Annotated in this window: 102 protein-coding genes and 1 riboswitch (2 of these 103 only partly in view); of the genes, 39 read left to right on the top strand and 63 right to left on the bottom strand. The window is 63.7% G+C overall.

What is annotated here, in order from left to right; translation table 11 throughout:
- From EN850_RS16780 to EN850_RS16725, 12 genes are all read left to right on the top strand, one after another.
- Window positions 1-954: the 3' portion of a DUF5682 family protein gene (locus tag EN850_RS16780; RefSeq protein ID WP_135865191.1), read on the top strand. The gene continues 1,296 nt to the left of window position 1, outside the view; 954 of the gene's 2,250 nt are visible here — the last part of the coding sequence; its start codon lies beyond the left edge, outside the window; it ends in the stop codon at window positions 952-954.
- The gene (locus EN850_RS16775) at window positions 947-2,182 is read left to right on the top strand and encodes a VWA domain-containing protein (RefSeq protein ID WP_135865193.1); all 1,236 of its coding nucleotides are present in this window, start codon (window positions 947-949) and stop codon (window positions 2,180-2,182) included. The genes EN850_RS16780 and EN850_RS16775 overlap by 8 nt, the downstream gene beginning before the upstream one ends.
- Window positions 2,183-2,439: 257 nt before the next feature.
- A complete protein-coding gene (locus EN850_RS16770; RefSeq protein ID WP_189343682.1) occupies window positions 2,440-3,414 on the top strand; it encodes a sugar-binding transcriptional regulator in 975 nt (324 codons plus the stop codon).
- A 45-nt stretch (window positions 3,415-3,459) separates the two neighbouring features.
- On the top strand, window positions 3,460-4,905 hold the full coding sequence (locus EN850_RS16765; protein ID WP_136091792.1) for an extracellular solute-binding protein: 1,446 nt from the start codon (window positions 3,460-3,462) through the stop codon (window positions 4,903-4,905).
- 159 nt (window positions 4,906-5,064) lie between these two features.
- Window positions 5,065-5,988 carry a sugar ABC transporter permease gene (locus tag EN850_RS16760; RefSeq protein ID WP_015318968.1) on the top strand — a complete coding sequence of 308 codons (924 nt, stop codon included), beginning with the start codon at window positions 5,065-5,067 and terminating at the stop codon, window positions 5,986-5,988.
- A gap of 9 nt (window positions 5,989-5,997) precedes the next feature.
- Window positions 5,998-6,855 carry a carbohydrate ABC transporter permease gene (locus EN850_RS16755; RefSeq protein WP_127276378.1) on the top strand — a complete coding sequence of 286 codons (858 nt, stop codon included), beginning with the start codon at window positions 5,998-6,000 and terminating at the stop codon, window positions 6,853-6,855.
- Between the two features lie 2 nt (window positions 6,856-6,857).
- On the top strand, window positions 6,858-7,976 hold the full coding sequence (locus EN850_RS16750) for an ABC transporter ATP-binding protein (RefSeq protein ID WP_127276379.1): 1,119 nt from the start codon (window positions 6,858-6,860) through the stop codon (window positions 7,974-7,976).
- The gene (locus EN850_RS16745) at window positions 7,973-9,097 is read left to right on the top strand and encodes an ABC transporter ATP-binding protein (RefSeq protein WP_127276381.1); all 1,125 of its coding nucleotides are present in this window, start codon (window positions 7,973-7,975) and stop codon (window positions 9,095-9,097) included. The genes EN850_RS16750 and EN850_RS16745 overlap by 4 nt, the downstream gene beginning before the upstream one ends.
- Window positions 9,097-10,650 carry an FGGY-family carbohydrate kinase gene (locus EN850_RS16740; protein ID WP_127276383.1) on the top strand — a complete coding sequence of 518 codons (1,554 nt, stop codon included), beginning with the start codon at window positions 9,097-9,099 and terminating at the stop codon, window positions 10,648-10,650. Before EN850_RS16745 ends, EN850_RS16740 begins: the two co-directional genes overlap by 1 nt.
- Window positions 10,651-10,660: 10 nt before the next feature.
- Window positions 10,661-11,701 carry a 2-hydroxyacid dehydrogenase gene (locus EN850_RS16735; RefSeq protein ID WP_127276385.1) on the top strand — a complete coding sequence of 347 codons (1,041 nt, stop codon included), beginning with the start codon at window positions 10,661-10,663 and terminating at the stop codon, window positions 11,699-11,701.
- A 40-nt stretch (window positions 11,702-11,741) separates the two neighbouring features.
- Window positions 11,742-13,259: a glycerol-3-phosphate dehydrogenase gene (locus EN850_RS16730; RefSeq protein ID WP_136091791.1), complete on the top strand. Its 1,518-nt coding sequence runs from the start codon at window positions 11,742-11,744 to the stop codon at window positions 13,257-13,259.
- Window positions 13,260-13,307: 48 nt separating this feature from the next.
- Complete coding sequence (locus EN850_RS16725; RefSeq protein ID WP_136091790.1) at window positions 13,308-14,249, top strand: TIM barrel protein; 942 nt, start codon at window positions 13,308-13,310, stop codon at window positions 14,247-14,249.
- 53 nt (window positions 14,250-14,302) lie between these two features.
- Here EN850_RS16725 and fba read toward each other — a convergent pair whose 3' ends face one another.
- Complete coding sequence (fba, locus tag EN850_RS16720; protein WP_095771163.1) at window positions 14,303-15,367, bottom strand: class II fructose-bisphosphate aldolase; 1,065 nt, start codon at window positions 15,365-15,367, stop codon at window positions 14,303-14,305.
- 272 nt (window positions 15,368-15,639) lie between these two features.
- On the opposite strand from fba, the gene EN850_RS16715 reads away from it, so the two are divergent.
- The 3 genes from EN850_RS16715 to EN850_RS16705 are packed head-to-tail and all read left to right on the top strand — an operon-like array spanning window position 15,640 to window position 17,667.
- Window positions 15,640-16,410, top strand: coding sequence for a DeoR/GlpR family DNA-binding transcription regulator (locus tag EN850_RS16715; protein WP_127870625.1), 771 nt, complete (start codon window positions 15,640-15,642; stop codon window positions 16,408-16,410).
- An 18-nt stretch (window positions 16,411-16,428) separates the two neighbouring features.
- Complete coding sequence (locus EN850_RS16710) at window positions 16,429-17,187, top strand: triose-phosphate isomerase (protein ID WP_127870626.1); 759 nt, start codon at window positions 16,429-16,431, stop codon at window positions 17,185-17,187.
- A gap of 39 nt (window positions 17,188-17,226) precedes the next feature.
- Window positions 17,227-17,667 carry an RpiB/LacA/LacB family sugar-phosphate isomerase gene (locus EN850_RS16705; RefSeq protein ID WP_127870627.1) on the top strand — a complete coding sequence of 147 codons (441 nt, stop codon included), beginning with the start codon at window positions 17,227-17,229 and terminating at the stop codon, window positions 17,665-17,667.
- On the opposite strand, the gene dhaL is transcribed toward EN850_RS16705, so the two are convergent.
- The 4 genes from dhaL to EN850_RS16685 form a co-directional block, all read right to left on the bottom strand.
- Window positions 17,664-18,299 (bottom strand): dihydroxyacetone kinase subunit DhaL, encoded by a 636-nt coding sequence (dhaL, locus tag EN850_RS16700; RefSeq protein WP_127870628.1) that lies wholly within the window; start codon window positions 18,297-18,299, stop codon window positions 17,664-17,666. The two genes, EN850_RS16705 and dhaL, sit on opposite strands and share 4 nt — an antisense overlap.
- 10 nt (window positions 18,300-18,309) lie before the next feature.
- A complete protein-coding gene (locus EN850_RS16695) occupies window positions 18,310-19,317 on the bottom strand; it encodes a dihydroxyacetone kinase subunit DhaK (protein WP_127276399.1) in 1,008 nt (335 codons plus the stop codon).
- Window positions 19,318-19,392: 75 nt separating this feature from the next.
- Window positions 19,393-19,866, bottom strand: a complete 474-nt coding sequence (locus EN850_RS16690; protein ID WP_127870629.1) for a 6,7-dimethyl-8-ribityllumazine synthase — start codon at window positions 19,864-19,866, stop codon at window positions 19,393-19,395.
- 77 nt (window positions 19,867-19,943) lie between these two features.
- A riboswitch (FMN riboswitch) is annotated at window positions 19,944-20,145 on the bottom strand.
- Window positions 20,146-20,245: 100 nt separating this feature from the next.
- A complete protein-coding gene (locus EN850_RS16685) occupies window positions 20,246-21,421 on the bottom strand; it encodes an MFS transporter (RefSeq protein ID WP_127870630.1) in 1,176 nt (391 codons plus the stop codon).
- Window positions 21,422-21,469: 48 nt separating this feature from the next.
- Between EN850_RS16685 and EN850_RS16680 the strand changes: the two genes are divergently transcribed.
- Window positions 21,470-22,009 (top strand): Lrp/AsnC family transcriptional regulator, encoded by a 540-nt coding sequence (locus EN850_RS16680; protein ID WP_127277235.1) that lies wholly within the window; start codon window positions 21,470-21,472, stop codon window positions 22,007-22,009.
- Here the strand turns inward: EN850_RS16680 and EN850_RS16675 are convergent.
- Complete coding sequence (locus tag EN850_RS16675; protein ID WP_135865413.1) at window positions 22,006-23,328, bottom strand: four-carbon acid sugar kinase family protein; 1,323 nt, start codon at window positions 23,326-23,328, stop codon at window positions 22,006-22,008. The two genes, EN850_RS16680 and EN850_RS16675, sit on opposite strands and share 4 nt — an antisense overlap.
- A gap of 8 nt (window positions 23,329-23,336) precedes the next feature.
- Window positions 23,337-24,587 (bottom strand): 3-oxo-isoapionate-4-phosphate decarboxylase OiaX, encoded by a 1,251-nt coding sequence (oiaX, locus tag EN850_RS16670; RefSeq protein ID WP_135865214.1) that lies wholly within the window; start codon window positions 24,585-24,587, stop codon window positions 23,337-23,339.
- 260 nt (window positions 24,588-24,847) lie between these two features.
- On the opposite strand from oiaX, the gene EN850_RS16665 reads away from it, so the two are divergent.
- On the top strand, window positions 24,848-25,561 hold the full coding sequence (locus EN850_RS16665) for a transcriptional regulator NanR (RefSeq protein WP_127277231.1): 714 nt from the start codon (window positions 24,848-24,850) through the stop codon (window positions 25,559-25,561).
- A 4-nt stretch (window positions 25,562-25,565) separates the two neighbouring features.
- Here EN850_RS16665 and EN850_RS16660 read toward each other — a convergent pair whose 3' ends face one another.
- The 9 genes from EN850_RS16660 to mtnK form a co-directional block, all read right to left on the bottom strand.
- Window positions 25,566-27,404: a hypothetical protein gene (locus tag EN850_RS16660; protein ID WP_136091789.1), complete on the bottom strand. Its 1,839-nt coding sequence runs from the start codon at window positions 27,402-27,404 to the stop codon at window positions 25,566-25,568.
- Complete coding sequence (locus tag EN850_RS16655; RefSeq protein ID WP_136091788.1) at window positions 27,401-28,435, bottom strand: Gfo/Idh/MocA family oxidoreductase; 1,035 nt, start codon at window positions 28,433-28,435, stop codon at window positions 27,401-27,403. The genes EN850_RS16660 and EN850_RS16655 overlap by 4 nt, the downstream gene beginning before the upstream one ends.
- A gap of 2 nt (window positions 28,436-28,437) precedes the next feature.
- On the bottom strand, window positions 28,438-29,502 hold the full coding sequence (locus EN850_RS16650; RefSeq protein WP_127277225.1) for an ABC transporter permease: 1,065 nt from the start codon (window positions 29,500-29,502) through the stop codon (window positions 28,438-28,440).
- Complete coding sequence (locus EN850_RS16645) at window positions 29,502-31,058, bottom strand: sugar ABC transporter ATP-binding protein (RefSeq protein ID WP_135865218.1); 1,557 nt, start codon at window positions 31,056-31,058, stop codon at window positions 29,502-29,504. Before EN850_RS16645 ends, EN850_RS16650 begins: the two co-directional genes overlap by 1 nt.
- Entirely contained in the window at window positions 31,055-31,699 is a 645-nt protein-coding gene (locus EN850_RS16640; RefSeq protein ID WP_135921221.1) for a DUF2291 family protein, read from the bottom strand. Before EN850_RS16640 ends, EN850_RS16645 begins: the two co-directional genes overlap by 4 nt.
- A gap of 79 nt (window positions 31,700-31,778) precedes the next feature.
- Window positions 31,779-32,720: a D-ribose ABC transporter substrate-binding protein gene (locus tag EN850_RS16635; protein WP_127277218.1), complete on the bottom strand. Its 942-nt coding sequence runs from the start codon at window positions 32,718-32,720 to the stop codon at window positions 31,779-31,781.
- Window positions 32,721-32,983: 263 nt separating this feature from the next.
- Window positions 32,984-33,811, bottom strand: coding sequence for a phosphogluconate dehydrogenase C-terminal domain-containing protein (locus EN850_RS16630; protein WP_136091787.1), 828 nt, complete (start codon window positions 33,809-33,811; stop codon window positions 32,984-32,986).
- Window positions 33,812-34,363: 552 nt separating this feature from the next.
- A complete protein-coding gene (gene mtnA, locus EN850_RS16625; protein ID WP_136091786.1) occupies window positions 34,364-35,458 on the bottom strand; it encodes an S-methyl-5-thioribose-1-phosphate isomerase in 1,095 nt (364 codons plus the stop codon).
- Window positions 35,455-36,726: an S-methyl-5-thioribose kinase gene (mtnK, locus tag EN850_RS16620; protein WP_136091785.1), complete on the bottom strand. Its 1,272-nt coding sequence runs from the start codon at window positions 36,724-36,726 to the stop codon at window positions 35,455-35,457. Before mtnK ends, mtnA begins: the two co-directional genes overlap by 4 nt.
- A 137-nt stretch (window positions 36,727-36,863) precedes the next feature.
- Here mtnK and EN850_RS16615 point away from each other — a divergent pair, with 137 nt between their 5' ends.
- From EN850_RS16615 to EN850_RS16605, 3 genes are all read left to right on the top strand, one after another.
- Window positions 36,864-38,375 carry a sugar ABC transporter ATP-binding protein gene (locus tag EN850_RS16615; protein WP_136091784.1) on the top strand — a complete coding sequence of 504 codons (1,512 nt, stop codon included), beginning with the start codon at window positions 36,864-36,866 and terminating at the stop codon, window positions 38,373-38,375.
- An 81-nt stretch (window positions 38,376-38,456) separates the two neighbouring features.
- The gene (locus EN850_RS16610) at window positions 38,457-39,452 is read left to right on the top strand and encodes an ABC transporter permease (protein WP_136091783.1); all 996 of its coding nucleotides are present in this window, start codon (window positions 38,457-38,459) and stop codon (window positions 39,450-39,452) included.
- A 49-nt stretch (window positions 39,453-39,501) separates the two neighbouring features.
- Window positions 39,502-40,551 (top strand): substrate-binding domain-containing protein, encoded by a 1,050-nt coding sequence (locus tag EN850_RS16605; RefSeq protein ID WP_127277596.1) that lies wholly within the window; start codon window positions 39,502-39,504, stop codon window positions 40,549-40,551.
- Window positions 40,552-40,619: 68 nt separating this feature from the next.
- On the opposite strand, the gene EN850_RS16600 is transcribed toward EN850_RS16605, so the two are convergent.
- Together EN850_RS16600 and EN850_RS16595 are read right to left on the bottom strand one after the other, a co-directional pair.
- On the bottom strand, window positions 40,620-42,674 hold the full coding sequence (locus EN850_RS16600; protein WP_136091782.1) for a bifunctional aldolase/short-chain dehydrogenase: 2,055 nt from the start codon (window positions 42,672-42,674) through the stop codon (window positions 40,620-40,622).
- Window positions 42,675-42,761: 87 nt separating this feature from the next.
- Window positions 42,762-43,727 carry a sugar-binding transcriptional regulator gene (locus EN850_RS16595; protein ID WP_136091781.1) on the bottom strand — a complete coding sequence of 322 codons (966 nt, stop codon included), beginning with the start codon at window positions 43,725-43,727 and terminating at the stop codon, window positions 42,762-42,764.
- 202 nt (window positions 43,728-43,929) lie between these two features.
- On the opposite strand from EN850_RS16595, the gene EN850_RS16590 reads away from it, so the two are divergent.
- The 4 genes from EN850_RS16590 to EN850_RS16575 all read left to right on the top strand — a co-directional run bounded on the left by EN850_RS16590 (window position 43,930) and on the right by EN850_RS16575 (window position 50,967).
- A complete protein-coding gene (locus EN850_RS16590) occupies window positions 43,930-45,570 on the top strand; it encodes an acyl-CoA synthetase (protein WP_136091780.1) in 1,641 nt (546 codons plus the stop codon).
- A gap of 190 nt (window positions 45,571-45,760) precedes the next feature.
- Window positions 45,761-46,366, top strand: a complete 606-nt coding sequence (locus EN850_RS16585; RefSeq protein ID WP_135881596.1) for a TetR family transcriptional regulator — start codon at window positions 45,761-45,763, stop codon at window positions 46,364-46,366.
- Window positions 46,367-46,420: 54 nt separating this feature from the next.
- Entirely contained in the window at window positions 46,421-47,563 is a 1,143-nt protein-coding gene (locus tag EN850_RS16580) for an efflux RND transporter periplasmic adaptor subunit (RefSeq protein WP_127870640.1), read from the top strand.
- A 257-nt stretch (window positions 47,564-47,820) separates the two neighbouring features.
- Window positions 47,821-50,967 (top strand): efflux RND transporter permease subunit, encoded by a 3,147-nt coding sequence (locus tag EN850_RS16575; protein WP_136091779.1) that lies wholly within the window; start codon window positions 47,821-47,823, stop codon window positions 50,965-50,967.
- 73 nt (window positions 50,968-51,040) lie between these two features.
- Here EN850_RS16575 and EN850_RS16570 read toward each other — a convergent pair whose 3' ends face one another.
- The 16 genes from EN850_RS16570 to EN850_RS16490 form a co-directional block, all read right to left on the bottom strand.
- Complete coding sequence (locus EN850_RS16570) at window positions 51,041-52,750, bottom strand: APC family permease (RefSeq protein ID WP_127277896.1); 1,710 nt, start codon at window positions 52,748-52,750, stop codon at window positions 51,041-51,043.
- A gap of 252 nt (window positions 52,751-53,002) precedes the next feature.
- Window positions 53,003-55,372 (bottom strand): aminomethyltransferase family protein, encoded by a 2,370-nt coding sequence (locus EN850_RS16565; protein WP_136091778.1) that lies wholly within the window; start codon window positions 55,370-55,372, stop codon window positions 53,003-53,005.
- A gap of 353 nt (window positions 55,373-55,725) precedes the next feature.
- Complete coding sequence (locus tag EN850_RS16555) at window positions 55,726-56,346, bottom strand: sarcosine oxidase subunit gamma family protein (RefSeq protein ID WP_136091777.1); 621 nt, start codon at window positions 56,344-56,346, stop codon at window positions 55,726-55,728.
- Window positions 56,339-59,311, bottom strand: a complete 2,973-nt coding sequence (locus EN850_RS16550) for a sarcosine oxidase subunit alpha (protein ID WP_136091776.1) — start codon at window positions 59,309-59,311, stop codon at window positions 56,339-56,341. Before EN850_RS16550 ends, EN850_RS16555 begins: the two co-directional genes overlap by 8 nt.
- A 52-nt stretch (window positions 59,312-59,363) precedes the next feature.
- Window positions 59,364-59,639: a sarcosine oxidase subunit delta gene (locus EN850_RS16545; protein WP_127277900.1), complete on the bottom strand. Its 276-nt coding sequence runs from the start codon at window positions 59,637-59,639 to the stop codon at window positions 59,364-59,366.
- A gap of 14 nt (window positions 59,640-59,653) precedes the next feature.
- Window positions 59,654-60,907, bottom strand: a complete 1,254-nt coding sequence (locus EN850_RS16540) for a sarcosine oxidase subunit beta family protein (RefSeq protein ID WP_136091775.1) — start codon at window positions 60,905-60,907, stop codon at window positions 59,654-59,656.
- Window positions 60,908-60,943: 36 nt separating this feature from the next.
- Window positions 60,944-62,251, bottom strand: a complete 1,308-nt coding sequence (gene glnT, locus EN850_RS16535) for a type III glutamate--ammonia ligase (protein ID WP_136091774.1) — start codon at window positions 62,249-62,251, stop codon at window positions 60,944-60,946.
- A gap of 34 nt (window positions 62,252-62,285) precedes the next feature.
- A complete protein-coding gene (locus tag EN850_RS16530; protein WP_015318914.1) occupies window positions 62,286-63,614 on the bottom strand; it encodes an FMN-binding glutamate synthase family protein in 1,329 nt (442 codons plus the stop codon).
- Between the two features lie 6 nt (window positions 63,615-63,620).
- A complete protein-coding gene (locus EN850_RS16525) occupies window positions 63,621-64,343 on the bottom strand; it encodes a GXGXG domain-containing protein (RefSeq protein WP_136091773.1) in 723 nt (240 codons plus the stop codon).
- Between the two features lie 4 nt (window positions 64,344-64,347).
- Entirely contained in the window at window positions 64,348-65,244 is an 897-nt protein-coding gene (locus tag EN850_RS16520) for a glutamine amidotransferase family protein (RefSeq protein WP_127870649.1), read from the bottom strand.
- An 84-nt stretch (window positions 65,245-65,328) separates the two neighbouring features.
- Window positions 65,329-65,658: a hypothetical protein gene (locus EN850_RS16515; protein ID WP_127870650.1), complete on the bottom strand. Its 330-nt coding sequence runs from the start codon at window positions 65,656-65,658 to the stop codon at window positions 65,329-65,331.
- A complete protein-coding gene (locus EN850_RS16510; protein ID WP_189591156.1) occupies window positions 65,655-66,344 on the bottom strand; it encodes a hypothetical protein in 690 nt (229 codons plus the stop codon). The genes EN850_RS16515 and EN850_RS16510 overlap by 4 nt, the downstream gene beginning before the upstream one ends.
- 45 nt (window positions 66,345-66,389) lie before the next feature.
- Entirely contained in the window at window positions 66,390-67,796 is a 1,407-nt protein-coding gene (locus EN850_RS16505; protein ID WP_127280936.1) for an APC family permease, read from the bottom strand.
- Between the two features lie 14 nt (window positions 67,797-67,810).
- On the bottom strand, window positions 67,811-67,972 hold the full coding sequence (locus EN850_RS16500; protein WP_127280937.1) for a hypothetical protein: 162 nt from the start codon (window positions 67,970-67,972) through the stop codon (window positions 67,811-67,813).
- A gap of 32 nt (window positions 67,973-68,004) precedes the next feature.
- Window positions 68,005-68,382: a hypothetical protein gene (locus EN850_RS16495; RefSeq protein ID WP_127870651.1), complete on the bottom strand. Its 378-nt coding sequence runs from the start codon at window positions 68,380-68,382 to the stop codon at window positions 68,005-68,007.
- 11 nt (window positions 68,383-68,393) lie between these two features.
- Complete coding sequence (locus EN850_RS16490; RefSeq protein ID WP_136091772.1) at window positions 68,394-68,681, bottom strand: hypothetical protein; 288 nt, start codon at window positions 68,679-68,681, stop codon at window positions 68,394-68,396.
- Between the two features lie 287 nt (window positions 68,682-68,968).
- Between EN850_RS16490 and EN850_RS16485 the strand changes: the two genes are divergently transcribed.
- The 4 genes from EN850_RS16485 (at window position 68,969) to EN850_RS16470 (ending at window position 72,831) form a co-directional block, all read left to right on the top strand.
- Entirely contained in the window at window positions 68,969-70,102 is a 1,134-nt protein-coding gene (locus tag EN850_RS16485) for an aminomethyltransferase family protein (protein ID WP_136091771.1), read from the top strand.
- Window positions 70,103-70,142: 40 nt separating this feature from the next.
- Entirely contained in the window at window positions 70,143-70,739 is a 597-nt protein-coding gene (locus EN850_RS16480; protein ID WP_127280545.1) for a dimethylamine monooxygenase subunit DmmA family protein, read from the top strand.
- Entirely contained in the window at window positions 70,736-71,701 is a 966-nt protein-coding gene (locus EN850_RS16475; protein WP_136091770.1) for a PDR/VanB family oxidoreductase, read from the top strand. The genes EN850_RS16480 and EN850_RS16475 overlap by 4 nt, the downstream gene beginning before the upstream one ends.
- 89 nt (window positions 71,702-71,790) lie before the next feature.
- On the top strand, window positions 71,791-72,831 hold the full coding sequence (locus tag EN850_RS16470) for a DUF3445 domain-containing protein (protein WP_135881581.1): 1,041 nt from the start codon (window positions 71,791-71,793) through the stop codon (window positions 72,829-72,831).
- A gap of 151 nt (window positions 72,832-72,982) precedes the next feature.
- On the opposite strand, the gene EN850_RS16465 is transcribed toward EN850_RS16470, so the two are convergent.
- On the bottom strand, window positions 72,983-73,696 hold the full coding sequence (locus tag EN850_RS16465; protein WP_127278422.1) for an XRE family transcriptional regulator: 714 nt from the start codon (window positions 73,694-73,696) through the stop codon (window positions 72,983-72,985).
- A gap of 261 nt (window positions 73,697-73,957) precedes the next feature.
- Between EN850_RS16465 and EN850_RS16460 the strand changes: the two genes are divergently transcribed.
- The gene (locus EN850_RS16460; protein WP_136091769.1) at window positions 73,958-75,316 is read left to right on the top strand and encodes an NAD(P)/FAD-dependent oxidoreductase; all 1,359 of its coding nucleotides are present in this window, start codon (window positions 73,958-73,960) and stop codon (window positions 75,314-75,316) included.
- 24 nt (window positions 75,317-75,340) lie between these two features.
- Here EN850_RS16460 and EN850_RS16455 read toward each other — a convergent pair whose 3' ends face one another.
- The 8 genes from EN850_RS16455 to EN850_RS16425 all read right to left on the bottom strand — a co-directional run bounded on the left by EN850_RS16455 (window position 75,341) and on the right by EN850_RS16425 (window position 83,857).
- Window positions 75,341-75,718, bottom strand: coding sequence for a GFA family protein (locus EN850_RS16455; protein WP_135929792.1), 378 nt, complete (start codon window positions 75,716-75,718; stop codon window positions 75,341-75,343).
- A 38-nt stretch (window positions 75,719-75,756) separates the two neighbouring features.
- A complete protein-coding gene (locus tag EN850_RS16450; protein ID WP_136091768.1) occupies window positions 75,757-77,739 on the bottom strand; it encodes an ABC transporter permease subunit in 1,983 nt (660 codons plus the stop codon).
- Window positions 77,736-78,809: a glycine betaine/L-proline ABC transporter ATP-binding protein gene (locus EN850_RS16445; protein WP_135929794.1), complete on the bottom strand. Its 1,074-nt coding sequence runs from the start codon at window positions 78,807-78,809 to the stop codon at window positions 77,736-77,738. Before EN850_RS16445 ends, EN850_RS16450 begins: the two co-directional genes overlap by 4 nt.
- A 76-nt stretch (window positions 78,810-78,885) precedes the next feature.
- Window positions 78,886-79,860, bottom strand: coding sequence for an ABC transporter substrate-binding protein (locus EN850_RS16440; RefSeq protein ID WP_136091767.1), 975 nt, complete (start codon window positions 79,858-79,860; stop codon window positions 78,886-78,888).
- 28 nt (window positions 79,861-79,888) lie between these two features.
- Window positions 79,889-80,035 carry a hypothetical protein gene (locus EN850_RS36370; RefSeq protein WP_189524564.1) on the bottom strand — a complete coding sequence of 49 codons (147 nt, stop codon included), beginning with the start codon at window positions 80,033-80,035 and terminating at the stop codon, window positions 79,889-79,891.
- Window positions 80,036-80,284: 249 nt separating this feature from the next.
- Window positions 80,285-81,049: an SDR family oxidoreductase gene (locus EN850_RS16435; RefSeq protein ID WP_136091766.1), complete on the bottom strand. Its 765-nt coding sequence runs from the start codon at window positions 81,047-81,049 to the stop codon at window positions 80,285-80,287.
- 77 nt (window positions 81,050-81,126) lie between these two features.
- Window positions 81,127-81,924, bottom strand: a complete 798-nt coding sequence (locus EN850_RS16430; protein ID WP_245464367.1) for a DUF427 domain-containing protein — start codon at window positions 81,922-81,924, stop codon at window positions 81,127-81,129.
- 277 nt (window positions 81,925-82,201) lie between these two features.
- Window positions 82,202-83,857 (bottom strand): ABC transporter substrate-binding protein, encoded by a 1,656-nt coding sequence (locus EN850_RS16425; protein ID WP_135865246.1) that lies wholly within the window; start codon window positions 83,855-83,857, stop codon window positions 82,202-82,204.
- A 116-nt stretch (window positions 83,858-83,973) separates the two neighbouring features.
- On the opposite strand from EN850_RS16425, the gene EN850_RS16420 reads away from it, so the two are divergent.
- On the top strand, window positions 83,974-84,876 hold the full coding sequence (locus tag EN850_RS16420; RefSeq protein WP_135929798.1) for a LysR family transcriptional regulator: 903 nt from the start codon (window positions 83,974-83,976) through the stop codon (window positions 84,874-84,876).
- Between the two features lie 32 nt (window positions 84,877-84,908).
- On the opposite strand, the gene EN850_RS16415 is transcribed toward EN850_RS16420, so the two are convergent.
- The 8 genes from EN850_RS16415 to EN850_RS16380 form a co-directional block, all read right to left on the bottom strand.
- The gene (locus EN850_RS16415) at window positions 84,909-86,951 is read right to left on the bottom strand and encodes an ABC transporter ATP-binding protein (protein ID WP_136091765.1); all 2,043 of its coding nucleotides are present in this window, start codon (window positions 86,949-86,951) and stop codon (window positions 84,909-84,911) included.
- On the bottom strand, window positions 86,944-87,816 hold the full coding sequence (locus tag EN850_RS16410; protein WP_135881571.1) for an ABC transporter permease: 873 nt from the start codon (window positions 87,814-87,816) through the stop codon (window positions 86,944-86,946). The genes EN850_RS16415 and EN850_RS16410 overlap by 8 nt, the downstream gene beginning before the upstream one ends.
- Window positions 87,813-88,766, bottom strand: coding sequence for an ABC transporter permease (locus EN850_RS16405; RefSeq protein WP_127279106.1), 954 nt, complete (start codon window positions 88,764-88,766; stop codon window positions 87,813-87,815). Before EN850_RS16405 ends, EN850_RS16410 begins: the two co-directional genes overlap by 4 nt.
- Before the next feature lie 70 nt (window positions 88,767-88,836).
- Window positions 88,837-90,501, bottom strand: coding sequence for an ABC transporter substrate-binding protein (locus EN850_RS16400; protein ID WP_136091764.1), 1,665 nt, complete (start codon window positions 90,499-90,501; stop codon window positions 88,837-88,839).
- 258 nt (window positions 90,502-90,759) lie between these two features.
- Window positions 90,760-91,944: a mandelate racemase/muconate lactonizing enzyme family protein gene (locus EN850_RS16395; RefSeq protein WP_136091763.1), complete on the bottom strand. Its 1,185-nt coding sequence runs from the start codon at window positions 91,942-91,944 to the stop codon at window positions 90,760-90,762.
- Entirely contained in the window at window positions 91,941-93,047 is a 1,107-nt protein-coding gene (locus tag EN850_RS16390; protein ID WP_136091762.1) for a mandelate racemase/muconate lactonizing enzyme family protein, read from the bottom strand. Before EN850_RS16390 ends, EN850_RS16395 begins: the two co-directional genes overlap by 4 nt.
- A 33-nt stretch (window positions 93,048-93,080) precedes the next feature.
- A complete protein-coding gene (locus tag EN850_RS16385) occupies window positions 93,081-93,773 on the bottom strand; it encodes a GntR family transcriptional regulator (protein ID WP_136091761.1) in 693 nt (230 codons plus the stop codon).
- Between the two features lie 112 nt (window positions 93,774-93,885).
- Window positions 93,886-94,674: a 2OG-Fe(II) oxygenase gene (locus EN850_RS16380; RefSeq protein ID WP_136091760.1), complete on the bottom strand. Its 789-nt coding sequence runs from the start codon at window positions 94,672-94,674 to the stop codon at window positions 93,886-93,888.
- Between the two features lie 114 nt (window positions 94,675-94,788).
- On the opposite strand from EN850_RS16380, the gene EN850_RS16375 reads away from it, so the two are divergent.
- Window positions 94,789-95,697 carry a LysR substrate-binding domain-containing protein gene (locus EN850_RS16375; RefSeq protein WP_136091759.1) on the top strand — a complete coding sequence of 303 codons (909 nt, stop codon included), beginning with the start codon at window positions 94,789-94,791 and terminating at the stop codon, window positions 95,695-95,697.
- A gap of 44 nt (window positions 95,698-95,741) precedes the next feature.
- Here EN850_RS16375 and EN850_RS16370 read toward each other — a convergent pair whose 3' ends face one another.
- Together EN850_RS16370 and EN850_RS16365 are read right to left on the bottom strand one after the other, a co-directional pair.
- On the bottom strand, window positions 95,742-96,893 hold the full coding sequence (locus tag EN850_RS16370) for an efflux RND transporter periplasmic adaptor subunit (RefSeq protein ID WP_127279204.1): 1,152 nt from the start codon (window positions 96,891-96,893) through the stop codon (window positions 95,742-95,744).
- 15 nt (window positions 96,894-96,908) lie between these two features.
- Window positions 96,909-100,085 carry a multidrug efflux RND transporter permease subunit gene (locus EN850_RS16365; protein ID WP_136091954.1) on the bottom strand — a complete coding sequence of 1,059 codons (3,177 nt, stop codon included), beginning with the start codon at window positions 100,083-100,085 and terminating at the stop codon, window positions 96,909-96,911.
- Window positions 100,086-100,576: 491 nt separating this feature from the next.
- Between EN850_RS16365 and EN850_RS16355 the strand changes: the two genes are divergently transcribed.
- Complete coding sequence (locus EN850_RS16355) at window positions 100,577-101,167, top strand: TetR/AcrR family transcriptional regulator (RefSeq protein ID WP_127278974.1); 591 nt, start codon at window positions 100,577-100,579, stop codon at window positions 101,165-101,167.
- Between the two features lie 305 nt (window positions 101,168-101,472).
- Here the strand turns inward: EN850_RS16355 and EN850_RS16350 are convergent, their stop codons facing one another.
- The 5 genes from EN850_RS16350 to EN850_RS16330 all read right to left on the bottom strand — a co-directional run bounded on the left by EN850_RS16350 (window position 101,473) and on the right by EN850_RS16330 (window position 106,806).
- Window positions 101,473-102,495 (bottom strand): LacI family DNA-binding transcriptional regulator, encoded by a 1,023-nt coding sequence (locus tag EN850_RS16350; protein ID WP_136091758.1) that lies wholly within the window; start codon window positions 102,493-102,495, stop codon window positions 101,473-101,475.
- Window positions 102,496-102,522: 27 nt separating this feature from the next.
- Window positions 102,523-103,314 (bottom strand): ATP-binding cassette domain-containing protein, encoded by a 792-nt coding sequence (locus tag EN850_RS16345; protein WP_127278976.1) that lies wholly within the window; start codon window positions 103,312-103,314, stop codon window positions 102,523-102,525.
- A 3-nt stretch (window positions 103,315-103,317) separates the two neighbouring features.
- A complete protein-coding gene (locus tag EN850_RS16340) occupies window positions 103,318-104,304 on the bottom strand; it encodes an ABC transporter permease (RefSeq protein WP_135881563.1) in 987 nt (328 codons plus the stop codon).
- Window positions 104,305-104,419: 115 nt separating this feature from the next.
- Entirely contained in the window at window positions 104,420-105,355 is a 936-nt protein-coding gene (locus tag EN850_RS16335) for a substrate-binding domain-containing protein (RefSeq protein WP_127278978.1), read from the bottom strand.
- A gap of 293 nt (window positions 105,356-105,648) precedes the next feature.
- Window positions 105,649-106,806 (bottom strand): fumarylacetoacetate hydrolase family protein, encoded by a 1,158-nt coding sequence (locus EN850_RS16330; RefSeq protein ID WP_136091757.1) that lies wholly within the window; start codon window positions 106,804-106,806, stop codon window positions 105,649-105,651.
- A 295-nt stretch (window positions 106,807-107,101) separates the two neighbouring features.
- Between EN850_RS16330 and EN850_RS16325 the strand changes: the two genes are divergently transcribed.
- The 5 genes from EN850_RS16325 to EN850_RS16300 all read left to right on the top strand — a co-directional run bounded on the left by EN850_RS16325 (window position 107,102) and on the right by EN850_RS16300 (window position 111,881).
- A complete protein-coding gene (locus EN850_RS16325; RefSeq protein WP_135881561.1) occupies window positions 107,102-107,986 on the top strand; it encodes an ABC transporter permease in 885 nt (294 codons plus the stop codon).
- A complete protein-coding gene (locus tag EN850_RS16320) occupies window positions 107,983-108,804 on the top strand; it encodes an ABC transporter permease (protein WP_189591131.1) in 822 nt (273 codons plus the stop codon). Before EN850_RS16325 ends, EN850_RS16320 begins: the two co-directional genes overlap by 4 nt.
- Before the next feature lie 28 nt (window positions 108,805-108,832).
- A complete protein-coding gene (locus tag EN850_RS16315; protein WP_136091755.1) occupies window positions 108,833-109,903 on the top strand; it encodes an ABC transporter substrate-binding protein in 1,071 nt (356 codons plus the stop codon).
- A 294-nt stretch (window positions 109,904-110,197) separates the two neighbouring features.
- Entirely contained in the window at window positions 110,198-110,806 is a 609-nt protein-coding gene (locus tag EN850_RS16305) for a cupin domain-containing protein (protein WP_136091754.1), read from the top strand.
- On the top strand, window positions 110,796-111,881 hold the full coding sequence (locus EN850_RS16300; protein ID WP_135881560.1) for an ABC transporter ATP-binding protein: 1,086 nt from the start codon (window positions 110,796-110,798) through the stop codon (window positions 111,879-111,881). The genes EN850_RS16305 and EN850_RS16300 overlap by 11 nt, the downstream gene beginning before the upstream one ends.
- A 165-nt stretch (window positions 111,882-112,046) precedes the next feature.
- On the opposite strand, the gene EN850_RS37740 is transcribed toward EN850_RS16300, so the two are convergent.
- The gene (locus EN850_RS37740; protein ID WP_272483024.1) at window positions 112,047-112,178 is read right to left on the bottom strand and encodes a hypothetical protein; all 132 of its coding nucleotides are present in this window, start codon (window positions 112,176-112,178) and stop codon (window positions 112,047-112,049) included.
- Between the two features lie 162 nt (window positions 112,179-112,340).
- Window positions 112,341-113,045, bottom strand: coding sequence for an SOS response-associated peptidase (locus tag EN850_RS16290; RefSeq protein ID WP_135865420.1), 705 nt, complete (start codon window positions 113,043-113,045; stop codon window positions 112,341-112,343).
- Between the two features lie 187 nt (window positions 113,046-113,232).
- Here EN850_RS16290 and EN850_RS16285 point away from each other — a divergent pair, with 187 nt between their 5' ends.
- Complete coding sequence (locus tag EN850_RS16285; RefSeq protein ID WP_127873064.1) at window positions 113,233-113,586, top strand: SnoaL-like domain-containing protein; 354 nt, start codon at window positions 113,233-113,235, stop codon at window positions 113,584-113,586.
- A 99-nt stretch (window positions 113,587-113,685) separates the two neighbouring features.
- Here the strand turns inward: EN850_RS16285 and EN850_RS16280 are convergent, their stop codons facing one another.
- Both EN850_RS16280 and EN850_RS16275 read right to left on the bottom strand, forming a co-directional pair.
- Window positions 113,686-114,165: an SRPBCC family protein gene (locus EN850_RS16280; RefSeq protein WP_127278565.1), complete on the bottom strand. Its 480-nt coding sequence runs from the start codon at window positions 114,163-114,165 to the stop codon at window positions 113,686-113,688.
- Window positions 114,162-114,518, bottom strand: coding sequence for a metalloregulator ArsR/SmtB family transcription factor (locus EN850_RS16275; RefSeq protein WP_127278564.1), 357 nt, complete (start codon window positions 114,516-114,518; stop codon window positions 114,162-114,164). Before EN850_RS16275 ends, EN850_RS16280 begins: the two co-directional genes overlap by 4 nt.
- 161 nt (window positions 114,519-114,679) lie before the next feature.
- Between EN850_RS16275 and EN850_RS16270 the strand changes: the two genes are divergently transcribed.
- Window positions 114,680-115,027: an ArsC family reductase gene (locus EN850_RS16270; protein WP_136091753.1), complete on the top strand. Its 348-nt coding sequence runs from the start codon at window positions 114,680-114,682 to the stop codon at window positions 115,025-115,027.
- Between the two features lie 168 nt (window positions 115,028-115,195).
- Here the strand turns inward: EN850_RS16270 and EN850_RS16265 are convergent, their stop codons facing one another.
- Window positions 115,196-115,343, bottom strand: partial view of a DUF488 domain-containing protein gene (locus EN850_RS16265; protein ID WP_135929810.1) — the end only. The gene runs 215 nt beyond the window's last position; the window shows 148 of its 363 coding nt (coding positions 216-363); the start codon falls outside the window, past its right edge; it ends in the stop codon at window positions 115,196-115,198.

Here is a 115,343-nt window from a genome sequence, read left to right as displayed (position 1 = left end):
TTCCGCGAGCGCTGGACCCTGTCATGGGAGCCGGAATATGCCGTTCGCCTGGTCGAGAACCTGGTCCATGGCCCGACCATCGAAAAAGCTGCCAACGGCCGGCTGATCCAGATGATTTCCGCGGCGTCATCCCTCGACGCCTTGGCGGCACTCGTTCAAGGCGCCATCACGGCGAACCTGTCGGAAGCCTCGACCGTCGGTCTCGCGACGCTGGAGGAACGCGCGGCGCACAGCAGCGAATGCCTCGAAATCCTGGCATCGGTTCCGCCGCTCGCTGACATCATCCGCTATGGCGAAGCCCGCAAGACCGAAACCGCCCGCCTGTCCGGTCTCCTGGCGCGACTGATTGTCGAAGGCGGGATCGCACTCCCTTATGCCGCCCGTGATCTCGATGCGCAGGCTTCCTCCGCATTGGTCGGCGTCATGCGCAAGGCCGACGAGGCAATCAAGCTGGTCGAACCGGAACAGGACGTTCTGGATGCCTGGCGCAATGGGCTGGCGGCCGTGCTCGATGGATCGCGCTCGACGGCGCTGGTGGCGGGATGTGCCGCGCATCTGCTCTACGAGGCCGGCCATCTATCGGCTGAAGCAGCGGCGGGCCTGATCGCGCGGCGCCTGTCGCCGGGCACGGCGGTCACCGAGGCCGCGGGGTTCTTCGAGGGCTTCTTCAGCACTGCCGGCCAGCGGCTCATTTACGACGAAGGTTTGCGCGGTGCGGTGGACGCCTGGCTCAAATCGCTCGACGAGGAGGCATTCGTCGCGCATTTGCCGCTGTTGCGCCGGGTCTTTTCGCACCTCGACTCGATGGAGCGGCGGCGGCTGATCGAAGCGGTGCTCGGCCGCGCCAGACGCCTGCCGGCCGGGCTGACACCAACACCTGATGGCGGCGAGGCGTGGCGCCGGCATCTCGATCGGCTCGCGCCGTTGCTCAGGGGCGAGAATGACCATGGATGACGGGATCGACATGAGCGAATCCGGCCAGGCGGGCGACGAGCGCGAGCGCCGCTGGCGCCTGGCGATCGGCGCCGATGATCCGTCATCGGCAGCGCTTTCCGAGACCGACAAGCGGCTTTCGGCTGCACTCGATGCGCTCTATGGCGACGGCGCCGGCGATGCTGGTGCCGATCCGCGCAAGCGGCGCGGCGGGCTGGGGCGATCGGCGCCGAAAGTCGCGCAATGGATGGGCGATATCAGGTCGTTCTTTCCGGCGCAGGTGGTGCAGATCGTCCAGAAGGATGCCTTCGAACGGCTCAATTTGAAGCAGATGCTGATGGAGCCGGAATTCCTCAAGGCGATCGAGGCGGATGTCAATCTGGTCGCCGATCTGATCTCGCTGCGTTCGGTCATGCCGGCCAAGACCAAGGACGTCGCCCGCACGATCATCGCCGACATCGTCGCCAAGCTGATGCAACGGCTGGAGCAGAAGACCGCCGAGGCGATACGGGGTGCGCTCGACCGCTCGCGCCGCACCAACCGCCCGCGCCAGCGCGACATAGATTGGCCGCGCACCATTTCGGCCAACCTTCGCCACTATCAGCCCGAGCACAAGACCATCGTGCCGGAAAGATTGATCGGCTTCATGCGCCAGCAGCGTCGGCTGGTCGATCTGGACGAGGTCGTGCTGTGCGTCGACCAGTCCGGGTCGATGGCCAGTTCGGTGATCTATGCCTCGATATTCGCCGCCGTGATGGCCTCCTTGCCGGTGGTGCGGACCAAGCTGGTCTGCTTCGACACGGCGATCGTCGACCTGACCGAGGAACTCAGCGACCCTGTCGAGGTGCTGTTCGGCGTGCAGCTTGGTGGCGGCACCGACATCAACCAGGCGGTCGCCTATTGCGCCGACCGCATCGAACGGCCGACCAAGTCGCATATGGTGCTGATCACCGACCTCTATGAAGGCGGCAATGGCCAGGAATTGCTGCAGCGGCTGGCGGCACTCGTTCGCTCGGGCGTCAATGTGGTCGTGCTTCTGGCGCTGACCGATCAGGGCAGGCCGGGTTATGACCCCAAAATGGCCGGGTCGGTTGCGGCACTCGGCATTCCCGTCTTTGCCTGCACGCCGGATCTGTTTCCCGACATGATGGCCGCGGCACTGCGTCGCGAGGATATCGGCGCCTGGGCTGCCGGGGCCGATATTAAGCTGGTCCGCGCCGAGGCCGATGATACCATGGCTGACGCCTGAGGCGCGACTATCTTCGCCGCCGGAAGCCCGCTTGGCATCGCCAGAGCGGCAACCAAAAGCAGCGTTGAAACGCCCGCAGTGCTGACAGGCACGGCGCAAGGGCCGCTTCGCATCACCACGCGCTGACATCGCCAAAGGGCCGGCCGACGCCCGCCCTGGCCATCATGTCGTGAATTGCGCGCAGCGGTCGCTTGACTCTGATCGAGCCATGTGAAAAATTTTGCAGCAACTGATAAAAATATCACCGGGACGGAAACGTGGTTGGTTTTGGAAACGGCCTCTTGCGCGACGATGACGCCAGCATGGCGGCGCGCGCCGCATGGCTTCACTACGCCGGCGGCCTGACCCAGTCAGAGGTTGCCAAGCGGCTGGGGCTGACCAGCCTCAAAGCCCACCGCCTCATCACCAAGGCCAACCAGGAAGGGCTGGTGAAGGTCTATATCGACGGTGAAGTGTCGGAATGCGTCGAGCTCGAGGACGATTTGTCCCGCCGCTACGGCCTCGATTATTGCGAGGTGGTTCCGGATTTTGATTCCGAGGACCTGCCGCTCAAGGCGCTCGGCATTGCCGGCGCGCAGTTCCTCAAGCGCGAGATCGAGCGCGGCGAGCAGGCGCTGATCGGCGTCGGCCACGGCCGCACGCTCGCGGCCTGCGTCGAATATCTGCCGCGCACCACCACCGACCGGATCCGTTTCGTTTCGCTGCTCGGCGGCCTGACGCGGAAATTCTCGGCCAATCCGCATGACGTCATCCATCGTCTCGCCGAACGCACCGGCGCCGAAGCCTATGTGATGCCGGTGCCGATGTTCGCCAACACGGCGGAGGACCGCATCGTGTTGCTTGGCCAGAAGGGCATCAGCGAGGTCTTCGATCTCGCGCGGTCCGCCGACCTGTTGTTCGCCGGCATCGGGACCGCCGAACGCGAGGCGTCGCTGGTCGCCACCGGCATGATCGAGAAGGGCGAGATGGAGGAGATCCGCCGCAATGGCGGTGTCGGCGAATTGCTTGGCCATTTCTTCGACGAAGCCGGCAAGGCAGTGGCGACGACCGTTTCCAACCGGGCACTGGCGCTGGCGCGCGAGGATATCGCCAGCCGCCGGATCGTCGCCGTCGCCGGCGGCAGGATCAAGGTTCGTGCCATCAAGTCGGTGCTGGAGGGGCGCTATCTCAAGGGCCTGATAACGGACGAGCGGACGGCGCGATCGCTCGTGGAAGAGACGCCGGTCGGGTAGCCGGCAACAGTTCAGTTGAAACTACCCTGTGGAGGAGAAGACGAAATGCATGAGAAAGAGAAAGACCTCATAGACGCCTTCCTGCGCGGACAAGTCGACCGTCGCGGACTGATCAAGGGCCTGGGTGCGATGGGCCTCGCCGCCGGCACCGCCGGCACGCTGCTCAATCTGGGCCAGACCCGCGCGCTTGCCGCGGACTTTGACTGGCAGGCGCACAAGGGCAAGACCATCAAGCTCCTGCTCAACAAGCATCCCTATGCCGACGCCATGATCGCAGACCTCGAGAACTTCAAGAAGCTGACCGGCATGAACGTCGTCTATGACGTCTTCCCCGAAGACGTCTATTTCGACAAGGTGACGGCGGCACTGTCGGCGAGCTCGCCCGAATACGACGCCTTCATGACCGGCGCCTACATGACCTGGACCTACGGCCCAGCCGGCTGGATCACCGACCTCAACGAATGGATCAAGGATCCGGCCAAGACCAACCCGAACTATGCCTGGGACGACTTCCTGCCCGGCGTCAAGAATTCCTGCGCCTGGAATGGCAAGCCGGGCGGCGCGTTGGGTTCGGATGATGCCAAGCAGTGGTGCATTCCGTGGGGGTTCGAGCAGAACAACATCACCTACAACAAGGCCATGTTCGACAAGGCGGGCGTCAAGATCCCCGGCAACATGGACGAGATGGTGGCCGCGGCCGCCAAGCTCACCAAGGATGTCGGTGGTGGCGTCTATGGTATCGGCGTGCGCGGTTCGCGCTCCTGGGCGACCATCCATCCCGGCTTCCTGTCGGCCTACGCCAATTTCGATCAGAAGGACCTGAACGTCTCGGCCGATGGCAAATTGTCGGCCGCGATGAACACCGCCCAGTCCAAGGCTTTCCACAAGCAATGGGTTCAGATGATCCAGGAGAGCGGCCCCAAGGACTGGTCGACCTATACCTGGTATCAGGTCGGCGCCGATCTCGGCGCCGGCGCCTCGGCCATGATCTTCGACGCCGACATCCTCGGTTACTTCATGAATGGCGGCGACAACAAGATGGCCGGCAAGCTCGCTTTTGCTAGCTTCAAGGCCAACCCGGCAGCCAAGGCGGCGACACCGAACATCTGGATCTGGTCGCTGGCGATGTCCAACTTCTCGAAGGACAAGGACGCCACCTGGTACTTCATGCAATGGGCCTCCGGGCCGGAGCATGGGCTGTTCGGCGCTACCAAGATGGACTTCGTCAATCCGGTCCGCCAATCGGTGTGGAAGGACGAGATGTTCCGTGAGAAGCTGAACAAGAGCTATCCCGGCTATGTCGAGATGTTCGACGCCTCGGCGCCGGGCGCCTCGATCAAGTTCACCGCGCAGCCGCTGTTCTTCGACCTCACCACCGAATGGGCGGCGACGCTGCAGAAGATGGTGGCCAAGGAAGTGCCGGTCGACGAGGGCCTCGACAAGCTCGCCGAAAGCATCAACGGCCAGCTCAAGGAAGCCGGTCTCGGTTAAGTCGCAATGAGGGCCGGCCTGCTTGACGGGTCGGCCCTCGTCAAACCTTTTCATGTTTGCGATGCGGTGCCGAAAGGTGACCGCCATTTCGCCCGACCGGCCGCCTTGCTCCCTTGGGCGGCCGGCAGGGCGAAGCGACAGCAACAACGGAGCAGCTCGATGACCGCGGTGGTATCGCAAAGGCTCAAGCCATCCGGCTTCAGGATCAGCAAGCGGGTGCTGCCCTATGTGCTCAGCCTGCCGGCTCTGCTGGTCTGCATCGGCATCCTCATCCCGTTCCTGACCTCGGTGGTCTATTCGTTCCAACGCTACCGGCTGAGCCAGCCCTGGGCGCGGCAGTTCAACTGGGGCGACAACTACATCTCCTTCTTCACCGATCCGAAGTTCTGGAACACGTTGAAGGTCTCGCTGCTCTATGCCGGCACCACGGTCGTGCTGGAACTGCTTTTGGGTCTTGCTATCGCGCTGCTGCTGCAGAAGCGCTCGACGCTCAACAACTTCATCTCGATCATGCTCCTGATGCCGCTGATGACGGCGCCCGCACTGGCGGCGCTGATGTGGAAGCTGATGACCAATCCCGGCTTCGGCGTGCTGAGCTATCTCGCCAGCCTCATCGGGCTGCAGGACTTCCGCTGGGCCTCGTCGCCGTCGACGGCGTTGTTCACCGTGGTGCTGGTCGACATCTGGGTCTACACGCCCTTCATCATGATCCTGCTGCTTGCCGGCCTGCGAAGCCTGCCGACCCAGCCTTTCGAGGCGGCGGCCCTCGACGGCGTGCCGAGGAGCTTCGTCTTCTTCCGCATCACGCTGCCGATGCTGACGCCTTACATCCTGACGGCGACTTTGTTCCGCCTGCTCGATTCCATCCAGCAGTTCGACATCATCTACGCGATGACCCAGGGCGGGCCGGGCGACACGCTGACGGTCTTCCAGGTCGAGGCCTATCTCAACTTCTTCCAGTCGACCAATGTCGGCCGCTCGGCGGCGCTGATGATCATCCTGTGGGCGATCACCTATTTCCTGTCCAACATCTTCATCAAGAACTGGCTCCGGCTGCGCGAACGCGCCCGTGGCCAGGCATAGGAGGCGGCCATGGAACACACCTCCTTGCTCGAACGCATCCTGCGCGGCGCGGCGCTGACGCTGGTGGTGATTTTCTTCATGTTCCCGATCGTCTGGATCTTCATGATGTCGTTCCAGACCAACGAGACCATCCTGCGCATCCCGCCGCAGCTCATCTTCGAGCCGACGCTTGCCAACTACACGGCGCTTATCACCGGCAAGCTGATGACCGCCGCCGGCACGCTCGACATCGCCTTCATGCGCAATCTCTGGAACTCCGTGTTCCTGTCCGTGACCTCGGTCGCGGTGTCGCTGCTGCTCGGCGTGCCGGCCGCCTACGCCTTCGCGCGTCACAAGTTCCGTGGCTCGGAGGACATCGCCTTCACGCTGCTGTCGTTCAAGTTCGCGCCGGCGCTCTTGGTGCTGTTGCCGCTCACCCTCTATTTCCAGAAGCTTGGCCTCGCCAACACCTATATCGGGCTGATCTGGGTCTACCAGCTGATCTGCCTGCCGCTGATCCTGTGGATCGTGCGCGGCTATTTCGAGGACATTCCGGCCGACATCGAATATGCCTATCGCATCGGGGGCCATTCCTGGTTCGCCACCTTCCGCAAGATCGCGCTGCCGCTCGCCGGTCCCGGCATCGCGGCGGCCGGCCTGCTCGCCTTCATTTTCGCCTGGAACAATTTCGTCTTCGCGCTGGTGCTGGCTTCGGCCGACAAGCAGCCGGTGACTGTCGGTGCGCTCGCCTTCATCACCTCGTCAGGCATCCAGTACGGCCAGATCTCGGCGGCCATCGTGCTCTCGATCACGCCGACGCTGGCGCTCGCCCTCTACGCACAGCGCTATCTGGTCGAAGGCCTGTCGCTCGGCGCGGTGAAAGGATAGACATGGCCAGCCTCGAACTCAGAAATATCGTCAAGCGCTACAAGAGCCAGACCGTCCTCGACAATCTGTCGCTGACCGTCGCCGACGGCGAGACGCTGGTGCTGTTCGGGCCTTCCGGCGCCGGCAAGACGGTGCTGCTGCGCCTCGTCGCCGGCGTCATCGACCCCGAGGAAGGCAAAATATTCATCGGCGGCGAGGACATGACCGATGTCGACGCGGAATTCCGTGGCGTCGGCATGGCGTTCCAGAATTTCGCGCTGTTTCCGCATATGAGCGCGTTCGACAACATCGCCACGCCGCTGGAGGCCAAGCGTTCCTCGCAAGGCGCGATCAAGGCCGGCGTCGAGAGCGTCGCCAAGCTGTTGAAGATCGGCCATGTGCTCTCCCACAAGCCGCGCGCGCTCTCCAACGGCCAGAAGCAACGCACGGCCCTTGCCCGTGCCCTTGTCGGTTCGCCGCCGCTTTTGCTGCTCGATGATCCCTTGCGCAATGTCGATGCCAAGCTACGTTTCGAGATGCGGCTCGAACTGCCGCGGCTGCTCGCCGATCGCGGGGCCACCGTCGTCTACGTCACCCAGGACTACAAGGAAGCCATGGCGCTCGGCGACCGCATCGCGGTCATGTCGCAAGGCGTCATCCGGCAGCTCGGCACGCCCGAGCAGATCTATCGCGAGCCGGCCAACATCGAGATCGCGCGGCTGTTCGGCGACCCGACCATCAACCTGCTCGACGTCAAGCCCGCGCGGGATGCCAGGGGGGTCTATGTCGGCCTGTCCAATGTCCAGGTCCATCTCACCGATGCTCCCGAGACCGCCATCGGCCGCGACTGCATCATCGGGCTGCGGCCCGAGGCACTGCATTTCGTTGGCGACAACGAGCCCGGCGCCATTCCGGTGACAGTCGAGGCCGAGACGCCGCTCAACGAGAAGATCGTCACCTTGGTGCGCACCGTGCGCGGCCGTGAAATCCTGGTCTCGCGTCCGGCCGGAACGCCGGGCCGCAGCGAGGGCAAGGCCCATATCGCCGTCGACGGCAAGAGCGCCTTGCTGTTCGATCACGCCAGTGGCGAGCGCATCGGCGCCAAGAACATCGTCAATCTGCGCAGCGGAGAAGCGGCATGAGCGCCAGCGCACTCACCATTTCAGGCGTCGACAAATTCTATGGTCCGATCGACAGGGGCGTTCACGCCGTCAAGAGCCTGACTATGGAGATCGGCAAGGGCGAGATCGTGGCACTGCTCGGCTCGTCCGGCTGCGGCAAGACCTCGACCTTGCGCATGATCGCCGGCTTCGAGGAGGTCTCGCGCGGCGCGATCGCGGTCGCCGGTCGCCAGGTCCACACCTTGCCGCCGGTCAAACGCAATGTGGCGATGGCCTTCGAGGGCTACTCTCTCTATCCGCCGCTGACGGTGCGCGAGAACATGGCCTTTGCCCTCAAGGCCGCAAGGTTGCCCAGGAGCGAGGTCGACGCCAAGGTCGCCAGCATCGCCAAGCTGCTGGAGATCGAGGACATATTGGAGCGCTATCCCAGCTCTATTTCCGGCGGCCAGCAGCAGCGTGCCAGTCTTGGGCGGGCGTTGATCCGGGAAGCCGACCTGCATCTGCTCGACGAGCCGATGGGGCAACTCGAGCCGCAGCTTCGCGCCGTGCTGCGCGGCCGTATCAAGCACTTCATCAAGGAGCGCGGCCTGACCGCGATCCTGGTCACCCACGACCAGACCGAGGCCAATGCGCTCGCCGACCGCATCGCGGTGATGGAGGGCGGCGTGCTGCAGCAGTTCGACACGCCGGACCGGATCAAGGAGCGTCCGGCGAACCTGTTCACCGGCACCTTCGTCGGCGAGCCGCCGATGAACGTCTTCGAGGCCTTTGTCGGGACCGGCGCCGGCCGCATCAACCTGCGGCTGCCCGACGGGCTGTCGCTCGACTATGACAAGGACGCCTTCAGCGCTCCGGTGCGCGACCAGTTGCTCAGCCGCGAACGGGTGGTCATCGGCATCAGGCCCTACGCGGTTCGGCGCTCGAAGGAAGGTGTCCCGGCCACGGTCTCGGCCAACCAGTGGCTCGGCGACCAGACCCACATCGCAGCCGATTTCGCCGGCGGCTCGCTGGTCCTGGTCGAGCATGACCGCACCCGGCTCGACCTCGGCGCGCCCATCAATGTCAGCATCGATCCGAAAAACCTGCACGTCTTCGACCAGGCGAGCGGCAAGGCCATCTCGCACGGCATGGAGCTCGCGTGATGCGCGACATATTCATCGGCATCGACGCCGGCACCTCCGTCATCAAGTCCATCGCCTTCGACACGAAGGGCCGCCAGATCGCGGCGGCGGCGACGCCGAACCATTATGAGACGCTGCCGGGCGGCGGCGCCGAACAGGATCTGGCGCGCACCTGGGCCGATGCCGCCACGACCCTGCGCCAGCTCGCCGACAAGGTGCCCGATCTCGCCAGCCGGACCGTCGCCATTGCGGTCACCGGGCAGGGCGACGGCACTTGGCTGATCGACGGCAAGGGCGAGCCGGTGGCGAAGGGCTGGCTCTGGCTCGACGCGCGCGCCGCCGGCGTCGTCGAGGAAATCCGCGCGCGGCCCGATGACCGGCTCCGTTTCGAAAAGACCGGCAGCGGGCTCGCCGCCTGCCAGCAGGGCTCGCAGTTCGTCTTCATGAAGCGCACCATGCCTGAAATGCTCGGCAAGGCGGCCACCGCCTTTCACTGCAAGGACTGGCTCTATTTCAAGCTGACCGGCGAGCGCGCCACCGATCCGTCCGAAGGGACTTTCACCTTCGGCGACTTCCGCACCCGCGATTATAGCGACGATGTGCTCGACGTCCTCGGCGTCGCCGATCTCAGGCACCTGCTGCCGCCGATCGTCGACGGCACCAGGCACAGCACCGGACTGTCGCCGGCCGCCGCGGCCGTCACCGGCATGCTCGCCGGGACACCTGTCGTGCTCGGTTATGTCGACGTCGTCTGCACCGCGCTCGGCGCCGGCCTTCTCGACCGCGAGCGCAAGCCTGGCTGCTCGATCATCGGTTCCACCGGCATGCATATGCGGCTGGCCGAGACGCCCGACGATGTGCAGCTCAACGAGGCGGCGACCGGCTACACCATGGCGATGCCGGCGCCCGGCGTGTTCGCACAGATGCAGTCCAACATGGCGGCGACGCTCAACATCGACTGGGTGCTCGGGCTTGCCTCGGGCATTCTCGCCTCGCAAGGCATAACCCGCAGCAATGGCGAGATGATCGCGCTGGTCGACGCCTGGATCGCGGCCTCGCGGCCGGCTTCGCTGCTCTACCAGCCTTACGTGTCGGAAGCCGGCGAGCGGGGACCGTTCGTCGATGCCAATGCCAGGGCCGGTTTCGTCGGCATTTCCTCGCGGCACGGCTACGCCGATCTGGTGCGCGCCGTTTTCGAAGGCTTGGCCTTCGCGGCGCGCGACTGCTACGCCGCCATGGGGCCGCTGCCACGCGAAATCCGCCTGACCGGCGGCGCCGCCAGAAGCCCGGCGCTCCGCAAGATACTGGGCGCGGCCATCGGCGCCGACACGCGCACCAGCGCGCGTGAGGAGGCCGGTGCGGCCGGTGCGGCAATGATCGCCGCGGTCTGCGTCGGCCAATACGCCTCCATGGACGAATGCGTCGGCGAATGGGTGACGCCGTTGCTCGGCGAGGCCGAGCCGAGCGACCCGGCCCTCGCAGCGATCTACGACAGGATGACTCCGTCCTACATGCTGGCGCACCAGGCCCTGCGGCCGGTCTGGCGTGCCATGGCCACATCGCAGGAAAATTGAGAAGTCGAGTATGCGTAAAAAGATAGCGATCATTGGCGACAACTTCATGCTGCCGGAGGTGTTTCGCGCCAAAATCGAGAAGGTCGCCAGCGGCGACCTCGATATCAGGACATTGCAGACGGCTTGGCCCGACGAGCCCATGGAGTTCGGCAATCCGGCACTCGGCCTCGACAAGGTCAAGGAGTACTTCGGCCATCCCGACGAGGTCGTCGATTTCATCGGCGATGCCGAAGTCCTCGTCACCCAGCTCGCGCCCTTGTCGGAAAGCATGATGCGGCGCCTGCCTGATCTCAAGTTGGTGGCGGTGTCGCGCGGCGGGCCGATCAACATCGACATGGAAGCGGCCAGGGCGCAGGACATCACCGTGGTCAACGTGCCTGGCCGCAATGCCACCGCCGTGGCTGAGTTCACCATCGGCGCCATCCTGGCCGAAACGCGGCTGATCCGTGTCGGCCACGAAGCCCTGCGCAAGGGGGAATGGCGCGGCGATCTCTACCGTGCCGACCGCACCGGTCGCGAACTCGGCGAAATGACGGTCGGCGTCGTCGGCTACGGCAATATCGGCACGAAAGTGGTGCGCCTGCTGCGCGCCTTCGGCTGCCATGTTCTGGTCAGCGATCCCTATGTGCAGTTGAGCGCCGAGGACCGCAACGCCGGCGTCGAACTGGTTGCGCTCGACGATCTCCTGTCGCGCTCCGACGTGGTGACGCTGCATTCGCGGGTGACGCAGGAGACACGCGGCCTGATCGGCAAGGACACAATCGGGCGGATGAAGCCTGGCGTGATCTTCGTCAACACCGCGCGCGGTCCGCTGGTCGACTATGACGCGCTCTACGAGGCGCTTGTTTCGGGGCAGATCGCCAGCGCCATGCTGGAAACCTTCGCGGTCGAGCCGGTGCCATCGGACTGGCCATTGCTGCAGCTGCCCAACGTGACGCTGACGCCGCATATCGCCGGCGCTTCGGTGCGCACGGTGACCTATGCCGCCGAGCAGGCCGCCGAGGAGGTGCGCCGCTACCTGGCCGGCCTGCCTCCGGTCAATCCGTGCTGAGAGCGACGGCGATGGAGCGCAAACCCGGCATGGACACGAGATGAGCGGCGGCCCTGACATCGTCGACCTTTTCGTCATCGGCGGCGGCGTCAACGGCGCCGGCATCGCGCGCGATGCCGCCGGCCGCGGGCTTTCGGTCATCCTGTGCGAAAAGGACGATCTCGCCCAAGGCACCAGTTCGAGATCAGGCAAGCTCGTCCATGGTGGCCTGCGCTATCTCGAATATTACGAATTCCGCCTGGTGCGCGAGGCGCTGATCGAGCGCGAGGTCCTGCTGGAATCGGCGCCGCACATCATCTGGCCGATGCGCTTCGTGCTGCCGCACAGCCCGGACGACCGGCCGGCATGGCTGGTGCGGCTCGGCCTGTTCCTCTACGACCATCTCGGCGGCCGCAAGCGGCTGCCCGCCACCCGCACGCTTGACCTGCGCACCGCGCCCGAGGGCGCGCCGATCAGGGACAGTTTCAAGCGCGGCTTCGAATATTCCGACTGCTGGGTCGACGATGCCCGCCTCGTCGTCATCAACGCGCTCGACGCGGCCGAACGGGGAGCGAAGGTCTTCACCCGCACCGCCTGCACCGCCGCCCGCCGCGAGGGCGGCCTCTGGGTCATCGAAATGCGCGACGTCAGGACCGGTATCAAGACCAGTGTGCGGGCGCGCGCGCTGATCAATGCCGCCGGTCCCTGGGTCAACGACATCGTCAACCGCGTTGCCGGCCAGAACTCGAGGCGCAATGTCCGCCTGGTCAAGGGCAGCCATATCGTCGTGCCCAAGTTCTGGGAGGGCCGGCAGGCCTATCTCGTCCAGAACAGCGACAAGCGCGTCATCTTCATCAATCCCTACCAGAACGATCTCGCGCTGATCGGAACCACCGACATTCCCTACGAAGGCCGGCCCGAGGACGTGACCGCGGATGAGAGCGAGATCGATTACCTCATCAGAGTGGTCAACCGCTATTTCAAGCGCGGCCTTGCGCGCAACGACGTGGTCTATTCCTTCTCCGGCGTCAGGCCGCTCTATGACGACAACGCCGACAATCCGAGTGCGGTGACCCGCGACTATATTTTCGAGCTCGACGCGCCGGAGGCGCAGGCGCCGCTGCTCTCCGTCTTCGGCGGCAAGATCACCACCTTCCGCAAACTGGCCGAGCATGCGCTGGACAGGATCGCACCGTTCTTTCCGAAGATGGGCAAGCCCTGGACAGCGAAGGCGCATTTGCCCGGCGGCGACATCGCCAATGCCGACTTCGAGCAGTTTCTCGGCGACCTCGCAAATGAGTATCCATGGATGCCGGCATCGCTGCTCAAGCATTACGGCCGGCTCTACGGCACCAGAACGCCGTCCGTAGTTGGCGGCGCCCGTTCGCTCGCCGCCCTGGGCCGGTGCTTCGGCAAGGATTTCTTTGAGCGCGAGGCGAACTACCTCTTCGAACAGGAATGGGCGCAAGACGCGGCCGATATTCTCGAACGGCGCACCAAGCACGGCCTGCATCTGTCCGCCGAGGAGAAGTCGGCCTTCGAGCATTGGTGCGCGAGCCGGCAGGCGAGGGCAGGCTGATGGCGCTCATGGCCCCTGTTCGGCGACGGCGTTGAAGGGATAGCGACCTTGGCCTTCACGCTCTCCCTCAACACCAATCCGCTGGTCAACCGCTTCGCGGAGCCGGACGATCTGATCGAGACCATTGCCTACGGCATCGGTATCAGGGACATACAGCTCACGCATGAATTCGTCAATCCAGGCTGGCCGGCGGCGACGATCGTCAAATTCGTCCGCCTGTTCCGCAACGCCTTGAACCGCACCGGCGTGCGCGTCACCTCAGGCATGACCGGCCCCTACGGCCGGCTCAACCATTTCGGCCATCCCGATGCTGACGTGCGCCGCTACTATGTCGACTGGTTCAAGACCTTCGCCGATATCTCGGCCGAGCTTGGCGCCGGCGGCATGGGCACGCAGTTCGCCATCTTCACGCATCGCGACTTCGACGATCCCGACCGTCGCGCGCGCCTGTTCGACATCGCGCTGGACTGCTGGCGCGAGGTCGCCGAACACGCCCGGGCGGCAGGCCTGACCTACCTGTTCTGGGAGCCGATGTCGGTCGGCCGCGAGTTCGGCCACACCATCGAAAACTGCCGGATGCTGCAGGATGCGATCGATGCGGCCGGCATGGCCATTCCGCTTGAGATGATGGTCGACATCGACCATGGCGACGTGACCTCCTCCAACCCAGCCGACATCGATCCCTATGCCTGGGCCGAAGCCTTCCCCCTGAAGTCGCCGATCATCCACATCAAGCAATCCTCGATGAACAAGGGCGGCCACTGGCCGTTCACCGCAGCCCACAACAAGGACGGCCGCATCACGCCTGAAAAGCTGCTGGAAACGGTGCGGCGCGGCGGCGGCACCGACAACGAAATCTGCCTCGAACTGTCGTTCCGCGAGCGCGAGCCGGTCGACCATCAGGTGGTCGCCATGATCCGCGAGTCGGTCGACTATTGGGCGCCCTTCATCGAGACCGGCAGGGCTGACCTGCTGCCGAACGCTGGATAGAAATGGACAGGAGCCGGTAGAGCTCCTGCCCGTAAAATGCAGATGGATCGAACTTAGCCAAATTTCGGGTCGAGGCTGCCCGACTTGTAGCGCTTGGCCATTTCCGAGACCGGCAGCGGCTTGATCTTAGGCGCATTGCCGGCGGTGCCGAACTGTTCGAAGCGCTCCTTGCAGAGCTTCCTCATCGCCGCCATCGCCGGTGTCAGGTATTTGCGCGGGTCGAACTCGCTCGGGTTCTCGGTCAGCACCTTGCGGATCGCGCCGGTCAGCGCCATGCGGTTATCGGTGTCGATGTTGATCTTGCGCACGCCATGCTTGATGCCGCGCTGGATCTCTTCCACCGGCACGCCCCAGGTCGGCTTCATCTGGCCGCCATATTTGTTGATGATCTCCTGCAGGTCCTCCGGCACGGAGGACGATCCGTGCATGACCAGATGCATGTTCGGCAGGCGGCGGTGGATCTCCTCGATGACGTTCATCGCCAGCACCGCGCCGTCGGGCTTGCGCGAGAATTTATAGGCGCCGTGGCTGGTGCCCATGGCCACCGCCAGCGCATCGACATGGGTGTCGCGCACGAACTGTTCGGCCTGCACCGGATCGGTCAAGAGCTGGTCGTGGCTGATCGCGCCTTCGACGCCGTGGCCGTCTTCCTGCTCGCCGCCGCCGCTCTCCAGCGAACCCAGAACGCCGATCTCGCCTTCCACGGAGACGCCGCCCCAATGCGCCATGTCGACGACGCGCTTGGTGATGCCGGAATTATAGGCATAGTCGGCCGGCGACTTGCCGTCTTCCTTGAGCGAACCGTCCATCATCACCGAGGTGAAGCCGTATTGGATGGCTGTGACGCAGGTGGCTTCGTTGTTGCCATGGTCGAGATGCATGCAGACCGGGATGTCCGGGTGGATTTCCACCAGCGCGTCGATCAGCTTGGCCAGCACCACGTCATTGGCATAGGCGCGCGCGCCGCGGCTTGCCTGCAGGATGACCGGCGACTTGGTCTCCTCCGCGGCCTCCATGATGGCGAGGCCTTGTTCCATGTTGTTCATGTTGAAGGCCGGCACGCCATAGCCGTATTCGGCGGCGTGATCGAGCAATTGTCTCAGTGTGATGCGAGCCAACGATTAGTCTCCCGTATCTGGTTTCAAACCTGTGGTTGCGGGCTGTCCGCGCATCGTTCAGCCCACCGATGCTTCTGGCCGGAATTCCGCGCAACCGCAACCGTGACAGACCGTCCCGGCCGCAATTCTTGTTACAGCGGCGCGATAAAAGCCGGCGAAATATCCCATGGAAATATCTCATTATAACAAAAATTGTGATACATGCGCGACGATGTCTGTTATATCTGGGCTCGATCAAGCAGCCGGAGTTCTGCGTTGGCGAGTCGGCGACAATGAAGAGCGACAACAGACGGCAAGGCATCATGGATTTCCTGGTGGATGCCGGCGCGGCGAGCGTCGACGACCTCGCTTCGCGTTTTGGCGTCTCCAGGATGACCGTGCATCGCGACCTGGACGAGCTCGAGGAGAGCGGCTTCCTGCGCAAGGTGCGCGGCGGCGCCTCGATCCAGCCGAGCAGCCTGTTTGAAAGCGATTTTCGCTACCGGCAGAAGCAGGCGATCGGGGAAAAGCAGCGCCTTGCGGCGGCCGCCGTGGCCGTGATCGAACCCGGCCAGACGGTCATCATCGACGACGGCTCGACGGCGGGCGGCATCGCGCGGCATCTCGCCGATCTCAGGCCGCTGACGGTGATCACCAACAACTTCGCCGTCATCCAGGATCTGGCCGGTGCCGGAGGCATCAACCTGATCGCGCTCGGCGGCCAGTACTCGAAGAAATTCCATGGCTTCTTCGGCCTGCTCGCAGAGGCGTCGCTGCGGTCGCTGCGCGCCGACGTCGCCTTCCTGTCCTCATCCGCCATCCATGGCGCCTCCGCCTTCCATCAAGATCAGGAAGTGGTGCAGGCCAAGCGGCTGATGATGGCCGCGGCGACCCGCAAATACCTGCTGGTCGATCACGGCAAGTTTGGCCGCAGCGCACTGCATTTCCTGACCGATCTCAGCGCATTCGACGCCGTCTTCACCGGGCGCGAGCCAGAGCCCGGGATGCGCGCGACGCTGGATGCGGCGGGGGTTTCGCTGACGGTCGTCGCCGACAAGGATTGAGGGTCAAGGAGAGTACGCGTGGTTTACTGGGTCGGTACAAGCTGGAAGATGAACAAGACGCTGGCCGAGGCGCTTGATTTTGCCGGGGCACTGGCCGGCTTCGTGCCGGGTTTCGACGATCGCATCCAGCCTTTCGTCATCCCGCCCTTCACGGCGGTGCGCGAGGTCAAGCGGGCGCTGTCGGCAACGCGCATCAAGGTCGGCGCGCAGAACATGCATTGGGTCGATGCCGGCGCCTGGACCGGCGAGATCTCGCCGGTAATGCTGAACGATTGCGGCCTCGACCTGGTCGAACTCGGCCACAGCGAGCGGCGCGAACATTTCGGCGAGACCGACCGTACGGTCGGGCTGAAGACGGCGGCGGCGGTCAGGCATGGACTGATACCGCTGATCTGTGTCGGCGAAACGCTGGCCGAGCGCGAAAGCGGCAAGGCCGATGCGGTGCTGACCGCTCAGGTCGAGGGTGCATTGCAATTCCTCGACGACGAGGCGAGGGGAGCAGAGATCCTGTTCGCCTACGAGCCGGTCTGGGCGATCGGCGACAAGGGCGTCCCGGCCAGTTCCGACTATGCCGACAGGCAGCAAGCGCTGATCAAGCAGGTCGCCGCCGGCCTGCTGCCGTCCGTTCCGCCGGTGCTCTATGGCGGCAGCGTCAATCCCGGCAATGCCGCCGAGCTGATCGGCCAGCCCAACATTGACGGCCTGTTCATCGGCCGTTCCGCCTGGCAGGCCGAGGGCTATATCGACATCCTGCGCCGCGCCTCGGCCGCGATCTGAACCAATCGAAAAACGCATTCAGTCAGAAAGGACATCACCATGAAAATAGCCATCGGAGCCGACAGCGCCGGCAAGCCGCTGCTCGACGTCATCGCCGCGCATCTGGCGACCAAGCCCGGCCTCACCGTCAGCGACCTCAGCCAGGCCGGCTTCTATGCCGACCTGTCGCAGAAACTCGCCCGGACGATCGTCGAAGGCGAGAACGACCGTGGCATCCTGTTCTGCGGCACCGGCATCGGCGTCTCGATCTCGGCCAACAAGGTGCCGGGCATCCGCGCCGCGCTTACCCACGACACCTACTCGGCCGAGCGCGCGGCGAAATCCAACAATGCCCAGATCATCACCATGGGCGCGCGCGTCATCGGGCCGGAACTGGCCAAGGCCATTGTCGATAGGTGGCTGGCCTCGGAGTTCGACGAGAAGGGGCCGTCGGCCGGCAACGTCCAGGCGATCAACAAGCTCGACGCGGCGAAGGCCTAAGCCAGGCTCCGCGTCATCGCGCCGATGACGGTGACGGCTGAGGCCGCGCCCGGGTCCATGTGCCCGAGCGACCGTTCGCCGAGCCGCGACGAGCGGCCCTTGGCGGCGATCATGTCCTTGGTCGATTCAGCACCGCGCTTGGCAGCGGCAAGGGCTGCCTGCAGACTGTCGGCAAGGCTCTTTCCCCCTGCATTGCTGGCGCCAGCCGCTTCCGCCGCCGGTTGCCAGGCATCGACCATGGTCTTTTCGCCGATCTCGGCCTTGCCGCGATCCTTGATGCCTTGCGCCATGGCCTGCAGCAGGGCGATGAATTCGGCATCCGCCAGCGTCGCCTTGCCCTTGACTGCGGCGGCTGCACGCATGAAGGCCGTGGCATAGAGCGGGCCGCAGGACGCGCCGACGGCATTGAGGAACGATTTCGCCGCCGTGTTGAGGAGCGCGGTCGGCTCGGTCGCCGCAAGGTCGAGCGATGCCAGCGCATCGCGCACGGCGTTGAACCCGAGCGCCATGGCAATACCGTGGTCGGCGTCGCCGATGACGCCGTCGAGCTGGCAAAGCCGGTCCCTGTCGGCCTCGATCGCCACCGCGATCGCGTCGAACATTCTTTTCAGGTCGGAGGCACCGATGGTCATGGGGCGCTCCTCAGCCGGCACGGAACATGGCGCAGTCGCAGGGGTGGTCGAGCATCGCCTGCAATTCTTCGTCGAGATGGAAAAGCGTCACCGAGGCACCGGCCATTTCCAGGGACGTGCAGTAATTGCCGACCCAGGTGGCATGGATGGAAACGCCGATTGCGTCCAATCTCTGCTTGACCCGTCGGTTCATGATGTAGAGTTCCATCAGCGGCGTCGAGCCCAGTGAATTGACCAGCACCGCGACCTTGTCGCCGCGCTTCGGCGCCATCTCGGCGAAAATCTTGTCGAGCATCTCGTCGGTAATTTCGTCGGCGGTCCCGAGCTTGCCGCGCGCGATGCCGGGTTCGCCATGGATGCCCATGCCGATCTCCATCTCGTCCGCGCCGATCTCGAAATTCGGCCGCCGCGTCTGCGGCAGCGAGCAGGGCGACAGCGCCACGCCCATGGTGAAGGTGTGGTCGTTGGCCTTGCGCGCGATGCGCTCGACCTCGTCCAGGGACAGCATCCGGTCGCAGGCGGCTCCGGCAGCCTTGAAGATAAAGAAATTGCCGGCGACACCACGGCGCTTGTGCCGCTGGTCGCGCGGCGCCGAGGCGACGTCGTCGGTGGTGAGCACCGTGCGCACATCGATGTCGTCCATGCCGGCCATCTCGGCCGCCATGTCGAAATTCATCACGTCACCGGCATAGTTGCCGTACATGAACAAGACGCCAGTGCCGCCGCTGACCGCCTTGGCGCATTCCAGGATCGGATCCGGTGGCGGCGAGGCAAAGACGTTGCCGATTGCCGCCGCGTCCGCCAGCCCCTTGCCGACAAAGCCGAGAAAGGTCGGCTCGTGGCCGGAACCGCCGCCGATCACCAGCCCGACCTTGCCGGGCCGTGGCCCGTCGCGGGCGATGATCGAGCGCGGGCTGCCGTCCACGCTTGCGAGATGGCGAGGATGCGCGGCCAGGATCCCTTCGAGCATTTCGTCGACGGCACGGTTGCCGTCATTGATGATCTTCTTGGTCTGCACCGGCATCCTCCCGAACTCGGTATTTTCGCAAATACTACCGGGTGTTATCGCGATTTCCACCCGGCCGGGAAGATTTCATGCCGCGATCTTTTCCCGCGCCGCGAGAATCTGCACGCAGGCGTTGGCCGCTTCCTTGCCCTTGACCGAGAAGTGCTCGAAGAAGAAGCGGTGATGCTCGGCGCTGTCGTGAAAATTGTGCGGCGTGAGCACCGCCGAAAGCACCGGCACCCCGGTCGAAAGTTGCACGTTCATCATGCCGTCTATGACGGCGCTGGCGACGAAGTCGTGCCGGTAGATGCCGCCATTGACGACGAACGCAGTGCCGAGGATCGCGGCGTAGCGGCCGGTGCCGGCGAGCGTCTTGGCATGCAGCGGGATTTCATAGGCGCCGGGCACGTCGAAGATGTCGACGGCAAAGCGCCCGCTGCCCATCTCGGCCAGTTCGGCCTCGAACGCCTTCACGCACTGGTCGACAATGTCGGCGTGCCAGCGCGCCCTGATGACGGCGATGCGGATTGTTTCATAGTCTTTGTGGGAATGCTGATTCATGGGTCCATCCTTCCGTTTCGAACCAGAATCAGGACGCACGATACGAAATCCGACCCGCCGGGGCGGTTCGTTTTCCGTTTCGTTCTCTTCCATCCGGACTTTAACCGTCGGCTCCGGAATCACACCGGATCTGCTGACCCTTCCAACTGCTGGAAGGCGCTCGCGGGCTTGGGTCCCGCGCATGACCCCGAAAACCGGAAACGGTTTTCGGAAAAGCCTCATGCGCAACTGGGAGTCCTTACCGCCGGTGGGGACTTTCACCCCGCCCTGAGAACATTAACGGCTTTGTATGGAAGGGCAGGGGTGCCGCTGTCAACGCGCCAAGGGCTGGTGGCCAATCACGTTCTGTCGACTGGAGCAATGCGATGAGACGCTGGCTCTACCGGCTGCGCCACGCTGCGGCCGAGGCGGCAATCAGCATGAGCACCGCCGCGACCATCGCGCAGGCGGCAAAGCCGAAGCCGGAATAGAGCGGCCCGAAGCCGGTGGTGCCGACAAACACCGCGAGGTAGGTCACCGCGCTGTTCAGGCCCATTATCGTGCCCCGCCGTGACGGATCGAGCGCCGACAGGCGCATCACCAGCACGTTCAGCCCGAAATGATTGGCGAGCCCCCAGGCCGCGACCATGGCGAGCGTCAGGCCATAGCTGTCGCTGGTTGCGGCGATCGCCACGTAGACCATGGCGACGAGCAGATAGGCGAAAGGCATGACACGCCTTGCGCCAAGGCGATCGATGATGCCGTCGAAGAGCGCCGCCGTGCCGAAGCCCGCCCCGTATGCGAGCGCGGCCAGGCCGTTGGCGCTGACCGGCTGCCCCAGTCCGCTGTGAAGGTGATCGCCAAGATAGCCATAGACACCGTAGAAGGCGGTCATGAAGGCGCCGCAGGCAATCAGAAGCGGCACAATGCCGGGAATGTTCAGCGCCGCGAGCGGGGCGGGCGCCGGTCCGGCCTTCCTGACATCCGGCAGCGACGATGCGGTGAGGCCGCCGAGCGCCAGCGCGGCCAGCACGGCGACAGCGGCGAAGACGGCACGCCAGTGAACGAGATCGGCAAGCACCGCCGACAGGGAAACGCCGGCCACCATGCTGAGCGTCCATCCGGTCAGCACCACGCCGATCGTGCCGCTTTCGCGGCCGGGCGGAGCGATGGCCGCGGCACTGGCGTAGATTGCCGGCATGGCGACGCCGGCGGCAATGCCGGCGACAAGCTGTGCCGCAACCAGCGCTGTCACGGTAGGCGCGGCGGCGCTGGCGACCAAGGCCAATGCCAGCAGCAGCAGGGCCGCCTGCAGCATCCGGCGCGCGCCGACCCGGTCGATATGGCGTGCCAGGAACACGGCGCTCGCCGACGTGCCGAGGCCGAAGGCAGCCGCTGCCATCATCACCATGGGAACGCTGGTCGAGAACGATACGGACACCGCCGGAGCGATCGGGCCCAGCACCAGCGAATTCGAGCCGATCACGGCGATGCATCCGGTCAGCAGATAGGCGAGGGCCGGGATGGGCGGTCTGGTGTCCGCGCCCAAGGCTGCGGCTTGATCGTTGTTCGACATATCATCATAATGGCCGCATTAAATTCCGTGACAATCGGGAATATCGATATGGATGAAGAAACAGATGGCATTCCGCGGAACAGGCCGGCGGCCCGGGATGTCGACGCGACCGACCGAAAAATATTAGGCGTTCTGGTCGACGACGCGACGGTCACCTATGCCGAGCTTGGCGATCGCGTCGGCCTGTCGCCGCCGGCAGCGCATGAGCGGGTCAAGCGGCTCCGGCGCAGCGGCGCCATCCGCAACACGGCCGCCATCATCGATCCCAACGCGGTGCGGAAGCCGCTGCTCACCTTCGTCCACATCGACACCAGTGGCTGGGGCAAGACCCCGGAACTGATGGCGATCTCGGAATATCCCGAGGTCGAGGAGATCCATACCGTCGCCGGCGATACCTGCGTATTGCTCAAGGTGCGTACCGAGGACACCAAGGCACTCGAAGGCCTGCTGTTGCGTCTCTACGAGACACCCGGAGTCACTTCGACGCGCAGCTACGTGGTTCTGGCGACTTACCTCGAACGGCCGGTGCAGCCCGGCATCACGGCGCAGTGGCCGACGCCGAAACACCTGGGCAAGCCGCTGTATTAGCTCCCCAGCCGGATGGTCTCGAAATAGGCGTCGGTGCCGACCTGGCCGCCCTTCAGCGCGATCTCAAGGCCGTCTATCGCGCCGCCGCCATGGGCGACGCAGAGCGGCGACCCCGGTGACTGCGGCAACGGCATGCGCACGGTCAGCGCGTCGATGGCCAATTGTCCGAGCGCGTGGCTGGAGGTGTCGCCGCCGGCAATCACGGCGCGCTTGAGTTTCTGCTCGGCGATCAGCCTGCGCAGGATGGTTCCCAGCGCCCGTCCGAGTGTGTTCCGGGCGCCCTCGATCCGGTCGATCTCAGCACCGCGATCGGCCTGTGGACCAAGCGCGGAGTAGAGGATGACGCTGCGGCCCTTGGCCAGGCTCGCCAACCCGGCCGCGACCGCCTGCTCGGTCGCTTCGCCGGCGCCTTCGCAGACCAGTCGCATCGCATCCATCTCGACGCCGTCGAACCCGTGAGCAAGCGCGTGGCGGATCTGTTTTTCCGTGGTAGGGGAGACGCTACCCGACACCACGGCGAGCCGATCCACGGGGCCGGGCGGTGCGAATGCGGCATGCCCCGATACGATGCCCTTGGCCGCCCATTCGGCCAGCAAGGCATATTCGGCGCCCGAGGATCCGACGACGAAACCATGGCCCTTCCCGTGGATACGCCAGAGTTGTTCGCCGACGCGTTTCTGCGTCTGGTGGCTGTCGACGTCGAACAGGACGATATCCTTGTCTTGCAGGACTTGGTCGACCGTCTGCGCGAGATCGTCCGCCTGCAACGTTGCCAGGTCGACTAGGCCGGAACTAAGGCTGGTCTGGCGCGAAAGGTGGACGAGCAAGTCGGCCTCGTCCATCGGCGTCACCGGATGCCTGCTCATCACCGGATGCCGGTCGATGCGGAAATATGCGCCGCGGAACGCCGCGAAGAGGTTGCCGAAGGCAGTGTAGCGCTTGAGCTGTGGCGCGCCGACCACCATCGGCACGCTTGCCGCCTCGAAAATGCGCCTGCCGATCTCGGTGGCGCGGCCGATGCTGCCGACCGCCGGGCTGGAATCGAAGGTCGAACAGATCTTGTAATGGCAGACCGCCGCCCCGAGGCCTTTCAGCCATTCGAAGGCCGGCGTCAGGTTTTCCTCCATCCATTGCGGCGTTTCGCTTCGGCTGATGCCCGCCAGGCCAACCGCGCGGCAATGCGAAAATCGCGCCAGCAGGGACTGGTCGGGCTGGCGCATGAACAGCACGGTCGGCACGCCGCCGAGTTCGAGCGCCTCCATGACGTCGGTCGACCCGGTGAGGTCGTCGCCGTAATAACTGAGGAGCAGGTTTTGCACGGCCATGCTCATGCCGCCCTGCCGTCGCCGAATTTCTCGATCGATCGGGCCAGTTCGACGTGATCGCGGGCATAGTCCGTCAGCGCGATGCCCTCGACCGCCGCCTGCCAGGCCTGCAGCACGGCCCGTACGCCGGCGCCGGGCCCGTCCGGATGGCTGACGATGCCGCCGCCGCAGAGGTAGAGGAGATCGAGCGTGCGGCCAGTGCGCCGATAGGTTTCGGGCGCCTGGCCGCCCCACTGGCCGGAGCAGGCCACGGGCAGCGCGCAATCGTCTGATGAGAACAGCGGCGTCGTCACCGCCTTGAAGGAGCGGATGAAAGAATCGTCCGGCTCCCAATATTTCGAGCCGATGCCGTTGATCTGGAACTGGTCGACGCCGAGCAGCCGCCAGAATTGCTGCCAGACGCTGAAATCCATGCCGAGGCCGGGATGGCGTGTGAGGATATCCCAGCCATTGCGGTGGGCATGCAGCACCAGCCCGGAACGCTTTCTCAGATATGCCATGCCGCCGAAGCCGATGGAATTGATGTTGACGACGGCGCAATTGCCGCCGGCTTCGAGCACGAGATCGTGGTTGCGCATCATCTCGTCGGGATCGGCATGCGAGATGCCGAAGGCGTACATCACCTTCTTGCCGGTCTTCTGCTCTTGGTCGAGGATCAGCGGCATAATCGCCTTCACCCGCTCGCCCAGCGGCGAATAGGCCGGGCTCATCAACTTCTCGTCGTCCTTGATGAAATCGACGCCGGCCTCGATCAGTTCGCCCACCATTTCGGCCGTCTCATGCGGCCTGAGCCCCAGCGCCGGCTTGACGATGGTGCCGATGATCGGTCGGCCCTCGACCCCGGTCAGCCTGCGGCTGCCGGTCAAGCCGAACTGCGGGCCCGGATGGGCGCCCCGGTATTGTTCCGGCAGCTTCATGTCGATGACGCGGATGCCGGACAGGCCCCTGATCGAATAGGTGCCGCCGATGGCGATGGTCATCAGCGCCGACAGGTCGGTGCCGATCGCGTCGAATGGGAAGCCGATGTCAACATCGGCGCGCCGGAATGGCCCGCTGCCGGACCCGGGCAGCGATGGTTGCTCAGCATCGGGCAGATGTCGGATCGCCAGCACGCGCGCCGCCACGCGCGCCTTCAACTCCTCGGTCTCGCCCGGCAGCGCGACGAAGGTGCCGGTCGACTGGTCGCTGGCGATCTTGGCCGCCAGCGCCTCGATGCTGCCAGGGGTTTCGATGCGATAGGTAAGTGTGATCATGGTCGACCGGCCGCTCGAAAAGGGTTCGAAAAAAGTTTTGTCGCGCAGGAAATCTGGTATAATGAGTACATAAGTATTGCAAGAAATATCCGAGTCTTGGCAAGAGCGGGCGGGCTAGGGCAATTCCAGGAAAACCGTGCAACGGGGTTTTCTGTCCGGAATTGCGTAAAAGCTGGAGCGTCCCCGCTCCAGGTGCGGGCATTCCTGTAATCCTGCCGGGAATGCTAAACAAGAACCGAGCCAGGGAGTGATTCGTCACGATGAACCGTTCGGAGCCGATCGTCCGGCGCAAACTTTCCGACGAAGTCTTTGCAAGGCTGAAGCGGCTGATCACCAGCGGCGAACTGCAGCCCGGCGACGACATGCCGTCCGAGCGCGAGTTGATGGAGCGCTTCGAGGTCGGCCGGCCGGCGATCCGTGAAGCCATGCAGGCGCTGAGCAATATGGGGCTGGTCGCCATCTCGCATGGCGAGCGCGCCAAGGTGCTGCAACTGACCGCCAAGTCGATCATCAAGCAGGTCGACGGCGCGGCCAAGATCATCCTGTCCTCGTCCAGGGACACGCTGGAGCACTTGAAGACCGCGCGCATCTTCTTCGAGCGCGGCATGGTCAGGGAAGCCGCGGAAAAAGCCACATCGCAGGATGTGCAACTGCTGAAGGCAACCGTGGCCGAGCAGCGCGCCGCGCGCGGCGATTCCGAAGCTTTCATCTCCGCCGATATGAAGTTCCACACCCAGATCGCGTCCATTTCAGGCAATCCGATCTATGTCGCCGTCAGCGAAGCCACGCTGGGCTGGCTGAAGGAATACCACACCGAAATGCTGATCTGGACCGGCAAGGAAAAATACACGCTAACGGAGCATGAAGAGATCATCGACCGCATAGAGCACAGGGATGCCGACGGTGCCGAGAAGGCGATGATCAAACACCTCGAACGCTCGCGTGCTCTCTATGTGATGAATTCCGAGAAGTGACGCTCTAGCCGACACGCATAATGGCGTAGGGCGACATCACGAGATGGTCCTGGCCAAGCGTCGAAACATCGATCGGGACATTATTCGCCGTCAGGTTCGCCAGCCAGACGATGGTTTCCCTGGAGGCAGCGCGGCCGGCCAGCGCCAGAACTCGCGTCTCGTCACTGGTCGTAGCGGTAACATGCGTCAGTCCAGCCAACTCACAAAGCCCTTCGATGGCCCGGAGGATCGGCCGCGGTGTTCCTTGCGCGACGGGTTCGCCTGATCCGGCAACCACGCCGAACGGTCCGGCGAAGCTGGACAGTGTCAGCATCTCCAGTCCCGCAGGCACGACGCGCGCGGCATAGCCGATCGTCCACGCGGCGGCGAACTGGCCGTTGTGGCGCGGATCGCTGTTGGCCATCGCGACGCGCTGGCCCCGCGGATTGTCCTTGGTCGCCCCACCATAGGGGTTCTGGCGCATGGCAATCGTCGATGGCCCGATGCGATACGGCTTTGTCCCGAAGATCGCCCGGGTGGACCGGGTGATGAAGGGAAGCGTCTCCAGCGACTGCATGACGCTGAGATCGTCGGCGGCATGCACGATCGGACAGGTGCAGTGGGTGATGAAATCGAGCTGGTCGGCGGGAACGCGCTTGCGGTTGAGCTCGGTGAAATAGCTGAACATGCCGCCGCCGAGACGGAGGCCGGGAAAGGCGCGGCGGGCGGCCGCGTAGACGTCCTCGAGCTGCGGACATGCCGGCCAGGGGCTGCCCGGCGGCGTCGACTGGCGGTCGACCGCGGGCGATACCGCGATGGCGTCCACCCGCAGGCCTACCTGGCGCAGCATATTGGCGACGTCGGAAAGTTCGGCGTCGAGGTCGCCGGTGCAGGCGGCCACGCATTCGAGCGTCGTCGAAGCGGGATAGGCGGCGGCGAGTCGGGCATGGGCGCGCAGCGCGTCGAGACCGTGGCCGCGCGTCGGATCGAAATGGAAAATCAGCTGCCGGGGACCGAGCCTTCCCAGCAGCGGTAAATCGGCAAGTGCCGCCTCCACATCCTCGGGATAGATGACGACGCCGATGTCAGGCAGCTTCGCGCCGGCTTGCCCAAGCTCGACGCGGACCGGCTCGGCCGGCACGGCCGAGGCGGGCAGATTGGCGTCGCCTGCGATGCTCAGGCTGATGGTCTGACGAAGGGATTGCCTGGCCGGCAGCACATAGGGCCATGGCAGCGCCAGCGGCCGCACATAGGTCTTGTAGGAGGCATCAGACCAGTTGCGCTGGTCTTCCATCTCGAATGTGTCGCCTTCCATCCGGCATTGCGCGACAACGCCGGGCCGCACCTGATGCGTGATGGCGCGCAAATCCTTGAACGGCTGCCACGGGTCGATCAGATCGGGCAGTTCCGTCTCTTCCACGCTGCCGTCGGTGTGCTCCACCGTCACCGCGCTGCCGGCGAGGCCGGCGATCGGATGCAGGATGCAGAAGCCGCATCGGTTGGTCTCGAAATCGCTCTCCGGCAATGCGGTCACATCGAAGCTGAGATTGCCGTCGGCGGACCCCTCGATCGTCGTGCGGAAGCCGAGCCGGCTGCCGCCCGGACCCGCACAGCTTGCCGCATAGCTGACGCGGAAGCCGCCATCGCGCTGGTCGATTGTGAGATCCGTCAGGACAGGCTCAGAGGTGCCCCAGTCACGGTCGCGCACCACATAGGCGATGGCGCGCAGCACTTCGGAGCCGCCATGGCGGATGGTGCGCAGGTTGCCGTTGACCAGCTCCGCGCTGAGCGCGCCGGCCTGCAGCAGGATAGGCGCCGCTTCGGCCGTCCCGGTGCCGTAGAGATGGAAAGCGTCGGCCGTCATTTCAGCAGGTCGTCGATCTGCATCGGCGCGCGGCTTTCGGCGCCGGCATAGGCTGCTTCGACGAGGGCGAACGTCCTCAGATTGTCGGCTCCCGAGGTTGCCGGCTCCTTGCCGGATACGAGGCTGTCGACCCAGTGCTTCTGGATCGCCAGCACGCTTTCCTGGATGTTGTGCCATGGCCGCGAGGCCCAGGGCAGCAGCCGCGGCGAGACGTCCTTGACCGTGGTGCCGTTCTTGCCGGTGACGGTAAGCTGGTAGCCCTGCGCCAGCCGGATCGTGCCGTCGCTGCCGTCGAGTTCGACCAGTGTTTCCGGGAACGGCTCGGTAGCAAGCCTGGTGGCATAGCTGCAATCGACCACGGACGTCGCGCCGCCGGCGTGGTCCATGAGCATCGTCGCGACATCCTCGCCGGCGATCTTGGGATTGATGCGTGTGGTCCGCGCGGTCAGGCTCGTCACGTCGCCGAGCAGGAAACGGGCGATGTCGAGGATGTGGATGCCGAGATCCTCAATGATGAAGCGTTTGCCCGTCGCCAGATAAGGCTGGCCGGAAAACACGTCATAGCCGGAGCGGAAGGAAATCCGCCCGAAGAACGGCGTGCCGATCTCGCCGCTGTCGAGCACGGCGCGCACCGCCTGGATCGGCGACTGCCAGCGAAAATTCTCATGCACCATCAGCGGCACGCCGGCGTCCGTGCAGGCCTTCACCATCGCCTTGGCATCAGCGAGCGTCGGCGCGAAGGGTTTCTGGCAGATGACAGGGACGCGGTTCTCGGCCGCCATCTCGACCAGCGGCCGATGGCTGCCCACGGTGGTGGCGATGTCTACGAAGTCGAGCTTTTCGGCCGCGAACATCGCCGCCGCGTCCGCATAGCGCCGCGCTACGCCGAACTGATCGCCGACGATGCGCAGCCGTTCCGGATCGCGGTCGCAGATGGCGACGATCGAGGCGCCCTCGATGTCGCGCCAGGCATGCATCTGGTTGACGGCGAAGAAGCCGCAGCCGATCAGCGCTCCCCTTAAACCCGCCATGCTCAGCCCGCCTTCGCCATCTGCATCAGGGTGACGCGCTGCTGCAACCGGCGCTGCGCCTGGTCGACGACGACGGCGACGATGATGACGAGGCCCTTGATCACCATCTGCCAGAAGGAACTTACCCCCATCATCACCAGCCCGTCCGACAGGATGCCGATGACGAAGGCGCCGACGATGGTGCCGCCGATCGTGCCGCGGCCGCCAGACATGGAGGTGCCGCCGAGCACCGCCGCCGCGATCGCGTTCAGTTCGAAGCTCTCGCCCGTCGCCGGGTGCGAAGCCATCAGCTCCGACGAGATGATCAGGCCGACGATCGCGGCGCAGAAGCCGGAAAACATGTAGACGAACATCTTGACCATGTTGACGCGCACGCCCGAGATCCGGGCTGCGCGCTCATTGCCGCCGACGGCGAAGATGTGGCGACCGAGCGGGGTGTAGCGGGCGAGGTAGGCGGCCCCCAGCGCCGCCACGACCAGGATCCAGATCGACACCGGCAGGCCGAGGAGCCGGCCAGCGCCGAGGAAGCCGAAGCCGGTGGTGCCCAATTCCGGCTTGCCGACCAGGTTGGGAAAGGTGCGGCCGTCGGAGGACAGCAGCGCGAAACCGCGCGCCACATAGAGCACGCCCAGCGTGGCGATGAAGGGCGCGACGTTGAGCCTGGTGATCAGCAGGCCGTTGACGGCGCCGATCGTTATGCCGACCAGAAGCGTGATCAGGATGATCTCGAAGACGTTGAAATAGACGGTGTAGCCGATCTGCAGGTCGATGCCGTTCAGCACGAGATAGCCGGCCACCATGCCGCACAGGCCGACGATCGAGCCGACCGAAAGGTCGATGCCGCCGGTGATGATGACGAAGGTCATGCCCATGGCGAGGAAGGCGTTGAGCGCGACGTGCTTGGCCATTAGGATCAGGTTCGCCGCCGACAGGAAGTTCGGCGCGGCGATCGAGAAGAACACCAGCACCGCGATCAGCGCGATGAAGGTCCGAAGCTTCATCAGCGTCAGCAACGCGGAGCCGCTGGAGGCGGAAGGAGCGGCCGCCTTGGCCGGAATGTCAGTCATCAGCGTTGCTCTCCATGTGCGGGGGCAAGTTGTGCGGTGGGTCCGTGGCCCAGCGCCGATGCCGCGACGATCGCTGCTTCCGTCGCCTCGGCGCGGTCGAACATGCCGGTCAGTCTGCCATTGCTCATCACCGCGATGCGGTCGGACAGCGCCATCACCTCGTCGAGATCGGAGGTGGCGAACAGGATGCCGAGACCATCGCGCGACAGCTTGCGCATGGTGCGGAAGACGTCGGCCTTGGCGCCGACATCGATGCCGCGGCTGGGTTCGTCCATCAAAAGCACCTTCGGTCCGGTGAGCAGCGCCTTGCCAATCACCACCTTCTGCTGGTTGCCGCCCGACAGCGACGAGACTTCCTGCGCCGGATCGGCGACCTTGATCGCCAGTTCCCGCACCATCTGCACAACGGCCTGCCGCTCGGCGCCGCCCCGGATATGGAACAGGCGTACGAAGCGCGACAGGCTCGCCAGCGTCAGATTGCTGGCGACCGAGAGGATCGACACCAGCCCCTCGCGCTGACGGTCCTCCGGTATCAATGCCAGCCCGCGCTGGATGCGGCGCGTCGTGTCGCGCTCCTTCACTTGCTTGCCGGCGATGAAGATCTTGCCGCTGGCATGGCCGTGACGGCCCATGATGCAGTCGAACAACTCGCTGCGCCCGGCGCCCATCAACCCATATATGCCAAGGATCTCGCCGGCGCGCAGCGCCAGCGAGACATGGTCGACCGCCAGCCCGCCAGTCACGCGCGGCAGGCAGATCTCCTCGGCGCGGAAGATTTCCGCGCCGGGCTGATGGCCGTCGGCTTTGGCGAAATCCTTGGCGTCCGAGCCGATCATCTGCCGCACGATCCACTGCGTATCGACGTTCCTCATCTCCTCCTGGCCGGTGATACGGCCGTCGCGCAGCACGGTAACGGTGTCGCCGATGCGGATCAGTTCTTCCAGGCGGTGCGAGATGTAGACGATGGCGACGCCGCGCGCCTTGAGGTCGGCGATCACCTTGAACAGGATTTCGACTTCAGCCGCGCTCAGCGCCGAGGTCGGCTCGTCCATGATCAGGATCTTGGCGTCGAGCGAAACCGCCTTGGCGATCTCGACCAGCTGCTGCTGGCCGATGCGCAAATCCTCGACCAGCATGTCGGGCCGGATGCCGGCCTCGAGCCGGTCGAGGAATTCGCCCGCCCGCTTTTCCTGCGCCTTGCGGTCGATCTTGCCCAGCCGGTTGGTGATCTCGCGGGTGGCGAAGATATTCTCGGCGACGGTCATGTTGCCGAACAGGTTCAGCTCCTGGAACACCATGCCGATGCCGCGCGCCACCGCATCTCCCGACGAGGAGAAGGAAACCTCTTCGCCTTCGAGCAGGATGCGGCCGGCGGTCGGCTGCTCGACGCCGGCGATGATCTTCATCAGCGTCGACTTGCCGGCGCCGTTTTCACCGACCAGCACGTTGACGGCACCCTTGCGCACCTCGAAGTTCGCCTGCTTGACCGCGACAGTGCCGGCATAGACCTTCGAGACGTCCTCCAGCTTCAGGATGACGTCGTGAGCGGGGCTCATGGCCTCGGCCCGATCTCGGCCTCCGCCGGCGTCACAAGGGGCAGGTCCTGGCCGCCTTCGATCGTATAGGCGCCGAGCACCTTGGCGGTCCGGCCCTCAAGTGCCTCGCGCGGCAGTTTGGACAGCACGGTCTTGTCGGCATAGGCGTTGAAGGCCTTCCCGAACTGGGCGAAGTCGATCTGGTTGGTGAAGTCGTTGAACTGGACGAAATCGAGGCTGTCCCGCAACGCCGTGCCGCGCATGGCCGGCCCGATCTGGACGCGCGCATCGGCCTTGCCGTCGCCGTCCACGTCGATATCCATCGTGCCCGCCCGCGACTGCGTGTTGGCAGCGATGATCTTGCCCTCGACTCGGACCGCGAAGGTCCATGGCGAATTCGTCTGCTTCCTGGGATTGCCGTATTTGGCGCCGGCCGCCGCCGGATCGGTTTTCGCCAGCGCCTGGACTTCGGCCAACGGTCCGGCCTTCTGGACGAGATAGGGGATGACCTTCGAGGCCCAGATGTCCTCGACCATCTTGTCTGGGTTGAAGGCAGGCGCACTATTTTCGCTCCGCGCCATTGGCGTCGGCAGGATCTTGCAGCCGCTCAGGCCAAGGCCAGCGAGCGCGGCGAGAGTTAGCCAGGTCAATGTCTTCGGCATGGCGATCAAAAGCACCCGGAACGTGAATGGAGGCGAGGGGCGAACCTGGGTCCGCCCCTCGCAATTATAGCGCGCCGGCTCAGTTCTTCAGCGCGAAGGTTTCGAGCTTGGCGGCATTGTCGCCGTTGATGAGCACGCAGTCCATCAACTGCTTTTCCTTCTCGGGCGACTTCTTGTTCTTGATGAAGTCGCTGGCCTGTTCGACCGCCATCTGCGCCTGGGCGTAGGCCGGCTGCAGCACGGTCGCCTTGATGCCGCCGGAGGTGATGGAATCGCGCACGTCGTTCGAACCGTCGAAGCCGACGACGATGACATCCTTGCGGTTCGCGGCCGCGAGGGCCGCATAGGCGCCCATCGCCATCGTGTCGTTGCCGGAGATGACGCCCTTGATGTCGGGATTGGCCTGGAGGATCGATTCCATCTTGGAATAGGCCTCGGTCTGGCTCCAGTTGGCCGACTGCTGCGCGACCATCTTCAGGTCCGGATAGTCGTCGATGACATCATGATAGCCCTTGGAGCGGATGCCGGCATTGGTGTCGGATTCCTTGCCGACCAGCTCGACGAAATTGCCCTTCTCGCCCATTAGCTTGACGAACTCCTGCGCGCCGAGCTGCGCGCCCTGGTAATTGTTAGAGACGATCTGCGCCACGGCGACGCCGGTGGCGTTGATCTCGCGGTCGATCAGGAAGGAGGGAATGCCGGCGTCCTTGGCCTTCTGCACAGCGGCGACGGTCGCGTCGGCACCGGCATTGTCGAGGATGATCGCCTTGGCGCCGCGGCCGATCGCGGTGTCGATCAGTTGGGACTGCTTGTTGGCGTCGTCGTCATGCACCAGCACCAGCGCCTCGTAGCCGAGTTCCTTGGCCTTGGCTTCGGCGCCGACGGCTTCCGCCTTGAAGAACGGATTGTCGTGCGATGGGGTGATGATGGCGATGAGGTCGGCCGCGTAGGCGGGCATCGCCGTGCCGATTGCCAGCACACCTGCGAAGGCGGCAAGCGTCATTCTGCGTGTCAGTTTCATGAAGTCCTCCCTTTGAAAAATCTGTGCCTCGGTCGTCGAGGCGACTGCACTGAATTCGTCAGGCCGCGGAGAATGCGGACCACTTCGGCTCAAGCCGTCGATCGGCTTCTTCAGAGCCGATCCGCGCTCCCGTTCCCCGCCATCCTCCACTCGTCCCGGCTCGAACTCCCAGCGAAGCGTGCCCGATCCGAGCCAGCAACAATTTAGCCAACTGGTATGATGAGTCAACCACAAATTCAGGTGATATGTACCTGATGACTCGTTCAGGTAATCCGCTGGATGCTGGCCGCGATCTCTTCCGGCTCGAAGACGCGCTTCCAGTCGTCGCGCATCAGCACCGGCTTGCCGAACTCGATCGCCTTGTTGCATGCATCGGAGAACACGCCCTGGGTCTCACCGAAGATGACGGCGCCGAGCACGTTCATGTGGCCAAGCAGGAAATCGAGCGCCGCCTGCTGGTCGACGCCGCGCGCCACGACCTCGTCGACCGCTTCCTTCATGACGACCAGCAGCGAGGCGCACACGGTTTCCGAAAGGCCTGGCTCGAGCAGCGCCATCTGTTCGACGGAAACGCGGTGCGAGCGCATCACCGGCGCCCAGATGATCTTGGCGATGGCCTCGCCCTTGGAATAGTCGGCTTCCGGTCCCTGCATCAGCGCGCTGACCATGTGCTGCTTTGCCTTGACGCCGCCGAAATAGTCCTTCTTGGCCGCCATGTCGGTCTCGTCGTTGAAGATCGGCGGATGGCAGGGATGGGTGACGAAGTAGGTCAGGTCGGGACGATCAGGCAAATGGCCGGCGAAGGGTGCTGCGGCATCGAGCACGATCACCATCGTGCCCGGCGCAAGCTTGCTCTCGATGCCGGCCGCGACCTTGCCGATATGAGTGTCCGGCACGGCCAGGATCACCACGTCGGCGCCTTTCAGCGCCTCGTCGGCGCTGACCGTATCGAAGCCCAGTCCGGTCTTCAGCCGCTCACGCCCAGCCTCGCTGACCTCGACATGGCGGATCGTGTAGGGCGAGCCGCGGAAATTGGTCGAAAGGCGGTATCCCATTTTGCCGCCGGCACCGAACAGCGCGATCGTCGTCATCTAGCCCTTGCTCCCTGGTCTTGAACGATGGCTTAGCCGATCGTTGCCTTATATACTGGTATGATCACTCTACCACGTTTTGGCAAGAGGAAATCATCATCCGTCTGTCATTCCGGGCGGACCGCCTCGGGCGTCCGGATCGGATTTCACCGCGTCGCCGTCGCCGCCCGTGCTGTAGAAGGCGGTCCGTCGCGACGGCACTTTCCAGCCCGGCATCGCCAGATCGAGGAGAGCAACGATATCCTGGACGATGTCCTGCGCGCCCGACGGCAGACCGCCGGTCTGTATGTGTGGTGATGATGGGGACGTGCAGGCTGGCGAACAGGTGGCGACGGCGCTTGTCGATCCGCTGAAGATCAACGTGCCTTATTAGCCTGCCCGCGATTGGAGTGCCTGCGTCATGGTCCCCGGCCGCCAAAACACGCCCATGGATGCCATTATTCGCGGCGGCCCGCGGTGCTCACCGCACTTTGTCAGCGTGCTGGAGATCGCCAGGCGGCACGGCCCGGACCGTGAACGTTTGGTTCTGAACGCGCGCCTTCGCGCAACCGATTATCCCCGCTCGGGGAACATCGCCCTCAGCCCTTCGCGCGAGGCCTTGGCGATGCCGCGCTCGGTGATCAGTCCGGTCACCAGTCGTGCCGGCGTCACGTCGAAGGCGGGGTTCCTTGCCGGCGTCGCTTCGGGCGACACACGCACCTGGGCGATCTCGCCCTTGGCGGTTTTGCCCCAGACCAGCGACACCTCGTCGCCCGAGCGCTCCTCGATCGGGATTTCAGCGAGGCCGTCGCCCACTGTCCAGTCGATGGTGGGAGAGGGCAGCGCGACGTAGAACGGCACGTCATTGTCGGCGGCGGCGAGCGCCTTCAGATAGGTGCCGATCTTGTTGCAGACATCGCCATCGGCAGTCGTGCGGTCGGTGCCGACGATGACCATGTCGATCGCGCCGCGCTGCATCAGATGGCCGCCGGCATTGTCGACGATCAGCGTGTGCGGCACGCCGTGGCCGGCCATCTCCCAGGCGGTCAGTTGGGCACCCTGGTTGCGTGGGCGTGTTTCATCGACATAGACATGGACTGGAATGCCGGCCTCGACGGCGAGATAGATGGGCGAAGTGGCTGTGCCGTAGTCGACGGTCGCCAGCCAGCCGGCATTGCAGTGGGTGAGGATATTGACCGTCTCGCCCGGCTGTTTGCGCGCCGCGATCGCCTTGATGATTTCAAGGCCGTTCTTGCCAATGGCGCGGTTCAGCCCAACGTCCTCGTCGGCGATTTCACCGGCGCGCCGGTAGGCGGCCGCGGCGCGTTGTTCCGACGGTAACGGCCGCAGGAAACGCCGCATCTCGTCCAGCGCCCAGCGCAGGTTGATCGCCGTCGGTCGTGTCTCGTGCAGTGTTTCCCAGACGGCATCGAGCGCTTCGTCGGATGCGTCATCCGTCATCTGCATGGCGACGCCATAGGCCGCGGTGACTCCGATCAGCGGTGCGCCGCGCACCCACATGTCCCGGATCGCGGTGGCGACGCCGGCGACCGTGCCGAGCTTCTCGATGCGGAATTCATGCGGCAGCCAGCGCTGGTCGATGATCTCCACCGAGCGGCCGTCGCCGCTGAGCCAGATGGTCCGATAGTGGCGGTCGCCGACGTTCAAATGCTGTTCTCCTGTTCGATCAGCGCGGCCAGGTTGTTGACCTCGTCAATGCTGTGAATCTGGTGCCGGTTGACGGCGATGTGGCGGCCGAATTTCAGCGCCTTCGCCTCACAACTGGCGCGTAGGTCTTCATCGGCAATGGTCTCGAAGTCGGCATTGTGGGCGAGGCCGAGGATGCGTCTGTGCACCTCGATGCCGGCAAAACCGAGCAAATCGGTCCAGATCTGGTGCAGCACATGGTCGAGCGCCTGCTCGGCGGCGAGTATGTCGCCCTGATCCTCGAACAGGCTCTTCTGGTAGAGCATGCCGGTGCGCTCGGTGCGCCACAGATGCGAGAACTCGGCGCGAAACACCGCCCAGGTCTCGACGACGACATCGAGCAGATAGGCGCGCATGGCATCGCGCTTGCCTTTCTGCTCATGTCCGCGTTGCGAGAAGAAGGACATCCAGAAATTGGCGAGCAGCATGCCGACATCGAAGGCCATCGGACCGTAGAAGGCGAACTCCGGATCGATCATCCGCGTTTCCTGGTCGGTGACCATGATCGAGCCGGAATGCAGGTCGCCATGTAGAAGCGTCTCGGCATTGGCGGCAAAGATATGCTTCAGCCGCTGTGCCTCGACCTTGAGGTCGCGGTCGGCCCGCAACTCGGCAACCAACGCGTCGAGCTGCGGGCTGGTGTGGCGGTTCATCTTGGCGTCGAAATAGGGGTCTGAGAATACGAGATTCTCGGTGATGTCGCAGAGTTCGACATTGTCCGCGAACAGCGCCAGGTCGGCCTTGCGCTCTTTGGTCGCCATCGACAGGTCGGAACCGCGGAACAGGGTGCGGGCCATGAACAGGCCGATATCCCGGGCAATGTTCGGCAACTGCCGGCCTTCGATCAGCGCCCGCCGCAGGATGATGTGCGGCGACAGATATTCCATGATGATCAGCGCCTGGGTCTCGTCGAAGTAATAGATCGCCGGCACCGAGCCCGGCGCACGCGCCTCTTGCCGGGTCAACGCGTGATACTCGAAGAAGGAGCGCTTCAGGGGCAGCGGCCAGCTGTCGCCGACGAGGCGGACATAGGGCAGGGCCTGCTTGACGATGGCGCCGCCACTGGCGCCTTCGACGATGAACACCAGGTTCAGATTGCCGTCCCCGACTTCGCGGACTTTCCAGGCGCTCGCGTCCCCGCCGATCTTCGCGCACAGCGCTTCGTTCGTGCCGAGACGTGTTGCGAGCGTCTCCACCGACAATGCTTCGAACGGCAATTTCCCAGTCATCCTCGTCCCTCCCGCCTGTGTGCTCCGATCATAAGGGAGCCTTGGCGGCGGGGCCAAGCTAGGAAGCTGTCTGGCAATTGTCAATCGTGTTGACAATTGCCGATATTGACCATAGCGTCGTCGTCAGGGAGGAACGCATGGTCGGCAATGCCGTGTTCCGCGTAGAGGGACTGAGGAAATCCTTTGGCCGCAACGAGGTGCTTGGCGGCATCGCGCTGGACCTTCATGCCGGTGAAGTGACCGTGCTGATGGGCGCCAACGGCGCCGGCAAATCCACCCTCGTCAAGATCGTCAGCGGCGTCTACGAGCGTGGCGGCGGCACCATGACGCTCGCCGGCCAGGACTTCGCACCGAACACGCCGGCGGAAGCGATCCGCGCCGGCGTCGTCACCGTGCACCAGAACATCAATGACGGTGTTGTCGCCGACCTCGATGTCGCCACCAATCTCACGCTCGACAGGCTGAGCGGCAAAGGCGTGCCGACCCTGTTCAACCCCGTCCGCGTGCGCCGCGAAGCCAAGGCGGTCGCCGATCGCATGGGGTTGGCCATCGATCTCAAGGCACGCGTCAGCGATCTGTCGCTGGCCGACCGCCAGATGGTGGCGATTGCCCGAGCGCTGGCGCACCAGCCGAAAGTGCTGATCCTCGATGAGCCGACCTCATCGCTCTCCAGTGCCGAAGCCGACAGGCTGTTCGCGCTAGTCGACCGGTTGCGCGAGCAAGGCGTGGCGATCCTCTATATCTCGCACCGCATGTCGGATATCAGGCGGCTCGCCGACCGCATCGTCTCGATGCGCGATGGTGTCGTCTCGGGCGCCTTCGACACCAAGCCGCTCGACTATGAAGGCGCGGTCAACGCCATGCTCGGCCGCAAGATCCATCTCGACCAGATCGTCGCCAGGAGTTCGGCCAGGGCGGTCCTGACCATCGAGGGGCTGCGCATCGCGCAGGGTGCCCGGCCGATCTCGCTGACGCTTGGCGATGGCGAGGTCGTCGCCATCACCGGCCTCGTTGGCGTCGGCAAGACCGCTCTTGCCGAAACGTTGTTCGGTGTGCGCCGGCCGCTCGCCGGCACCATGACGATGAACGGCAAGCCTTACGCGCCGCGCTCGGCGGGCGACGCGATCGCCGCCGGCGTGTTCCTCGTCGCCAAGGATCGCGCCAGCAGCGGCATCGTCGGTGGCTTCAACATCGAGCGCAATGTCAGCCTGCCCTTCCTCAGGCGGATGTCCAGTCTGAGTGTCCTCAAGCGCCGCCTCGAACGCGCCACCGCGCGCCGGCAGATCGAGCAACTGGCCATAGTCTGCCGCTCGGAGAAGGACGAGATGTCAGCATTGTCCGGCGGCAACCAGCAGAAGGTGATGGTCGCCCGCTGGATGGCGCAGAATGCCGCGCTGTTCATCCTCGACGAGCCGTTCCAGGGCGTCGACATTTCGGCAAGGCGCGACATCGCCGCCAAGCTGAGGGCAAGCGCCAATGGCCGCGCCACGCTCTTGTTCGTCACCGAACTCGACGAAGCGCTGGAGACGGCCGATCGCATCCTGGTGATGTCGGAGCACACGATCGTCGGCGAACACCGCAATGCCGATGTCGACCTCGACCGCCTTTTGGCCGAGGTCGCCGGCGGACCGCTGCACAGCGCTGCCTGAGGGTGGCGGTGAATGGAATTGGAATGGAGAGACCATGGGTTGGAGTTGGGTAAAAACGGCAGCGGCGCTGGGGTGCGCCGAATGACGCTGCGCGACTATGCCATCCGCTATGGGTTCATCGTGCTGCTGTTCGGATTGGTCGCCTATTTCGCGATCGCCGCCGACGGGTTCGTCTCGCCGCAAAGTGCCGTCTTCATCTTCCAGTCGGTCGCCATCACCGGCGTGCTGGCGCTCGGCGTTACCGCCACGCTGGTTGTCGGCGGCTTCGACCTGTCGATCGGCTCGGTCGCGACCTCGGCCATGATGGCGGCGGCCTATGTCATGGTGGTGCTGGAGCAAAACGCCGTCGTGGCGGTCATTGTCTGCCTGCTGATCGGCGCCCTTGTCGGCCTGATCAATGGCTGGCTGATCGTCTACATGCGCGTGCCGGACCTCCTGGCGACGCTCGGCATGATGTTCCTGCTGGTCGGCCTGCAGCGCATCCCGACCGAGGGCCGCTCGATCGCCACGGGCATGACCATGCCCGACGGCTCGGTCGCCAACGGCAAATTCTCCGATGCCTTCCTGGCGCTCGGCCGCCACCGCTTCGACTTCTTCATCCCGAACCTCATTCCGGTGTCGGTCGTCGTGCTTCTGGTGCTGGCGGTGTTGATCTGGTTCTTCCTCGAATACACCCGCTTCGGTCGTATGATGTATGCGGTCGGCTCCAATGAGCGCGCCGCCGAACTCGCCGGCGCGCCTGTCAAGGCATACAAGATCTGGGCCTACGTTATTTCAGGAGTTTTTGCCTCGATCGGGGGCATTTTGCTCGCCGCCCGGCTTGGACGCGGCGACATCGCCTCGGGTAATAATCTGCTGCTCGATGCGGTTGCCGCGGCGCTGATCGGCTACGCGGTGCTCGGCGCCGCCAAGCCGAACGCCTTCGGCACCGCCGTCGGCGCGCTGTTCGTCGGCATCTTGCTGCAAGGCCTGACGATGATGAACGCGCCTTACTACACGCAGGATTTCGTCAAGGGCGTGGTTCTGGTCGTCGCCCTTGTCTTCACCTTTGCCCTTTCGGGCAGGGGCAGGGGCTAGCATTCGGCCGGACAGGATTTTGGGTTCAACAAAAGTGGAGGAAAACAAGGTGAACATCACAAGAAGAGTTCTGGGGAAAGTGGCGCTCGGGCTGGCCGGCGCAACCATGCTGATGCAGGGGGCATTTGCCGCGGACAAGCCGGCGCCGTTCGACAAGCCCGGCGTCAAGATCGCGCTGGTGCGTTATCTCTCGACCGGCGACTTCTTCCAGGCCTATCTCTCGGGCGTCGAGGCGCAGTCGAAGGCGCTTGGCATCGACCTTCGCGTGCTCGACAGCCGCCAGGACGCCGCGCTTCAGTCCGACATGGTTGATCAGGCCATCGCGCTCGGCGTGCAGGGCATCATCATCCAGCACGGCCTGACGGAATCGATGAAGGACGCCGCCCAGCGTGCCGTCGACGCCGGCATCAAGGTGGTGGCTTTCGACGTCAATGTCGAAAACCCCAAGATCCCGCAAGTCGAACAGTCGGACAAGGACCTGGCGCGGCTGGCGCTCGAGCAGGCGGTCAAGGACAATGGCGAAAGCTGGAATGCCGGCTATGTCTATGTCGCAGGCATTGCGCCGCTCGACCGCCGTAACGAAACCTGGGTCGACGTGAAGAAGAAATATGCCGGCATCAAGGAGGCCGCCATGTTCGGCACGCTCGACAACCCGATCGCCAACTCCGTCGCCAACCAGGCGCGCTCGGTGCTGTCGGCGCACCCCGACATCAACGTGATGTTCGCCCCCTATGACGAATTCGCCAAGGGCGTGAAGATCGCCGTCGACGAAGCGGGCCTGAACAAGAAGATCAAGATCTATTCGGCCGACATTTCGACGTCCGACATCGCTGCGATGCGTGAGCCCGACAGTGCCTGGGCCGCGACCGCGGCGACCAACCCGGCCGTCGTCGGCCAGGTCTCGGTGCGCGCGCTGGCGCAACTGCTCGCCGGCGAAGATCCCGGCCACAACGTCATCGTGCCGCCGACGCTGATCACGCAGAAGGAGCTGATCGACAAGGACATCAAGAACATGGAAGACCTGTCGGCCAAGCTGCCACAGTTCGCCCATGCCGACGTCGCCATGCCCGCCTGGATGCCGAACCCGAACGCGAAGTAAGGCTCGCCAGTACAGGACGGAAAAGGGCGGCCCGTGAGCCGCCCTTTTTGTTGCCTGTCGGGAGATGCCTAGCGCAGCGCCGCGGCGATGTTGCCGCCGTCGACTGTCGTCACGTCGGCGGTGGTGCGATCGGCCAGTGCGTGATGCAGGAAGGCCTGCGCCACATCCTGCGCCGTCACTTCTTGGCCGAGCAGATTGCCGGACATGTATTCCTTCTCGGACACGCCGCGCGCGCCCGAGCGGCTGGCGATCATGGCGTCGGTCAAAAGGCCGGAGCGGATGCGGTCGGCATTGACGGCATTAGAACGGATGCCATGGGCGCCGTAGTCGAGCGCGTATTGCCTGGACAGGAACAGCGTCGCCGCTTTCGGCACGCCATAAGCGCCGAATTTCGGGCCCGGATTGACCGCCTGCTTGGAGGTGTTGAACAACAGCGCGCCGCCGGTGCCCTGTTCCAGCATGATGCGCACGGCGTTCTGCGCCGCCGACTGGTGGGCGAAGAAATTGAGCTCGAAGCTCTTGCGCAGCAGCGCATCGTCAAGCTCGCCGATGCGGCCTTCCCAGGCGGCGCCCGCATTGGACACCAATATGTCGACGCCGCCGAAGACGGCGACCGCCTTGTCGAAGGCGGCACGCATCTGGGCCGGGTCGGTGATGTCGGCGCCAACACCGATCGAATTGTTGCCGGCTTTTTTGGCGGCATTGGCGGCCTTCTCGGCGTCGAGATCGACGACGACGGCATGAGCGCCATTGTCGGCGAACAGTTTTGCGGTCGCCGCACCGATGGCACCGGCGCCGCCGGTGATCAGCACCACCTGTCCGGTCAGTGGCTTCGGCTTGTTGGAGGCGAGCTTGGCCTGTTCCAGCGACCAGTATTCGAGCGGGAACAGGTCCGCCTTGGACAACGGGTGGAAACGCCCGACCGCCTCGGCGCCGCGCACGGCCTCGATCCACATTTCGCCGACGTCCGATGCGATCCTGGCATCCTTCAGCGTGCGGCCATGACCGAACATGCCGAGCCCCGGCACCAGCGTCAGTCGCGGCATGGGATCGAGCATGATGCGCTTGACGTCGTCGAGCGCGTCATTGGTCTCGAAATAGGCGCGGTAATCGCTGGCGAAGGCGTCGACATGGCTCTTGATGACGGCCTTGTAGTCGCCGGCCTTGTCGGCATCGGGCGCCGGCACGGCCATCGGTCCGGTCTTGATGCGGATCGACAGATCAGGCGTCGACACGCCACGCCCGGCATAGTCGGCAATGTCAGCCGAATTGATGAAGTCGACGATCGCGTCGGAGGTGCGGAAGTCGCTGATCATGCGGTCGAAGCGGCCTTCGCCGCGTGGCGCCGCGACCGCGCCGCGCAGCATGGGCGCGATGGAAGCCGGCGTCGCCAGCCTTGCCGGCAATGCTGCCTTTGCCACCTTGGGCTTGGCATGCTTGGCCACATAGTCTTCGGCGACGTTCACATAGTGGATCATCCGGTCGTAGGCCTGCCTGGCATCGTCGCCGAAGGTGAAGATGCCGTGCTTGTCGAGGATCAGGCCTTCTACCGTTGGGTCGGCGTCGAAGACATCGGCCGCCGCCTTGGCGAGATCGAAGCCCGGCATGATGTAGGGCACGTAGCCCATTTTTGCTCCGAACACCTTTGCCACCAGCGGCTTGCTGTCTTCCTGGTCGACAATGGCCAGGATGGCGGTCGAGTGGGTGTGATCGACGAACTTGTGCGGCAGGAAGGCATGCAGCAGCGTCTCGACCGAGGGGTTGGGCGAGGCGGGGTCGATCAGGTTTGCCCGCTGCAGCGCGACCATGTCCTCGTCGGAAAGCCTGTCCAGCTTGCGCGCCTTGAGCAGCGCGCCCATCTTGACGGCGGGCAGGCCCTGCGGCTCGATGACGGCCATGTCCCAGCCGCTGCCCTTGACGCACAGCACGTCCCACTCGTCGCCGACGAGGTCGGTCGCCTTGATCTTGCAGGAGGTGTTGCCGCCGCCATGCAGGACCAGCTGTGGCACGCCGCCTAGAAGCCGCGTCGTGTAGACACGCAAGGCGAGATCGCGGCCGACGCCCTTCTTCGCATAGTCGGCAACGAGTTTTTCGGCCGCGTCGTCGTTCCACAGGTTCTTCATGTTCGCTTCGTCCAGTTGCTGTCTTTAGGTGGTGAAACAGGAATGCCGCGACGCCTTGATGACAATGCGTCGGCAAAGGGTTTATTTTCAGGATGCCTTTTCTGCTGACGTTCCGGCATGATCGAGCAGCCGCTGCGCCGTATGCGCGCCGACAACCAGATGCGTGCAGAGGCCGCCGGCGATGGCCGCGAGCAGCGGCTCGAACTTGCTGTCCTCCTGCACGACCATGAGCCGTTTCCCGATGACGCGCAGCGAAGCAAGCCCCGCCGAGATGACCCGCCGGTTGTAGCTGCAGTCGAGCAACTCGCCACCGGCATCGATGATCTGCCCGGCGATGACACCGGCCGCACCTTCCTTGCGCAGTGCCGCCATCTCGGCTGCCGTCAGCGCGCCACACTTCACCAGATGGCTGTCGGCATCGACCGCGCCGATGGAGTAGAGCGCAAGATCGCAGTCGCTGATCCCAGCAAGCTGGTCGCGGATCACCGGCTCGGCGCGCAGGCCTTGCGCCAGTGCCTCGGTCGACAGCACCAGGGGTGCGTAGAAGTTGAGGCCCTTGGCGTTGAGCCGGCGCGCGATTTCCATCGTGCACTGGTCGGGCCGGTAGGAGTAGGGCGCGCCGAGATTGCCGCAGAGCTGCACCACGGTGACGTCCTGCAGGTCGGCATAGGACATGATGTCGGCGATGGTGTAGACGGTGCGGCCCCAGGCAACGCCGATGCGGTCGCCTTTCCTGACGAGTTCCAGGAACACGCTTGCCGCCAGCACCGCGATATCGGTCGACGGGTCGGCGAGATAGGCGTTTTCAGGCGCGATCCAGACGGCGTCGAGCTTCAGGGCGTCTTCCAGCCTGCGCGCCATGACGTCGTCGGTGAAGAGCTGCGTCGAGGTCGAGATGTTGACGATGCCAGTCTCGCGCGCCTTGCGCAGATACATGGCGACGGAGGCGCGCGAAATGTTGAGCTGATTGGCCACTTCGTCCTGCCGAAGCCCATGGGCATAGTAAAGCCAGGCCGCCTTGTGAATGAGCTGTTCTGCCGGTCGGATCGCCATGCCACCTCCTTGGCTGACAATAGTCACGGCTCTCGACAAAAGTCAAATTTGGATCGACAGGAAGCGATCTTCTGCCGCCGCGGCTCGATGGAGATCACCATTCCAGCAAGTCGCCGCAGCATAGCATTTTCAGCCATCCAGGGGGATAGCGTGACGACGAACCTGGGGTTAGAAAGCTCGAAAAGACTTTGGGGAGGATGGGATGGCCAATCCCTACGAACAGGATCTCGACAGGAACGCCGCCAACCACCAGCCGTTGACGCCGCTCACCTATCTGGAGCGCGCGGCTAAAACCTATCCCGACCATATTGCCATCATTCACGGCAGGCAGCGCATCAGCTACCGCGCCTTCTGGCGCCGCTCCCTGAAGCTCGCCTCGGCGCTGCACAGGCACGGCATCGGCAAGGGCGATACGGTGACGGTCATGCTGTCGAACACGCCGCCGATGCTGGAGGCGCATTTCGGCGTGCCAATGACCAAGGCCGTGCTGCATTCGCTCAACACGCGCCTCGATGCCGCGGTCATCGCCTTCCAGCTCGACCACGCCGAGACCAAGGTGCTGATCGTCGACCGCGAGTTTTCCGGGGTCGTGCGAGAAGCGCTCGGTCTGGCCAAGGTCAAGCCGCTGGTCATCGACTACGACGATCCCGATTACGCCGCTGATGCGCCCTACCCGAAAGGCGAGCGGGTCGGCACGGTGGACTACGAGGCCTTTGTCGCCAATGGCGACGAGGAGTTCGCCTGGTCGATGCCCGACGACGAATGGGATGCCATCTCGCTCAACTACACGTCGGGCACGACAGGCAATCCCAAGGGCGTCGTCTATCACCACCGTGGTGCTGCCCTGATGGCCTACACCAACACCATCCATGCCGGCATGGCGAAGCACGCCGTCTATCTCTGGACCTTGCCGATGTTCCACTGCAATGGCTGGTGTTTTCCCTGGACGCTGGCCGTCCAGGCCGGCACGCATGTCTGCCTGCGCTGGGTGCGGCCGAAGCCGATCTACGACGCCATTGCCGACCATGGCGTCACGCATCTGTGCGGGGCGCCGGTCGTCATGTCGGTGCTGATCAACGCCAGGGATGAGGACAAGCGCGCGTTTGCGCAGACGGTCACCTTCAACACGGCTGCCGCGCCGCCGCCCGAAGCCGTGCTGTCGGGCATGGCCGATGCCGGCTTCGCCGTCACCCATCTCTACGGGTTGACCGAGACCTACGGTCCGGCTGTCGTCAACGAATGGCATAATGGCTGGGACGCACTCGACAAAGGGGCGAGGGCGGGCAAGAAGGCACGGCAGGGCGTGCGCTATGCCGCGCTCGAAGGCCTGACGGTGATGGATCCCGAAACCATGGCCGAAACGCCCGCCGACGGCGAAACCATCGGCGAGGTCATGTTCCGCGGCAACATCGTCATGAAGGGTTACCTGAAGAACCGCAAGGCAACGGACGAGGCTTTCGCCGGCGGCTGGTTCCACTCGGGCGATCTCGGCGTCATGCATCCCGACGGCTACATCCAGCTCAAGGACCGCTCGAAGGACATCATCATCTCCGGTGGCGAGAACATTTCCTCGATCGAGGTCGAGGACGCGCTCTACAAGCATCCCGCCGTCGCCTCCTGCGGCGTCGTCGCACGCCATGACGACAAGTGGGGCGAGGTGCCTGTCGCCTATGTCGAGCTGAAGCCGGGCAAGGAGGCGAGCGAGGCCGAGATGATAGAGCACTGCCGGATGTTGCTCGCCCGCTTCAAGGTGCCAAAGGCGGTGATCTTCGCCGAAATACCGAAGACCTCGACCGGCAAGATCCAGAAATTCCGGCTGCGGGAAATGGCCAAGCTCGCCTGAGCCCTCCGTGGGCCTTTTCGAGAGAATTATTTTCAGAGGCCCGCATCCTGGGGGCGTCTTGTGACGTCTATGGGATGTCACCATTTGTCACCTATCGTACGCGTACGTCGAATCCGTGTTGACAGAGTGCCCCTTTCGATTTACGAGTGATGAAAATCGAAATTCGTCACTCGTTATTTGACAGAGAGCTATGTCCGAAGCCGCCAACATCGTCGCCGACGTCGCCCGCCAGGAAAATGTGACGCGCATTCTCGATTGCGCCGAGCGCCTGTTCAGGCACTATGGCTACGGCAAGACCAATGTCGCCGACATTGCCCGCGAACTCGGCATGTCGCCGGCCAACATCTATCGTTTCTTTGCCTCCAAGGTCGAAATCCACCAGGCCGTCTGTGGCCGGATGCTCGGCGCCAGCTACAAGATGGCCTACGAGATCATGCACCTGCCGATCAGCGCCGAGGAGCGGCTGCGGCGTTACGTGCATGCGCAGTACAAGATGACGATGGAGGTCATGCTCGACGACCAGAAGGTCCACGAGATGGTCATCGTCGCCCTCGAGCGCGACTGGGGCGTCATCGACAAGCATGTCGACAGCATCCACGATCTCTTCGCCGAGGTAATCCGCGAGGGCATCGAGGCCGGCGAGTTCAGGAAACAGGACCCGGTGACCGCATCGCGCTGTTTCGGTGCCGCCACCGTCATCCTGTGCCATCCGCAGATGGTGGCGCAGTGCCTCGCCAAGACCAATCGGGCGCTGCCCGACGAGCTCATCGATTACGCCATCAGAGCCTTGAAATAGCCGCCGCCAGCCGGTGCCGGTGTCGACAGTCCGCCTCCAGTCGGGAGTATCAAGATGTTTTTGCCCAGTTCCATCCTTCGCAAGCTGCCAGCCGCCGGCCTGATCATCGCATCGCTTGGGCTTGCCGGCTGCTCGCAGGAAAAGGCGGAGGTGAAGGACATCATCCGCCCGGTCAAGGTCGTCGAGATCGCGAAGGCGCATGACACCCGCACGCTGTCCTATTCCGGATCGGTGCGCGCCCGCACCGAGAGCACACTGGGGTTCCGGGTCAACGGCAAGATCACCGAGCGTCTCGTCGACATCGGCCAGCACGTGGCGCCTGGCGATGTGCTCGCCCGCATCGATCCCTCAGACTATGACCTGTCGGTCAAGAGCGCGCAGGCCGCGCTGGATGCCTCAGAACGTCAGGTCGAGACCGTCGAACTCGCCCGCAAGCGCGCCGAGCAGCTTTTCGCCAAGAACTTCGCGCCGAAATCGCAGCTCGAACAGGCGACGCTGACCTTTGACCAGGCCGTCGCCACGCGCGACTCCGCCCGCTCGACGCTTGCCCAGGCCAGAAACCAGGTCGGCTATACCGACCTCAAGGCCGACAGGGACGGCATCGTCACGGCGGTCAACGCCGATGTCGGCCAGGTGGTTGGCTCGGGCACGCCGGTGATCACCGTCGCGGTCGATGGCGAAAAGGAAGTGCTGATCGCGGTTCCGGAAATGGAGATCGCGCAGTTCAAACCGGGCAAGGACGTCAAGGCGGGCTTCTGGTCCGATGCCGCTCTGGCGCTCGACGGCAAGGTCCGCGAGGTCGCCGGCAGCGCCGATCCGCAGTCGCGCACTTTTGCCGTCCGCGTCAGCCTGCCCAACGACCCGCGCGTGCTGCTCGGCATGACCGCCAATATCGAGGCGTCGGCAGCCAACGAAAAGCAGCTCGTCTCTATCCCGCTGAGCGCGCTCGCCGAGAAAGACAGCCAGTCGATCGTCTGGACGGTCGATCGCGGCGCCGACACGGTTCATGCCCGTCCAGTCAAGGTCGCCGAGTTCGCCGCCGACGGCGTGCGCGTGGCGGAGGGATTGAAACCGGGCGATATCGTGGTCGCCGCCGGTACGCAGTTCATGACCGAGGACCTGAAGGTGAAACTCGCCGGCGGCGTCACACAGCAGTCCGCCTCGGCCGAAGGCGAGGACGCCAGCAAGCTGCGCTGACGACAGACAGATCGGCCGCGCGTTCCCGCGGCCGCAGGTTTCCGGGCGGCGTGCCCGAAGGTCGAGACGTCAAGGCCGATGTACCCCCGCATCGATCCTCGCGTCCCACCGCGATGAGTGTCTCTCCGCTCGAAGAGCGACGCCGCCCGGAAACCAGTATCGAACGCAGATGATTTCGTTTCGCGCGCCGCGCTTCTTCGAAGCACCTTCCTCGAAGCACAAGGGCGCCGGCAACCAAGCAAAGTGGACCAGCACCGATGACGACCTCCACTGAAGAAAAGCGGCCCTTCAATCTCTCTCGTTGGGCAATTGGCCATCCCTCCATTGCGCGCTTCCTGTTCGGGCTGATCATCATCGCCGGCGCGCTCGGCCTGATGCGCATGGGCCAGAAGGAGGATCCCGATTTCACCTTCCGCGTCATGGTCGTGCAGGCGATCTGGCCGGGCTCCTCGATCCAGGAGATGGAAGACCAGGTCGTCAACAAGATCGAGCGCAAATTGCAGGAGACGCCGCATCTCGACTTCGTGCGCTCCTTCACCCGCGCCGGCAGCGCCATCATCACCGTCCAGATCAAGGGCGACACCAACGCCGCTGAAGTGACGGATGCCTTCTATCAGGTGCGCAAGAAGGTCGGCGACATCCAGGGCGACCTGCCACAGGGCCTGCTCGGCCCCTATTTCAACGACGAGTTCGGCGACACCTTCATCACGCTGCATTCGATCAGCGGCGACGGCTTCTCCTATCCGGAGCTGAAGAAGTTCGCCATCCAGGCGCGCGACATGCTGTTGACGACATCAGGCGTCGAAAGGGCCGTCATCATCGGCGACCAGCCGGAAAAACTCTATATCGACGTCTCGTCCAAGGCGCTGGCCGAACGCGGCCTGACGCTGACCGACCTGCAGAACGCGATCAAGGGCCAGAACAACGTCGATCCAGCCGGCTCCGTCGATACCGGCGTCAATTCGGTGCGCATCTCCGTCGAAGGCGACGTCGCCAAGGCCGCCGACATCAGGGAATTGCGCCTGCGCGCCGGCGGCCAGGTGACCCGGCTGGGCGACATCGCCACCGTCACTTCGGGGCTGGAAGATCCCTTCCAGCGCAAATACCGCTTCAATGGCCACGACAGCGTGCAGCTTGGCGTCGTCATGGCCAAGGGTTTTAAAGTCACCGATGTCGGCAAGGATGTCGAGGCGACCTACAAGCACTTCGAGGAAGCGCTGCCCTATGGCGTTTCGGTCGACCAGATTTCCGACCAGCCGGGCGTCGTCACGGACGCGGTCGCCGAATTCATGCATGCGCTCGGCGAGGCGCTGCTGATCGTGCTCGTCGTCTCGTTCCTGTCGATCGGCTGGCGCTCGGGCCTGGTGATCGCCATCGCCATACCGCTGGTGCTCGCCGCCACATTCGCCATCATGTATGAAATCGGCATCGACCTGCAGCGCATTTCGCTGGGCGCGCTGATCATCGCGCTCGGCTTGCTCGTCGACGACGCCATGATCGTCGTCGAGATGATGGAGCGGAAGCTCGAGGAGGGGTTGGTCAAGATCGAGGCGGCGAGCTTCGCCTATTCCTCGACCGCCTTCCCGATGCTGACCGGCACGCTGATCACCACCGCCGGCTTCATCCCGGTCGGCTTCGCCGCCTCGACGGCTGGCGAATATGTGCGCACCCTGTTCTATGTCGTCGGCATCGCGCTGATCGTGTCGTGGTTCGTGGCGGTCTATTTCACGCCGTGGCTGGGGCATATGATCCTCAAGCAGCGCAAGCATGCCGGCACCCACCACGACGCCTTCGACACGCGTTTCTATCGCCGGCTTCGCTCGACCGTCGGCTGGGCGGTGCGTCACCGCATCATCGTGCTGGTGATGACGCTGGTGACTTTCGGCACCAGCCTGTGGGCCTTCCAGTTCATTCCGCAGAACTTCTTCCCGCAATCGTCGCGGCCCGAAATCCTCGTCGACCTCTGGCTGCCGGAAGGCACCTCGATCAAGGAAGTCGAGACGCAGGCCAAGGCCCTGGAAGCCAAGATGATGGACGACAAGGACAAGCGTTTCATCGCCACCTATATCGGCGAGGGCGCCCCGCGCTTCTTCCTGCCGCTCGACCAGCAACTGCGCAACCCGAATTTCGCCCAGATGCTTGTCATGGCCAATGACGAGCCGGCCCGCGAGCGGCTGATCGTCAAGCTGCGCACGGTTCTGGCGCAGGATTTCCCGTCGATCCGTGCCAAGGTCGACCGCCTGTTCCTCGGACCGCCGACCGGCTGGCCCGTGCAGATGCGCGTCATGGGTCCGGATCGTCAGGAGGTGCGCCGCATCGCCGACCAGGTGAAGGCGAAGTTCCGCGAGGATCCGCTGCTTGGCGCCGTCCATGACGACTGGCTGGAGCCGGTGCCGGCGATGAAGCTGGTCATCGATCAGGATCGCGCCCGTGCGCTCGGCGTCACCTCGCAGCGCATCCGCCAGATGCTGCAGGCCGCGATGTCCGGCGCGCCGCTCGACGATTTCCGTGACGGCGAGGAGACGGTGTCCATCGTCGCCCGCGAGCCGGATGCCAGCCGCAGCCTGCTGTCCTCGGTCGACTCGGTCTATATCCCGACCGATTTCGGCGGCTTCGTTCCGCTGTCGCAGGTCGCCAAGGTCATGCCTGTGCTGGAGCAAGGCATAGAGTGGCGCCGCGACCGCCTGCCGACCATCTCGGTGCGCGCCACATTGCCCGACGGCGTGCAGTCCAACGACGTCGTCACCAAGATGTACAAGGACATGCAGGGTCTGCGCGACGGCCTGGCGCCCGGTTACAAGATCGAGATTCAGGGCGGGGCCGAGGATTCGGCTGAAAGCCAGGCTTCGATTGCCGCCAAGGCGCCGATCATGCTGGCCGTCATCGTCGTGCTGCTGATGATCCAGCTGCAGAACTTCGGCAAGGCGATGCTGGTGCTGGCGACGGGCCCGCTCGGCATCATCGGTGCTGCCGCCGCTCTGCTGATCAGCGGCGCGCCATTCGGCTTCGTCGCCATCCTCGGCGTTATCGCGCTGCTCGGCATCATCATGCGCAACTCGATCATCCTGGTCGACCAGATCGACCAGGACATCGCCAGGGGCATGGACCGTTTCGAAGCGATCATCGGCTCGGCGGTGCGCCGCTTCAGGCCGATCGTACTGACGGCGATGACGGCGGTGCTGGCACTGATCCCGATCTCGCGCGCCGTGTTCTGGGGGCCGCTCGCCTATGCCATGATGGGCGGCATTCTGGTCGCGACCGTGCTCACCATCCTGGTGCTGCCGGCGGGCTATGCGCTCTTCTTCGGCCGCGAGCCGAAGAAGGTGAAGACCGACGAGCAGGCCCCTGAGCCAGGAGAGATCGAAGGCATCGAGCGGCCGCAATTGGCTTTGGCGGCGGAATAAGAAAAAAACCGGCCGGTCGATTTGCGACCGGCCGGTTTTCCTTGATGCAGTGGCTTGGGCCGCGGTCAGATCATCAGATGACGAATACCCAATTGGCGATGAGCATGACCGCCACGCCGGCGACCAGCGTCAGATAGGGCAGCATGCCCGCCTTCTTGACCGAGAGGTCGGCTCCCGCCATGCCGAGGTCGGCCAGCATGTGGTCCGGGAATTTGCCCTTGTCCTGGATGTAGTGGCGGAAGCAGAACACCGGGATGATCAGCGCCGCGGTGATCAGGCCGGCCCACAGGGCCATCGGGTTCCACACCTTGGCGCCTGCGCCCATGAAGATGGCGTTGACATAGGCGAAGATCGCCCCGATCCCCAAGAGCCAGCTAGGCGCCTTCCACGGCCGTACGATATGGCCGTTGTCGATGCGGTGGATCCAGCCGGCATTGAGGTTGAGGAAGTTGAAGATGATGTAGCCGCAGTTCGACACGGCGAGGATGAAGAAGAAGCTCGTCGCGTCGGCCGAGGCGATCGCCAGAACCGCCAGGTTGAAGCAGAGGTCAGTCCACATGGCCCGCGTCGGCGCGCCGTGTTCGTTGACGTGGCTGAGATAGCGCGGCAGCCAGCCGTCGACCGAGCCCTGGTAGAGCGTGCGCGAGGAGCCGGCCATCGCCGTCATGATGCACAGCACCAGCGCCAGGATCATCAGCATGACAAGCAGGCTGTGGATAATCTTGCCGCCGCCGACCATGCCGGCCAGCGCGTCGGCCACGCCTGAGCCGTCGACGATCGGCGTTGCCAGCATGCCGTTCAGGCCCAGCACGCCCTGGAAGGTGAAGGGCACCAGGATGAACAAAAGCATGCAGAGCAGGCCGGAATAGAAGATGGCCTTGAACGTATCGGTGCCGGGGTTCTTGAACTCCGACGTGTAGCAGACGGCCGTCTCAAACCCATAGGTCGACCAGGCGGCGATGAACATGCCGCCGAGCGCCAATGTCCAGCCGGCGATGTTCCAGGAGCCGGGCTCGGGTGCGTAGGCAGCCGCCAGCGGCACCAGCGGCGAGAAGTTCGCCCAGTCGATCTGACCGGTGAAGATCGGCACGACGCCGACGATCAGCATCGGGATGATGACCAGCAGGCCGATATATTTCTGCACGCTGGCGGTGCCCAGGATGCCGCGATGCTGGATCGAGAAAATGATCAGCATCAGCACCGCGCCGATGAAAAAAGTGGCGTTGAGCGTGAACGAGACCGGGCCCAGCGTGTGGCTCCACAGCGTCCAGTTACGGATGGCCGGCGTCGCGGCGGCGGTCACCGCGGTGATGGCGTCTGCGGGAACCGTTCCGGCATGCGCGGCGATGTAGGCCACCACCTCGGGCGAGGTGTCGGTGAAGATCGGCACCGGCGCCAGCGCGTTGAGGATATAGGCGGCGGCGATCGAGCAGCCGAGCGACAGCACCGGCGACCAGGCGAACCAGTTGCACCACACCGACAGCGGCGCGATGAACTTGGAGTAGCGCAGCCACGCCGTGGCGCCGTAGATCGAGGCGCCGCCGGACTTGTTCGGAAACAGGCCGGCGATTTCGGCATAGGTAAAGGACTGCAGGAAGCCCATGATCATGGACACCGTCCAGATCAGGAAGGCCAGCTTTCCCGTCGTGCCGGCAATGCCGCCGATCGAGAACAGGACCAGCGCCGGAACGCCGCTCGCCACCCAGAAGGCGCCGCGCCAGTCGATATGCCTGAGCAGCTTGCTTTCGGCAGGCTGGTCCAGGACCGTACTTATCGTGCTCATGTCGATGAGTTCCCCTTTTTCGATGTTCCCCGCCAGCGATGCCTCGGCTACGCGAAGCTTGCTCCCCGGCTAATGACCGTTCCGGCCGCAGTGTTTCCACTCAGTCGTATTTTTTTCTTAAGAGTGAAGATTGATCCGGCGCGCCGTCACGTCAAGCGATTTGTGAAACCGTGCACATCACGCTTGCGCGCGCGGATGACAAAGCGTCCGATTGGGTGACCGGCGGGCGCTTTGCGAACCCAAAAGGGCAGGTCAGGAGCGTGGTTTGGTCTTTTGCGGATCGTAGTGGGCAAAGGTGACGACCCGCGCCGGCAGCCGCTTGGCATGGCCGTCGAGCTTGCCGATCTCGACCTCCGTGCCGATGGCGGCATGGGTGACGTCGAGCCGCGCCAGCGCGATGTTCTTGTTCAGCACCGGCGAACGCATGCCCGAGGTGACGACGCCGATCTGGGCCCGGCCGACATGGACGCAGTCGCCATGGCCGACGGCGACATTGGCGTCGATGTCGAGGCCGACCAGCTTGGTCTGCGCATGGTCCTTGCGCCGGATCAGCGCCTCGCGGCCGATGAAATCGTCGGTCTTGCTCTTCAGCGGCACGGTAAAGCCGATGCCGGCCTCGAACGGATCGGTCTGGTCGGAAAATTCATAGCCGGCGAAGATCAGCCCGGCCTCGATGCGCACCATGTCTAGCGCCTGCAGACCCATCGGCTTCAGCCCATGCGGCTGGCCGGCTTCCCAGATGGCGTCGAACACCTTTTCGGCGTCGCGCGGATGGCACCAGACCTCGTAGCCGAGTTCGCCGGTATAGCCGGTGCGCGAGACGACGATGGGAATGCCATTGCCGCCACCGATCCTGGCGACGGCGAAGCGGAACCATTCGAGTTCCTCGATCGAGGGCTGCAGCGGCGAGGTCCAGATCACCTGTTTCAGGATGTCGCGGCTCTTTGGCCCTTGCACGGCGATGTTGTGCATCTGGTCCGTGGACGAGCGCACCAGCACGTTGAGGCCGAGCTTTGTCGCCGTCTCGCGCAGCCATTCGCCGGACAGGTCGTCGCCGCCGACCCAGCGGAAATTGTCCTTGCCGAGCCTGAGCAGCGTGCCGTCGTCGATCATGCCGCCATGCTCGTAGCACATGGCGGAGTAGACGACCTGGCCGACGCCGAGTTTCTTGACGTCGCGCGTCAGCGTGTATTGCAGCAGCGCTTCGGCATCCGGGCCCGTGACCTCGAATTTGCGCAGCGGCGACAGGTCCATGATTACCGCGTCCTGCCGGCAGGCCCAGTATTCGGCGATGGCCCCTTCTTTGGCGAAGGAATTGGCCAGCCAATAGCCCCTGTACTCGACGAAGTCGCGCGTGTGCTTGGCAAAGCTCTGGTGAAAGGCTGTCTCGCGGGTCATTTTCGGTTCCGAATCGGGCGTCATGCGTCTGGCGATCGCTCGCGAGAATTTGTGCTGGCCGGAATAGGTCCGCACGTGGATGTCGGTCAGGTCCCAGCCATTGGCCGGTGTCGTGTCGTCGGGACAGGCTGAGGAAACGCAGACGATGTCGGTCAGCGCCCTGAGAAGGACATAGTCGCCGGCGCGCGACCATGGCTCGTCCGACACCATGACGCCATGGGCGTCAATCGCCGTGTTGAAGAAGAAGTTGATCGCCATCCAGCCGGCGCGGGGATTGACGCCCTTGCCGGTGAGCGCGCGGTTGAAATTCTCCGAGCAGTTGGTGTGGCCGGGATAGCCGATGTCGTCGTAATACTTCGCCGCACAGGCGAGCGCGAAGGCGTCGTGCCGGCCGCACATGTCCTGCACCACCTCGACCAGCGGCTCCATGTCCTGGTCGTAATATTTCGAATGCAGGCCGGGCATCGGATAGCTCGCGCCCATCAGCGTGCGCGTCGTCGTGACGTCGAGCGGATGGTCGAGGCCCTTGTCGAGCTTGCGCGCCGAGAAGCATTGGAAGTCGGTGCACTGGCGGCCGTCGACATCGATGATCTGCAGATAGTCGCCGGCCTTGACGAAATAGGATTCGGCGGTTGCCGAATGCACCCTGAGATCGAGCACCGGATCGGCGAGCGGATCGGCAAGCTGCCCTCTCGTCTTCAGCCGGATGGTGGCGCGGCGCACGATCACGGTCAGCGTCGTCGCCGTGTTGTGGCCGTCGACCAGCATAGGCCCGCCAGGCGCCGCGATCAGCAGCGCGCCGTCGCGCTGGACCGAAAAGCTCTGCTCGGTGCCGGCCGGCGTGGCGCCGCCGAACACGCGCACCGCTCTGGGCTGATCGAGTTGTACCTGCCGGCGCTCAAGGCCGCGGCGCAGCGATGCGATGCTGTCATCGCCCTCTGCGAGCAACGCCTTGATGCCGGCGGCATTGCTGTTGGATTTCTCGCCGAGAATGCCGGGGTCGGTGACGCCCGACTTATCCCAGGCCAGCAACTCGCAGGCCTGACCACCCTCGACGTTGCGCACCGTGACCGTATCGCCCGCCTCGACCTCGATCAGCACCGCGCCATTGCCCTGGATCGTGTAGCGTTCCATCCCCGCCGGCAGCGCGATCTGGCCGGGCCTCAGGATGAGACTTGGCCTTGGCGGTCCGGCAGTGACAGCGGGGTAGGGCGACTGGCTCATCTCAGCTTGCGGTTCGAGAAACTAGTTTGCCTGTGTGTAAAATTATTTTCGCTGAGAGAATAGCAGGGTGGTCGCTTTTGGCAAGGCGGTGGTGAGGTGCGTTGGCACTATCATTCAGGTAGGCGCTTGCCGATCAGCCTGGTTTCGGAACGTCAGCGCTGCCCCTCATCCGCCCTTCGGGCACCTTCTCCCCGTAAACGGGGCGAAGGACACTGCCACCTTCGATTTCGCCAATCGCCAACGTTGCAGATCGGAGTGCCGCCCTTGCGGACATCCCCTTCTCCCCGTCACTATACGGGGAGAAGATGCCGGCAGGCAGATGAGGGGCAGCACTGAGTTTTGCCGGTTGGCCGCTAAACGTCCTCGGAATGCCCGATCTCGACGCCATACTCCGCGGCCGAGTCCAGAATGGTGTGCCACAGGCTCTCGGCAAAGGTCGCGAACACCAGCAGATTGAACACCGCCTGTCCGTCGCGATCCGCGCCGCGCCACAGTGTGACGCTGGTGTGGTCCATCGACGTGGCTGCCGCCGCGCCTACGCCAAAAACATCGGGGTGCAGGTCGATCGACGACAGCTTGGCCAGCATGGTCCGCGCCTTGGCGCCGGAGATGCTGATCAACACCCGCGCATGCGACTGGTCGGAAAGCGAGGCCGAGCCGGTAAAGCCGGGCTCAAGGGCCTCGATCGAATGCTTGCCGCCTGTCGACAGGGCAAGGAACTGATCCGGCCCCGACCAGATCAACGTGGCATCCGCCGCGCCGAGCGCGTTCGGCGTTTCCGGAGCAGCAACGCCAAAGCGAGCCTTGGCCGCCTCGGCCATCTCAGCCGCCTTGCCACGCCGCGCCATTACCTGGACGAGGTCGAGATTGCGGATCTCGGTCAGCGACACGCCGGCATCGCCGCTCGCACCATGAGGCCCGGCAACGAGTGCGCGATCAAGCGGGCTGCGGGTCTCCCAGGAAAACTCAGCCACGCTGGCGCCCTCCATCCGGATCGTAGAAGACGGGATTGCAAATCTCGACGTCATAGTCTTCGCCGCGCAACGGATCGTGCGCATGCACGATCTCGCCGATACGCTCACGGCCGCGCTCGACAAGGGCAAGCCCGATCCAGTGGTCTGATGTCGGCGAGAAGCAGACCGAGGTGACATAGCCCTGGTCGTTATCAGGCCCGGGCGTCTGCCCCTTCGGAATGATGTGCGCGCCGGAGCGTAGCCGTCGCGCCTTGTCGGTCGGCTTGATGCCAACGACCACCTGCCGGTCCGCTGCAATCAGCGCCTCGCGTCCGGCCATGACGCGGCCAATGAAATCCTTTTTGGTCGACATCATCTTGCCGAGGCCAAGATCGGCCGCGGTTGTCGTGCCGGAGAGCTCCGGTCCGGCGACATGGCCCTTTTCGATGCGCATGACGCCGAGCGCCTCGGTGCCGTAAGGCGTCACACCGAACGGATGGCCCGCAATCATCAGATTGCGGGCCATCGCCTCGCCGTAGCGTGCCGGCACCGAAATCTCGAACGCCATTTCGCCGGAGAAGGAGATGCGGAACAGCCGCGCCTTGACGCCGCCGCGCAACGCGACTTCGCGCGCGCCCATGAAAGGGAAACCTTCGTTGGAGAGGTCTTCCGAAGGATCGACGATCTCTTTCAACAGATCGCGGGTCTTGGGTCCGGCAATGGAGAACTGCGCCCACTGGTCGGAGACCGAAGTAAGCTGGACATCGAGTTCCGGAAACAGCACCTGCCGGCAGAACTCGAGATGCTGCATCACCAGCCCGGCCTTGGCCGTCGTGGTGGTCAGGAAATAGTGGTCCTCGGCCAGCCGCGACGTCGTGCCGTCATCATAGACGATGCCGTCCTCGCGCAGCATCAGCCCATAGCGCGCCTTGCCGACGGCAAGATTGGAGAAGGTGTTGATGTAGACGCGGTCGAGGAAGGCGCCGGCGTCCGCGCCATGCACGTCGATCTTGCCCAGCGTCGAGACATCGCAGAAGCCGACGCCGCCGCGCACCGCCTTGACCTCGCGGGTCACCGATTCCAGCCAGTCCTTCTCGCCGGCGCGCGGATACCACTGTGCCCGTTTCCATAAACCGGTGTCGACGAAGATCGCACCCTGCTCGGCGGCCCAGTGATGCGACGGCGTCAGCCGTGTCGCGTGAAAAGTCTCGTCGCGGTGATGGCCGGCGAAGGCGCCGATGGCCACCGGCACGTAAGGCGGCCGGTAGATCGTGGTGCCCGTCTCGGGAATGGATCTGCCCGTGACCGCCGCCATGATGGCGAGGCCGGCGACATTCGAGGTCTTGCCCTGGTCGGTCGCCATGCCAAGCGTGGTGTAGCGCTTCAGGTGCTCGACCGATTCAAAACCCTCACGCTGCGCCAACTCGATGTCGGATGCGGTGACGTCATGCTGCTGGTCGACAAAGGCCTTGCCCTTGCCGGCGACATGCCACAGCGGCGTCAGCGAAAAGGCCTCGTCATCGGCCACCGGCGTGGAGCCTGAACCATTGCCATGTCCGGCATCGCGTGCCGCCGTCACGCCCGCCGCAAAACCTTCGCGCAGGCAGGCGCCAAGTCCGAAGGCACCGTTTGCGGCGCCCGCTGCGACCATGCCGGGCGGTGCGCCGTCAGGCACGAAGGCGGCGATGTCGTCGCGCCATATCGGCCGGCCGCGATGGTAGGAGGTGAGCCCGACGGTCGGGTTCCATCCGCCGGAAACGGCAAGCCCGTCGGCTTCAACTTCGGCGCGCGCGCCGCCTGTGAGCGAGACCGAAATCTTGCGCACGCCGGTTTTGCCGCCATCGATGCCGCTGACGGAGCCATGCAGAACGGGAAAGCCGCCCTTGCTTGCAAGCGAGCGATGCGCCGGCGAAATCTCCGCGCGCGCGTCGATCACGGCCGCCACTTGCAAGCCGGCACCGAGTGCGGTCTCCACCGTGCGCCAGCCATCCTCGTTGTTGGTGAAGAGCGCGATGCGCTTCGCCGGCGTCGCGGCATAGCGCCCGATATAGCTGCGCATGGCGGACGCCATCATCACGCCCGGCGCGTCGTTGCCGGCAAAGACGATCGGCCGTTCGAGCGCGCCTGCGGCGACGACGCAGCGCTTGGCCACGATCCGCCACAGACGCTGCCGCACCTGATGCTCGGGCGGCGAGGGCACGTGGTCGTTGACGCGCTCGATGGCGCCATAGGTGCCGCCGTCATAGACGCCGAACAGCGTCGTGCGCGTCATTATGCGCACGTCGGGCAGGGATCCAAGTTCAGCCAGCGTCCGTGAAAGCCATTCGGCCGCCGGCATGCCGTCGATCGTGCCGCCATCGGCAAGCAGGCGGCCGCCGGGGGTAAAATCCTCCTCGCACAGGATGACGCGCGCACCCGTGCGGCCTGCGGCCAATGCGGCCGCGAGGCCGGTCGGGCCCGAGCCGGCGATCAGCACATCGCAATGCGCCCACGCCTTGTCGTAATGGTCGGGATCGGCGATGCCCGCCGCGCGGCCAAGGCCGGCGGCGCGTCGGATTGCCGGCTCGTAGATCGCTTCCCAGAACTTCGCCGGCCACATGAAGGTCTTGTAGTAGAAGCCGGCGACGAAGATCGGCGCGAACAGCTGGTTGACCGACATGACGTCGAAATTGAGCGACGGCCAGCGGTTCTGGCTGGCGGCCTCAAGACCTTCATAGAGTTCGGCCGTCGTCGCCTTGGTGTTCGGCTCGCGCCGCGCGCCGCTGCGCAGTTCGACCAAGGCGTTGGGCTCTTCCGACCCCGCCGTCAGGATGCCGCGCGGCCGGTGATACTTGAACGAGCGGCCGACCAGCTTGACGCCGTTGGCAACCAGTGCCGAGGCAAGCGTGTCGCCTTTGAAGCCGGAGTAGCTCTTGCCGTCGAAACTGAAATTCAGCGGCGCCGAACGGTCGACGAGACCGCCGGAAGAGAGGCGATGAGAGGTCATGGTGTCCGGCCTCTCATTTCATGGCGAAGGGCGGCGACGTTAGCAAAATTGCTCATTTCGCCACCTGCCTCGCGCCAGCGCCGGCAGCAGCCTCTACCCCGGAAATCTCGTGCGTCAGCGTGTTGCGGGTGACCTTCAGCCAGGCCCGGCAGCCGCCGCCGTGATACCAGTTCTCGTCCATCACGCCGGCGATATTGTCGCGCAGATAGACATAGTCATAGACGGCGTCCTCGCCGGCGTCGGCGGCCGGCCGCACCGGCTTGGCGTCGCCGAGATAGGTGAATTCGCCGAGTTCGCGTTCGCCGCAGAAGGGACAGGTAATGCGCATGGTTCCAGCCGCCTTCAGTGCAGGTTCGGTTGGGCGCCCTGGCCCTTTTCGTCGATCACCGCACCGGTCCGGAACCGGTCGAGGCGGAAGCGCGCGGCCTCCTTGTGCGGTTCATCGCGCGCGATCAGATGGGCGAAGACAAGGCCCGAGCCGGGTGTCGCCTTGAAGCCACCATAGCACCAGCCGGCATTGAGATAGAGCCCATTGACCGGTGTCTTGTCGATGATCGGCGAGCCGTCCATCGACATGTCCATGATGCCGCCCCACTGGCGCAACAGCCGCACGCGGCCGATCATCGGGATGATCGCCATGCCGCCCTCGCAGACATCCTCCATCACAGGCAGATTGCCGCGCTGGGCGTAGGAATTGTAGCCGTCGATGTCGCCGCCGAAGACGAGGCCGCCCTTGTCGGACTGGCTGACATAGAAATGTCCGGCGCCAAACGTCATGACGCCGGGAATGAGCGGCTTGATCGCCTCGGAGACGAAGGCCTGCAGCACATGGCTTTCGATCGGCAGGCGCAAGCCCGCCATATCAGCGACGCGCGAGGAAGAGCCGGCAACCGCCATGCCGACCTTGCCGGCGCCGATCCTGCCGCGCGAGGTCTCGACGCCGGTCACCTTGCCGTTCGCGTCCCTGACAAAGCCGGTGACTTCGCAATTCTGGATGATGTCGACGCCAAGTTCACTGGCAGCGTGGGCGTAGCCCCAGGCCACCGCATCGTGGCGCGCCGTGCCGCCGCGCCGTTGCAGCAGCCCGCCTTGCACCGGGAAGCGCGCATGGTCGAAGTTCAGGAACGGCAGCATCTTCTTCAGCGCCGGCTGGTCGAGCAGTTCGGCATCGATGCCGTTGATGCGCATGGTGTTGCCGCGCCGCGCATAGGCATCGCGCTGTGCGTCGGAATGATAGAGATTGAGAACGCCGCGCTGGCTGACCATCGCGTTGTAGTTGAGGTCCTGCTCCATCCGCTCCCACAGCTTCATCGACAATTCGTAGAAGCCGGTGTTGCCGGGCAGGCCGTAATTGGAGCGGATGATGGTCGTGTTGCGGCCGGCATTGCCGGAGCCGATCCAGCCCTTTTCCAGCACCGCGACATTCTTGATGCCGAACTCGCTGGCCAGGAACCAGGCGGTGGCGAGCCCATGGCCGCCGCCGCCGATGATCACCACGTCGTAGCGGTCCTTCGGCGCAGCGTCGCGCCAGGTGCGTTGCCAGTTTTTGTGGCCGGAAAGAGCGGCGCGCGCGAGCGAGAAGATCGAGTATTTCATACGTTCATTCCGAGGTCGCTCGCACCGCCAGGACGATCAAATGTCCAGCGTGTGGTCGCGCTCCCATTGCGTGAAGTGCGAAGCATAGGAATTCCATTCCTGGTGCTTCAGCTTTAGATATGCCGACGAGAATTCCTCACCCAGCGCCGCCTTGAGTGATTTGTCCTTGTCGAACTCGCGCAAGGCGTCGAGCAGGTTGAGCGGCAGTTTCGGCGCGCCCTTCACCGTGTGGCCGTGCTGGTACATGTCGATGTCGTAGCGCTTGCCCGGATCGGCCTTCGAACGGATGCCGTCGAGGCCGGCGGCGATGATGACCGCCTGCAGGAGATAGGGGTTGACCGCGCCATCCGGCAGGCGCAATTCGAAACGTCCAGGGCCGGGCACGCGCACCATGTGGGTGCGGTTGTTGCCGGTCCAGGTCACCGTGTTCGGCGCCCAGGTCGCACCCGAAATGGTGCGCGGCGCGTTGATGCGCTTATAGGAATTGACCGTCGGGTTGGTGATCGCGGCGAGTGCGGAGGCGTGCTTCATGATGCCGCCGAGGAAGTTCTTGCCCTTGGCCGACAGGCCAAGCTCCATTGAATTGTCGGCGAAGACATTGGTCTTGCCTGATTTGTCCCAGACCGAGATGTGGGCATGGCAGCCATTGCCGGTCAGACCCTGGAAGGGCTTGGGCATGAAGGTGGCGCGCAGGCCATGCTTTTCCGCGATCGACTTGACCATGAACTTGAAGAAGGAATGCTTGTCGGCGGTCGGCAGCGCGTCGTCGAAAGCCCAGTTCATCTCGAACTGGCCGTTGGCGTCCTCGTGGTCGTTCTGGTAGGCGCCCCAGCCGAGCGCCAGCATGTGGTCGCAGATCTCGGCGATGACATCGTAGCGGCGCATGATGGCTTGCTGGTCGTAGCAAGGCTTCGATGCCGTGTCGTATTCGTCGGAGATCGCCTTGCCGTCCGGCGAGATCAGGAAGAACTCGGCTTCGACGCCGGTCTTGACATGCATGCCGTCGGCGGCAGCCTCGGCGATCAGCCGCTTCAGCGTGTTGCGTGGCGCCTGGTCGACCTCCTTGTCGTCCATGATGCAGTTGGCCGCGACCCAGGCGACTTCCGGTTTCCACGGCAATTGGATGACCGAGTCCGGATCCGGCACCGCCAGCATGTCGGGATGCGCCGGCGTCAGATCGAGCCAGGTGGCGAAACCGGCAAAGCCCGCACCATCCTTCTGCATATCGGCGATCGCCTGCGCCGGTACCAGCTTGGCACGCTGGCCACTGAACAGGTCAGTGTAGGAAATCATGAAATATTTGACGCCGTTCTTTTTGGCGAAAGCGGCGAGATCGTTCCCCATTATAGTTCCTCGCTTATGGTATTTCGGGTGTGTTTTAGAAGCCGTTCTTCCCCGGTATCCAGTTGGTGCCGGCCAGCGGCACACCGGCCATGGCGGCCGCCTCGATCGTCAATGCGACGAGGTCCTCGGGTTCGAGATTGTGCAGGCTGTTCTTGCCGCAGGCGCGGGCGATGGTCTGCGCCTCCAGCGTCATTACCTTGAGATAGTTCGCCAGCCGGCGCCCGGCGGCCACGGGGTCGACACGCTTCATCAGTTCCGGGTCCTGCGTGGTGATGCCGGCAGGGTCCTTGCCCTCATGCCAGTCGTCATAGGCGCCTGACGTGGTGCCGAGTTCGTTATACTCCGCCTCCCAGCGGGGATCATTGTCGCCGAGCGCGACGAGCGCTGCGGTGCCGATCGACACCGCGTCGACGCCGAGCGCCAGCGCCTTGGCGACATCGGCCCCGTTGCGGATGCCGCCGGAGACGATCAGCTGCACCTTGCGGTGCATGCCGAGATCCTGCAGCGCCTGCACCGCCGGCCTGATACAGGCGAGCGTCGGCTGGCCGACATTTTCGATGAACACTTCCTGCGTCGCCGCCGTGCCGCCCTGCATGCCGTCGACCACGACGACGTCGGCGCCGGCCTTCACCGCGAGCGCTGTGTCATAGTAGGGGCGGGCGCCGCCGACCTTGACGTAGATCGGTTTTTCCCAGTCGGTGATTTCGCGCAGTTCGAGGATCTTGATCTCGAGATCGTCCGGGCCGGTCCAGTCGGGGTGGCGCGAGGCTGAGCGCTGGTCGATGCCTTTCGGCAGCGTGCGCATCTCGGCGACGCGGTCGGAAATCTTCTGGCCAAGCAGCATGCCGCCGCCGCCTGGTTTGGCGCCCTGGCCGACGACCACCTCGATCGCGTCGGCGCGGCGCAGGTCGCGCAGGTTCATGCCGTAGCGCGACGGCAGGTACTGATAGACGAGCTGTTTGGAATGGCCGCGCTCTTCCTCGGTCATGCCGCCGTCGCCGGTGGTGGTCGAGGTGCCGGAGAGCGTCGCACCGCGCCCGAGCGCTTCCTTGGCCGGGCCGGACAGCGAGCCGAAGCTCATGCCGGCGATGGTGATCGGGATCTTCAGCTCGATCGGCTTCTTGGCGTGACGCGAACCCAGCACCACCGAGGTGTCGCAGCGCTCGCGGTAGCCTTCCAGCGGATAGCGGGAGATCGAGGCGCCGAGGAACAGGAGGTCATCAAAATGCGGCAGCTTGCGCTTGGCGCCGGCACCTCTGATATCGTAGATGCCGGTCGCCGCGGCGCGGCGGATTTCGGAAAGCGTGTAGTCGTCGAAAGTCGCGGATTTGCGCGGTGTCGTCGGCGGGTTGCGGTACGTCATCTTGCCTCAATACGCGTCGGCGTTGTCGATATTGAAATTGTAGAGCGTGCGCGCCGAGCCGTAGCGCTTGAACTCCGACGGCTTGACCCCAATCACGCCGGCGCGGTCGAGCAGGCCTTGCAGCAAGTCGATGTGCTCAGGCCGCATCTCCTTGGCGATGCAGTCGGCGCCCAGACTATCGACCTTGCCGCGCACGAAAAGCCGTGCCTCGTAGATGGAATCGCCCAGCGCATCACCGGCATCGCCCAAAACCACGAGATTGCCGGACTGCGCCATGAAGGCCGACATGTGGCCGATATTGCCGTGCACGACGATGTCGATGCCCTTCATCGAGATGCCGCAGCGCGAGGAGGCATTGCCTTCGATGACCAGCAGCCCGCCCTTGCCGGTGGCGCCGGCATACTGGCTGGCGTCGCCTTTGACGGTTATCGAACCCGCCATCATGTTCTCGCCGACGCCGGGGCCGGCAGAGCCGTGCACGGTGATGGCGCTGCCCGAATTCATGCCGCCGCAATAATAGCCGACGCTGCCGCGCACATCGATGCTGACGGGCTGGTCGACACCGACGGCGACCGAGTGGTTGCCTTTCGGGTTGAGCACTTCCCATGCCGTCTCATTCGAGCCGGCGGTCAGCTTATGGAGCGCCTGGTTGAGTTCGCGCAACGACTGGACGTCGAGGTCGAAGACGCGCGCATGGCTTTCGCGCGTTGCCTTGGAGGTTGCCGGCATGAACTCAATGCTCCCAGAAATAAACGGTTGCGGGCTCCGGTTCCCAGACCCTCGCATTGTCGATGCCGGGCAGTTTGGTCAGCGCGCGATATTCCGAGCCGAAGGCGACATATTGGTCGGTTTCGGCCATCACGGCGGGCTTGCAGGCGATCGGATCGCGCACCACGCCAAAACCATTCTTGGTGCCGACGACGAAGGTGAAGAAGCCGTCGAGGTCGGAGAGCGTGCCTTCCAGTGCCTCGCCGAGATTCTTGCCATGCGCCATTTGCGAGGAAAGGTAGGCGGCCGCCACCTCGGTATCGTTCTCGGTCTCGAATTTCATGCCTTCGCGGACCAGCTCGCGACGGACATTGTTGTGGTTGGACAGCGACCCATTGTGCACCAGGCACTGGTCGGCGCCGGTCGAGAAGGGGTGCGCGCCCATCGTCGTCACCGCCGATTCCGTCGCCATGCGGGTGTGGCCGATGCCATGCGTGCCGGTCATCTTGCGGACATCGAAGCGATCGACGACGGCCTCCGGCAGGCCGACTTCCTTGTAGATTTCAACCGCTTCGCCGGCGCCCATGATGCGGACATCGGGCCTGAGCGACTGGAGGGCTTCACGCGCCGCGTCGACCTTGTCGGGCGTGGTCCTGACCACCGCATGTGTCGATTTCACCGCAATGCTCACCGGCGCTCCGAGAGCCTTGGCGAGTTCGGCGTCCAGCCCGCGAAAATCGCGGTCAGGCTTCGGCGACTGGATGGTGATCTTGGCCTCGTTGCCCGATGTCGCGCCATAGATGGCGATGCCGGCGCTGTCAGGGCCGCGATCGCTGAGCGATACCAGCATCTCCGACAGCATCGCGCCGAGCTTCGGCTCCAGCGCCTTGTCCTTCAGGAAAAGTCCAACGATTCCGCACATGTCAGCCTCCCGACGTTTGTGACTAGAGATGATGTACCGAATGAAATCCTTGAATTCAATGGGATGAAAAAAATTTTCCTCTGGTTACGTATGCGGCTCAATGCCACTCTGCGTAACATCGCCCTCGCGCTGGGCATTATGAGCCCATTTGGCGGCGCGGATTCGGGCGATCTTATAGGCGTCGAGGATCGACAGCGCATAGATCAGGAAGCCGCCGGCGTGACGGCCGACGAAGTTGGCATCCGGCGGCGAAATCTTGGCGGTCACCCAGGCCAGGATGACCATGAAGAAAAGGAACTGCAGTCCGCGCACCGGTACGCCAAGAATGACATGCCCGCTTGCCGGCAGCACGATTGCGGCGCCCAGGACGAGATAAGGGCTCACTGGCGCCGGCGAAGTGTTTGAAGTGCTCATGCGGCCTGCCGTTCGCTTCGGTTGATGGCGTCGCGCAGCTTCGAGAGAGATACGAGCAGCCGTTCGATCAGCGTCGCATCGATACGCGTGTCACCGAACGCGGCCTGCCGGAAGACCCCGTAGCGTGCCCGCTCGGCCTCGGCCAGCAACCACACGATGCGCACTCCGTTTGGCGTGATCAGCAGCTCCTTGGCGCGGCCATCCGCAAAGGGTTCGAGATGACCGGCGATGATGCCTTGCGGAAAACGCGTGCCTCTGCGGTCCGTCCGCAGCACGGCTTCGGCCGGAAATCCCGGAGCTTTCGGCAGCGTATGGTCCAGATGGTCGAAATTCGAGAATGTCGTCGGCGAGCCCGGCCGCATCATCATGTCGAAAACGGCCGGCACCGCGACCTTTTCGGTAATGGACACCGACAGCCAGCGCGCCGGCAGCTTTCGTGTCGCCAGCGTGTCGACGATGGTGCGCAACTGGACATGATGGCCGTTCCACGATCCTTCCCAGGTGATGACGCCGGCCGTGCCCTCCGAGACATTGGCCGCGTCCGCGACGATGGTGCGAATGCTGGCCTCGTCGGCGGCGAGCGCGGCCGAGGCCCTGTCGCGGCTGCGGCGTGCCAGCCACGCAAAGTGAAGGACGAGAGCCAGGACAATTGCCCCGGCAAGCAGTGCTGATGTCACCTCGGACATTTTATCGTGCAAGGCCCGTCCAGATCCTGGGCGGGCCTACTCCCATCAATAGCCCTGCGGTTTCGGCCACGGCATGGTGAACTGGTCGCCACGCCGCACGAATTTGTAGCGGTAGAAGTGGAACCACAGCGAGATCAGGAAATAGAAGGCGACCATGGCGATCAACTGCGAGCCGAAGCCGAGGAAGATGGCGAAGAAGGTCACCACGCACAGGCAGAACAGCACGATTGCCGGCAGCGGATGGAAGGGGTGCGTGTAGCCGCGGCGGATCGACCCCAGCGGCCACTTCTTGCGGAACATCATGATGTTGATGCTCATGAAAGTGTACTGCAGGACGCCCGACAGGATCGAGAAGGTGATCGCCTGGTTGAGATCGGCGATGAAGGCGAAGGCCAGCGCGATCGGCAGCAGGAACAGGATCGAGCGGTAGGGCGTGCGGTATTTCGGATGCACCGCCGAGAACCAGCTCGGCAGATAGCGGTCGCGGCCGAGCGAGAACCAGGCGCGCGCCGCGTCGTTGATGCAACCGTTTGCCGAGGCAAGCGCGGCGAGCAGCGTCGCTATGAACAGAAGGTTCTCGAGCAGCGGGCTTCCGGTCAGCTTGCCGGCATCCCACAGCGGATAATAGGTGATGCCGAGATATTCCCATGGCATCAGCGAGGCGCAGACATACCAGGTCATGGCGGCGGCGATCAGAAGCGTGATCATGCCGGCCATCGTGCCGTAGGGCAGCGAGCGTGCGGGCGAGCGCACCTCTTCGGCCGCCTGCGTGGTGCCTTCGATGCCGAGATAATACCAGATGCCGAACTGGAAGGCGGCAATGACGCCGATCCAGCCATAGGGCAGCGCGTTGCCTGGAGTGACCAGTTCGTTGAGCTTCAGCACCGCGCCTTGCGTCCAGGGGCTGACCGAGAAGAACAGGACGACGATCGAGACATAGGCGATTGCCGTGATGACGAAATTGACGTTGAGCGTCATCAACACGCCGCGATAGTTGAGCCAGGCCAGCACCACGATGGTGGCGGCGATGAAGGAATTGTGGGTTAGCCCTTCGACGCCGGCCTTGGCGACGATCGTGTCGCCGAGCAGGATGGCGTCGGACACTTCCAGCATCGTGTAGGCAAAGACCAGGAACAGCGCGACGTTGAACGCCATCAGCGGGCCCACGATGTGCTTGGCCTGGGCGTACTGGCCGCCGGCGGCGGCGACCGTCGACGTCACCTCGGAATCGATCATGGCCACCGAGGTGTAGAGCAGTCCGACGACCCAGCACACGATCAGGGCCGCCAGCGCGCCGCCCTTGTCGGCCGAGAAATTCCAACCGGTGAACTCGCCGACCAGAACGATGCCGACACCGAGCGCCCAGACATGGGCCGGGCCGAGCACCCGAAGCAGCGATACCCGGTCGCCGTGAATTGTGGTGGTGATGTTGTTTTCAAGCGCGACCGTCATCGATCTATCCCCACTCAGATCCGGTGTTTTTCGGAAGCGGCTTCAAGCTCGCCTTCACGCGACGAGGTCAGAACGTCCTCGGAGTAGTTTGTATCGATCTTGAACCAGTCGTAGAGCATCCACAGCGCGAGCACGATCGAGATGCCCCAGCATGCGTAAGAGAGTGCCACCCACATGATCGTGTCCCCAAATTCTTCGTCGCCAAACTCTATTTGTCGTCGAACTTCTCGTTGATGACATCGCGATATTCGCGGTCGGATGCCCGGAACAGGAACACGAAATAACCGATCAGGACGGCCGCCATGATGATCAGTGTCGGCCAGTCGATGATGTAGTGGAACCGGTTCTGGATGATGTCGTGCGCGGTCTCCGGCGTATAGCCGAGCTTTTCCCAGATCGAGGCCATGGTCGGATTCTGCCCGAGCGCTTCCCAGGTCTTGGCATCGAGTGCATCGATGGATTTTGCGGCCCCGGCAAGACCAAGCTTCAGCGGTAGCCACAGCGCCACGAAGATGGCGACCACGACAACGGCGATGTCGAAGACTTGCGCGGCCTTGCTCTGCTCCGGCGGCGTGTAGCGGGACATTGTTTCTCCCCTCAGGACTTGCGGTTGCGGGACGCGTCGGCGTTCTTGATGTCGAGCCCGTAGATGAACTCCTTGTCTTCCTTGTAGTGTTTGACCATCGCCAGGATGGCCGCCGTGTTGAAGATGAGCACCGCGGCGGCGGCCAGGGCTACGACGGCCTTGATGCCGCCCTGGGGAATGTATGGCCAAGTCATGAGGAGGACGAAGAGGATCGTCGCCCACAGGCAGACGATCAGAAGCGTGGATCCGCGCAAATCGGAGCGGTACAGCGCTTCGATGCGCTGCTGCAGGTCTGACATCGGTTTTCCCCTTCTTTGCCGACGCCCGGTTCCGAATCCACCGCCCGCCGCCCTCTTTCAAGAGAGTGAAATTTTTTTCATAAATTCCGCTCGAATCCCTGACTTGTCAAGACGAATTTACGTAGAGTTAACCGCTCGCTTCGAGTGAACAATTTTGCCTGACAATGAAATTATTTGCTTCAAGGGGATTGCAGGCTTCCCGCGTTTGCGGTCAATATTCCATCCAAAGCTCCGGCCTCGGGCAAAGGAGCAGGGAACAGCATGATTTTCGAACGGAGGACGAGCGGATGACGGCATCCTGGAGATTTTCAACCCTGGCGGATCGCCATCGCGCTCTGGGGTCGAAACTCGAAGACTGGAGCGGAATGGGCACCGCCTGGACCTATGACAAGGATGCCGATGAGGAATATGTCGCCATCCGCACCAAGGCCGGGCTTATGGATGTTTCCGGCCTGAAGAAGGTTCACATCACAGGGCCGCACGCCTCGCACCTGATCGACCTCGCCACCACGCGCGACGTGGAGAAAATCTATCCCGGCAAGTCGGCTTACGCCTGCATGCTGAACGAAGCGGGAAAATTCACCGACGATTGTATCCTCTACCGGATGGGGCCGAATTCCTGGATGGTGGTGCACGGCTCGGGCACCGGCCATGAGGAATTGCAGCGAGCGGCCATGGGCCGGGACGTATCGCTGCGCTTCGACGACAATCTGCACGATTTGTCGCTGCAGGGGCCGACGGCGGTCGACTATCTGGCCAAGCACGTGCCGGGCATTCGCGACCTCAACTACTTCCATCACATGCAGACGCAGCTCTTCGGCTTCCCCGTCATGATCTCGCGCACCGGCTATACCGGCGAGCGCGGCTACGAAATCTTCTGCCGTGGCCAGGATGCCGGCACGATCTGGGACAGGATCCTCGAAGAGGGCAAGGGGGCCGGCATCATTCCATGCCGCTTCACCACGCTCGACATGCTGCGCGTCGAGAGCTACCTGCTGTTCTACCCCTACGACAATTCGCAGAAATACCCGTTCGACAATGAAGGCCCCGGCGACACGCTGTGGGAACTCGGCCTCGACTTCACCGTCAGCCCCGGCAAGACCGGTTTTCGCGGTGCCGAGGAGCACTATCGCCTGAAAGGCAAGGAGCGCTTCAAGATCTACGGCGTCCTGCTCGACGGCAAGGAGCCAGCCGATGAAGGCGCGCCGGTCTATCGCGACGGTAAAAAGGTCGGCGTGGTGACCTGCGCCATGTATTCGCCGCTGGTCAAAAAATCGATGGGCATCGCCCGGCTCGACGTCGACTGCGCGGTCAAGGACACCAAGCTCGAAATCCGCAACAAGAGCGGATCGATCAAGGCGACGGCGCAGCCCTTGCCGTTCGACGATCCCAAGAAGACCAAGCGCACGGCGAAAGGCTGAGGCATAATCGACAGCGAGGGTTTCGAGGCACAAAGACAGAATGGCAGCCAAGACCATCATCAGCCGGCCCATTTACGGGACCCTGTCTCCGCAGGCGGGCAAGCATCATCTTTTCGTGGCGGATGCCGAAGGCGCGCTCGCGATAAAAGACATGGCCGCCAGGGCTCCGGCCGGATTCTTCGACGGAGCCGAAATCGTCTTCATTGCCGGTCCAGACGGCAAATACGTTGCCGCTCTCGAAGCCTTGGAGCCGGCGCAGCTGCACATCGCGCCGTCCTTCGCCAGCCTGCTGCCGCGTCTGAAGCAGACCTTGACCAACGCGCATATGGGTCTGCGCCTCTATCTCGCCGGCACCGAAGGGCTGATCGGCCAGGCCATGCAGGTGGCGCTCGAAGCCGGCATCGACCACACCTCCATGCAGACCGAGCATCGCGGCTCGCTGGCGCGGCGCATGCAGTGCGTGCACTGCAAGGGCATTACCGAAAACGTGACGACGCAGCCGGCGACCTGCTCGCATTGCGGCCTGCTGCTTTTGGTGCGCGATCACTATTCCCGGCGCCTTGCCGCGTTCCAGGGCGTCTGCATCAATGCCGAAGACCGCAGTGAAATTCCTCCGATGGAGGAGATCTTCCGATGAGCACCGGCACCACCAAGCTCGATGTCGTGGTCAGCGACGTTGTCCCGGTCAATAACCTGGTCACCCGCTTCCATTTCCGCCGGCGTGATGGCGGGTTGTTGCCGACCTTTTCCGGCGGCGCCCATGTCGTGGTCGAGATGCGCGATGGCGAGCGCACAAGGCTCAATCCCTATTCGCTGATGGGCTCGCCGCTCGACACGCGCGAATACACCATCTCGGTGCGCCGCGACGATGTCGGCCGTGGCGGCTCGCTGTTCATGCACCGGTCCGTCAAGCCGGGCCTGGAGATGGTGATCAGCTATCCGGTCAACCTGTTCTCGCTTGATCTCAGGGCGAAAAAACACCTGATGCTGGCCGGCGGCATCGGCATCACGCCGTTCATGGCGCAGACCGCGCAACTGGCTGGCGAAGGCGGCAATTTCGAACTGCACTACACCTGCCGCACCGCCTCGCTTGGTACCTATGCCGACGTGCTCGGGGAACGCTACGGCCGTCGGGTCCGGCTCTATCACGATGACCTTGAGGAGCGTATCGATCTCGACCGGCTGTTGTCCTCGCAACCACTCGGCACGCATCTCTATGTCTGCGGCCCCGCCGGCATGATCAACTGGGTGCGCGACCGCGCCGCCGCGCTCGGCTGGCCGCCGGAGACCGTGCACTACGAGCATTTCGCGGCGCCCCAGCCCGGCCTGCCATTCGACGTGACGCTCGCCGTCAGCGGCAAGACCATCCGCGTCGGCTCGCAGCAGAGCCTGCTCGAAGCCATCGAGGCGGCCGGCGTCGATCCACCCTATCTCTGCCGCGGCGGCGTCTGCGGCCAGTGCGAGACCAACGTCATCTCGTGCGACGGCAAGTTCATCCACAACGACCATTGGCTGAGCGAGGAAGAGCACCGTTCCGGCAGGAAGATCATGCCGTGCGTGTCGCGCTTCGAAGGCCGGTCGCTGGTGCTGGAACGGTAGAGCATTTTGCAGCCAAGTGGATACTTGGCGTCGCAGAAATGCGGCTAAAACAAAGAGATAGAGCGGGCATCCCGCTCTAGGAGGAAATCATGGGCATCACCTTTCGCAAGGAAACGTTCCGCGACGACTTCACCTTCAGGAACAGCCCTGAGCACATCAGACGGTTTCCGTTCCCGTTCCACGAAGACAGCTACATGTATGCCGTCAATATCGAGCCGCATGTCGTCGGCCCGAAGGGCTCGGTGCTGGAGAACCTCATCGACGTCGACGAACACTATGTTGCCGAGATGCAGGACCGCGCGATGGTGCTGGCAGAGGATCCGCTGCGCTGCCAGTCGCTGCCGCACATGACGCTCGCCGGCTGGGATCTGCTGGAACTTTTGATGGAGCAGCAGGCGCTGGGTTACCCCGAGCATTTCACGCTGACGCGCGACGGCGATCGCTGGCGCTGGATCAACCGGCCGCTCGGCATCGATGACACCTTCACCTTCGGCGACACCTCGACGTTGCCTTACGGGCCGATGGAATACATCACCCGCCAGAGCCAGGGCGATTTCTGCATCCTCGACCAGCGCGACGGCAATCTGTGGATGGATGCCGGCATGGTCACCACCCAGGCCGACTGGTCGCTCGATTTCGACATCGGCATGAATTTCTTCGAGTGGCACGCGCCGGTGCCGCTGGCGCATGAGAAGGGGATTTTCGTCAGGGCGCTAAAATTCCTCACCAATATCCAGCAGGGCAAGCCGGCCAGGCGCCTGAACTGGACGATGACCATCAATCCGCGCCTCGATACCAGCCCCGAAAACTACCACAAATGGGGTCCGGACCGGGCAACGGTGACGCCCGAGAACGTCGGCGACAAGGTGCACCTGCGGGTCGAGTTGCAGAGCTTCTGGCGGCTGCCGCGCTCCAACGGCATCGTCTTCCCGATCCGCTGCTACCTGATCAAAATGGACGAACTGGTGACGCAGCCGAAATGGGCGCGGCGCCTGCATCGCGTCATCCGCGACCTGCCGGAGGAACTCGCCACCTACAAGGGCTTGACCCGCTATCGTTCGACGCTGGTCGAGTGGCTGTCGAAGCTGGATGATGGGAGCGCGACATCACCGGGGTTTGGGCCGGATTGACCTCCAAAGACTTGGGTTCCTCGCCCCCGCCAGAGGCGGGGGAGAGGTGTCCGCGAAGCGGACGGAGAGGGGGCCTTCGTAGGGCGCTCCCCTCTCCGTCTCGGCTTCGCCGAGCCACCTCTCCCCACTACAGGGGCGAGGAACCAAGTGCCTAACCAGCGCTGTTCTGCGGATAGCAGATAATCGAAAGGTACCGCATCGGCAGCCGCGTCAGTTCTTCCGGCCCGTGCGGCGCGTCGGCGTCGAAGAACAGGCTGTCGCCGGGCTTCATCGGATAGAGGTTGCTGCCATGCCGGTAAACGACCTCGCCCTCGAGCATGTAGAGGAACTCCATGCCTTCGTGCTGGAAGGTCGGGAACACGTCGGAATCCTCGGTCAGCGTGATCAGATAGGGCTCGACCACGACGCCGCTGGTGTTGGAACCGATATGACCGAGCAGATTGTACTGGTGGCCGGCGCGCGTGCCGCGGCGTTCGACGTCAAGGCCTTGGCCGGCCTTGACGAAGACAGCGCTGCGTTCTTCTTCGAAACGGCGGAAGAAGGCGGTGACGGGAACGCCGAGCGCCCGCGACAGCGCCTGCAGCGTGGTCAGCGATGGTGAGGTGATGCCGTTCTCGATTTTGGACAGCATGCCCAGCGAAATGTCGGTGGCGACAGCGAGATCGGCGACGGTGATGCCGAGCTTCTTGCGGAAGGCCCGCACCTCGCGGCCAATCGCCACCTCGAGCACTTTTTCGCGGGTATCGCGGATGGCGTGCGGGTTCTGCGTCAGCGGCGCCCGGATGGTCTTGCCGTCCGCCGAGACCTTTGGCTGCGGCTTTGGTTTGGCGCCGGCAAGCCCGGCCTTGGTACTGTCTTTCGCCATGTCGCCCCCCGGACTTCGCGGATTTATTTCACTCTAGGTGAACATGTCAGGTGGCGATACAACAGCGCAACCGCAACGGCAAGCCGTCTTGTGGCGCATGCGCCGGTCCTTTGAGTGCGGCCGTGGCCGGTTATTCGCCAGGAATCGATTGTGCGCAAACGCCGTTTCCGCAGATCGCTGTTGACAGCACGGAAGGGCCAATTACTGTCCTGTCAGTGAAATTTGTTTCGCTGGGGAAATCAAAAAAGAGGAGGCCCTGGAATGAAAACTCGTGTTGCCGTCATTGGAGCCGGGCCGTCCGGTCTGGCTCAGCTCAGGGCCTTCAAGTCGGCTGCCGACAAGGGCGCCGAGATTCCCGAGATCGTCTGCTTCGAAAAGCAGTCCGACTGGGGCGGCCTGTGGAACTACACCTGGCGCACCGGGCTCGACGAACATGGCGATCCCGTGCACGGCTCGATGTACCGCTACCTCTGGTCGAACGGGCCGAAGGAATGCCTGGAATTCGCCGACTACACATTCGAGGAGCATTTCGGCCGGCCGATCGGCTCCTACCCGCCACGCGCCGTGCTGTGGGACTACATCAAGGGCCGCGTCGAGAAGTCGGGCCTGCGCAAATGGGTGCGCTTCAACAGCCCGGTGCGCATGGTCACTTTCTCGGACGAGACGAAGAAATTCACCGTCACCGCGCATGACCGGACCAACGACGTGACGTACTCCGAAGAGTTCGACAATGTCGTTGTTGCCTCCGGGCACTTCTCCGTGCCCAACGTGCCTTATTTCGAGGGCTTCTCGACCTTCAACGGCCGCATCCTGCACAGCCACGATTTCCGCGACGCGATGGAGTTCAAGGGCAAGGACATCCTGATCATCGGGCGTTCCTATTCGGCCGAGGACATCGGTTCGCAATGCTACAAATACGGCGCCAAATCGATCACCTCCAGCTATCGCTCCAAGCCGATGGGTTTCAAATGGCCGGAGAATTGGAAAGAGGTGCCGCTGCTGCAGAAGGTCGTCGGCAAGACGGCGCATTTCAAGGACGGCACGACCAAGGATGTCGATGCCATCATCCTGTGCACCGGCTATCTCCATTCCTTCCCCTTCCTGACCGATGACCTCAAGCTCAAGACAGCCAATCGCATGTGGCCGCTCGACCTCTACGAGGGCGTGGTCTGGGAGAAGAACCCGAAGCTGTCCTATATCGGCATGCAGGACCAGTTCTACACCTTCAACATGTTCGACGCGCAGGCCTGGTTCGCCCGCGACGTCATCATGGGCCGCATCAAGCTGCCCTCGGCCGAGGCGATGGCGGCGCATGGCGCCAAATGGCGCGCCCGCGAGGAGACGCTTGAGGACGCCGAGCAGATGATCTGGTTCCAGGGCGACTACACCAAGGAATTGATGGACCAGACCGACTATCCCGGCTTCGACGTCGAGGCGGTCAACCAGACCTTCATGGAATGGGAGCATCACAAGGCGGAGAACATCATGGGCTTCCGCGACCACGCCTACCGCTCGCTGATGACCGGGACCATGGCGCCGCTGCACCATACGCCGTGGCTGCAGGCGCTGGACGATTCGATGGAGAGCTATCTCGAGGTGAAAGGCGTCGCGGCCGAGTAGTGGCCCAGGAGGCGGGCTTTGGCGTCAGTCTGGCACCACGACCCAGCCGTGGCGGCGCTTGTCGTAGACTGACTTTGTCGGCGCCGGGAAGGACGGATCGGCGAAACAGCCGACGGCCACGGCGACCGCCTCCGGTTTTCGTGACGGATACCAGAACACAGTCGACCCGCACGCTCCGCAGAAATGGAAGCTGATCGGGAAGCCGCTGTCGGAATCGCGTTGGAATGTCTTCGATGGGCCCCGGATATCGGTCGCGGCGGCGTCGAAGAAGGCCGCGATGCCAAACGGACTGCCGGTCCGCCGCTGACAGTCGAGGCAATGGCAAAGCGACACCATGGTCGGCTCTTGCGGGCAATGTATCTGCAATTGTCCGCAGGTGCAGCTGGCTACCCTGCTGGTCATTCTCTTCTCTCCTTTTTGGTGGTATCGGCGGTTGAGTTTTACCCCAGTCTCGCCCGTGCCTTCGCCGTCCACGCATTGAACAGCCTGTCGGCGACGATGCCGATGAAGGCGATGGCGAGGCCGGCGACAATGCCGCGGCCGGAATCGGCCTTCGACAGCGCGATGAACACTTCCTGGCCGAGGTCGCGGGTGCCGACCATGGCGCAGATGATGATCATCGCCAGCGCCATCAGGATCGTCTGGTTGACGCCGAGCATGATTTCGGGAAGCGCCAGCGGCAATTGCAGACGGAAAAAAGTCTGGCGCGGCGTGCAGCCGGAAACCTTCGCCGCCTCGATCAGTGCCGGCGGCACCTGCCTGATGCCATGATTGGTGTAGCGGATCGCCGGCACCACGGCGAAGGCTATCGTTGCGATCATTGCGGTGACATCGCCGACACGAAACAGCATCACCACCGGAATGATGAAGCAGAACGACGGCAACACCTGCAGCGTGTCGATGACGGGCGTGACGATCTTTTCGAAGCGGTCGCTTCGCGCCGCCGCAAGCCCGATCGGAATGCCGATCAGGCAGGCTATGAAGGCCGAGATGCCGCAGAGATAGACCGTCGCCATGGTCTTTTCCCAAAGGCCTGTGATGGCGCAGAAGGCGGTGAGTGCCGCGACAAGTGCGGCCAGCCGCAAGCCTGAGAGCTGGTAGCCGGCAAGGCCGAGCAGGAACACCGCGCCCAGCCACGGAAATCCTTCGCAGAAGGCGCGCACCGGATTGAGCACGTTGAGGATAAGCGCCACCCGAAACGCTTCGATGATGTCGAAGAAGTTGATCGTCACCCAGTTCACCGCCGCTTTCCACAATGGCGCGGTGGTGAAGGTGATCGCCTTCGGCACGGCCGCGAAAGCCGGCACGAACAGGCCGAGCAGCGTGGTGACGGCAAGAATCGCAATGGCCAGCGTCAGATTGGGGTAGCGCCGCCAGAAACGCGGGCTGGCGGACGACCGGTGGACATTACCTGTTGCCTGTTTGTGGGCGATGGCCTGGCTCAGCCGGTCGAGCGCGATGGCGAGCGCGACGATGGCCAGCCCGGCTTCCATCGCCTCGCCGACCTTCAGCGCGCGCAGAGCGAGCAGCACGTCGTAGCCGAGCCCGCCGGCGCCGATCATCGAGGCGATGATCACCATATTCAGCGCCAGCATGATCACCTGGTTGACGCCAACCATCAGCGTCGGCCGTGCCGAGGGCAACAGCACCCGCCACAATTTCTGCCGCGCGGTGCAGCCGGCCATGTCGCTGAACTCGCCGATCTCCAAGGGCACCCGCGTGAGGCCGAGCATGGTTGCCCGCACCATCGGCGGCGTGGCGAAGATGGCGGTGGCGATCATCGCCGAGACCGGGCTGTTGCCGAACAGGAGCAGCATCGGGATCAGGTAGGCAAAGGTCGGGATCGTCTGCATGAGGTCGAGGGCAGGGGAGACGATGAGCCTCTCCGCCCACGGCTTGCGCCACGCCCAGATGCCGGCGAATAGCCCGGTGAGAATGCAGAACGGCACCGCGATCGAGATCAGCGCCAGGGTCAGCATGGCGCTGGTCCACTGGCCGAACAGCGCGATGTAGAGGAAACAGCCGCCAACCAGCATGCCAAGTTTTCTGCCGCCGGCTGCATATCCTGCAATGAAGGCGGTCGCACAGACGCCAACCCAGGACAAACGCGGCAGCACGAAAGCGTCCGCGCCGTGACCGATCTTGAAATTCTTGGCCAAGAGGTTGAGCGCGAAGTCGAGCGGCACGCCGAGCATCGCGGTGACCGAGCGGGTCAGCCAGGACAGGTTCGACTTGATCCAGCCCATCAGCGCGCTGACCCAGTCGGCGACGGGCACGACGGCGCTCGCCGGATAGTCGACAGCCCAAGGGACGACGTCCTGCAGCAGGAACACCACCAGCACGGCGGCAAGCGCCAGCACCCAGATCACCAGCCACCGTTGAATCGGCGGCCTTGCCTGGCTGGTGCTTGCCGTTACAGTCATGCGCCGGCTCGCTCGATGCCGGCCAGAAGATCGATCACCGCTTGCGGCGTCACCTCGCCGATCGGCTTGGCGGTGCCGTTGACCACGGCGAACGGTTTACCGGCGGCAACGATGCTGGCCGAGAAGCTGGCGATCTTGGCCTCCGGCGCCACCGTGCCGCCATGTTCGGCGCCATCGCAAGGGCGCATCAGGCTGCGTGCCGAAATCACCTTGGCGCGGTCGACGTCACGGGTGAACTCGGCGACGTAGTCGGTCGCCGGATTGACCACCAGTTGCTCCGGCGTGCCGATCTGGATGACTTCGCCGTCCTTCATGATGGCGATGCGGTCGGCCAGCCTTATCGCCTCGTCGAAATCATGGGTGATGAAGACGATGGTCTTGTGCAGCATGGTCTGCAGCCGCATCAGCTCATCCTGCATCTCGCGGCGGATCAATGGATCGAGCGCCGAGAACGGCTCGTCGAGAAACCAGATTTCCGGCTTGGTGGCGAGACTGCGGGCGATGCCGACACGCTGCTGCTGGCCGCCCGACAATTCGCGCGGATAGAAATGCTCGCGCCCGCGCAGGCCGACGAGTTCGATGACTTCCCGGGCGCGAGCCTCGCGTGTCGAACGATCCTGTCCCTGGATGCTGAGCGGGAAGGCGATGTTGTCGAGCACGTTCAGATGCGGCAGCAGCGCAAAATTCTGGAACACCATGCCCATGCGGTGGCGCCTGAGTTCGATCAGCGCGGCATCGGAAATCTCGAGCAGGTCCTTGCCTTCGAATTCGACCTTGCCATGTGTCGGTTCGACCAGCCGCGACATGCAGCGCACCAGCGTCGACTTGCCAGACCCTGACAGGCCCATGATGATGAAGATCTCGCCCTGTCGGATTTCGAGATCGACGGCGCGCACCGCGCCGACCAGCCCCGCTCCGGCTATGTCGGCTGCGCTGGCCTTGCCGTCGCGCTCGCGGATGAAATTGGCGGCGTTCGTCCCAAACAGTTTCCAGACATTGCGGCAGGCAAGTTTTATCGGCCGGGGATCTTTCCCCGTCGCGTTCGATGCCTGTTCAATAGCTTTCGTCATTCAGTCGTCCTTCTGGAACACCAGGAATTGAGACCCGGCTGGTACCAGCCGGGTCTCCCTTTTCCAGTCGGAGCGATCACTGCGCCCAGGCTTTCCAGTCGGCTTCGTGGGCGGCGATCCAGGCAGCGGCGACATCCTCCGGCGTCTTGCCGTCGAGATCGATCTCGCCGCTCATCTTGTTCAACTCGTCGGTGTCGATCGTGTAGGCTTTGGCCACCTTGTAGGCGACCGGCCATTTGTCCTTCATGCCGTTCCAGGAATATTTCCAGATCTCGCCATGCGGCTTGCCGCAGTCGTATTTGGCGTCCGGGTTCACGCCCCATTTCGGGTCGTTGTAGCACTCGGGTGTGTATTCGGGGAATTGCACCCATTCGCCCTTGTATTTTGCAGGCGCCCAATGCGGTGAGTAGATCCACAGCATGATCGGCGCCTTGCGCTGATAGGCGGAATCGAGTTCGGCGAACATCGCCGCATCGGTGCCGGCATGGATGACGGTGAAGGGCAGTTTCAGCGCCGCGACACGTTCGTCGTCAAAACCTTCCCAGGTCACCGGGCCACCGAGATAGCGCCCTTTCGGTGCCGTCTCGGCGGTCGAGAACGATTCCGCGCAGGCGGCGTCGAGCAGGGCGTGCCAGTCCGGCAAGGTCGGGCACTTTTCCTTCATGTATTCGGGAAACCACCACTCTTCCTTGGCTTTTGGGCCGAGCTTGCCGAGCCGTTCGGTCTGGCCCGTGGCGTCGGAGGCCTTCATGGCCTCGCCGGCGGTGGTGTCCCAGAACTCCAGGCCGACATCGATGTCGCCATTGGTGAGGCCGGTGGTCAGGCTGGAGAGATAGTCGGCGGTCGGATATTCGACGGTATAGCCGAGCTTTTCCAGGATGCCGCCGAGGATCTTGGCGTTGAGGTTGACGCTGGTCCAGTCGAACAAGGCAATCTTGATCGGGTCGTTGGACTCCGGTGCCGCTGCCTGCGCTATCGGCGTCATGACACTTGCCGCGGTAAGTGCAAAAGCTCCCATTGAGAATTTCGAAATCAAACTGCGAACTGGCATTGCTTGGTTCTCCTTCAAGCTGTGACGTTTATTGGTCGTTCCCTTCTTGCGTCTTTTCTTGATTGTGTTGGAAAGGCTGGCTGTTGCGCAAGGCTGTTGTCGCCAGCGGCGCAAGGCCGGCGCGGCGATGCTCGATTTCGATGATGACGGATGCTGCCGGGGCGGCCAGTCTCATGGCCGATCGATCGCCGCGATAACAATCCGCGGATCACTTGCCAGTCCTGCGGCGCCCTGCAAGGTGCGAGCCATCAAGGTCATGATCTCGGCTGTTGGCCGGCAAGCCCCGTCTCGCCAGCGCGTTTCATAGGATGAAATTATATATACCAACGTTCATGCCGCGCAACGACTAACGCTACGTTCGCGGCGTATTTCAGGCTGCAGGCCAAGTCGGCCGACGCCGACGGGACAGGGCTCGCATGCCCTGTTACCAGCAGACGTAGCCGCCGTCGACGATCAGGTCGAGGCCGGTGACGAAGCTCGACGCCCGGCTGGCCAGGAACACCGTCGGCCCGACCATTTCCTCGGGCGCCGCCATTCGTCCCATCGGCGTGTCGCGTTTGAAGATCTTGACCTCTTCCGCAACCTCCGGCCGCTTGTTCATCGGCGTCAGCGTGTAGCCGGGGCTGACGACGTTGACGCGCAGCCCGCGATCGGCCCACTCCATGGCCAGGCTCTTCGACAAATGGATGACGGCGGCCTTCGAGGAATTGTAGTGCGCCTGCGTCAGCCCGCGATTGACGATGGTGCCCGACATCGAGGCGATGTTGATGATCGAGCCCTTGCCGCGCGCCAGCATCTTGCGCGCTTCGGCCTGGCAGGACAGGAACACGCCGGCGACATTGACTTCGTGCACCTTCCGCCATTTGTCCAGCGGCAGCGTCTCGGCCGGTTCCGATCCGGCAATGCCGGCATTGTTGACAGCGACGGTCAACGTACCGAGGTCGGCTTCGATGCGATCGATGGCCTTGGCCAGGTCGCTCTCCGACGTCACCGTGCCGGTCAGCACCAGCGCCTTGCGCCCGAGTGCGGTGATCCGGTGGGCGGTTTCGTCCAGCCCGCCCTTTGATGCATGGCCAAAACAGGCGACATCGGCGCCGGCTTCAGCCAGCCCAATCGCGATTGCCTGGCCGATGCCGCTGCCGGCACCGGTGACCAGTGCGACATCGCCGTCCAGTTTGAAGAGATCCATCGACAGCCTCCCTGATCAGGGAGGGTATGCGCTGACCCATGTTTCGATCAAGTCTTCAGCGCGCTGCGCGGGCGTACCTAGAAATATCCGTCGGACGCGGCCGTGGCCTCCTTAGGGATTTCGACGCCGTCGACCAGGATCTTGTCGACCAGTTCGTGGTGGAAACAGACCAGTCCCTTGATGCGTTCTGCTTCATGCACCGGCTCTGGATAGTACCAGACCAGGTTCTCGTGGCGCTTCTTGGCTGTCGTCACGTGATAGTAGTTGGAGATGCCCTTGTAGGGGCAGCGTGAGATGTAGCGGCTGGGCGCAAACATATCGAGCCGTGTGTCCGAAATGGGCAGATAATGGCGCACTGGATGCCCGGTCTCGAACAGGAACACGCCGCGCCGTGAATCTGCGACCTGCTCGCCATCGAGGATAACCTGTACGCGCCGCGAGGAGGGCAGGCAGTCGACGCGGCGGAACGGATCGCGGGCATGGACGAAGATCTCCTCGTCCTCCTCGAACCAGTGGCCCATCTTGCTCCACACGAACGACATGTAGCCTGAGATCGGCGGGCAACCCTTGACGGGATCGAGATAGCGCCATGCGCCATCCTCGACCAGGGTGATGCCTGTATTGAGCGAGTAGTGCGTGGCGACGCCCTTGTATGGGTCTTCCGTCGTCGTCTTCGAGGGCAGCAGGAATTCCTCGCGCACGTCCTCGATCGGAAAATAGTAGACCGGCAGATGGTCGGATTCGTACAGAACCAGTGCCCTGGTGGTGTCGGCAACGGTCATCGAACCGACCTGGACCCGCAGCCGCTTCAGCGAGGGCATGGTGAAGGCGACATAGCCGGGCTCGAAATCGTACTGCACGATAGTGTCGAGCACGGGGAAATGCGGTCCGCGACCGCGCAGATGAGGCTTGCGAATGGTAGTCTCCCGTTTCTTGTCTGTCGTGGCCGGACGAGGGCGCATGGCTAGCGCGATATGAGGCCGGGCTGATGGCCGGCGAGGGCTTCCGGGCGGCGGGCGTTGCCGGTGTCGAACCGCTGGAACGATGGCCCCCCATCGTTTGTCGCGGCCCTGTTGCCGGACAGCCTCGCCGCCCGAAACACGGAGCGGTCCAATCTGGCTTCTGCCTGTTCGAGCATGATCTCGGCAGCCTCTACCCCAGCGACACACGATCGAGCAGCAGCCCGGCGGCGATCGGCGGCAGGCCGCTGACATTCTTGCGCACCGGCACCAGAAGGTCGGGGAAGTAGCTGAAGATCACAGGCGTCTCGTCGAGCAGCAGTTTCTGGATGTCGGATGCCGCCGCGCGCTGCGCGCCGATGTCCAGCGCCTTGAGATAGCTGGCGACCATGCCGTCATAGGCAGGGCTCTTGAAATGCGCGGCGTTCCACGGGCCGTCGCCGACCAGGGGGCTCTTCAAAAAGACATTCGGCACGCTGCGGTGAGCGTAGTCGGTGATGCCGAGCGGGCTGTCCAGCCAGTCCGACTGGCCAAACACCGCCTTGCCGTAATATTTGTCCTGATCCTCGATGTTGAGCGAAATGCGGGCGCCGATCTCCTTGGCGAAATTCTGGAACAGTTGCGCATAGCCCGGAATGTCGGAATAGCGCAGCGTCGTCAGCGTGATGTCGAAGCCGCTGGCGAGGCCCGCCGCATCCATGAGTTGCTTGGCCTTGGCGATATCCTGGGTGCGCTGCGCCACCGACTTGTCGGTGGCGGGGAAGGCCGGCGCGAACGGGCTGTCATTGCCGGTGGCCGCCATGCCGCGGCACAAGCCGTCGACCAGCTTGGACCGATCGATGCTGAGCGCAAGCGCCTGGCGCACGCGCTTGTCGGTGAAAGGCGCCATGTCGCAGCGCATGTGAAGCTGGCGGTGCGCCGTCGAGGCGACGCGCAGCACCGTGATGTCGGGGCTGTTCAGCACCACCTGGCTGACGTCGAGCGGAACCGCGTCGAGAATGTCGACCTCGCCGGCCTGCAGCGCCAGGATGCGCGGTTGCACATCACCGTAGAACTTGAATTCGAGACGGTCGGGCAGCGCTTTTTCGCCCCAATAGTCGGGGTTGCGGACGAAGGTCGCACCGACCTTGGGCGTGTAGGTCTCCATCCGGAACGGCCCGGTGCCCTCGAAGGTCTTTTCGTAGTCGCCCTTGTAGCTCGCCGGCAGGATGACGGCGTTGTAATTGTCGATCGACACCGAGTAGGGAAAACTGCCGTTCGGCGCGTCGAGATGGAAGGCGACGGTGTGGTCGTCAACCTTCTGGGTTCCGCCTTTCGACAGCAGGCCCTTGAACACCGACAGCGCGTTGGAGGCGCCATTGGGATCGGCCAGCCGATCGAACGTCGCGACAACGTCCTCGGCCTTGAAGTCCTCGCCATTGTGGAATTTCACGCCCTTGCGCAGCTTGAAGGTCCACACGCTGCCGTCTTCGTTGGGCGACCAGCTTTCCGCCAGAACCGGTTTCAGGGTCAGGTCCGGCTGGGTGATGCAGAGGAATTCGGCGGTCTGGAAAACCAGCTGGTAGCTGCCGCTGTCATAGAAGGTGACGGGGTCGATGGCGCCGCCCGGCGTCGCCACGCCGGCGCGCACCGTGCCGCCCGGCTTCCCCTCGGCGAGGGCCTTTTGCGTCCCGAAACCCGCCGCTCCCAAAATGCCACCAAGCAACGGCAGCGACAGGCCAAGCACGCTGCCGTGGCGCAGGAAATCGCGCCGGTCGACCCTGCCGGCCAGCAATTCGTCGACAGCGGAATTTTCGATTGCGGTCAGGTTTTTGCGGGCGGCGTCAATCGTCATGAAATGCCTTGGCATGGCTGCATTCCTCGCTTGCCCTTGGGAGATCGGCCATTTAGGGCATTGTTGACCGCGACCGGAAAGCGATATTTTTTGATAGGGTCCATCGAAATTTTCGATGGAGGAGTGATGGCATGGATACCGAAAACCTGCGCAGCTTCCTCGAAGTCGCCGAACATGGCAGCTTCACTGTCGCCGCCAACCGGCTCAATCTCGCGCAATCCACCGTCAGTGCGCGGATAAGGGGGCTTGAGGAGCAGTTGGGGCGCCGGCTCTTTGTCCGTGACCGCGACGGCGTCACGTTGACGCCAGCCGGCCGGCAGTTCCTGCCGCATGCCTCCTCCATCACTCGCACCTGGGAGCAATCCAGGCAGGATATCGCCGTTCCCGATGGCTACGAGACGCTGTTGCGCTTCACCGCGCCAGCCTATCTGTGGGAGCGCATCACCTCGCCATGGGTCGAGTGGATGCGCACCAGAAGGCCGAACGTGGCGCTACGGCTGGAAGGAAGCTTTCCCGACCAGGCAATCGACCAGTTGGCCGAAGGCTTGCTCGACATCTGCATCCTCTATCTGCCGCGCCCACATCCCGGCATCGTCTACGAGACGCTCGCCGTCGACCAGGTGGTGCTCGTCCAGCATGCCGCCCAGACGCAGCCGTGGACCGAAAACTACATACTGATGGACTGGGGGCTCGAATTCCGCATCGAGCATGACCGGGCATTCGCCGGCATGGTCAAACCGGCTATCTCGGCGGGGCTGGTCTTCATCGGGCTCCAGCATGTCCTGTCGCAGCACGCCGCCGCCTATCTGCCGCTCAGCGCCGTCAGCGGGCATATCGAGCGCGGCGAAATGCGACGCATCGACAACACGCCGGTATTTCAACGGCCGATCTATCTCGCCTATCCCAGCAATCCCGCCTCGTCCGACACGCTCGACGTCGCGTTGACCGGGCTGCGCACGCTGGCCAGGGATTGGACCGAAGGTCAGGGGTTTTCGGAAGGCGACCGTTCCCTGGGCATCGCCAGCCAGGTGTAACCGGCCAGGCAAATGCCCCATGCGATGTCTCGCTATGCCGGTTCGGCCACCGCTGTCTTTTGCAGCCGCGCCAGTTCCGCGTAGGGAATATGGCAGCGGATCGAGTGTCCCGGCTGCGCCTCGGCCAATGGCGGCTCCTGCTGTTCGCAGATGGACCCGATCTTGCGTGGACAGCGCGTGTGGAAGACGCAGCCCGAGGGCGGGTTGGTGGCGCTGGGGATTTCGCCGTCGAGCCGAATGCGCGCCGTCTCGGTCTGGTCGAGCTTGGGCACCGCCGAGAGCAGCGCCTCGGTATAGGGATGATGCGGCCCGGAGAAAACGTCCTCCGATGGCCCGAGCTCCATGATGCGGCCGAGATAGAGCACGGCGATCTTGTCGGAGAGGTACCGCACCACGCCGAGGTCGTGCGAGATGAAGATGTAGCTGACGTCTTCCTTCGACTGCAGGTCGGCAAGCAGATTGAGGATCGCCGCCTGGACGGAGACATCGAGTGCCGAGGTCGGCTCGTCGCAGACCACGATACGCGGGTCGCCGGCGAAGGCGCGCGCAATGGCGACGCGCTGCTTCAGCCCGCCCGAGAGCTGGCGCGGTTTGACAGCCAGATGCCGGTCGGTCAGGCGTACCGAGCGGACGAGATCGTTGAGGCGCGCCTCGAGGGCGGCACCCCTGAGCCCCGCCAGCCGCTTAAGCGCCCGGCCAATGAGATGGCGGATTGAATGCGAACGGTTGAGCGCCGAATCCGGGTTCTGGAAGACGATCTGCATCGCCTTGACCTGGTCGTCGTCGCGGTTCTCCAGCTTCGGCGCCAGCGCCTTGCCCTCGAGCTCGATGGTGCCGCCGGCATCGGGCGGCACGAGCCCGAGCAGCAGCCTGGCGAAGGTGGTCTTGCCCGAGCCGGATTCGCCGACCAGGCCGAGCGTCTCGCCGGGCCTGAGATCGAGCGACACGTCCTTGACCGCGCGCAGCGGATAGCCATGGCTGGCATAGGTCTTGTTCAGCCGCGCCACACGCAGCACCGGCGCGCTCGCGGGCTTCGGTGCCGGCGCCACGTCGGCGGGCGTGGCGCGCGGCAGCGATTGCGCCTTGTCGTGATGGAAGCAGCGCGACAGCCGGGTTCCGCGCTCGTCGCTCAGCTCATAGAGCGGCGGCAGTTCGGTGCGGCAGCGGTCGTCGGCGAGCGCGCAGCGGTCGGCGAAGGCGCAACCCTTGATGACGGCGCCGATGCCAGGCAGGAAACCCGGAATGGTGTCGAGCCGGCCCTGGTCCTTGCGCTGGCCGCCGCGCGGCAGGCAGCGCAGCAGCGCGACAGTGTAAGGATGGCGCGGATCGTTGAAGACGACCTCCGTTGGTCCTTCCTCGACCAGCATGCCGGCATAGAGCACGCCGACCCGGTCGCACATGTTGGAGACGACGGCGAGGTTGTGGCTGATGAACAGGATCGAGGCTGAGAGTTCCCGCCTGAGCTGCGCGATGAGGTCGAGCACCTCGGCCTCGACTGTGGCATCCAGCCCAGTCGTCGGCTCGTCGAGGATCAGCATCGAGGGGTCGTTGGCCAGCGCCATGGCGATCGCCACGCGCTGCTGCATGCCACCCGACAGCTGGTGCGGATAGCGCTGCATGACGCTTGGCGGATCGGAGATGCGCACCCGGTTCAGCATGGCGATGGCGCGATCGGTGGCCGCCTGGCCGGTTATGCCGCCAAGCTCGAAAATCTCGGTCAGTTGCCGGCCGATGCGGATCGACGGGTTCAGCGCCTTGCCCGGATCCTGATAGACCATGGAGACGCTTTCGGCCCGTGCGCGCCGCAGTGCCTCGGCGTCGAGCTTCATGACATCCTGGCCGTCGAGCGAGATGGCGCCGCCCGATATCGAGCCGTTGCGCGGGAGGTAGCGCACCACGGTGAGCGCCACCGTCGACTTGCCGCAGCCGGATTCTCCGACCAGCCCGTAGGCCTCGCCCTGGCCGATGGTGAGGCTGAGATTGCGCAGCACCGCGCGATTGCGGCCGGCGACCCGGTAGGCAACCGACAGGTCTCTGAGTTCGAGCGCGTTTTTTGCCACGGCGGGTTCAGTCATTGAAGGCCCCATGCACACCGTCGGCGGCCAGGTTGACGCCGATCACCAGCGAGGCGATGGCCAGCGCGTCGAACAGCACCGTCCACCAGAAGCCGCCGCCGATCATGCCGTAATTGCTGGAGATCGAGAGGCCCCAGTCGGGAGACGGCGGCTGGATGCCGAAGCCCATGAAGGAGAGCGTGGCGACGGCGAAGATGGCATAGCCCAGTCGCACCGTGGTCTCGACCAGGATCGGCGGGATGACGTTGGGCAGGATCTCGACGAACATCGTATGCAGCGCGCTCTCATGCCTGAGCTGTGCGGCCGCGACATAGTCGAGTTCACGCTCGGCCAGCACCGCCGAGCGCACGGTGCGCGCGATGATCGGCGCGAAGCTCAGGCCGATGACGATGATGACGGTGGTCTTGGAGGTGCCGAGCGCGACGATGGCGAGCAGTGCCACGATCACCACGGGAATCGCCATGAAGGCTTCCAGGATGCGGCTGACGACATCGTCGACGATGCCTCGGAAATAGCCGGTGAGCAGGCCGAGCGCGGTGCCGGCGACCGTCGCCAGCAAGGTCGCCAGCGGCGCGACCGTCAGGATATCGCGCGAGCCGACGATGACGCGCGAGAACACATCGCGGCCGATCTGGTCGGTGCCGAACCAGTGTTCGCGCGAAGGCGGCGCCAGCGCGTTGATGATGTCGTCGGCGAGCGGGTCGTAGGGCGCGAAGTGTTCGCCAAACAGTGCGCAGGCAACCCAGAACAGCACGATGGCGAGACCGACAAGGAAGGTTCGCGAGCGCAGCAGGGAGAAAAAGACTTCGGCCAGCGGGCCGCGCTTGCGCGTGTCGTCCTGTGAGGTGGTCTGGACGGCGCTCATTGGTCTGACCCCAGGCGGATGCGCGGATTGAGCACGGAATAGAGGAAGTCGGCGGCCAGGGTCGCCACGGCATAGACGATGCCGATGGTGAGGATGCCGGATTCCAGCATCGGAAAATCCTTGCCGCGCGCCGCGGTGAAGATCAGCGAGCCGATGCCCTGGTAGCGGAACAGCGTCTCGATCACGACCAGCCCGCCGATGAGGTAGCCGGTCTGGGTGGCGATGACGGTGATGGTCGGCAACAGCGCATTGCGCAGCACATGGCGCCAGATCACCGTGCGCCAGGGCAGGCCCTTCAGCACGGCGGTCCGCGTATAGTCGGAATCGAGCGCCTCGATCATGCCCGAACGCGCCATGCGCGCGATATAGCCGAACAGCACCAGGAACAGCGGCAGCGATGGCAGGATCAGATAATAGAGCTGGGTGAAGAAGCCGGCATTTCTGGGCCAAGCGGCCGAGATCGGCAGCCAGCGCAGCCATACGCCGAAGATCAGGATCAGGATGATGCCGGTGACGAACTCGGGCAGCACCGTCACCGACAGGCCGCCGAGGCTGATGATGCGGTCGAGCGGACGGTTGAGGTTGAGCGCCGCAATGACGCCGCCCAGAATGCCGATCGGCACCACCAGCACGAAGGCGACGGCCGCCAGCTTCATCGAATTGCCGAGCGCATCGATGACGAACGGCGCCACAGGCGAGCGGAAGATGTAGGAGGTGCCCATGTCGCCCTGGACGAAGTTGGAGATCCAGCTCCAGTACTGGACAAGCAGCGGGCGATCGACGCCGAGTGTGTGATTGAGCGCGTCCACCGCGCGCTGGTCGGCGAACGGGCCGAGGATCGCGCGCCCGACATTGCCTGGCAGAACCTGGCCGCCCAGGAACACCATGATGCTGAGCAGGAACAGCGTGATCAGCGACAGGGACACACGCCGCGCAAAGAAGGAGAGAATGGCTAAGACTCCTTGCAAAGCCAGCTCCCCGGAGGAGCTGGCTATTAGAGGACTGGCTTTCCCTTTTCGCTTACGCCTTCGACGCCTTATCGAGGAACAGCTGCGACATTGCTGTCGGCTGCACGCCGGCCACGCCCTTCGCCGTTGCCGTCAGGTAGTCGTAGAAATAGCCGAAGATGACCGGGGTTTCCTCGAGCAGAAGCTTCTGGATCTTGCCGGCGTCGGCCTTCTGGGCTTCGAGATCGAGTGCCGCGATATAGCTGGTCGCCAGCGCGTCGTAGTCCTTGTTCTTGAAGTGCGCTGCATTCCAGGTGCCGTCGCTCTTCAGCGGCGCGGCAAGGTAGACGTTCGGCACGCCGCGGTGGCCGTAGTCGGTGATGCCCATCGCCGAATCCAGCCAGTTCGACTTGCCGAACACCGCATCGCCGTAATAGGCGCCCTGGTCGAGGATGTTCAACTCGAGCTCGATACCGATCTCCTTGACCCAGTTCTGGATGAGCTGGGCGTATTCGGGGATTTCGAGGTAGCGCTCGGTGGTCAGCGTCATCTTGAAGCCCTGGCCGACGCCGGCGGCTTCCATCAGTTGCTTGGCCTGCGCGATATCCTGCTTGCGCTGAGGCACGCTGGTATCGGTCGACGGGTAGACCGAGGCGAACGGGCTATCATTGCCCAGCGCCGAGCGTCCCTTCATCAGGCCGGCGGCAAGCTTTTCGCGGTCGAGGCAGAGCGCAATGGCGCGGCGCACGCGGGCATCCTTCGTTGGGCCTTCGTCGCAGTGCATGTGCAGTTGCTGATGCGCCGACGACTTCAGGCTGATGATGTCGACATTCGGGTCGTTGAGCAGCGCCACGCCCGCCAAAACCGGCATCTGGTTGATGATGTCGATCTGCCCGCCCTGCAGGGCCAGGATCTGTGGCTGCATGTCGGCGAAGAAGGTGAATTCGGTGCGATCCGGCAACGCCTTCTCGCCCCAATAGTCTTCGTTGCGGACGAAGGACGCGCCGACCTTGGCGGTGTATTTCTCGATCTTGAACGGCCCGGTGCCGTCGAAGCTCTTCTCGTAGTCGCCCTTGTAGGTCGCCGGGATGATGACGGCGTTGTAGTTGTCGGATGACAGCATGTAGGGGAAGTTGCCGTTCGGCGCATCGAGGTGGAACTCGACCGTATAGTCGTCCACCTTCTTCGAGGCGCCCTTCTGCAGGATGCCGTTGAACACCGAGAGCGCGTTGGACGAATTGGCCGGATCGGCAAGTCGGTCGATGCTGGCCACGACGTCATCGGCCTTCATCTCGCCGCCCGAGTGGAACTTGACGCCCTTGCGCAGCTTGAAGGTCCACACCGTGCCGGTGTCGTTCGGCTTCCAGCTTTCGGCCAGAGCCGGCTTGAGCACCAGGTCGGGGCCGTCGACGCAGAGGAATTCGGCTACCTGCTGCATGACCAGGAGGCCGCCGGCGTCGGCAATGGTGACCGGATCGATGGCGGCTGCCGGCACGCTGCTGGCGACACGGATGGTGGCGCCGGGTGCGCCCTGGGCGCGGGCCAGCGACGGCATGCCGCCAAAGCCGGCGGCCGTGGTGATGCCTCCAAGCAGCGGCAGCGACAGGCCGAGCAGGCTGCCATGGCGGATGAAGTCGCGGCGGCTGACACGGCCATCGACGAGCCCGTCGATCAAGTGATTTTCGAGCGGCGAGCGATTACGCCGGATCAGGTCGAGAATGCGGTAGTTCTTGATCATGGGTTTAACCCTTTCCCCTGTTTCTTATGGTTGATGAATGTGTTTTCAGTTGACGAAAGTCCGTGGAGTTCTCCTGTCCCGGCCATCAACGATGTCAGTCGACCGGGACTGTAGCATGCGGTTTTTCTGGGTCCATCCGATCCTTCCGGCGTGCGGGTCAGATTTTCTTGAGGCAATGCTTCCATCCGTCCGGTCCTGCCGTCGCCTTCCGCGCGCGGCGGCGGACTCTTATTCCGTCTCCTTTCCCGTCTCGTACTCCTAGTTCAGCGGCAAACGGCGATATGTCCCGGGCTTGGCCGGGTCGTGATATTTGTTGCACGGGCCGTTCTCGGCGAAGTCGCGATGGCAGGCCGCGAGATTTTTCCGCGACAATGTGACACCGAGACCCGGGCCTTCCGGGACACGCACCGTATTGTTCTCGGGCGAAAACGGCCCTTGCTCGGTGATGTCAATCGGTTGCATGCGAAACAGCGACTGGTTCGGCTCCCGGACCCAGCCGAGCGCCGCGCACAGGTGCAGGTAGGCCGCGCTGCCGATGCCGCTGTCGCCGCTGTAGCACCAGAAATCGATGCCCGCGTGCTCGCAGGCACCGACGAACCGCAGCATCCGGCCGATGCCGCCATGCACCGTCGGGTTGCCGACGAAAGCATCCGGCACCTTGAGGTCCATGGCGCGCGCAATGTCGATATTGTGGGTCGAGAACGGGATCGAACAATGGCGGCGAAGCTCGCGCATCTCCTCGATCGTCGCCACCGGATCCTCCCAGTTGCGCACGCCGAGATCTTCCAGCGGCCGCGCCAGCCGCCGGGCGGTGGCCAGCGAATAAGCCTGGTTGGAATCGATGCGGATCATCGCATCGTCGCCGAGCTTCTTGCGGATCAGCTCGACCATTCTCAGCGAGACTTTCGGGTCGTCGGTCGAGAACTTGCCTTCGAAGAACGTCGTTCCATGCGTCTCGTGCAGTTCGACGCAATAGTCGGCGACGGCTCCCGGCGTCGTCTCGCCCTTTACACCAGCCCCATTGCCGCGCAGCGAAAAGTAGTCGGTAAACGGGATGTCCTTGCGCACGGCGCCGCCAAGCAATTGGTAGAGCGGCTGGTTCCATGCCTTGCCGCGTAAGTCCCAAAGCGCCATCTCGATGGCGCCGAAGGCCATGATGCGGGCGCGGTCGTTGATCGACTGCACGCCGGTCCAGAAGGGCAGGCTGACATGCTCGGCGCCGGCGATGTCGAAGGCGTCGCGGCCGACCAGCCGTTTGGCGAGACCATCGTTGATGATGGCGGCCGCCGCCGGCGTCGGCGCTTCGCCCAGCCCGACAAGGCCGTCCTCGGTCTCGACTTCGACGATGGTCGGCGAAAAACCGTCGAGTTCGCCGAACACCCAGGCATAGGGCGCTTCGAGGCGAAGATTGATAGGCGTCGCCTTGATGCTGCGGATCTTCACCGGCTGACCTCGAAGAAAGGCTTGCCGAGCAGGTCGGGAACGACGTCGATGCCGAGGCCCGGCCCGTCGGGAATGCCCATGCGGCTGCCGGTGACCGGCGGCGCGTTCGACGCGGTGCGCACGGTCACCCATTCATGGAAGGCGATCGCATGCAGCCGCCGCTCCTCCGGCGTCGACAGCGACAGATGCGCCATGGCGGATGTGTCGATCTCGGCGCCGCCGGTGTCCTCGACCGTGATCATGAAGCCGAGATCGACGGCGACGTCACGGATCAGCCGGGTCTTGGTGACGCCGCCGAGCCGCGAAATCTTCAGCGTCAGGCCGTCGGCCGCGCCGAGGCGATGGATTTCCAGCATCGCCTCGAGCGAGGTGACGGATTCGTCGAGCACCATCGGCTTGTCGAGCATGCGGCGCACCGACATGTTCTCGTCGATCGTCCTGCAGGGCTGCTCGAACGTGTAGTCGATCGCCCGCGTGGCATCGGCGAACTGCCGCGCCTGGTAGGGTGTCCAGCCGGCATTGGCGTCGCAGAAGATGACCGTGCCTTTCGGTACCGAGGCGGCGACCGCCGTGACGCGCTCGATGTCGTCATGGACATTGCCGCCGACCTTGACCTGCAGCCGTTGGAAACCGTCCTTGATGATGCGCTTGGCAAGTGCGGCCATTTGATCGACCGTGCCATGGGTGACGACCTTGTAGAGTTCCGCCGTGTCGCTTTCCTTGCCGCCGAGCAGCGTCACCAGCGGCACGCCGGCCGCGCGCGCCGCCAGATCCCAGCAGGCCATGTCGAACGCCGATTTGATGTAGGGATGGCCCTTGAACACGGTGTCCATCAGCCGGCCGATGCTGGCCAGCCCGCACGGGTCCTGGCCGATGAGGTGCGGTGCGATCTCCGGCACGCCGGCTCTCGTGCCGGCCGGGAAGGCGGCCGAGTAGAAATTGCCGAGCGGCGCCATCTCGCCCCAGCCGGTCAACCCGCTGTCGGAGGTGATGGACACGATCACGGCGTCGAAGCAGTCGGCCACGCGCCCCTTGGACATGCGGTAGGGGCCGTCCACGAAGGGCTGCACGACGTGATAGGCTTTGATGGTTTCGATCTGCACGTGGGTATCCATTGTCCGCGATGATGGGAGGGATCAGGCGCCTTTCGACGGGCGCCGTTCAAGGCCGCGCGCATAGGCAAGAAGCTCTTCGAAATCGAGGTCGATATGCTCGCGGGCATGGCGCTGGGCGGCACGCATGTCGTCGCCCTTGAGCAGCGCCACATAGGTCTCATGGACATTTTCGGCCGGCACGGCTTCCTTGCGCGCCTGCTGGTGCAGGGCAAAGTACATCTGCAAACGGCTGGTCAGCCTTTGCCAGGTTTCCAGGAGCACCGAATTGTCGGCCCATTCATGGATCAGGCCATGCAATTGCAGGGCGGTTTCGATCTGCCTTGTGGTGTCGCGGTCGCGCGTCGCCTGTTTCACCGCCTCGTGGCGCCGGTCAAGCTCGTCCAGGAAACGCTGGTCGCGCTGCTTCCACATCCGCTCGATGGCGAACTCGTCCAGCACCTTGTTGAGTGAATAGGCATCGTCGATGTCCTTGGCGGTGACATTGATGACGAAGGTGCCGGCATAGGGGATGCTGGTCAGGATGCCTTCCTGCACCAGCTCGCGCATCGCCTCGCGCAGCGGCGCGCGGCTGACCCGCATCTGTTCGGAAATCCGGAGCTCGTTGAGCTTCTGGCCGGGTTCGAGCTGACCGGTCAGGATCGCGCGCCGCAGCAGTGCCACGATTTCGGCACGGCGCGTCGTGTCGGCAATCGGGCTGAAATCCGTCTTCACCATCCGGCCACTCCAGCGAGAACAGAAGGCAAGACAATCATATTGTCGACAATCTAACAAGAGGCCATGCTCGAATTTCTGAGCTTTGCTTGGCAGCCCGGCCGGCTGGGCTGAATCAAGCCGCGCGGCCATAAAAACCGACACGCTCCTCATCGCTGAACATCACGCCCGGCTTCTCATAGTAGGAGAACACCGCGATCATCCGTTCGCGGTCGCCTTCGACCGTGGTGACGCGATGCGCGGTGTTCTTACCGCGAAACACGTTCAGCGTACCGGGCTTCATGCGCAGGACCCTGGCTTCGGGATCGCGCCCTTCGAGCAGTCTGGCAACGCCGTCATAGTTTGCATCCTCATCCGATCTGAGATCGGTGCGGTATTCCAGGTCACCGCCGCGCTCCGCCTGTTGCAGGAGCAGCGTGGTGGTGAATTCCGAGCGGTCGAAGTGCCAGTTCAGCGCTTCGCCGGCGCGATAGGCCATCACATTGGCGCGTGCCAACGGATCCTGCATGACATGCAGTCTGGCCTTGCCCATCGTCGCGGCGAGGAAACGCACCAGCGGTTCGTATTCGTAGATCGCCATCACCGTGCTGCCGGGAATCTGGTCGGCGCAGACGGTGTGGCTGATGGTTTCCACCTTGCGCAGCGCCGGGTGGTCGGGTGCCAATTCCGGAATGCTGGGCTTGAAGTAGATGTTGTGCAAACGCTTGTGGACATGGGACCGCGTGTCCATGACCGGCTTGATTTCCCGCACCGCTTGTTCGGCGATACCGGGCCGCAGAAAGCCCTCGAGATTGAACATGCCGTCGGCTGCGAGCGCGGCGATGGACTGCTCGACGAGGCGATCCCATTCGGGGCTGCCTTCGCGATCGAGCGGATAGCGGTCGAGGTCGAGAATGTCTTCCATGTCGTATGCTCCAATCGGGAAGCTCCAAGGTTGGGCACAGAAGACGGCAAAAAATTCTTTCTCTCAACGTGGAAAATTATTAGGATCGGCCAAGAAAAACTTCTGGAGGCTGATGTGGACCGGCTGCCGCCGTTGAATGCGATCAAGGCCTTCGAGGTCGCCGCCCGCGCCGGCAGCTTCACACTGGCCGCGAGCGAGCTTGGCGTCTCCTCGGCGGCGGTCAGCCAGCAGATCCGCAATCTCGAAACCTGGTTCGGCAAGCAACTGTTCGTGCGCACCGGCAATCGCATCGCGCTGACCGACGCCGGCCACGCCATCTATCCGCAGACGGCGCGTGCGCTCGGTGACATTGCCGCCATCGGCCAGCGCATGCTCGAAGGCGGCCTGAGGACACGGCTTGTCGTCAGCGTGCCATTCTCGCTGGCCGAACTGTGGCTGGCGCCGAGGCTGGCCGTGCTCCTCGAGGCCTTCCCGCACATGGCGATCGACGTGCGTGCCGAGGATGATCCGATCGACCTCATGCGCCAGAATGTCGACCTGCGCATCAGCTATGGCGACTATCACTATCCCGGCCTGCGGATGGTCCGCCTGGTCCATGACGATGTCCTGCCGGTCTGCGCGCCGGACTTCTGGCAGCGGCACGGCAATGGCGATACGGGCCTCACCGATCTGCATGAGAGCCTGTTCATCCACACCAATTGGGCGCCGAACTATGCCTCGCACCCGAGCTGGGCCGATTGGTTCGCGGCATGCGGCGGCAACCGGTCGCCCGACCCGTCGCAGGGGCGCCGCGTCGGCCTCTCAAGCCTGGCGATAGCCTCGGCTCGGTTGGGCCTCGGCATTGCCCTTGGACAGCGGGTGATGGCCCAGGGCGATCTGGATGCGGGCCGGCTGATTGCGCTTTCTTCCGTCTCGGTGCGCCTGGGGCACCCCTATTGCGCCTTCATGCCGCCGGCAAAGGCCGATCGCGCCGACGTCGCCGCTCTGGTCGGTCTGCTCGTGAAAACGGCGCCCGCGACCTGAGAAAGGGTCGAGGGCGCCGCGCGGAAACCGGGCCTGCGGGGGAGTCAGGTAGCCGGTTTCTGTGGGAGGGGCGAAATCGGCATTCCGGGGCCGATCTTCTGCAGATTGCCTGTGATCACCTGGTCGCCTTCGGCGACGCCGCTGAGGATGGCGACCATGTCGCCGCTGGTCGGCCCAAGCGAAACCAGCCGCTGGTCGACCGTATTGCCCTTGCCGACGACGTAGAGATATTTGCCGAGCTGGCTTGATCCCAGCGCGACCTGCGGCACCATCAGCGCGTCGGGCTGTTGTTTGACGTGCAGCCGCACGCGAACATACTGGCCTGGCAAGAGCGTGAACTTGGCGTTGCCGATGGTGGCGCGTGTGGTGATCGTGCCGGTCGAGTGATCGATCGTATTGTCGATGAAGGTGAGCTCGCCCTTCTGGTGGGCTTCGGTCTCACCCGGAAGCAGGACCTCGACCTCGATTGGGCCGGCAGCACGCGCTTCCTCGATCTGCGCCAGATCCGTCTCGCTTGGATTGAAGGTGACGTAGATCGGATCAAGCTGCACCAGCGTGTTGAGCACGGTGCCGGCAACGCTGACCAGCGTTCCCACGGAGGCCTGGTTGCGGCCCAGGCGTCCGGGGAATGGCGCATGGATTTCAGCGTAGCTCAAATTGAGCTCGGCCGTGCGCACGGCGGCCTGGTTGAGCGCCAGCGACGCCTGCGCCTCGCGCAAGGTGCTGGTGCGCTGGTCGAAGCTGTCCTTGTCCAGGTAACCGCTCTTGGCAAGCTCGGTACCGCGGCCGAGATTGGAACGCGCATAGTCGAGCGTCGCCGTATCGCGCTGCACCTGGGCCTTCGCCTGATCGAGCGCGGCCTGGAAGTCGTCGGGCGAGATCTTGTAGAGCGTGTCGCCCTGCCGCACATCGGCGCCGTCTTGCGCCGTCTGTTCCTGCAGGTAGCCAGGGACGCGCGCCTGCAGCGTGATGCTGCGGATCGGCTCGGTCCGCGCGGCATAGTCGAGGTAGATCGGGATCGTCTTTTTGACGACGCTCGCCACCGGCACCGGCATGACGAACGCGGCTGGAGCGGGCGCGGCCCCGGCCGTGCCGGCATTCAGGCTGAGATTGCCCATGTCCAGCAGGTGGACGCTGGCCACCGAGATCGCACCCAGCGCGACAGCCGTTCCCAACGCGATTTTCCATTTACGCATGATGATTCTCCAATCTTATTCGGCCGCTTCCGCCAGGGGAGGGAAGGCGGGTTTGGCCGTTGGTTCAGTGTGTTGAGAGGCGGGCTCGTCGCCGCCGCGCCGTTCGCGCAGCTGTTCGATGACCGCGTAGAAGACAGGCACGAACACCAGCGACAGGATGGTCGCCGCGACCATGCCGCCAAACACGGTGGTGCCGATCGACTGACGGCTTGCGGCACCCGCGCCGGTGGCGATCATCAGCGGCACCACGCCGAGGATGAAGGCAAACGCGGTCATCAGGATCGGCCGCAGTCTCAGCCGGGCGGCCTCCATCGATGCCTCGACGATGGTGAGGCCTTCCTCGCGCCGCCGTCTTGCGAACTCGACGATCAGAATGGCGTTCTTGGCCGCCAGGCCGATCAGCATGACGAAGCCGATCTGCGAATAGACGTCGATCTGCATGCCACGCATCCAAAGTGCCGCGAACGCGCCGAACAGGGCGAGAGGCACCGCCAGCAGCACCATGAACGGCATCGCCCAGCTCTCGTACTGCGCCGCCAGGATCAGGAAGACGAAGACGATGGCGAGGGCAAAGACAACCGACGCGATCGATCCAGCCTTGAGCTCCTGGAAGGTGATGCCGGTCCATTCGAAACCGAAATCCCTGGGCAGCGCGGTCGCCGCGGCCCGCTCCATGGCGGCGACCGCCTGGCCCGACGAATAACCGGGCGCGGCGCCGCCATTGATGGTGGCCGAGGCATTGTTGTTGTAGTGCGGCACGGTTTCCGGGCCGACGAACGGCACGAGCTTGCCCAGCGTACTGAGTGGCACCATGCCGCCGGAGGCATTGCGCACATAGAGCCGTGAAATATCGGCGGCACCCGCACGAGAATCCTTGTCGGCCTGGATGGTCACCCGGAAGGTGCGGCCGAACAGGTTGAAGTCGTTCACGTAAAGCGAGCCGAGATAAATCTGCAGCGTGTTGAAGACGTCGGGCAGGTTGAGGCCGAGCAGTTTCGCCTTGGCGCGGTCGAGATTGTAGTTGAACTGCGGCGTCGAGGTCGAGAACGGCGAGAACAGCTGCTGCGGATTGATTTCCGGTTGCTTGCGCGCCTCGGCGATCACCGCTTGCGTGGCATCGTTGAGGGCCGTGCTGCCGCGGCCGGTGAGATCCTCGACGACGAATTCGAAGCCGCCTGTCGTACCGATGCCGGGGATGGACGGCGGATCGAAGGAGAGCGCGAAGGCCTCCGGGATCTGCAGCAGCTTCATGCGCACGTCGGCGACCAACTTGGAGGCGCTCTGGTCGGGACCACGCTGTTCCCACGGCTTGAGGATGGCGAACTCGACGGCCGAATTCGACTGCGCCGCGCTGGTCAGGAAGTTCAGGCCGCTGATCGAGCCGACGATGTCGACGCCGGGAGTCGCCTGCAGGATGTCGCGCGCCTTCTGTGCCACCGCATCGGTGCGCTCCAGCGAAGCGCCGTCGGGCAGCTGGATGACGACGAAGAAATAACCCTGGTCCTCGACCGGAAGGAAGGTCGAGGGCAGCTTCTGCCAGACGAAATAGGTGGCGACTAGGCCGGCCGCGAACAGGCCAAGCATGATCCAGCGCAGCCGGATGAGGATGCGCACGCCCTGGGCATAGGCATGCGACAGCCTGTCGAAGCCTGTGTTGAACCAGCGGAACAGGAAGAATTGCGTCTCCCCGCGATGGCGCAGGAAGGCCGCGCTGAGCGCGGGACTGAGCGTCAGCGAGTTGAATGCGGAGATACCGACGGAGATCGCCACCGTCAGCGCGAACTGGTTGTAAAGCTTTCCGGAGACACCGGGAATGAAGGCAACCGGCACGAACACGGCCATGAGCACGGCGGTGGTCGCAATGATCGGACCTGTCACCTCGGCCATGGCGGCTTTTGTCGCCGCCAGTGGTTTCAGCCCGGCTTCCAACTGTCGCTCGACATTCTCGACCACGACGATGGCGTCGTCGACGACCAGACCGATCGCCAGCACCATGCCGAGCAGCGAGAGCATGTTGAGCGAGAAACCCATCATCTCCATGATGACGAGCGTCGCCACCAGCGACACTGGAATGGCGATGGTCGGAATGATGGTCGTGCGCCAGCTCTGCAGGAAGATGAACACCACCGCCACGACGAGCACCAGGGCTTCGCCGAGCGTGATCAGCACGTCATGCATCGAGGCCGAGACGAAACGCGTCGTGTCGTAATGCATGGCATAGTCGACGCCCTTGGGAAAACGGGCCGACAGTTCCTGCATCTTGTCCTTGACGCGCTGCTGCAGATCGAGCGCGTTGGAGCCGGGCATCTGATAGACGGCGAGCACCACGGTCGGGTCCTTGCCGAAGAAGGCCGAGGACGAATATTGCAGGGCGCCAAGCTCGATACGGGCGACGTCGCGCAGCCGCACCAGCGAACCCGTATCCGTGTTGGCACGCACGACGATGTCGCCGAATTCCTTCGGATCGCTCAACCGGCCGACGGCGTTGACCTGCATCTCGAAGGCGGTGCCGGCGGGCGCCGGCGATTGGCCGATCTTGCCGGCCGCCACCTGGACGTTTTGTTCGGCGATGGCGTTCTGGACGTCGACTGCGGTAATGCCGAGATTGGCGAGCTTGTCCGGGTCGAGCCAGACGCGCATCGAATAGCGCCGTTCGCCGAAGATCTGCACGTCGCCGACGCCAGGCAGCCGCTTCAGCGGATCCACCACCTGCAGATAGGCCAGGTTGGAGAGCGCCACCGGGTCGACGGAATGGTCGGGCGAGGTCAGGTTGACGATCAGCACGAAGTTCGGGTTCTGCTTCTTGATCGTCACGCCGCCCTGGTTGACGATCGCCGGCAGCGAGGATGCCGCCTGCGAGACGCGGTTCTGGACGTCGACAGCGGCGGTGCTCAAGGAATAGCCGACATCGAAGGTGATGGTGATGGTCGACGAGCCGTCATTGGAACTCGTCGACGACATGTAGGTCATGCCTTGCACGCCGTTGATCTGCTGCTCCAGCGGCGTCGTCACGGTGTCTGCCACCACTTGCGCGCTGGCGCCCGGATAGTGGGCACTGACCACGACCTGCGGCGGCGTGATGTCGGGAAACTGCGACACGGGCAGCAAGAAATAACAAATCGTCCCGGCGAGCACCATGATGATGGCGATCGCAGAGGCGAAGATCGGACGATGGATGAAGAAGTTTACCACGACACGCACGCCTCTCCAGCCGCTCTTACCCGCCCGAAGGCGTTGGCGACCCTGGACAACTGGCCATGCCCGTCACGGGACATTTCCCGTGAACGCAGCAACGGCACCCCGCGACGCTGCCCATCGGCAAGCGAGCGCAACATGTTTTCGAAGGCGCGAGGGTCGACCCCATCTGCTTTCATGACCAGCCGGATCATCGGATCCCGGACGGCCTCATCTATGGTAAGATCGCGGCGCTGTGGCATTGGCCGGCTCCTTGTCTGTCGATTCGCAGCCCATGCTCACGAACCGTTTTTCATCTCTTCACCGGCCGAAGCCGCATGATTGGCAATCTTTTCGTCCATCTCGATCTGGTAGGACCAGTTCACGACCTTGTTATTGACGACGGACGCTATAGGTGTTACCAGTAAGTAACATGCTGGAAGTTACAGACCGGTAACACCCTAGTCAAGAGGTGGCCGAGGGTTTTTTGGAAACGAAAGGAGATCATGATGACAGACGGCGTCGTGGAGCGCTCTCGTCCCCGGGATCGGATTCTGGAGACGGCGCGTGACATGTTCCATAAGCACGGCATCAAGGGCGTCGGCGTCGACGCCATCACCGAGGCTGCCGGCACGAACAAGATGACGCTCTATCGTCACTTCGAGTCCAAGGACGAACTGATCGTCGAATGCCTGCGCGCCAACGCCTTGAAAGCCGGCGCGATGTGGGAAACGTTCGAGGCCGAGCATCCGGGCGACAAACTCGCCCAGCTTCATGCCTGGGTTCGCAAGGCCGCCGCCATGCTCAACACCGATGGCCGCGGCTGCGACATGGCCAATGCCGCCGCCGAACTGACCGAACCTGATCATCCGGCAAGGCGCGTGATCAAGGAGCTCAAGGAAGCCCAGCGCGAACGCCTGGTCGGGCTCTGCCGGGATGCCGGTATCGGCCAGGCCGAACTTCTCGCCGATACGCTGTCGCTGCTGTTTGAAGGCGCGCGTGTCAGCGTGCAGACCGTAGGCGCCGAAGGCCCCAGCACGCAGTTCGTGCGTATGGCGGAAGGGCTGATCGTTTCCTTCAGGGGAACTGCAGCAAACTGACACCTGCCGGACTGCCAACGATCCATGCGATTCCGTGACCGGGAAGGACCGGGTGGCGTGGCGGCGTCGCGATTGCTGCCGATCGGAACGAAAAAAGCCCGCTGCCGGGAGGAGGTGGCAGCGGGCTCGATTTCGAATGTGGCGCGGGAGGAGGTGCGCCCCATTCAGCGTCGGCATCGCATCTGGGAGGAGTAGATGGCCGACAACCAGAAACTACGAATTGCCCAATGATTCGGCAACAATGAATTGTGCATAGCTGCTGTGCAGATTCGCCGTGGCGCCGCGCGAATTCGGGAAAGTGGGCCTCACTGCACCGGCACGTTTTCCCGGAAAATCAGTCGCGGCTCGATGAATTTGCGTGTGAGATAGGGCGCCGATGAGGCGATCGAGCCGAGCAGTTGGATGACCGACTGCTCCGCGATCAACCTGGCGTTCTGGTCGATGACGACGTCGGTGAGGTCGTCGACGAGATAGCCGCGCGTCTCCCTCGTCAGGTCGTGGCAGATGAACACCGGCTTGCGGTTGGGCCTGGCTTCCCGGATCGCCTTGGCAATGCCGGAGCGCCCGGCGCCGACGCAATAGATGCCGAGCAGTTCCGGTTCGTTGCGCAACGCCTTCATGGTTTCCGCATAGCTGGCATCGGGTTCGTCATTGATCTCGACGGCGCTGCTGACGATGAGATTGGGAAATTCCTCGCCGAGCACCGAGCGGAATCCCATCTCGCGCTCTTCATGGCCGCGATAGGAGCGCGAGCCGACGACCATCGCCAGCCGCCCCTCGCGTCCGCCGAGGAAGCGTCCCATCAAAAGGGCCGCCGTCCGTCCCGCCACGCGGTTGTCGATGCCGACATAGGCCGAGCGCGGTGCGGCCGGAATATCGGATACCAGCGTCACCAGGCGGATGCCGGCCTCGACGATGTCGCGCAGGATGTTGCGTGTCCTGGGATGATCGACCGCGATGACACCGACGCCGTTGGCGCGCAGCGACAATTTTTCGACCGCTGTCTGCAGGGCATTGGGCGAGATGCCGGCAAGATTGTGGATCCGGCAGGATGCCACCAGCGGCAGGCGTGAGGCGTAGTCCTCGATATGCTTTGCCAGATCCTGCATGAAGGCGTTGCTGCCGATCGGCAGGAAGAATTCGAGGTTTGCGGGCTTCGAGGGAAGCGTCACCTGGTCGGCGACAGGCAGATAGCCGAGCTGCTTGGCGGCCTCCATGACGCGTTGCCGGTTGGCGGCACTCGCTCCGGGCCGATTGTTGAGCACCCTGTCGACCGTGGCGGTCGACAGCCCGCAGTTCCTGGCGATGTCGGAGACGGTGGCCTTCATGCCGCGACCCTATATGCCGATGCTCCCTCAGTGCCCCGGCTTGCCATCGGCGAGGGCGTCGCGGATGTCCTTTTCCGACATGCCGGTGATGATGCGTTCGACTTCCGTCACGGTCGTCGTCTTCGGATCGATGTCGTCGGCGACCACCTTGCCCCTGCGCATGACGACGATGCGGTCGACCACCTGGAAGACATGGTGGATGTTGTGCGCGATGAAGATGCAGGAGTGGCCAGAATCACGCGCGTTGCGCACGAAGCTCAGCACGCCTTGTGTTTCGGCGACGCCGAGATTGTTGGTCGGCTCGTCGAGGATGATCAGGTCGCTGTCGAAATGCATGGCGCGCGCGATCGCGACCGCCTGGCGCTCGCCGCCGGAGAGCGAGCCGATCGGCGTCGTCGGCGGGATGTTCTTGGAGATGCCGACCTGTTTGAGCAGATCGCGGGCGACCGTGTTCATCGCCTCCTGGTCCATGCGGTTGAGGAAGCGCGGCGGCTTGATCGGCTCACGTCCCAGGAACAGGTTGCGCGCGATCGACAGTTGCGTGACCAGGGCGGAGTCCTGATAAATGGTCTCGATGCCGTGGGCGATGGCATCGCTGGTGCTGCGCAAGGTGACCTTCTTGCCGCGGATGAAGATGTCGCCGCTGGTCAGCGGCACCGCGCCGGAGAGAACCTTGATCAGCGTCGATTTGCCGGCGCCATTGTCGCCCAGCAGGCCGACGATCTCACGCTCGTTGACATGGAAATTGGCGTCCACCAGCGCCTGCACGCGGCCATAGGACTTGCGGATGTTCTGCATGCGGATCAATGGCTCGGCCATGGTTCAAGTCCCCGCCTGGTGCCGGCGTTCCAGCCACGAATGCAACGCCATCATGCCAAGGATGATCGCGCCGATGAAGATGTTGTAGGCAAGCCCGGGCACGCCGATCAGCACGATGCCGTTGCGCATGACGCGCAGGATCAGGATGCCGAGCACGGTGCCGATGATGGTGCCGCGCCCGCCGGTCAGCGCCGTGCCGCCGATCACCACCATGGCGATCACCTCCAGTTCGTAGCCGGTGCCGCTGTTGGGGTTGGCGGCGGATGTGCGCAGTGAGGAAATGACGCCGGCAAGCGACGCCATGAGCGAAGACAGCACGAACAGGCCGACCTTGACGCGGTTGACATTGACGCCACGGGCGCGCGCCGCGTTGGGATTGCCGCCGGCCGCCTGGATCCAGTTGCCGGTCCGGCTTTGCGTCAGGACATAGCCGAGGGCGATCGCGGCGGCGATGAACCAGAACAGCGACATGTAGATGCGGAACGGGCCGATGAAGAAATCGCCGACCAGCGCCTCCGCCAGCCAGCTGCCCTCGGCGCTCCAAGTGCGCTGCGGAAACCCGTCGGTGATGAAAAGCGCGCTGCCGCGCACCACCAGCAGCATGCCGAGCGTCACCAGGAAGGACGGGATCTTGAGCCGCGTGACGAACCAGCCATTGACCAGGCCGATCAAGGCGGCAACCACCAGCGCGACGACGAAGCCCATCTCCAGCGAGGTGACGCCGGCATTGAACAGCGTCCACATCAGCACCGGCGAGAAACCGAACAGGGACCCGACGGAAAGGTCGAATTCGCCCGACGTCATCAACAGCGTCATCGCCAGCGCGATCAGGCCGAGCTCGACGGTGAAGGCCAGCGTGTTGGAGATGTTCTGCGGCGACAGGAAGTCGTGGTTGAAACCCCAGAAGACGGCGATCTCGGCGATGAGCAGAACGAAGGGTCCGAATTCCGGCCGCGCGATCAGGCGTTGGATGAGCGAATGATTTTCCACTGGGAACCCGCGACATGGTTGGAACGGGCCGCGACCTCCACCGCATCGGGTGGACATGCCGCGGCGCAGGAAGATAGCTGGCGCCGTGCGAATGCGCGGCGCCAGGGATCGCGGGTTATTTGCCGGACAGGATCTTGTCGTAGACCGCCGCGGTATCCTTCTCGTAGAGCGCGCCGGTGATGACGTTGAAGCCCGGAGGAATGCCGCTGGCCGCCATGTTGGCGAGCGACAGCGCGACGTAGCTGGTCGCCTGCGGGTCCTGCCACTGGCCGGCATTGACGTAGCCGTTCAGCACTTCCTGGGTGGTGTCGAGCGAGTTGCCCCAGCCGACGACCGGGATTTCGCCCGGCTTGACGCCGACCTGGTCGAACACGCGCTTGATCGAGCCGGTGACGAGGTCGCCCAGGCCGATGATGGCGTTGACCTTGCCCTTGTGGGCGGTGAGGTAGTCGACCATGCGGTTGATCACCTCGGCCTGGTCGAGCGTCGCTTCGGTCACCTCATAGGTGATGCCGAGCGGGCCGAAGACGCTCTTGATGCCTTCCTCTTCCTGCACGCCATAGGTGGCGCCGGGGATCTCGACCGGCATCCAGACGAAGTCGCCCTTCTTCACGAGGCCCTTGTCGACCAGGTACTGCGCCCAGTGCTTGCCGAAGGTGACGTTGTCGCCGCCGACATAGGCGTTGAAATTGGCCTTGGGATCGGGCGTGTTGAAGTTGATGATCGGGACGTTGGCCGCGCGCGCTTCCTTGACGATCTCGACAAGGCTGCCCGGATCGGGGCTGGTGGTGACGATGCCGTCGGCCTTGGCGGAGAGGGCGGCGCGGACCGCTTCCTGCTGCGAGGCGACGTCGCCATTGTGGAAAGAGGTGTTGACGGTGTTGCCGGTGTCCTTGGCCCATTGCTTGGCGCCGGCGAGGAAGTAGGTCCAGACCGGGTCGGCCGGCCCGCCATGTGAGATCCAGTAGAACGTCTTGGCCTGCGCGGCTGCCGGAATGACCGTCAGCGCGACCAGCAGGCCGTAGAGCACAAGTCTTAGTCTCGTCAGCATGTGATTTCCTCCCGGTTGAAGATGATCCGTCCCTTGTTCCGGCTACGGCCGGATTGCGTCTTTTGCCAGCGCCGCTCGGATGCCTAAGAGCATTCCCTTTTTCGGCGGATGGCAAGCCTCCATCTGCAGATGTAGTTGGCGCCTGACACGGCGCCATCAACGACCCCATCAGATCGCATCAGTTGGGATGATTTTTTCCAGGCAGTCGGATGATTGTCGCCGAGGCGCAGCCCGGCGGACTGTCCCGATCATGTTTGGGCGGTCACTTGGGGCGAAAGCCCCTGAAGAACCACTTAGAGCAGGCCGGCTTTGGCGAGGTCGCGCATCAAATGGCTGGCGCCGTAGGTCCAGTGCGGGCAATCGGGCGACAGCCGCACGCGGTTGACCAGCGCGCCGAATTTTTCCGACGAGATGGTGACGATGTCGCCGACCTTATGCGTGAACCCCTTGCCCTTTTCGCCGCGATCCTTCGATGGCACGAACATCGTGCCGAGATACAGCGCCAGCCCGTCCGGATACTGGTGGTGCGGCCCCATGGCCGCGGCAACCAGTTCCTCCGGCGAGCGGCTGATCTCGGCCATCGAACTCGCCCCCTCCAGCGAAAATCCGTCCTCGCCCTCGACCTTCAGGCGCACGACGGCCTGCTTCACCTCGGCGATGGAGAACGTGTCGTCGAACAGCCGGATGAAGGGGCCAAGCGAAGCCGAGGCGTTGTTGTCCTTGGCCTTGCCGAGCAGCAGCGCCGAGCGCCCTTCGACGTCGCGCAGATTGACGTCGTTGCCGATGGTGGCGCCGACGATCCTGCTGCTCGAGGCGGCGATCATGGCGATCTCCGGCTCCGGATTGTTCCAGGTCGACACCGGGTGGAGGCCGACATCGGCGCCGAAGCCGACCGAGGCCATGGGCTGGCACTTGGTGAAGATCTCGGCATCCGGGCCGATGCCCACTTCCAGATATTGCGACCAGGCGCCGCGCGAAATCAGCCTGGCCTTGATCTCCATCGCCTCGGGCGAACCGGGCTTGAGCTTGGAAAGGTCATGGCCGATCAGGCCGGCAATGTCGGCGCGTATGGCGTCGGCCTTTTCCGCCGAGCCGCGGGCCTGTTCCTCGATCACCCGTTCGAGCAGGCTGACCACGAAAGTGACGCCGGATGCCTTGATCGCCTGCAGGTCGACCGGGGACAGCAGAAAGGGTTTTGCCGGATCGCGCGTGGCTTCGAAACTGTTGGCCGCGATGTCGCTGACAGAACCGATGGGAGTGCCCTTGGCCGAGCCCACATGGCCGGCCGGATCCGCCAACTCGCAGACGTCACGGACGGTAGGCGCCGCGCTCGAGGTGATGTCGAAGACGGTGCCGTCACGCACGGTGACCACCATGGGATGGGAGACATCGCCGCTCCTGGCGCGCCCGACAAACAGGCCTTCGGAGGGCAGATGTGTCGGATTGGTCATGAGTTGGGTTCCTCGAATGGATCGAAAATTCTGGCCGGATCGGCGCGGCACTTTCACCGGATTCCACTCAAAGGTCTATCCCGTCCGGGGGCAAATTCGAGCTGCCATAACCGGTTCTTCATTGAAGCCGTTCCTTCAGAAATGTGAAATCCGCGTCGGGTTTTATTGCCGACGGCAACTGTACCTCAAATGCGAGATCGCCGTTCACAGCAGCGCAGTACTCTGAATCCGCTTGACAGTTTCACAAATATGAAAAATCCTTAGTCAATTTCAAAATCCTGGGACGGGCAGGTCGATGTCGACCCTAGTTGCAGCACATGTGCCAGAGACCCGGGCTTCATCGGGCTTCCGGTTCGCCATGTTGCTGCCCGGCGCGCTGGTCACTTTCCTGCTGATCCTGTTTGCGCTTGGCCTGGTGCTTTTCCTCGCCTTCCGCGGCAATGACGGGTCGCTGCTTGGCGCCGGCTTCAGCCTGGCCAACTTCATCACCGTGGTTTCCGATCCGCTGTACTGGACGGTCACGCTGCGCTCGCTGATCATCGCCGCGCTGGTCACGCTGGCCACGGTCGTCACCGCCTACCCCGTCGCTTACTATCTTGCCTTTCACGCCGGCCGGCGGCGCGGCCTGCTGCTGTTCCTGGTCACGCTGCCGTTCTGGACCAGCTATCTCCTGCGTGTCTTCGCCTGGAAGATCGTGCTGGCCTACAATGGGGTGTTGAATTCGGCGCTGATCGAAAGTGGCATCTGGTCCGAGCCGACACTGACCTTCCTCAACACGCCCGCCGCTGTCGTCGTCACGCTCGCGCACGCCTATGCGCCGTTCGCCATCCTGCCGATCTATGTGGCGCTGGACACGATCCCGAAATCGTTGATCGAGGCCGCTTCCGATCTGGGCGCGAGGCCGTTCACTTCCTTCCGTCGGGTCGTGTTGCCCAATTCGATGCCGGGCGTGCTGGCCGCCGCGCTTGTCGTCTTCGTGCCGACGGTCGGCGACTATGTCACGCCGGCCATGGTGGGCGGTCCGGCCAGCACCATGATCGGCTCGCTGATCCAGTCGCAGTTTGGCAAGGCCAATGACTGGCCGTTCGGCGCAGCCCTTTCGGTCTGCGTCATGCTGGTCATCCTGCTCGTGGTACTGGTCGCGCGCGGCGCGGACCGCCGGTTTGGCAGCCGCACATGAAAACAGGGCGCGCCAGCATGAAACGGGATGGCCGCTGGCTCGGCCTCTATGTGCTTGCCTATCTGATCTTCCTTTATCTGCCGGTCCTGCTAATCCCGCTGTTTTCCTTCAACGATTCCATCCAGGCCGCGTTTCCGCTGCAGGGCTTCACGCTGCAATGGTATGCCACGCTCTACGGCAATCCGGCACTGTCGGGTGCGCTCGTCAACAGTCTCGTCATCGGCGCCATCGCGGCCTCGGGCGCCACGCTGTGCGGCATCACCGTGTCCTATATGGATCTCTATGGCCGCTCTCCTTTGGCCGCCACCATCAGCGCCATCGCACGGCTTCCGATCCTCATCCCCGGCGTCATCGTCGGCATATCGTTGCTGATCCTTGTCAACCTGATCGGCCTCGGGCCATCGCGCATCGCCATCGTTCTCGGCCATATCCTGGTCGCGTTGCCGACCACCGTGGTCGTCATGCGCAGCCGTTTCGCCGCCATCCCCAGGACCGTTCGCGAGGCGGCGCTCGACCTCGGCGCCTCGGACTGGATGACCTTCCGGCGCGTCATGCTGCCGCTCAGCCTGCCGGCCGTGCTGTCGGCCTTCATGCTCGCCTTCCTGATCTCCTTCGACGAGTTCATCGTCGTCTTCTTCCTCGCCGGCACCGAGCCGACACTGCCGCTCTACATCTGGAGCCAACTGCGCTTTCCCCGCTCGCTGCCGACCGTCATGGCGCTCGGGACGGTGATCCTGGCCGTGTCCTTCATCATCGCTGGCACCGCCGAAATCCTGCGCCATCGCGGGCTTGGCGCCGTACGCCGCAATCCAGCCTGAAGCACAACAATGAGAGAGGAGAACGAAAATGACATTCCACCTGAAATCGGTGTCGGGACACAAGGTCCGCGCCGGCCTTGCGGCACTTGCGCTCGCACTGTCGTCGACCGTGGCGCTCGCCGCCGAGAAGCTGCAATACTTCACCTGGTCGGGCTATGAGTTGCCCGATTTCAACAAGAGCTTCCTTGCAGCGCACCCCGATGGCGTTGAGGCCTCGATCTTCGGCGACGACGATGATGCCTTCACCAAGGTCAAGGCCGGCTTCCGGCCCGACATCGCGCACCCCTGCTATGACAAGGTGGCGCGCTGGAACAAGGAAGGCCTGCTGCAGCCGATCGACACCAAGCGCATCAAGAACTGGGATTCGATCTTCCCGGTGTTCAAGAACCTGCCCGACCTGCAGGCCGGCGACGGCAAGGTCTGGATGGTGCCATGGGACTGGGGTAACACCTCGATCCTCTACCGCACCGACCTAGTGAAGAACCCCGAAGCGAGCTGGAACCTTCTGTGGGACAAGCAATATGCCGGCCGTATGGCGACCATCGACGCTGTGCATGACACGCCGATTGTCGCGGCTCTTCTGGCAGGCGTGAACCCCTTCGACATGACGGCCGAGCAGATGGACAAGGTCGCGGCAAAATTGCGCGAACAGCGCCCGCTGCTGTCGAGCTACACCACCGACATGACCTCGGTCGAGCAGGCCCTGGCCAGTGGCCAGTTGGTCGCCGCCATGACCTGGAACGCGTCGGCAACCTCACTCAAGAAGCAGGGCGTGCCGGTCGAGTTCATGAAGCCGAAGGAAGGCATGCTGACCTGGGCCTGCGGCTTCGTCATGCTGAAGGACGCCAAGAACGTCGATCTCGCCTATGACTTCATCAACAGCCGGCTCGACGCTGACTCCGGCAAATTCCTGATCCAGTCCTACGGCTATGGCAGCTCGCTCGGCACCGCTTTCGCCGGCGTGCCGAAGGACGAATTGGAGAAGCTGCAACTGCCGTCCGACCCCGAGGTGATGCTGAAGAGCACGATCTTCACCGGGCCGATGAAACAGAACGACGATATGGCGAAGATGTTCGAGAAGGTGAAGGCTGGCGGGTGAGCTGAGACAGAGTCGGGTTAATTGCGGAAGTCAGCGCCGCCCCTCATCGCCCTGCCGGGCACTTCTCCCCGTATAGTGACGGGAGAAGGGGCTGGCCGCAATGTCGGCTCGCTTCTTGCGGCGTTGGCGATTGGCGAAACCAGGGACACAGTGCCCCTTTCCCCGTCACTATACGGGGAGAGGATGCCGGCAGGCAGGTGAGGGGCAGCGCTGACGTCGCGGTAAGGTTCAACCCGATTTTGCAGCTGACTTTAGTCGGGCCCGAGCCGCAAATATCGCAACGAGGACTTGCACATGGACATGCTTGACGAGGCCGCCGAAAAACCGAAGGACGATGCCGACGTTCGCGTCGGCCGGCGCGTGCGGGCGCTCAGGCTCGAGCGCCGTCTGTCATTGGCCGATCTCTCGGCAAAAGCCGGCATATCGATCGGCGCGCTGAGCCAGATCGAGCGCGGCATGTCCTCGCTGCGCGTCAAGGTGATCTGGCCGCTCGCCGCCGCGCTCGACATCGAGCCATCGGCGTTGATCACCGACGGCAACGATGCGGTCAATGATCTCTATTGCGTGCGTGCCAACAGCCGCCGCGCGATTCCGGTCAAATCCGAAGGCATCGTCAAGGCGCTGCTGTCGCCGCCCGGCGCGACGCTGACCGGCATGCTGGTGACGGTGGAAGCCGGTGGCGGCACGGCGGAAGCCTACGCCCATGCCGGCCATGAATTCGGCTTCGTGCTTTCGGGCGAGGTCGAACTGGTGGTGGATTCGACAAAATACGGGCTGAAGACCGGCGACAGTTTTGCCTTCAAGAGTACGCTTTTGCACGCCTTCCGCAATCCCGGCGCGGAGCAGTGCCAGATCCTCTGGGTCAACACCACGAAGCCGTCCGAGGTTCGCGATGGCGCCTGATCCACTCGTCCGGCTGCAGGCGGTTTCCAAGGTTTTTCCAGGTGGCATCGTCGGACTCGATACCGTCGATCTCGACATTGTCAGCGGCGAATTCATCACGCTCCTCGGGCCGTCCGGCTGTGGCAAGACCACCAGCCTGCGTGTGATTGCCGGCTTCGAAAGCCCGTCGAGCGGCGAGGTCTTGCTCGACGGTCATGACATCACGGCCCTTCGGCCGTTCGAGCGGCCGGTCAACACCGTGTTTCAGGACTACGCGCTGTTTCCGCACATGAACGTCGCCGAAAATGTCGGCTTCGGCTTGTCCCTGCGAAAACTCACCAGTGCCGAGCAGGCAAAGCGCGTCGGCGAAGCCCTGGAGATGGTCGGTCTCGCCGACAAGCTTCGCGCTCGCGTCCTGGAACTGTCGGGCGGCCAGCGCCAGCGCGTCGCGCTTGCCCGCGCCATTGTCTGCGAGCCGCGCGTGCTCTTGCTCGACGAGCCGCTGTCGGCGCTCGACGCGCATCTGCGCGAACAGATGCAGGTCGAATTGAAGCGGCTGCAATCGCGGCTTGGCACCACCTTCGTCATGGTCACTCACGACCAGACCGAGGCGCTGTCGATCTCCGATCGTATCGTCGTCATGAACAACGGCCGCATCGAGCAGATCGCGCCGCCGGCGACCCTCTATGACCGGCCGGCCACGAAGTTCGTGGCGAGCTTCATCGGCACCATGAATCTCCTGCAATCACGTTTTGTCGGCCGGGATGGCCACCGCCTGCGTTTCACCGCCGGCACCTTGCCGCTGGAGGCCATTTCCGAAACCGGCCAGTGGCCCGGCGAAGGCGAGGTCCGCACCATCGGCGTGCGCCCGGAGGATTTGCTGGCGGCGGCCGAGGCTGCGCCCGGCACGGCGCCGGCGCGGGTCAACAGCATCGTCTTCCATGGCCGCACGTTGCGCCTGCATGCCGAACTGGGGCAAGGCATGCCCGTTGTCATCGACGCGCCCCGCCAGGCCGAGGGGTTTCAATTCAGCGCCGGCGACGTGGCGCACGTCAGCCTGCGCCGTGGCGCCAACTGCCCCATGCTGCCCAGCTAGCCTCATTCAACTGCGCAAGGTCGCCCGCACGGCCGTGGGGTTGGCCTGATCGACATGTGGACGAACGACCAAGGAAACTAAGTAGGAATTGACTAATGTAGGAAGACATTCCTAAACTAGTTGATGCCGGAATTGAGCACCCGACCGCGCCGAAATGTGCAAACCCTATGCCTCGCGCACGAAGTCGGGCAACTCATTCGTGTCCGATGCCGGCACTGCAACATCACCCGGCATTATCTGCCTGGCGATCTCGCGAAGCTTGTCGGTGACATTCCCTTTTGGGATGTCGAACGGCATATGCGGTGCGAGCGCTGCAAGCTTCGCGAACTTGATGCCGACATAATTTTGCCGAGTGCTGCGGAGCGCTTGAAAATTCGTGTGAGACGCCTTGTCGAAATCCGCATGGTTCGCCGTGTGATATGGCGAGACGAGGAATGAGGAACGCGGCTATCCCTTAGCCTAGAACAGAGATCCTTGCGCCGGTGCCTGCTGCGGAAACTTGATTTGTGTGGCTGGCTTCTCAACGATCACCAACGCGTTGTCTGGTGCTGTTCGCTGCAAATGCCGTGCTTCTGCCCAAGGTGCTGTAAGCCAGGCCTCGGTCTCCTCCGACGTGGTCAGGATTACTGGCATAGCCTTCTCATGGATCGGCGCGATCAGGGCGTTTGGCTTGGTTGTCATGAAGGCGAATAACTCGAAGTCGCCGGGTCCGTCCTTGACCTTTCGAATACCCTGCCAACGGGTCCAGAATCCGGCGAAGAAGAACAGCGGTCGGCTATCGTCACGGGCAAACCAGTAGTTGCGTTGGATGCCGGTTTCTGGGTCCTTGTCACTCGGTGTCGGGCTGGGTTCGGCAAAACTGGTGACCGGCACGACGCATCTATGCTCGACCCCGACAAACTGTTGCCAGTGCGAATATTGTGGATTGCGAACGTTGGTCGTGCCGTAGTCGGCCTTTCCCTTCATGCGCTCAGGTGGCGTTGGCAACCCCCAAAGCAGTCTGGCCAGCTCACGCTTCCCGTCTGCCGTGTTGCGGACGACGGGGCCGGGCTGATTGGGATAGATGTCGACGGATGGTTCAAGGTTGCCGCTGATATCGCGCAGTGCGCGCGTCCATTGGCGGACCGCCTCTTGTGTCGTGGTGATGTTGTAGAGGTTACACATGCATCCAGCATCGCGGAATTGGCGTGCCTCTGCAACCAAGGCTGCTGTCCGCGCTCCTGCAATCGCCGTCACACCACCGCGCTATATCGATCGTCCTGACACAGCTTGTCAGCTGTCATGCGGGCAAAGGTGGCGGGCCGGCGATCACCCCCCTACTTCGAGTGCGTCTGAACAGGAGGAACATCAAATGACCATCGCGGAAATTGCCAAGGATTTCACCGAACTGCTCAAGCAGGGTAACAACCAAGGTGCCGCCGAAAAGTACAATGCCGATGACATCGCCAGCTACGAGGCCATGGAGGGACCGATGGCGGTCAGCCATGGCAAGGAGGCCCTCAGGCAGAAGAGCCAATGGTGGCAAGAGAACCACGAAGTCCATGGCGGCTCCGTCGAGGGGCCTTATGTCAACGGCGACCAGTTCGCGTTGCGCTTCACGTTCGACATAACGCCGAAGGCCACCGGCCAGCGCGTCACCATGGATGAGGTTGGCCTGTACACGGTCAAGAACGGCAAGATCGCCGAAGAGCGTTTTTACTACTGAGGTCGGAAACACAGCTGGCTTTCCGGAGTCCGCGCTCTTCGCCGCGAAGGCGGAGATCAACATGGCGGCCAGCGATGCCCTGGCCGCCACCCAGGAAGCTCAAATCGTCTTCACATATTGCGCAAGCTGATCGGCTACCGTGCCCCAGCCGTCGAAGAAACCCATCTCTTCATGGTTGTCGCGGGTCGCCTCGTCGCGGTGGATGGCGGTGGCGGTGTAGCGCGTGCCCCGGCCATCCGGCTGCAGCGAAATCACAGCAGTGATGAACGGCTCGCCTGACGGCCGATAGCCCGGCAGCAGCGCATCCGTCCACACCAGCCGCTCGTTCGGCACGATTTCCAGATAGCAGCAATGGCGGTCGCTGACCTCGTTGCCGTCGCGCGACTGCATGCGTGTCCGGAACAACCCGCCTGGCCTGAGGTCGATCTCGCAGTCGGTGATCACCCATGGTTTTGGTGTGAACCATTGCCTGACATGCTCCGGCGTCGTCATGGCGCGCCACAACAGTTGGTGCGGCGCGTCGAGCACGCGCTCCAGCACGAGGTCCAGCCTGGGATCCGGCTTGAAGGGATAGCTCATGTTTCCTGCTCCTTGAGTGTCATCACATAGGCGTCGAACTGGTCGAGGCGGCGCTCCCAGAGCGTGCGCTGCTCAGCCAGCCAGCTTTCGGCGAGCTTCAATGGCTCGGGCGCAAGCTCGTAAGTCCTGACCCGGCCGGTCTTCTGCGACCGAACCAGCCCGCAGCCTTCGAGAATCTTGAGATGGTCGATGAAGGAAGGCAGGGCCATCTCGAAAGGCTGTGCCAGTTCGCTGACCGAAGCGGGGCTCCTGTTGAGTCGCTCGACCACGCGCCGCCGTGTCGGGTCGGCAAGCGCGCGAAAAATACCATCGATCGGCGGGGGGATCGGATTTGCGCTCTGGAGGCTGGTCATCGAATGGTCCTGGGTCGTCAAAAGTGGTCATTAATACTTAGGTAAATTCCTTAGTGTCTGCAAGCGGCAATTTCGGCAGATGCCGGCCAAGCTGCTGGCAAAGCGGGAAAGGCGGTTCTAGGTTGCGAGACGGATTCGACGGTCAGCAAGGGAAGCACGTCTTGACGATCACCATGTACGGCATCACCAATTGCGACACGATCAAGAAGGCGCGCGTCTGGCTGGAGAACCATGACGTTCCCTATCGTTTTCATGACTATCGGGCCGAAGGAATAGAGGCCGGCAAGCTGAATGGCTGGGTCGGCAAGGTCGGCTGGGAAAGGCTGCTCAACAAAGGCAGCATGACGTTTCGCGAGCTGCCGGAGGCGGACAAGCAAGGCCTCGACGAGAAGAAGGCGAAAGCGCTGATGCTGGCCAAGCCGACGATAATCAAGCGGCCGGTGCTGGAAGTGGGGGATCGGGTGCTGGTTGGGTTCAAGGCGGATGTTTATGAGGAGGCTGTAAAGTAAGGTTCGTTAAGCGCGGCACCCTATGCCGTCGTCATCCTAGGGCGGAGCAAGGAGCGAAGCGACGCGGCGCAGACCCTAGGATCCATGCCGTGACGCTAACGTGCTGCAGCGGTTGAGAATTCTGCCCCGTCGCGTCCTTCGATGAAAGTCACGGCATGGATCCTCGGGTCAAGCCCGAGGATGACGAAGCAGGTATTTCGCCAGCGCCACCGCGTTGTTGTGCGCCTCGTCATGCGCGCCGTAGAGCAGCGTCACCTTGCCCTCGCGAAGCAAGCCGCGCAGTTGCGCCACCGCCTCACCATTCCCGTCCAGTTCG

Origin of the sequence: Mesorhizobium sp. M8A.F.Ca.ET.207.01.1.1 (genome assembly GCF_004794715.1) — a bacterium.
In the GTDB taxonomy this organism is placed as follows: domain Bacteria; phylum Pseudomonadota; class Alphaproteobacteria; order Rhizobiales; family Rhizobiaceae; genus Mesorhizobium.
This window is presented reverse-complemented; position numbering and strand designations above follow the sequence as displayed.

What these genes read in the sequence shown, in the direction of transcription:
- EN850_RS16740 (WP_127276383.1), top strand. Translation starts at nt 9,097, where the DNA reads ATGCGCGACATATTCATCGGCATCGACGCCGGCACCTCCGTCATCAAG.
- dhaL (WP_127870628.1), bottom strand. Translation starts at nt 18,299, where the DNA reads ATGACCATCGGTGCCTCCGACCTGAAAAGAATGTTCGACGCGATCGCG.
- EN850_RS16335 (WP_127278978.1), bottom strand. Translation starts at nt 105,355, where the DNA reads ATGCTGACGAGACTAAGACTTGTGCTCTACGGCCTGCTGGTCGCGCTG.
- EN850_RS16325 (WP_135881561.1), top strand. Translation starts at nt 107,102, where the DNA reads ATGTCGACCCTAGTTGCAGCACATGTGCCAGAGACCCGGGCTTCATCG.
- EN850_RS16345 (WP_127278976.1), bottom strand. Translation starts at nt 103,314, where the DNA reads ATGGCCGAGCCATTGATCCGCATGCAGAACATCCGCAAGTCCTATGGC.
- EN850_RS16305 (WP_136091754.1), top strand. Translation starts at nt 110,198, where the DNA reads ATGGACATGCTTGACGAGGCCGCCGAAAAACCGAAGGACGATGCCGAC.
- EN850_RS16510 (WP_189591156.1), bottom strand. Translation starts at nt 66,344, where the DNA reads ATGTCCGAGGTGACATCAGCACTGCTTGCCGGGGCAATTGTCCTGGCT.
- EN850_RS16490 (WP_136091772.1), bottom strand. Translation starts at nt 68,681, where the DNA reads ATGTCAGACCTGCAGCAGCGCATCGAAGCGCTGTACCGCTCCGATTTG.
- EN850_RS16300 (WP_135881560.1), top strand. Translation starts at nt 110,796, where the DNA reads ATGGCGCCTGATCCACTCGTCCGGCTGCAGGCGGTTTCCAAGGTTTTT.
- EN850_RS16715 (WP_127870625.1), top strand. Translation starts at nt 15,640, where the DNA reads ATGAAGAGCGACAACAGACGGCAAGGCATCATGGATTTCCTGGTGGAT.
- EN850_RS16540 (WP_136091775.1), bottom strand. Translation starts at nt 60,907, where the DNA reads ATGAAATACTCGATCTTCTCGCTCGCGCGCGCCGCTCTTTCCGGCCAC.
- EN850_RS16530 (WP_015318914.1), bottom strand. Translation starts at nt 63,614, where the DNA reads ATGACGTACCGCAACCCGCCGACGACACCGCGCAAATCCGCGACTTTC.
- EN850_RS16515 (WP_127870650.1), bottom strand. Translation starts at nt 65,658, where the DNA reads ATGAGCACTTCAAACACTTCGCCGGCGCCAGTGAGCCCTTATCTCGTC.
- EN850_RS16615 (WP_136091784.1), top strand. Translation starts at nt 36,864, where the DNA reads ATGGTCGGCAATGCCGTGTTCCGCGTAGAGGGACTGAGGAAATCCTTT.
- EN850_RS16655 (WP_136091788.1), bottom strand. Translation starts at nt 28,435, where the DNA reads ATGGCGGGTTTAAGGGGAGCGCTGATCGGCTGCGGCTTCTTCGCCGTC.
- EN850_RS16750 (WP_127276379.1), top strand. Translation starts at nt 6,858, where the DNA reads ATGGCCAGCCTCGAACTCAGAAATATCGTCAAGCGCTACAAGAGCCAG.
- EN850_RS16590 (WP_136091780.1), top strand. Translation starts at nt 43,930, where the DNA reads ATGGCCAATCCCTACGAACAGGATCTCGACAGGAACGCCGCCAACCAC.
- EN850_RS16285 (WP_127873064.1), top strand. Translation starts at nt 113,233, where the DNA reads ATGACCATCGCGGAAATTGCCAAGGATTTCACCGAACTGCTCAAGCAG.
- EN850_RS16775 (WP_135865193.1), top strand. Translation starts at nt 947, where the DNA reads ATGGATGACGGGATCGACATGAGCGAATCCGGCCAGGCGGGCGACGAG.
- EN850_RS36370 (WP_189524564.1), bottom strand. Translation starts at nt 80,035, where the DNA reads ATGAGACTGGCCGCCCCGGCAGCATCCGTCATCATCGAAATCGAGCAT.
- EN850_RS16730 (WP_136091791.1), top strand. Translation starts at nt 11,742, where the DNA reads ATGAGCGGCGGCCCTGACATCGTCGACCTTTTCGTCATCGGCGGCGGC.
- EN850_RS16370 (WP_127279204.1), bottom strand. Translation starts at nt 96,893, where the DNA reads ATGCGTAAATGGAAAATCGCGTTGGGAACGGCTGTCGCGCTGGGTGCG.
- EN850_RS16735 (WP_127276385.1), top strand. Translation starts at nt 10,661, where the DNA reads ATGCGTAAAAAGATAGCGATCATTGGCGACAACTTCATGCTGCCGGAG.
- EN850_RS16455 (WP_135929792.1), bottom strand. Translation starts at nt 75,718, where the DNA reads ATGACCAGCAGGGTAGCCAGCTGCACCTGCGGACAATTGCAGATACAT.
- EN850_RS16745 (WP_127276381.1), top strand. Translation starts at nt 7,973, where the DNA reads ATGAGCGCCAGCGCACTCACCATTTCAGGCGTCGACAAATTCTATGGT.
- EN850_RS16480 (WP_127280545.1), top strand. Translation starts at nt 70,143, where the DNA reads ATGGCAGCCAAGACCATCATCAGCCGGCCCATTTACGGGACCCTGTCT.
- EN850_RS16580 (WP_127870640.1), top strand. Translation starts at nt 46,421, where the DNA reads ATGTTTTTGCCCAGTTCCATCCTTCGCAAGCTGCCAGCCGCCGGCCTG.
- EN850_RS16380 (WP_136091760.1), bottom strand. Translation starts at nt 94,674, where the DNA reads ATGGAAGACATTCTCGACCTCGACCGCTATCCGCTCGATCGCGAAGGC.
- EN850_RS16600 (WP_136091782.1), bottom strand. Translation starts at nt 42,674, where the DNA reads ATGAAGAACCTGTGGAACGACGACGCGGCCGAAAAACTCGTTGCCGAC.
- EN850_RS16415 (WP_136091765.1), bottom strand. Translation starts at nt 86,951, where the DNA reads ATGACTGAACCCGCCGTGGCAAAAAACGCGCTCGAACTCAGAGACCTG.
- EN850_RS16445 (WP_135929794.1), bottom strand. Translation starts at nt 78,809, where the DNA reads ATGACGAAAGCTATTGAACAGGCATCGAACGCGACGGGGAAAGATCCC.
- EN850_RS16435 (WP_136091766.1), bottom strand. Translation starts at nt 81,049, where the DNA reads ATGGATCTCTTCAAACTGGACGGCGATGTCGCACTGGTCACCGGTGCC.
- EN850_RS16400 (WP_136091764.1), bottom strand. Translation starts at nt 90,501, where the DNA reads ATGATCAAGAACTACCGCATTCTCGACCTGATCCGGCGTAATCGCTCG.
- EN850_RS16760 (WP_015318968.1), top strand. Translation starts at nt 5,065, where the DNA reads ATGACCGCGGTGGTATCGCAAAGGCTCAAGCCATCCGGCTTCAGGATC.
- EN850_RS16525 (WP_136091773.1), bottom strand. Translation starts at nt 64,343, where the DNA reads ATGCCGGCAACCTCCAAGGCAACGCGCGAAAGCCATGCGCGCGTCTTC.
- EN850_RS16425 (WP_135865246.1), bottom strand. Translation starts at nt 83,857, where the DNA reads ATGCCAAGGCATTTCATGACGATTGACGCCGCCCGCAAAAACCTGACC.
- EN850_RS16665 (WP_127277231.1), top strand. Translation starts at nt 24,848, where the DNA reads ATGAACCGTTCGGAGCCGATCGTCCGGCGCAAACTTTCCGACGAAGTC.
- EN850_RS16440 (WP_136091767.1), bottom strand. Translation starts at nt 79,860, where the DNA reads ATGCCAGTTCGCAGTTTGATTTCGAAATTCTCAATGGGAGCTTTTGCA.
- EN850_RS16275 (WP_127278564.1), bottom strand. Translation starts at nt 114,518, where the DNA reads ATGACCAGCCTCCAGAGCGCAAATCCGATCCCCCCGCCGATCGATGGT.
- EN850_RS16485 (WP_136091771.1), top strand. Translation starts at nt 68,969, where the DNA reads ATGACGGCATCCTGGAGATTTTCAACCCTGGCGGATCGCCATCGCGCT.
- EN850_RS16545 (WP_127277900.1), bottom strand. Translation starts at nt 59,639, where the DNA reads ATGCGCATTACCTGTCCCTTCTGCGGCGAACGCGAACTCGGCGAATTC.
- EN850_RS16565 (WP_136091778.1), bottom strand. Translation starts at nt 55,372, where the DNA reads ATGAGCCAGTCGCCCTACCCCGCTGTCACTGCCGGACCGCCAAGGCCA.
- mtnK (WP_136091785.1), bottom strand. Translation starts at nt 36,726, where the DNA reads ATGACTGGGAAATTGCCGTTCGAAGCATTGTCGGTGGAGACGCTCGCA.
- EN850_RS16350 (WP_136091758.1), bottom strand. Translation starts at nt 102,495, where the DNA reads ATGAAGGCCACCGTCTCCGACATCGCCAGGAACTGCGGGCTGTCGACC.
- EN850_RS16595 (WP_136091781.1), bottom strand. Translation starts at nt 43,727, where the DNA reads ATGGCGATCCGACCGGCAGAACAGCTCATTCACAAGGCGGCCTGGCTT.
- EN850_RS16705 (WP_127870627.1), top strand. Translation starts at nt 17,227, where the DNA reads ATGAAAATAGCCATCGGAGCCGACAGCGCCGGCAAGCCGCTGCTCGAC.
- EN850_RS16460 (WP_136091769.1), top strand. Translation starts at nt 73,958, where the DNA reads ATGAAAACTCGTGTTGCCGTCATTGGAGCCGGGCCGTCCGGTCTGGCT.
- EN850_RS16450 (WP_136091768.1), bottom strand. Translation starts at nt 77,739, where the DNA reads ATGACTGTAACGGCAAGCACCAGCCAGGCAAGGCCGCCGATTCAACGG.
- EN850_RS16420 (WP_135929798.1), top strand. Translation starts at nt 83,974, where the DNA reads ATGGATACCGAAAACCTGCGCAGCTTCCTCGAAGTCGCCGAACATGGC.
- EN850_RS16630 (WP_136091787.1), bottom strand. Translation starts at nt 33,811, where the DNA reads ATGACGACGATCGCGCTGTTCGGTGCCGGCGGCAAAATGGGATACCGC.
- EN850_RS16470 (WP_135881581.1), top strand. Translation starts at nt 71,791, where the DNA reads ATGGGCATCACCTTTCGCAAGGAAACGTTCCGCGACGACTTCACCTTC.
- EN850_RS16635 (WP_127277218.1), bottom strand. Translation starts at nt 32,720, where the DNA reads ATGAAACTGACACGCAGAATGACGCTTGCCGCCTTCGCAGGTGTGCTG.
- EN850_RS16650 (WP_127277225.1), bottom strand. Translation starts at nt 29,502, where the DNA reads ATGACTGACATTCCGGCCAAGGCGGCCGCTCCTTCCGCCTCCAGCGGC.
- EN850_RS16660 (WP_136091789.1), bottom strand. Translation starts at nt 27,404, where the DNA reads ATGACGGCCGACGCTTTCCATCTCTACGGCACCGGGACGGCCGAAGCG.
- EN850_RS16465 (WP_127278422.1), bottom strand. Translation starts at nt 73,696, where the DNA reads ATGGCGAAAGACAGTACCAAGGCCGGGCTTGCCGGCGCCAAACCAAAG.
- EN850_RS16755 (WP_127276378.1), top strand. Translation starts at nt 5,998, where the DNA reads ATGGAACACACCTCCTTGCTCGAACGCATCCTGCGCGGCGCGGCGCTG.
- EN850_RS16290 (WP_135865420.1), bottom strand. Translation starts at nt 113,045, where the DNA reads ATGTGTAACCTCTACAACATCACCACGACACAAGAGGCGGTCCGCCAA.
- glnT (WP_136091774.1), bottom strand. Translation starts at nt 62,251, where the DNA reads ATGGGGAACGATCTCGCCGCTTTCGCCAAAAAGAACGGCGTCAAATAT.
- EN850_RS16280 (WP_127278565.1), bottom strand. Translation starts at nt 114,165, where the DNA reads ATGAGCTATCCCTTCAAGCCGGATCCCAGGCTGGACCTCGTGCTGGAG.
- EN850_RS16645 (WP_135865218.1), bottom strand. Translation starts at nt 31,058, where the DNA reads ATGAGCCCCGCTCACGACGTCATCCTGAAGCTGGAGGACGTCTCGAAG.
- EN850_RS16610 (WP_136091783.1), top strand. Translation starts at nt 38,457, where the DNA reads ATGACGCTGCGCGACTATGCCATCCGCTATGGGTTCATCGTGCTGCTG.
- EN850_RS16520 (WP_127870649.1), bottom strand. Translation starts at nt 65,244, where the DNA reads ATGTGCGGAATCGTTGGACTTTTCCTGAAGGACAAGGCGCTGGAGCCG.
- EN850_RS16315 (WP_136091755.1), top strand. Translation starts at nt 108,833, where the DNA reads ATGACATTCCACCTGAAATCGGTGTCGGGACACAAGGTCCGCGCCGGC.
- EN850_RS16570 (WP_127277896.1), bottom strand. Translation starts at nt 52,750, where the DNA reads ATGAGCACGATAAGTACGGTCCTGGACCAGCCTGCCGAAAGCAAGCTG.
- EN850_RS16550 (WP_136091776.1), bottom strand. Translation starts at nt 59,311, where the DNA reads ATGACCTCTCATCGCCTCTCTTCCGGCGGTCTCGTCGACCGTTCGGCG.
- EN850_RS16575 (WP_136091779.1), top strand. Translation starts at nt 47,821, where the DNA reads ATGACGACCTCCACTGAAGAAAAGCGGCCCTTCAATCTCTCTCGTTGG.
- oiaX (WP_135865214.1), bottom strand. Translation starts at nt 24,587, where the DNA reads ATGATCACACTTACCTATCGCATCGAAACCCCTGGCAGCATCGAGGCG.
- EN850_RS16385 (WP_136091761.1), bottom strand. Translation starts at nt 93,773, where the DNA reads ATGGTGAAGACGGATTTCAGCCCGATTGCCGACACGACGCGCCGTGCC.
- EN850_RS16690 (WP_127870629.1), bottom strand. Translation starts at nt 19,866, where the DNA reads ATGAATCAGCATTCCCACAAAGACTATGAAACAATCCGCATCGCCGTC.
- EN850_RS16320 (WP_189591131.1), top strand. Translation starts at nt 107,983, where the DNA reads ATGAAAACAGGGCGCGCCAGCATGAAACGGGATGGCCGCTGGCTCGGC.
- EN850_RS16500 (WP_127280937.1), bottom strand. Translation starts at nt 67,972, where the DNA reads ATGTGGGTGGCACTCTCTTACGCATGCTGGGGCATCTCGATCGTGCTC.
- EN850_RS16355 (WP_127278974.1), top strand. Translation starts at nt 100,577, where the DNA reads ATGACAGACGGCGTCGTGGAGCGCTCTCGTCCCCGGGATCGGATTCTG.
- EN850_RS16765 (WP_136091792.1), top strand. Translation starts at nt 3,460, where the DNA reads ATGCATGAGAAAGAGAAAGACCTCATAGACGCCTTCCTGCGCGGACAA.
- EN850_RS16505 (WP_127280936.1), bottom strand. Translation starts at nt 67,796, where the DNA reads ATGACGGTCGCGCTTGAAAACAACATCACCACCACAATTCACGGCGAC.
- EN850_RS16640 (WP_135921221.1), bottom strand. Translation starts at nt 31,699, where the DNA reads ATGCCGAAGACATTGACCTGGCTAACTCTCGCCGCGCTCGCTGGCCTT.
- EN850_RS16585 (WP_135881596.1), top strand. Translation starts at nt 45,761, where the DNA reads ATGTCCGAAGCCGCCAACATCGTCGCCGACGTCGCCCGCCAGGAAAAT.
- EN850_RS16680 (WP_127277235.1), top strand. Translation starts at nt 21,470, where the DNA reads ATGGATGAAGAAACAGATGGCATTCCGCGGAACAGGCCGGCGGCCCGG.
- EN850_RS16330 (WP_136091757.1), bottom strand. Translation starts at nt 106,806, where the DNA reads ATGACCAATCCGACACATCTGCCCTCCGAAGGCCTGTTTGTCGGGCGC.
- EN850_RS16410 (WP_135881571.1), bottom strand. Translation starts at nt 87,816, where the DNA reads ATGAGCGCCGTCCAGACCACCTCACAGGACGACACGCGCAAGCGCGGC.
- EN850_RS37740 (WP_272483024.1), bottom strand. Translation starts at nt 112,178, where the DNA reads ATGCCGTTCGACATCCCAAAAGGGAATGTCACCGACAAGCTTCGCGAG.
- EN850_RS16475 (WP_136091770.1), top strand. Translation starts at nt 70,736, where the DNA reads ATGAGCACCGGCACCACCAAGCTCGATGTCGTGGTCAGCGACGTTGTC.
- EN850_RS16495 (WP_127870651.1), bottom strand. Translation starts at nt 68,382, where the DNA reads ATGTCCCGCTACACGCCGCCGGAGCAGAGCAAGGCCGCGCAAGTCTTC.
- EN850_RS16685 (WP_127870630.1), bottom strand. Translation starts at nt 21,421, where the DNA reads ATGTCGAACAACGATCAAGCCGCAGCCTTGGGCGCGGACACCAGACCG.